Raw genomic sequence first — 110927 nt, 5'->3', positions numbered from 1 at the left:
CGTCGGCGCCGGCTTCAAGGAAGGGGTTGCGCTCCAGTTCCTCCGCCACCCACGCCGACAGCTCGAGGCTGGACATCTGCAGCAGGCGGATGGCCTGCAGCAGCTGCGGGGTAAGGGCCAGGCTCTGGGCCTGGCGCATGGAGATCCGTGCTGAGAGCGACATGCGGCGCCTCGCTGCCTGCGCCTTTCGCCGGGCCCCGCCGGCGTCGCGGGAGGGCGCCGGACTGGCCGGCGCCGGCGCTCCCGCCCTCTCCGGCGGCGCCCGAGCCAGGCGCAAGCGAGTTGCATAGAGCACTTTTCGCCGCGATTGAACAAAAAATTGCGCGCCGGCGCCCGTCGCGGCCCGAAATATGCTTGCGGCGACAGCTTCGCCCTAGAGGCGGAAATCCTCGCCGAGATAGAGCCGGCGCACGTCCGGATTGGCGACGATGTCCTCCGCCCGGCCCTCCATCAGCACCTGCCCGGAGTGGATGATGTAGGCGCGGTCCACCATGCCGAGCGTCTCGCGCACGTTGTGGTCGGTGATGAGCACGCCGATGCCGCGGCGGGTGAGCTGGCTCACCAGCTGCTGGATGTCGCCCACGGCGATGGGGTCGATGCCGGCGAACGGCTCGTCCAGCAGCATGAAGGAGGGGCGGCCGGCGAGGGCGCGGGCGATCTCGCAGCGCCGCCGCTCGCCGCCGGAGAGGGCGATGGAGGGCGACTTGCGCAGCCGGGCGATCTGGAACTCCTCCAGCAGCTCGTCCAGCTCCTGCTCGCGCTTGCGCCGGTCCGGCTGGGTCACCTCCAGCACGGCGCGGATGTTGTCCTCCACGCTGAGGCCGCGGAAGATCGAGGCCTCCTGCGGCAGATAACCGATGCCGAGGCGGGCGCGCCGGTACATGGGCAGGCGGGTGATGTCATGGCCGTCGAGGCCGATGACGCCATGGTCGGCCCGCACCAGGCCGGTGATCATGTAAAAGATGGTGGTCTTGCCGGCGCCGTTGGGGCCGAGCAGGCCCACCGCCTCGCCGTTGCGCACGTAGAGGCTGGCGCCGCGCACCACGGCGCGGCCGCCATAGGTTTTCTGCAGACCCTCCACCGAGAGCACGCCGCCGGGCGACGCCGCCAGCCGGGCGGCGTGATCGTCATGGCTCCACCGGGCGTCGTCATGGCCGCCTGCATGGATCGCCGGATCGTCGTGCATCGCAAAGGTCCTGTCGTTCGCCGGGCGGCCGCGCGGCCGCCGCCCCTGTCCCGGTGTCCTGGCCGTTCAGCGGCCGGCGGGCCGGTTCTGCTGCGGTTTCTGCTGCTGTTGCTGCTGGGCGGGGTCGTCGCTGCCAGGCACGAGCAGGGCGCGCACGCGCTGGCCGGGCTTGCGCTCCACCGAGGCGCGGCTGGCGGCGAGGTCATAGACGAGGCGGTCGCCGGTGGTGACGTTCTCGCCCTGGCTCAGCCGGGCGTTGCCGTTGAGGTAAATCTTCTGTTCGGCCTTGTCGTAAATCGCCTCATTGGCGGAGGCGACCTGGTCCTTTGACACCACGGTCATCGGTCCCGCGCATTCGAGGCGGCGCACGCCGTTGTCGGCGCCCTGGCCCCGGACCGGGGCGGCGGCGCCGGCGCCGCTGCGGGCGCCGCTGCGGGCGCCCATGTCCTGCTCGTAATACACGGTGAGCCTGCGGCAGCGCATGGTCGTCTCGCCCTGCACGGCGATGACGTTGCCCTCGAAGACTGCCTTCTTCTCCTGGTCGAAGACGTCGAGGCGGTCGGAGTCGATGCGGATCGGCTCCTTGCTGTCGGCGCCGCCGAAGCCGGCGAAGGGGCTGGCCTGGCGCTGCTGCTGCTGCTGCGCCTTGCCGGACTGGGCGAGGGCGGGGCCGGCCAGGGCGGCGAGCGCCATGGCGAGGGCTCCGGCGAACAGGCGCGTCCGGCGGGCGAAGGGAGACGGGCCTGAGACGTGATCGGCTGCGGGAAGGCTGTTCATTGCTTGAGACCCGTGTCCGTCCTGGAGGAAGCCGGCGCCGCAGGCGCCGGCTGGCTGGCGGCGCCCTGCGCGCCGCCCTGCTGTTCCGCCGGAGGATATAGCACGGTTTTCACCCCTCCTTCGAAACTGATCGCCTTGCCGCTGTCGCGCACCCGCATGGTCCGGGCGTCGATGGTGTCGCCGGAGGCGGTGACGATGCGCACCGGGTCGGTGGAGACGAGCTCGCCCTGCTTGAGATTGATGCTGGCCGCCTTCAGCTCGGCCGTGTCGCCGTTCTCGGTGCGCACGCGCACGCCGCCGTCCAGCTGCAGCTGCTCGCTTTTCATGTCGTAGACGCCGGTGGCGGCGGTGAGGCGCACCGCGCCGTCGCCTTCGGCGCCAAGGCGGCCGCGGATCTGCTCCAGCTCCACCACGCCGGGCTTGCGCACGTCCTGCGAGGCGGCGAGGGCGTTGACCTCATAGGGCTTGCCGTCCTTGCGGAAGCCGCTGAGCCGCGGGCGCTCCATGGTGACCTTCGTGCCGTCGAGCGCCACCGGGCCCAGCTCCACCTCCCCGGGGATGGCGGCGGGCCTGAGCATGGTCCAGCCCACGACGGCGGCCACGGCCAGCGCGGCGCCCGCGGGGATCGCGATCCGCAACAGGCGCACCAGCCGGGAGTGGCGCACCGCCGCCCGGTAGGCGCGCAGGCGCTCCCCCTGCAGGAGGCCGGGCCCGCCGGCGCGCGCCGGGGCCGTCAGATACGGGGCCGCAGCCCATGTCGTGTCGCCCATTGGCCGCCTTTCACATCCGCCGCGTCGCGTCGCCGGTCCTGCGGTGCGGGAGCGATCCGCCCCGGGAAGGGCGGGGCCGGCGACGGCGGGCGTCGCGACGGGAGGGCGACGCCTGCAGCCCGGCCGGATAATCCATGTTTCTGGCTATAATACGCCGCCGGTCCGGTGTCATCCGGCGCCCCGCCCCGGCCGCGCGCCCTAGCCGTGCGCGAAAATGTCGGTCTCCGGCCAGCCGGCCAGATCAAGACGCGCCCGCGCCGGCAGGAAGTCGAAGCACGCCTGGGCCAGCTCGCGCCGGCCTTCGCGCGCCAGCATGGCGTCCAGTTTCGCCTTGAGGGCGTGCAGGTGCAGCACGTCCGAGGCGGCGTAGGCGATCTGCGCGTCCGACAGCGTCTCCGCCGCCCAGTCCGACGACTGCTGCTGCTTGGAGAGGTCCACCCCCAGCAGCTCGCGCGTCAGGTCTTTCAGCCCGTGCCTGTCGGTGTAGGTGCGCGCCAGCTTCGAGGCGATCTTGGTGCAGTAAACCGGCGCCGGCATCACGCCGAGATAGCGCTCCAGCACCGCAAGGTCGAACCGCGCGAAGTGGAATATCTTCAGCACGTCAGGGTCGCCGAGCAGGCGCACCAGGTTCTCCGGGTGGGGCCCGTCGCGCAGGATCTGCACCAGATGGGCGTCGCCGTCGCCGGCCGAGAGCTGCACCACGCACAGGCGGTCGCGCAGCGGGTTGAGACCGAGGGTTTCGGTGTCGACGGCGACGGAGGCGCCGAAATCAAGGTCGGCCGGCAGGTCTCCGCGATGGACCGTTATGGTCATGGGCATGATCCTTCAGGGGCGCGCCGCGGCCGCCGCGCCCCGGCCGCAGGGGCCGGGCGGCCCGGGACGGGAAAACGGCGTGGCGGGCAGGCCGGAGGCGGGAAATGTGGCGTCGCCCTTCATAACCCGCCAGGGCCGGCGCGTCACCCGCCAGCCTTGCCGCGGCGGCGCAAACGCGCGACATGGCGGCGGCAAGGTCATGCAAGGGGATGTCCCATGAGCCAGTCCGAACCCTCCGCCCTGCTCGACATTGACGGGCCCGTCGCCACCATCACCCTCAACCGCCCGGAGGCGTACAACGCCATCGGCCTGCCGGAGGCGCGCCATCTTGAGACGCTGCTCGCGCAGATACAGTCCGCGCCGGACGTGCGCGTGGTCGTGATCCGCGGCAATGGCCCGGCCTTCTGCGCCGGCGGCGACATCCGCTGCTTCGTCGCCCATCTCGACGACATCGAGACCATGGCGCGCGAGCTGCTGGGCGCGCTCAACCGTTTCCTGCTCGCCCTGCGCGACGGCCCTTACCTGCTGCTCACCAGCGTGCATGGCGCGGCGGCGGGCGCCGGCTTCTCGCTCGCCGCGCTGGGCGACATCTGCATCGCCGCCGACAACGCGCGCTTCACCGCCGCCTACAACAGGCTCGGCGTCACTCCGGACGGCGGCGGCAGCATCGGCGTGACCGAGCGCGTCGGCCCGCGCAAGGCGCTGGAGCTGTTCCTCGCCGCCGGGAGCATCGACGCCGCGGAGGCGCTGCGCCTCGGCCTCGTCAACCAGGTGGCGCCGGCGGACCAGCTGGAGGCGGTCACCTTCGACATGGCGCAGCGGCTGGCCCGCAACGCGTCGGACGTCATCCTGCGCACCAAGCGCCTGGTGCAGCAGGCCGCGCGCACGCCCGCCGCGGAGCAGCTGGAGGCCGAGCTGGAGGCCATGGTGGCCAGCATGAAAACCGCGGCGTTCCGCGAGGCCGTCGCCCGCTTCGTGAAGAAGTAAGGGCGGCCTTTCCGCAGGGCGGGCGGCCCGGTGCGGGCCGCCGCGCGCTTCCCGCATGCGCGCCCGGCCGCCGGCGGATCATGCGGTCAGGCCAAGCTCCTCGAGGATCTGGCGCCTGAGCTTGTACTTCTCCACCTTGCTGGTGGGGGTGAGCGGCAGCGCCGCGACGAAACGCACATGGGCGGGCTGCATGTAGCGCGGCAGCACCTTGCGGGCGTGCGCGCGCAGCTCGTCCTCGTCCATGGCGACGCCGGGCATCAGCTCCACGAACACGGCGACGTCCTCCTCCGAGCCCTCGCGGGCGGGCACGGGCACGGCCGCCACGGCGCGCACCTTTTCATGGCGGGCCAGCAGCGCCTCCACCTCATAGGAGGAGACGTTCTCGCCGCGCACCCGGAAGAAGCCGCCGATGCGGTCGACGAAGGCGTACTGCCCCGGCGCCTCCGGCAGTTCGCGCGCGGCGTCGCCGGTGTGGAACCAGCAGGTGCGCAGCGCCTTCGCCGTCGCCTCCGGCTTGCCGAGATATTCCAGCAGCAGCAGGCCCGGATACCGGGGGCGGAAGGCGAGCTGCCCCACCGCGCCCGGCGGCAGGCGGTTGTCGTCCCCGTCGAGAATGGCCACCTCATAGAGCGGGTTGGGCGCGCCCATGAAGCCCTTCGGCACGGGGCCGGCGCCGTCGATCACCGGCCGGCCGGTCTCAAGGCAGCGCGCCCGCAGCGTCGCCTTGTCATAGCCTTTCCACAGCCGCGCCGGCGTGCCCTCGGCGTCGCCGAACTCGTCGATCAGCCCGGCGAAGCCAAGGCCGGATTCGGTCTGGCCGAAGCCGCAGGTGACGAAATCGAAGCCGAAACGCTGCGCCACCTCGTGATGGTTCGGCGGCAGCGGCTGCATGTGCACCTTGTTCAGCGTGTTGGCGCGGTCGTCCGGCCGCGGCGGCGCCGACATCAGCCACGGCGTCATCACGTCGAGCAGCACGCAGCAGCTGGCGCCGCACTCGGCGATGCGGTCCCAGAACCGGTTGGGGCTGAAGCGGTCCCACAGCCCGACGGTGTTGCCCTGCCACACCGCCCGCGCCAGCAGGAAGAACGCCCCGCCCACGTGATACAGCGGCAGGTCGCAGTAGATGACGTCGTCCGGCGTGGTCATGCGCCGCATCAGGTGCATGTAGTTGTTGAGCCAGCGGAACGCCTGCAGCACGCCCTTCGACGGACCGGTGGTGCCCGAGGTGTAGACGATGTTGGCCGGATCCAGCGGCCGGAAGACGACCGGCGGCGGCTCCGCCGTGGTTTTCGCCAGCTCCGCCAGGCTGGTGATCTCGAGCCGCGCGAATTCGGGGCCGAAGCGGGCGTCGGTGGCGTCGTGGTCGCCCGGCGCCGGGGTGTGGACGACAAGCCGCTGCAGCGGAACCTCACCGATCACCTCGGCCAGCAGCGGGGCGAAGGAGGGATCGGTGATCAGGGCGAAGGGAGCGGTGTCGTTCAGCTGGTAGGCGAGCAGCGGCGCGGTGAAGTTGAAGTTCACCGGCGCATAGACGCCGCCCGCGCGCCAGATGGCGAACATGGCGAGCGCCGCCACAAGCGAATTGCGGGTGAGCACGCTCACCGGCTGGCCGCGCCGCAGGCCCATGGCGTGCAGTCCGGCGGCGATGGCGTTCGTGCGGTCGCGAAACTCCGCGAAGGTGAGCTTCACGCCGTCTTCGCCATAATGGATAAACACCTTGTCCGGCAGCCGGCGGGCCACGTCGTCGAGGCGCTCGGGCGCCAGTTCGCCCGCCGCCTGCATTTCGGCGAAAAGTTCCTCCGGGGTCATCGTTTCCTCGTCCTGCGCCGCTGTCGCCGGCGCGCGGGCGCTGCGGGCGCCGGCGCGTACCGGCCGCCGGCGTCACGGCTTCTTCATGGTGGGATCGAGCGCCATGCGCAGGGATTCGCCCAGGGTGTTGAAGGCCAGCGCCGTGAGCATGATGGCGACGCCCGGCGGATACATCTGCTCCGGGGCGATCTCCATGTTCTGGTAGGCGCGGGCCAGCATGGCGCCCCAGCTGGGCTCCGGCGGCTGGATGCCAAGGCCGAGGAAGCTCAGGCTGGCTTCCGCCAGCAGCGCCGCCGCCAGCAGCAGCGTCACCTGCACGATCACCGGCTGCACGGTGTTGGGCAGCACGTGCCGCAGCAGGATGCGCCAGGTGGGCTGGCCGAAGCAGCGGGCGGCGTCCACATAGAGCTCGTTGCGCACCACCAGGGTGCGCGCCCGCACCAGCCGCGCCAGCATCGGCGAGAACACGACGCCCACCGAGATCATGCCGTTGGTGAGGCCGATGCCCAGCGCGCCGGTGACGGCGATGGCCAGCACGATGGCCGGAAACGACAGCAGCGTGTCGATGACGCGGCTGATCACCTCGTCGGTCCGGCCGCCGGCGTAACCCGCCAGCAGCCCGACCGGCACGCCGATGGCCACGGCGATGGCCACCGCCAGCACGCTGGCGTAGAGGCTGGCGCGCGCGCCCCACACCAGGCGGCTGAAGGTGTCGCGGCCAAGGTCGTCCGTTCCCAGCCAGTGTTCGGCGGACATGGGCGCCAGCGCCGCGTCGATGTCCTGCGCCGTGGGCGCGTACGGGGCCAGCAGCGGCGCGGCGACGGCCATCGCCGCCAGCGCGATCAGGAAGAACAGCGCCGCCGCGCCGGCGCGGTCCGCGCGCAGCCAGCGGCCGAAGGCGGAGGCGCGCTCCGGACGGGCGAGGGCGGGGTTGAGCGGAATGTCGGTCATGGGCGCCTCCCTCAGCCGATCCGCGGGTCAAGGACGCTGTACAGCACGTCCGTCGCCAGGTTGATCGCCACCACGATCAGCACCATCACGAACACCACCCCCTGCACCACCGGAAAGTCGCGCAGGATGGCGGCGTGCACGATCAGGCTGCCCATGCCGGGAATGGCGAACACCGCCTCCACCACCACCGTGGCCGCCAGGATGCGGTTGGCCAGCAGGCTGATGACGGTGAGCAGGTTGACGCTGACGTTCTTCAGCCCGTGCTTCCACAGGATGGCGGTGGAGCTCACGCCCTTGGCGCGCAGGGTGCGCACCGCCGGGGAGGAGAGCGTCTCCACCAGCGACGAGCGCAGCTGCCGCGACACCTCCGCCACGCCGCCGGCCGCCAGGGCGATGGCCGGCAGGATGGCGTGACGCAGCGATTCCCAGGGATTCTCGCTCAACGGAACCGACCCCGTGGCCGGCAGCCAGCCCAGCCCGAGCGCGAACCAGGCCACCAGCAGCATCGCCAGCCAGAAATTGGGAATGGCCACGCCCAGCGAGGCAACGGCCATCACCAGCCGGTCGGCGACGCCGCCGGGGCGGCTGGCGGCGAGAATGCCCAGCGGAATGCCCGCCGCCATGGCGATGAACAGCGCCAGCACGACGATGAGCAGCGTGTTGGGCAGGCAGCGGGCGATGGATTCGGCCACCGCCTCGCCGGAGAGCAGCGATTTCGACAGGTCGCCCTGCGCCGCGTGCAGCAGCCAGTCGCCGTACTGCACGAGGAACGGCCGGTCGAGGCCGTACATGGCGCGGATCTCGGCGATGCGCTCGTCCGTGGCGTTGTCGCCGGCGAGCGTCACGGCGATGTCGCCCGGCACCAGCTTGAGCAGGCCGAACACGATGAAAGTGGCGAGGATGACGACCGGAATGGCCTGCAGCAGGCGTCTCCGGATCATCTGGCGTTTCGCGGGAGCAAGCATCTCTTCGCCTTGCAGGAGGATTGGGCGGAGCCGGCCGTCCCGCCGGGCGCGGCGGGGACGGCCGCAGGCGTCAGGTCATTCCCCGAGCCAGACGAACTCGAACTTCGGCTTGCCGAGCAGGTCCGGCCGGTAGCCCCTGACCTTCGGCGACAGCGCGTCGAGCTCGTACTGGAAGGCGAGCGGCACCGAGAGCGCTTCGCCCATGGTGATCTGCTGGATGCGGTCGAACACGGCGGCGCGTTCGCGCGTGTCCTCGCTCTCGCGGCTCTTGCGGATCAGGTCGCTGAGCTCGTCGCTGGCCTCGCGGCTGGCGTTGTAATAGGCGCCCTTGTCGAACCCCAGGGCGTAGGTCATGCTCGGGTCCGGCCGGCCGGTCCAGGCCGAGAGCAGCATGTCATAGCCCTGGTTGAAGAAATTGGCGCTGATCTCCGCCACCGTGCCGCGGGTGAACTTCAGCCGCACGCCCGCCTTGCCCAGCTGCTCCTGCAGCACCTCGGCGCGGCGCACGTTGTCTTGGTCGGTGTAGGCGCCGACGGTGAGCTCAATGCCGTCGGGATAGCCGGCTTCGGCCAGCAGGGCGCGCGCCTTCTCCACGTCGTGGGGGTAGAGCTTCGAGGCGGTTTCGGACCAGGCCCAGTGTGACTTCGGCAGCGTCATGGTCGCCGGTTCGCCCAGCCCGCCCATGGTGGCGCGCACGAAGGCGTCGCGGTCCACGGCGTGGTTGAGCGCCCGGCGCACGCGCACGTCGTCCAGCGGCTTGCGCTTCGTGTTGAGATAGAACTGGACGCAGTACAGCGTCGGCGCGGTGACGACCTGCAGGTTCTTCGCCCGCTCGATCACCGGCTTCAGCCGCGCCGGCAGGGCGAAGGCCATGTCGTTCTGCCCGGCGGTCACCGAGCGCAGCGCCGTGGCGTATTCCGGAATGATGCTGAACTCGATGGAGTCGAGGAAGCCGCGGTCGTCGCGCCAGTAATTTTCGTTGCGGGCGACCACCACTTTCTGGTTGTCGGCCCAGCTGACGAACTTCCACGGTCCGGCGCCCACCGGATTGCGGTCGCTGGCCTGGCCGTGCTTCTGCACCGCCGCGGGCGAGATCATCATGCCGCAGCGGTCGGAGAAAATGGCCGGCAGCGCCGCGTCCGGATTTTTCAGCTTCAGCGTCACCTGCAGCGGGCCGGTCACCACTGTCTCGGCGATGCTGGTCAGGTCCGCCTTGACGTTGGAGCGCTGGTCGAGCCGGCTGCGGTCGATGTTGAACTTCACCGCCTCGGCGTCGAGCGGGGTTCCGTCATGGAACGTCACGCCCGGCTGCAGGTCCAGCACCATGGTGAGGCGGTCCGGATAGCTCCATTTCGCCAGGCCCGGCTTCGGCTGCAGCGTGTCGTAATCCCATTCGGTGAGCGTGTCGTAGATGGTCCACAGGAAGGAGTGGTCGTAGCCGGAGCCGCCGGTCGCCGGATCGAGGGACGAGGGATTGGCCGAGGCGGCGAGGCGCAGCACGCCGCCCCGTTTCGGCGCTCCGGCGCTGGCGCTGGCGCCGCCGCTGGCGGCCGCGGCGCCGGCCGCCGCGGCGAGGGCGAGAAAGGCGCGCCGGCTCAGCGACGCCGCCGGCAGGATGCGGTCACGTGTCATGAACGGTCCCCTCATGGGCGTTTCCCCCTGTCGCGGGCTCGCGCGCGTCCGGCGGCCCGTCTGGCGTTGCGAAATGGCAGGCGACCCAGTGGTCGGGGCGCAGCGGCCGCCACTGCGGCGTCTCGGCGGCGCAGCGCGCCTGTGCGAAGGGGCAGCGGGTCCGGAACCGGCAGCCGGAGGGCGGCGACACGGGGCTGGGGATTTCGCCCTCAAGCAGGATGCGGCGGGACGTCCGCATCGACGACGGCAGCGGGACCGGCTCCGCCGACAGCAGGGCGCGCGTGTAGGGATGCAGCGGCCGCTCCGTCACCTCCGCGGCCGGCCCCAGCTCCATGAAGCGGCCGAGATAGGTCACGGCGATGCGGTCCGAGATGTGCGACACCACCGAAATGTCGTGGGTGATGAACACATAGGTCAGGCCAAACTCGCGCTGCAGGTCGGCGAACAGGTTGAGCACGTCGCCGCGGATCGACACGTCCAGCGCCGCCACCACCTCGTCGCAGACGATGAGGCGCGGGCGCAGGGTGAGGGCGCGGGCGATGTTCACCCGCTGTTTCTGGCCGCCGGAGAGCTGGTGCGGATAGCGCAGCCCCGCCTCCGGCGGCAGGCCGACGCGCGCCAGCGCTTCGGTCGCCGCCCGCCTCCGGCTGGCGGCGTCGCCTTCTCCGGCCGCCTGCAGCGGCTCCATCACGCTCTGCAGGATGGTCATGCGCGGATTGAGCGCCGCGTGCGGATCCTGGAAGATGATCTGGTAATCGCGCCGGCGGCGGCGGAACTCCGCCGGCGACAGCGAGGCGAGGTCGACGCCGTCCAGCAGGATGCGCCCGGACGTCGGCTTCAGCAGTCCCGCCAGCGCCCGGCCGATGGTGGTCTTGCCCGAGCCCGACTCGCCGATGACGCCGAAGGTTTCGCCGGCGCGGACCTCGAAGGAGACCCCGTCCACCGCTTTCACCGTCTCCAGCCCGTCGCTGGTGGGGAAACGGACGCACAGCTCCTCCACCTGCGCCACCGGCGGCGCGGCTGTTTTGCTCCCCGGCCGCTCCTGGGGCGTGGCGTCGCGGGCCGCCGCGTCCGCGGACATGGTCACGACGGCGCTCATCGGCCGGCCTCCCCGGTGGCCGGCCGCAGCGTCCGCCCGTCGACGGCGCCGGGCAGCGTCAGCTCCGCCGCCCGCCGGCAGCGGGCGAGATGGCCGGGCGCGGCGGCGGCGAGCTGCTGCTCCGCCTCACAGCCGGGAGCGGCGTAGCCGCAGCGCTCGCGGAAGCGGCAGCCGGCCGGCATCTGGTCCGGCGGCGGCACGCGCCCGGGAATGGACGGCAGCACGCTGCGCCGCGGGCACAGCCCCGGCAGCGAGCGCAGCAGGCCGGAGGTGTAGGGATGGCGCGGACGGATGAGCGCGTCGTCCACCGGCGCGTCTTCCACCACCTCGCCGGCGTACATGGTGATCATGCGGGTGCAGGTTTCCGCCACCACGCCGAGGTCGTGGGTGATGAACACCAGGGCTGCGCCGGTGCGCTCGCACAGGTCGCGCAGCAGGTCGGTGATCTGCGCCTGGATGGTGACGTCCAGCGCCGTGGTCGGTTCGTCGGCGATGATCAGCTTCGGCTCGCAGATCAGCGCCATGGCGATCATCACCCGCTGGCGCATGCCGCCGGACAGCTGGTGGGGATATTCGTCATAGCGGCGCTCCGGCGCGGGAATGCCCACCTCGGCCAGGGCGGCGATGGCGCGCTCGCGCGCCTCGGCCCGGCTCGCCGGGAAATGCACGCGATAGGCCTCGGCGATCTGCTCGCCCACGGTGAACACCGGATCGAGCGCCGTCATCGGCTCCTGGAAGATCATGGCCACGTCGCGGCCGCGGATGGCGCGCATGCGCCGCTGCGACAGCGTCATCAGGTTCTCGCCGGCGAGGCGCGCCTCGCCGGTGACGCGCGCTGTCTGCGGCGGCAGCAGCCGCATGATCGCGAGCCCCGTCACCGACTTGCCGCAGCCGCTCTCGCCCACGAGGCCGACGCGCTCGCCGGCGCGGATGGTGAAGCTGACGTTGCGCGTCACCGGCAGCACGCCGGAGCTGGTGATGAAGGAGACGCCAAGGTCCCGGACCTCCAGCACCGGCGCTGGCGCGGCGCCCGGGCCCGGCGCAGGCGCCGCCATGGCGGCTGCCGGCGGCGGCGCGGCGCCGGCCGGCGCGGGGCCGGACCTCCGGCCGGGAGAAAAGAACAGTCTGGCGGGAAACAACCCGGTCATCACAGCCCTCCCGTCCGCATGCGGGCCCCGTCGTGGGCCCGCGTTCCGGCGGCGACCCGCCACGGGCGCGCAACCCGGCGACGCCGGCGGCGGGCCCCGCGTCCGCAGGCGCGGCGGTCCGCCTCCCGGTCCCACGCCCTGCGGCGTTTCTCCCCTGGCGCCGTGCGCCTGTCCTCCGGGCGGAGATTCTTGTCGTTACGTCAGTGTGGCGACGATGAGATCAGATATTTTTTATAGGAGATCACAGGATCCCGGCCTGTCAAGGCGCGCCGCCCGCGGCGCATGGGCCGCCGTGGCGCAGGGGCCGGCGCGGGCGGCGCGCCCCGGCGGGCGGACGCCGGCGCGGGAGCCAGGCCGCACACGCACATGTGTCCTGGGGCGGGCCTTCGCCGCCGTCCGCACGGTTCTCGCGCCCGTGCTAGCGCCACAGATAGAGCGGCGCGGAAAGGCCCAGCTGCACCTGGGGCGCGGGCGACCAGCCCGCCATCAGGCTGAGGGCGAACAGGCGGTTGTCGTCCCGGTCCACGTGTTCGATCTCAAGCTGCACATAGGGCGTGGTCACGGGCTTCACGCGCACGTCGGCCACGGCGCTGATCTCGGCTCCTGCGAAATGCTGCGCCCCGGCGGCGACGGTGACGTTCACCCGCTGCGCCGGCGACCAGTAATAGCCGAGCGAAGCGTCGTACAGCATCCCGATGCGCAGCCGGCTGACCGGCGAGACCGTGCGCGACACGCTGAAACTGGCGCTGACGCCGCGTTCGCCCTCGGCGTCCAGCGACCAGTCGAGGTCGAGCCCTCCCGCCCAGGTTGGCGGACGGGTTCCGGCGATGGCCTGCACCGGGCGGGACAGCGAGCCGTTGACCGAGATCTCCGGCAGCAGCCCCTGCTGCTGCGTCAGGCGGGCGGCGATGCTGACGCTCCAGGAATCGGCGAGGAAATCCGACCAGGGCTCGGTGAGGGCGCGGGACATGGAGCCGTCGAGCCCGGCGGTGAGGGTCAGGCGCTCGCCGAAGGCGAAGGTGAGGGGGGCGGAGACATGGACGCCACGGGTCTTCCGCCCGGTGAGCTGGCGCAGCCGCCGCAGGCTGAAGCCGACCGTCGTTCCGGGCGTCGAGCTCCAGCCGCCTTCCAGGTCCAGGTAGACCGAGCTCAGCCGCAACGGGCCGGTCTCATCCCCCCCGTCATCCTTGCCGTCGTCCTCATCCGCGCCGTCGTCCTCCTCACCCTTGTCGCCGTCGTCGCCGCCAGCGCGGGCGGGCTGCGCCGCCGCCGGGGGCGGCGCGGGCTCCGCCGCGGCCAGCGCCGGGGCCGCCGCGGCGAGCAGGGCGAGGAGACAGGCGAGCGCCGCCGGCGTGAGGCGCGGCGCCCGGCCACGGGCGCCCGGAGCGGTTGCGGATGGCGATGAACGGCGCGGCAAGCGGTGATCTCCCCGGGGCGCGGCGGCGCGACGCATGACGGCGAGGATAGCGTGGGCCAGGCCGCCGGCAAGCCGTTCTAGGCGGGGGCGCGGCGCGCCTCGCGCATCAGCAGCCCGCCGCCGGCGAGAAAGCACAGCGAGCCCAGCAGCAGCCAGACGTTCGACTGCCACACCAGCGGCGCCGGCGCCGGCTCCCCCGGCCCGAAGGCGATGATGGAGGACATCAGGAAGAACACGCAGCCGGCGAGGTTGACCGCCGCCAGCCGCCACGACTCGTCCCGCGGCGCCCAGCGCCACCAGGCGTGGCAGGTCTCGATGAAGGCGAGATAGCCCGCGACCAGGAACAGGATGGAGCCGGCGAAGCCTGGCGCCCACACGGCGACGTCCAGCGCCAGCCAGCCGGCCGGCGGGCGGATGGCGTCGCCGGTGTTGAAATTGAACGCCACCGTGCCGGCGAACTGGGCGAGGGTGCTGAGCCACCCCGCCTGGCGCGGCCGCCAGCCGATGAGGGCGACGCGCCGCCCCCTGGCCTCTCCCGGAAACGCCCCGGCGTTGGCCGACTGGAAGTGCTGCAGGTAGCCGGCGATGGTGAAGGGAACCGAACCGGCGAAGAACGTCAGGTTGATGGCGAGGGGCGACGCCGGCGCCGCGCCGGCCGGAAACAGCGACAGCGCCGCGCCCAGCGCGAACAGCGTCGAGCCGGCGGCGAACAGGAAGCCGATGAGCCAGTTGAACCAGCGCCGCCGCCATGGCGGCTGCCGCTGCGCCGCGACGCCGCGGTCCGCCGGGGAGAGCCCCTTGCGGTGGTCGCGCGCGCGCCACACCAGCCGCCGGCCACGCCGTATGAAGACATGCAGCGTGACGAACGGCCATGGGCCGAGGCGCAGCGCGCGGCTCTCGCGGCCGCCAGCGGGGCGGTCCGTCATCGGCCGTGCGTCAGGGCGCGGCGGCGCGCAGCGCCGCGGTGACGTCGCCGGCCGCCTGCGCCAGTTTCGCCAGCGGAATGACCCGCGGCCCGTCCGCGCCCGCCAGCGCAGCCAGATCGATGTGGAAGAAATTCATGCCGGCGTAGTCGCGCACGAAGAACAGCGTGCGGGTGAGGTCGCTGAGGCTGGTCCAGGAGGTGAATTCGGTGGCGTAGGGCTTGCCGGATTTCTCCGCCAGGCCAGGCACCTCCATGTGGCCGCCGCCGCCCTGCTCGGGATAGTCGATGGAGACGCCGCGCGGCCGGTCGAAATTGTTCATGATGTGGGCGAGGGCGCGCACGGCGCCGTCCGGATCGTCCGCCTTTTCGGTGAACTGGGCGTAATAGACGGCGCGCACGAAGCGCCCCACCGAGGTGGAGGAGGAAGGCAGCCCGGCGGTGGCGACGCCCGAATCAGGCTGGCGCGCCTGCAGCCTGCCGAACACGGCGCTGGAGCGGTCCACGTTGCTGAGGAAGGTGTAGTTGTTCAGGTTGGTGAGGTGCCAGTCGAAGGAAGGACCGTTGGTCATGACGCCGACCGGATTGTCGAACAGCTTCATGACGCCGCGGTTGAACTCGATCACCAGCGAGGCGCCGCTGCGGTCGTGCGCCACATAGTGGAAGGGCGAGACGGCGCCGCCCAGCAGCGCCAGCGGCTCCAGCGCCACCGGCTGCTTCTCCAGCGCCGCGCGCACCTCCGCCACGGTGGTGAAGCTGCCGAGAATCCAGCCGCCGAGATCAGAGGCCGAGAGCACCGCCGTGGTCACGTCCACGGACTGCCGCCCGCCGGCGGCCGGATAGGAGAGCACGCTGAAGGTGAGGCCCGCGTCGTTGAGGCCCTCGATCACCTTCAGGTCGTCCGGGCCGAGCGGCTTCTCCGCCGTCGGCAGCCGGCCCGGCATGGTGATGGCGATGATGTCATGGGCGCGCTCGAAGGTCACCGGCGGATGGCCGCCCACCTGCGACACGCAGCGCGCTCCCCTGGGGAAGAAGGCGACCTGGTAAGGCAGCGACACCGTCAGCTCCAGCGTCCTGCCGAAATAGGGGCGCCCGGCGGCGTCCGTATAAAGCAGCGAGGTGCACATCGCTTCCCTCTCCCTGCCGCTGTGAATGATCCGCCCCGCCCTGCGGCGCGGGCGCGCGACGTTCGCGCCGTGCCGGCGCGGTTCCCGATTAGCAGACCGGCGCCGGCGTTGAAATGCGCTCCCGGGCGGGGCGCCGAATTTTTCCGCCGTCTCGCCGGGCGCCCTGCAACATGTTTGCGCCGGTTTGCGCGGGCATGGGCGCGGACGCCGCGCGTTTACGCCGCTTTTGATTTCGGCCAGGCTTGCCGGCGGGGTACGTTTTATTTACGTCTCGACGGCCGGGGCGGGGCCGCGCCCGGCTGCGCGGCGTCAGGCGAGGCGCGGGAGCGTACGCACGCGTTGGGGCGCAGAAGGAGGCTCAGGGTGGCGCGCAGACTTTCGGGGGCCCGGATCATCCGGGGCGGCCTCGGCGGAACGGCCTGCGCCGGCGCGGCGCTGGCCGGCGGCTGCGCCGCGTCCGGCGCGACGTTCGGCGCGCCGGCCCTGCCGCTGTTCAACGCATTTTTCCCGGCCTGGCTCCTGTGCGCCTTCTGCGGCGTCATCGGCGCCGCGCTGACGCGCGTCGTCTTTGTCCGCGCCGGCCTTGACGACATCCTGCCGGCCCGTCTGCCGGTCTATGTCGCCGTCGCCGTCATTATCGGCCTTCTCGTTTCGTGGTTCGGTTTCGGCAGGTGAACATGGACGACGTCAGCAGGCGGCGGCAGGGCAGGTTTTTCGGCGTCGTCGCCAGCGTCATCATCATTGCGGTGGCGGCGGTCATGGTCTGGCGATTCGTGCAGCGCGCCGGTCACAACCCGCTGTCGCAGGAAGCCACGCTCAGCGCCGAATCCATACCCGTCTCGGCCAGCGTCGCCGGCCGCATCGCGGTCATGAACGTCTCCGCCAACCAGGCGGTGAAGAAGGGCGACCTGCTGTTCGCCCTTGATCCGGAGCCCTACCGCCTCGCCCGCGACCAGGCCGCCGCTGACCTGCGCATGGCCGAGGCCGCGCTCGCCGACAGGCGCCGCGCCGTGGCGGCGGAGCAGTCCAACGCCGTCATCGCCGGAGAGCAGATCGCCCGCGCCCGCAACAACCTCGCCCTCGCGACCCAGACCCTGGCCCGGCTCGAGGCGCTGCGTCCCAAAGGCTATGTCAGCGCCCAGGAGGTCGACTCCGCCCGCACCGTGAAACAGGACGCCGAGGTGAGCCTGCGCCAGGCGGAGCGCCAGAAGGAGGCCGCCGACGCCCTCGTGGGCGGCCTGGCCGCCGCCGAGGCGCTGGTGGAGGCCCGCCGCGCCGCCCTTGCCCTCGCCGAGCGCGCTCTCGCCAACACCGAGGTGCGCGCGCCCTTCGACGGCAAGGTCTCGGCGCTCACCGCCGGCGTCGGGGAATATGTGCTGCCCGGCCAGTCGGCCTTCATGCTGATCAACACCGCCGCCTGGTACGCCGTCGCCCCCTTCGTGGAGACCGAGCTCTCCGCCATTTCCGTGGGCGCCTGCGCCACCGTCTACGCCCTGGCCGACCGCACGGTTCCCATCCGCGGCGTGGTGGAGAGCATCAGCTGGGGCGTCGCTTCCGAGAGCGTCATCAACATTCCGCGCTCGCTGCCGGTGTCGCCGAAGAGTCTCGACTGGGTGCGCATCGCCCAGCGCTTTCCGGTGCGCATCCGCCTGATCGATCCGCCTGACCGGCTGATGCGCGTCGGCGCCTCGGCCACCGCCACGGTGCACCATGGCCAACGCTGCTGACGCCCCCCTGCGGATGATCGGCCAGCAGATCTGGGCCGATCTCCAGCCGTTCGAGGGGCGCCTGGCCCTCACCTGGCGCGTGGCGCTGCTGTGCGCGCTGGCGGCCGGCACGGCGATGATGCACCGGCTGCCGGAATCGGCCATCAGCTGTTACCTCATCATCTTCCTGATGCGCCCCAACGCCGCCGAATGCGTCATCCAGGCGCTGGGGCTGATCGTGCTGGCGACGCTGCTGGTGCTGGGGCTGGCGCCGGTGATCCAGGCGCTGGCGGAGGCGCCGCTGCTGCGCATCGTGACGATCGCCGCCGCCTCCTTCGTCTTCCTGTGGCTGGGCTCGGCCTCGCAGCTCGGCGAGATCGGCTCGATCATCGGCCTCGTCATCGCCTTCATCCTCACCATGGTGGACCTGATCCCGGTGGGGGAGATCGCCACCCGCGGCCTGCTCTACGCCTGGGCCATGGCCTGCATGCCCATGGCGTGGATGGCGGGGTTCTGCCTCGTGCTGGGAACGGGGCCGCATACGCTGGTGCGGCGCACCGTCGCCCGGCGGCTGGAGGCGGCGGCGGCGCTGCTGGCCCATGGCGACCGCCGCCCCGCCCTGGAGCTGGCCGCCGAAGGCCAGACCGAGGTGGACAAGCGCATGATGATGGCGCAGCTGCTGCACACCGCGCCGAAGGCGGAGACGCAGTGGCTGGGCGGCGCGGCGGCGAGCGCCTGGCGGGCGCTGTTCGCCGCCGGCGCCCTCGCCGGCGACGTGAGCCAGGCGACGCGCGAGGCGCTGGCCCGCCAGTGCCTCGCCGCCGCGGCGGCCGTGCGCGCCGGGCGCCGGCCGGAGCCGCCGGCGCCGGACGCCGGCGCGGACGCGCAGGCGAAAGACCATCCGGCCCTCGCCGTCCTGCGCGCCATGCTCGCCGGCCTCTCCCGGCCGGACGGCGGCAGCGTGGCGCGGCCGGCCAGGGTTCCGCTGCTTGCGCCGGACGCCTTCACCAATCCCGAGCACCAGCAGTTCGCGCTCAAGACCACCGCCGCGGCGCTGCTGGCCTATTTCACCTATTCGCTGCTCGCCTGGGAGGGCATCGCCACGGCCATGGTCACCTGTTACGTGGCCTCGCTCGGCACCACTGGCGAAACCACCCACAAGCTCACGCTGCGCATTTGCGGCTGCCTCATCGGCGCGGCCATGGGGGTGGGGGCGATCATGTTCGTCATACCCCATCTCACCTCCGTGGGCGGGCTGATGGCGCTGGTGTTCCTCGCCATCCTGCCGGCCGTCTGGGTGGCGGCGGGATCGGAGCGCATCTCCTATGGCGGCGTGCAGATCGGCCTCGCCTTCCTGCTGACGGTTCTGGGCGGCTTCCGGCCGGACACCAGCATGAGCGCCGCCAGCGACCGCATCATCGGCATCCTGCTCGGCAACACGATGGTGTTCGTGATGTTCACCAACTTCTGGCCGAAGAGCGCGGTGGTGGAGGTGCGCCGGCAGCTGGCGGAGGCGCTGCGGGCGCTGGCGCGCGTGGCCGCCGCCGCGCCGGGCTCCCGCGACGCCATGGTGAACGACATCGCCACGGCCACCACCATGACCGGCAAGGCCCGTTACGCCCTCGACATGACGCCCTTTGAGCCCCACGGCCTGCGGCCGGCCGCCGCCGAACTGCGCCCGCTTTACGGCGTGGTGAACGAAATCGCCGCCATCCTGCCCGCCATCGTGTTCAGCCCGGAGCGTCTGGACGCCGTCGCGCGCCGCCTCGACGCCGCGGCGGAGCGTCTTGAGGCCGCCGCGCCGCCGGTGGGCGCGCGCCGCACCGGACAGACCCCGGCCCCGCCCCCGGACGGAGCGCCGCCGGCCGGGCCGGCCCCCGCCGACATCGACGCCAGGGCGACGCGCATCGGCCTGCTGGCCGCGGGAGGCGCCGCATGACCGGGATCCGCCGCAACGTCCCCGCCGCGGCCGCAGACGCCGCCCGCGACTCCGCCGGCGCCGCGCCCGGCGCCGGGCGGGCCCTCGCCGGGATGCTGGCGCTGGTTCTCGCCGGCTGCGCCACGGACGCGCTGCAGCAGGTGCCGGCCTCGCCCGCGCAGCCGCTGACGCCGGCCCAGGGCGGCGCGCCGCAGACCGGGGCGGGCGCCGGCAAGTCCTTCGCCGTGGCGCCCGACTACGCGGCGGCCGACATGGACGCCGCGCCGCAGATTCCGTCCGGCAAGCCCCTCGGCCTGCCGGAGCTCATCGACATCGCCCAGTCGAACAATCCCGCCACCCGCCTGGCGTGGCTGCAGGCGCGCCAGGCGGCGCTCTCCCAGGGGCTGGTGGAGGCGACCTTTCTGCCGTTGATCTCCGCCAATGTGGTGGGCGGGCGCCAGCGCGTGGGGGTGGGGCTGCAGGACAATCCGCTGCCAGGGGCGCTGCGCGACCCCGCCGTGACCGTGGGCGGGGTGACGCCGGCGGTGTCGCTGCAGTGGCTGCTGTTCGATTTCGGCCAGCGCGGCGCCCTGCGCGAGGCGGCGCGGCACAATTCCGTGGCCGCCAACGTGCTGTTCAGCGGCGCGCACCAGAAGATCATCTTCGACGTCACCCGCGCCTACTTCCTCTATGGCGCGGCGCGCAGCCGCACGCGCATCGCCGCCCAGACCCTGGCCAACGCCCGCGAGATTGAAAGCGCCGCGGAGGCGCGCATGGCCAGCGGCCTTGGCAACGCCGTGGAGCTGGCCCAGGCGAAGCAGCTCGCCGCCCAGGCGCGCTTTGGCCTGGTGCAGGCCCAGGGCAATGAGAGCGCCGCCTATCAGGCGCTGCTCACCGCCATGGGCGTCTCGCCCACGGCCCGCCTCAACATCCGCGACGCCAGCGGCCGGGCGCTGGCCGGCAGCTTCGAGGCGCCCACCGAGCAGGCGATTCGCGAGGCGCTGGCGCGCCGGCCCGACGTGCTGGCCAGCTACAGGGCCATGCAGGCGGCCCGCGCCGGGGTGAAGGCGGCCCAGTCCGAGTTCATGCCCAAGGTGTTCCTCAGCGCCGTCGCGGCGCACGGAACCAGCAGTCTCAGCACCACCGGCCTGCCCACCGTGGGCCAGCAGGGCTCCACCACCGGCTTCCTCATCGGCGCGACCATGCCGCTCTATGACGGCGGCCTGCGCGCCGCCCAGCTGCGCAAGGCCGAGGCGCTGGCCGATTCCAGCGAGACCGTGTTCCGCCGGGTCCGCGCCGACGCGGTGCGCGAGATCATCGTGGCGGCGGACACGCTGCGTTCGGCGCTGGCGTCCTATCGCGCCGCCCGCGAGCTGGCGAAGGCGGCCGACACCACCTGGCGGGCCGCGGCGGCCGCCTACAAGGCCGGAACCGGCTCCATCACCGCCGTGGCCGCGGCGGACAGCGGCCTGCTGGCCGCCCGCCAGGCGGAGGCCGACGCCCACGCCGCCTCGCTGGTGGCGGCCGCCAGCCTCGCTTTCGTGCTCGGCGCCATGAACAGCGCCGACGTCGCCTCCGGTCTGCTGGCGCGATAACGCGGCCTTTCGCGGCGCTGGCGGCAGGACGCCGCCTTTCCGCCTTCGTCCTCCTGTTCGCCGGGTCCTGTCCGGAACCTTCGCCGCCCCGCCGCGCTTCCTGCGTGGGCGGCGGGAGTGGAGGCGTCATGGCGGAGCAGGGCGGAGGACGGCGGGCGCTGCTGCTGCGCAACCCGGCGGCGCGACGCGGCGGCGAGGACATCGGCGCGGTGACGGCGCGGCTGCGCGCCGGCGGCCTCGCCGTGACCGTGGAGAATTTCGCCGCCCTGCCGGAGATCGCCCGCGACATCGTGCGCCTGCGCGCCAGCGCCGATCTGGTGGTGATCTGCGGCGGCGACGGCTCGGTGTCGTCGGCGGCCATGGCCGCCATGGAGAGCGGCCTGCCGCTGGGGGTGATTCCCATGGGCACGGCCAATGATCTGGCCCGCACGCTCGCCATCCCCATGGATCTGGAGGCGGCGGCGGAGGTGATCGTCGCCGGGCGCACGGCGGCGGTCGACGTGGGCTCGGTCAACGGCCACGCCTTCTTCAACGTGGCCAGCATCGGCCTGGCCAGCGACCTGGCGGCGGCGCTGGATCCGGGGCTGAAGCGCGTTTCGGCCGCGCCGGCTATGCGCTGGCGGCGCTGCGGGTGATGCTGCGGGCGCGGCCGTTCAGCGCCGTCATACGCAGCGCGCAGGGCGAGGCGCCGGCGCGCACCTTCCAGATCGCCGTCGGCAACGGCCGCCACTATGGCGGCGGCAATGTGGTGTCCGAACGGGCGGCCATCGACGACGGCCAGCTCGATCTTTACAGCCTGGAGATGTCGACGGTGTGGAAAATGGCGCTGATGCTGCCGGCGTTCCGCGCCGGCGCGCACGGGGCGTGGAGCGAGGTGCGCACGGCGCGCTGCGCCGCCTTTGACGTGCTCACCCGCCGGCCGAAGCCGGTGAACGCCGACGGCGAGATCGTCACCGCCACGCCGGCGCATTTCCGCGTGCATCCGGCCGCGGTGCGGATATTTGCGCCGCAGGGCGTCGCGCCCGCCCGCCGCCGCGGCGGGGCGGCGGCATGATCCTGGCTCCGGAAAGCAAAAAGCCCGGCGATCCGTCAGGATCTTCCGGGGCTTTTTGCTGCACCATTTTATGGTGCCCAGGAAAGGACTCGAACCTTCACGAACTTTCGTCCACTGGCACCTGAAGCCAGCGCGTCTACCAATTCCGCCACCTGGGCCTTCGCGTCTCCGGCGCGTCGCGCCGTCGCCGTTCGGTGAGCAGGGGTTTATGGCTCCTGAGCCTCCGTGTCAACGCCCCCTGGCGAGGCTCTGCATAACTTCGCGCCTTTCCACAGGCGGGGCGGGGAGAACCGTCCCGCCGGCCATGGCGCCTCAGGCCTGCAGCGCCACCAGATGCGGAATCAGCGGCTCGTCGGCCGGCGGCATGGGATAGTCGCGCAGCCGCGCCGGGCGCACCCATTTCAGCTCCTGGCCCTCGCGGGCGGCGACGAATCCCTCCCAGCGCCGGCACACGTAGAGCGGCATCAGCAGGTGGAAGGCGTCGTAGGCGTGGCTGGCGAAGGTGAGGGGGGCGAGGCACGGCTCCTTCACCGTCACGCCCAGCTCCTCGGCCAGTTCGCGGATCAGCGCCGTTTCGGGGCGCTCGCCCGGCTCCACCTTTCCGCCGGGAAACTCCCACAGCCCTTCCAGCGCCTTGCCCTTCGGCCGGCGGGCGATCAGCACGCGGCCGTCGGCGTCGAGCAGCGCGCAGGCCACCACCAGCACCAGCGGCGCCGGCGGCGGGGCCGGCGCGTCCGCGCCGGCGGGAAGCGAAGCCGTCATTCGATGATCCATGTGGCGTTGACCGAGGCCGACAGCGTTATCTCGCCGGCCTCCACGGGCGGGGCGGCCATGTCGGCCGGAGCGGCGCGCATGGCGTAGACGTCGCCGCGGCGCGGCATGGGGCGGACGTCGCCGGCGCTGATGGCCTGCAGCGGCCCGAGCCGGGCGCCGGCGGCCTCCACCAGGCGGCTGGCCGTCTCGCGGGCGTTGCGCACCGCCTCGGCCTGCAGCTCCGCCTCCGCCTGGCGGCGGCCGGAGTATTCGAACGTCAGGCCGTTGATGCGGTTGGCGCCCTGGCCGGTGGCGGCCGCGACCAGCGGGCCGAGCTTCGCCAGGTCGCGCACCCGCACCGTCACCGAACTGGAGGCGGTGAAGCCGTCCTCGCGGCTCTCGATGTCGCCGGCGCTGTCGCGCACGTTGCGGTAATTGGGGGTGATCGAGACATTGTCGGTACGCACGTCGCGCGCCTCCACGCCGGCCTTGCGCACCGCTTCGATGACTTTCGTCGCGGCGGCGGCGTTGGCGGCCAGGGTTTCGGCGGGGGTCGCGCCGCGCGTCGCCACGCCGACGCTGATCACCGCCACGTCCGGCGTCACCTCGCGGCTGGCGTAGCCCGTCACCGAAACCGTGCGCGGCGGCTGGCGCGCGCCGGCGGCCGGCGCCGCCGCCGCGGGCGCGGCGAGGGCGAAAAGGGTCGCGACGCAGGCCGCGGCGGCGGCGGCGCCCCTGCGGGCGGGGAGACGGATGGCCCCTGTCATGAGCGGTAATCTCCGTTGATGGCGACGTATTCCTTGGTGAGGTCGCAGGTCCACACGGTCGCCGATCCCCGGCCGAGGCCGATGTCGACGGTGATGGTGATTTCATCCCCCTTCATGTAGGCGGAAGTTTGCTCCTCATCATAGGACGGGTCGCGCGCGCCCTGGGTGGCCACGCGGATGTCGCCGAAGGAGATCGACAGCCGGTCGCGGTCGGCCGGCTCGCCGGCCTTGCCAACGGCCATCACCACGCGGCCCCAGTTGGCGTCCTCGCCGGCCACGGCGGTTTTCACCAGCGGCGAATTGGCGATGGACATGGCGATGCGCCGGGCCGAACGCTCGGTGACGGCGCCCTGCACCCGCACGGTGATCAGCTTGCGCGCGCCTTCGCCGTCGCGCGCCACCTGCTGGGCGAGGTCGCGCAGCAGGGCGGTGAGCGCCTTGCGGAACGGGGCGAGGCGGCGGTCGCCCGAGGCGGTGACCTGCGGCGCCCCGCGCGCCGCGGCGGCGCCGGTGGCGAACAGCAGCAGCGTGTCCGAGGTGGAGGTGTCGCCGTCAACGGTGACGCAGTTGAAGGTGCGGTCCACGGCCTTGCGCAGCAGCGCCTGCAGCGCGGGGGCGGCGATCGGCGCGTCCGTGACCACGAAGGAGAGCATGGTGGCCATGTCCGGGGCGATCATGCCGGCGCCCTTGGCGATGCCGTTGATGGTGACCTTCACCCCGCCCAGCGTGGTGGTGACCGTCGCCATCTTCGGGAAAGTGTCGGTGGTCATGATCGCCTCGGCGGCGGCGCGCCACTGGTCCGGCGCGGCGCGGGCGGCGCAGTCGTCCAGCACGCCCTCGAATTTCTCCGCCTCGAGCGGCTCGCCGATCACGCCGGTTGAGGCGATGAAGATCTGGCTGGCGCGGCAGCCCACCGCCTTCGCGGCGATTTTCGCCGTCAGCTCCACCGCCCTGCGGCCCCTGAGGCCGGTGAAGGCGTTGGCGTTGCCGGAGTTGACCACCAGCGCCCGCGCCTCGCCGCCCGGCAGGCGGTCGCGGCACCAGTCCACGGCGGCTGACGGGCATTTTGAACGGGTGAGCACGCCGGCGACGGCGGCCGGGCGGTCAAACACCGCGAGCATCACGTCAGTGCGGCCCCTGTAGCGGATTCCCGCCTCGGCGGTGGCGAACCGCACGCCCTCAATGGCGGGCAGCTCGGGAAAGGTCTTCGGCGCGAGGGGGGAAATGGCAGACGACATGGGTCGCTCCTGAGGGTTGCGCGCGGCGCTCCGCGCGGGAGCGCCGGTGAAAGGCCGTAAACCGGGCCAGAAAACGAAAGGCTGGCGCGCGCCGCGGCGCGTGGGCCTCCGCCCTGGTCAGCCCACGGTTTTTGCGTCCCGTCCGCCGGAAAATCAAATGGAACCGCAGCAATCCGTCCGCAGCCGCCCGTCGCTGGCGGCAGGATCCGGAATGTCCGCCCCGGCGGGCGGCGTGGCGGCATGTTCAGGCGCGGCTTCCTGGCGCGGCCCTGCGCCGGCCCCAGGCCGTCCGCACCCCGGCGGCGCGGTCATGGCGCGCCGTAGCGGGGGGCGTGAGCCCGGGAATCAGTCCCTGCGCGCGCGGCCGCGCGCCGGCTCCTGGCCCGGCGCGGCGCTGGCGGCGTTCCGCGCGGCTTCTTTCGCGGCGTCCCCCGTCGCGTCTTTCGTCGCCGGCGCCGCCTTGCCGCCCGGCTCCGGATAGCGCTCGATGCGCGCCCTGGCCCGCAGGCCGAGCACCAGGTCCTGCTGCGCCTTGCGGGTGAGATAGGCCTCGATCTCCGGCCGCACTTCCTCAAACGGCGCCGCCGGGCGGGCGCGCCGCTCCTCCACCTGGACGACGTGCCAGCCGGCGGCGGTCTTCACCGGTCCGGAGATCTCGCCGGGCTTGAGGCGGAAGGCCGCCTCGGCGAGCTCCGGCGGCATGCCGGCGCGGGTGAGCCAGCCGAGCTCGCCGCCGTGGTGCGCCGTGGCCGGGTCGGCGGAGAGCTCCGCGGCGACGGCGGCGAAGCTTTCGCCGGCCTTCAGCCGCGCGAGCGCCGCCTTCGCCGCCTCCTCCGTGGAGGTGAGGATGTGGCGCACGCGCGCCTCCTCCTCCGGCTTCACGTCCTTCAGCGTCTGCTCATAGGCCTTGCGGGCGCTCTCCGGCGTCACCGCCTTGCGCGCCTCATGGGCCAGCAGCTCGTCCATCAGCAGCTTGCTGCGCTGGTAGGCGAGCTTGCGCGCATACTCCGGCGTCATGTCCAGCTTCGCCGCCAGCGCCGCCTGGCTGCCGAGGGCGAGATCGATGAGATAGCTGAGCACGTAATCGCGCCGGTTCTCCTCGCTGATGCGCGGCAGGCGGTCGGCCATGTCGTGCATGGCCAGCTTCAGGTCGCGTTCGGTGATGGGCGCGCCGTTGACGCGGGCCAGCACCGTGTCGTCCGGGATGGCGTCCGGCGCGGCGAGGCTTCCGGACGTGGCCGGCTGCTGCTCCGCCTCCGCGCGTGACGGCTGTTCCACAGCGAGCGCCAGCAGCGCGGCGGCGACGATTCGGATGACGGTGGCGCGATGCGAACGCACTGGCATGGGGATCGTCCTGGCTGTTGCACGCCGGTTGAAACGGAACAGTCTGCGGAAGGAGACGCCGGGCAGGGGCGCCGCCGGGCGGGTCAGGGCGTCCACGCCGGGCGGGGCCTGGCTTCCTCGTCGGCGCGCCGGGCGTCGTCGATGACGGCGCGCAGGGCGCGCAGCGCTTCGGTGACGCCTTCGCCGCTCGCGGCCGAAAGCATCAGCGGCCTGCCCTGGCAGGCGGCGGCCAGCTCGTCCAGTTTGCGCCGGCGGGTTTCGGCGTCAAGCGCGTCGATCTTCGACAGGGCGACGACCTGCGGCTTGGCGGCGAGGGCGTCGCTGTAGGCGGCCAGCTCGTCCTGCACCACCCGGTAGGCCTCCGCCACGTCCTCCTGGGTTCCGTCCACCAGGTGCAGCAGCACGCGGCAGCGCTCCACATGGCCGAGGAAGCGGTCGCCGAGGCCGAGCCCCTCATGGGCGCCCTCGATCAGCCCGGGAATGTCGGCGAGCACGAACTCCTGCCCGTCGAGGCTGACCACGCCCAGCCCCGGATACAGGGTGGTGAAGGGGTAGTCGGCGATTTTTGGCCGCGCCGCCGTCACCGTGGCGAGGAAGGTGGACTTGCCGGCGTTGGGCAGGCCGACGAGACCGGCGTCGGCGATGAGCTTCAGCCGCAGCCAGATCCACATCTCCTGGCCCTCCTGGCCGGGATTGGCCCGGCGGGGCGCCTGGTTCGTCGCCGTCTTGAAATGGGCGTTGCCGAAGCCGCCGTTGCCGCCGCGGGCGAGGCACACCCGCTGCCCCGGTTTGGTGAGGTCGGCGAGCAGCGTCTCGTTGTCTTCGGCGAAGATCTGCGTGCCGGCTGGCACCTTCAGCACCACGTCGGCGCCCCTGGCGCCGGCGCGGTTGCGGCCCATGCCGTGCATGCCGCGGCCCGCCTTGAAATGCTGCTGGTAGCGGTAGTCGATCAGCGTGTTGAGATTGGCCACGCACTCGACCCACACGTCGCCGCCGCGGCCGCCGTCGCCGCCGTCCGGTCCGCCGAACTCGATGAACTTCTCGCGGCGGAAGGAGACGCACCCGGCGCCGCCATCTCCCGAGCGGATGTAGACCTTGGCCTGATCAAGAAACTTCATGGTTTTCCGTAGTTCACTGCGCCGGACTGCAAACTGTCCCCTGACACATAAGCCATGCCGCCGGCCGGCGAAACCGCCGCGGGCGCTTTCGCCGCGCTCCCGTCGCCGCAACGGCGCCGCCGGCTCCCGCCGTCATGCCCCGCCGCCCCGCCTGCCGGCGCGGGCCATGCGCCCGGCGCACGGCGCGGCCGCCCCGGCCTGCGTCGCCGGACTGGCGTTTCGCCGCGCCGCCGGCCATCGTGGAGGCGGCGCCCCGCGCCGTTCGCGCCGTCCAGCCAGCGGCAGGAGCCGATGACCGCACAAACGCCGCCCGCCGCCGCCCGCAGCGCCCCCGCCGGCTCCGTCCGCCTCGGCGCGCTGCTCATGGTGGCCGCGGTTTTCCTGTTCTCCCTCAACGACGTGCTCGGCAAATGGCTGGTGGCCTCCTATCCGGTGGGCCAGATGCTGGTGATGCGCAGCCTCGTGTGTCTGGTCATTCTCGCGCCGTTTTACGTCCGCTCCGGCCTCGCGCCGCTGCGCCAGGCGTCGCGGCCGTGGCTGCACGTGATCCGCGGCCTGCTGACCGCGGCGGAGGTGGGGCTGTTTTACGCCTCGGTGATCTGGCTGCCGCTGGCCGACGCGGTCACCTTCTACATGGCCGGGCCGATCTATGTGGCGGCGCTGGCGGCGCTGGCGCTGGGCGAGCGCGCCGGAACCGGCGGCTGGCTGGCCATCATCGCCGGTTTCACCGGCGTGGCCGTGGCGCTGGAGCCGGGCGGCGCCAGCTTCACCTGGCCGGCGCTGATCGCCCTCGCCGGCAGCATCCTGTTCGCCGTCAGCATGATCATCACCCGTTACCTGCGCGGCGCGCCGGACGTGGTGCTGGTGACCGGGACCGTGCTCGGCGGCCTCGTGCTCGGCGTCGCGCTGCTGCCGTTCAGCGGCTGGCGGCCGGCGCCGGCGGTTGACCTTGCGCTGATGGGCTGGCTCGGCGTCGTCGCCATGGCCGGCCACGCCTGCGTCAACCGCTCGCTCAAGCTGGCGCCGGCCACGACCGTGGTTCCCTACCAGTATCTGCTCATCGTCTTCGCCATGTTTCTGGGCTGGCTGGCCTTCGGCGAGACGCCGGCGCTCACCGCGACTCTCGGCGCGGCCATCATCGTCGGCGCCGGCCTCGCCGTGTTCCTGCAGGAGAAGCGCAACGCCGCGCTCCAGGGGCCGCCGGAGACCTGAGCGGTCTCCGGCGCGCCCCCGGTCATTCGGCGGCGAGGGCGCGCTGCTGCGGCGCGGCGGGAGGCAGGGCGGCGAGGCGGCGGAGCGCCGCCGCGTCCGCGCGCCCGGCGTCCGCCTCCTCCCCCGGCGCCCTGTCCCGCGCAATCTCCATGCGCGCCACCGGCAGCATGGCGCCGCGGGCAGGGAAGGGCGCCATGCCCGAGCCGGTGATCTGGAAGCCGAGCTTCTCCAGCACGCGGATGCAGGCGGCGTTGTGGGCGAGGGTCTCGGCGCCGATGCGCTCCGCGCCGGTCTCGCGGAAGGCGAGATCGAGCAGGGCCTTCACCGCCTCGGTGGCGTAGCCGCGGCCCCAGTACGGGGCGCCGATCCAGAAGCCGATGAACGGATGGGTGATCTCCGCGCGCTCGCCGAAGTACGGCGGCTGCACCGCCGCCACGCCGATGAGCTCGTGTGGCCGCTTCCGTTCGGTGACGGCGAGGGTCAGGCCGTCGCCGCGCGCGTTGGCGAGGCGCGCGGCGAAGATGAACTGCCCGGCGGCGCCTTCGGGGTATGGGTGGGGGATCAGCGCCGTCATGTCCGCCACCGCGCGATCGCCCGCCAGTTTCTCGATGGCCGGCGCGTCGGCCAGACGTGGCCAGCGCAGGCGCAACCGTTCCGTCGCGAGTGTGAAACCGTCGTCGATGGTGTCGCGGGTAAACATGGGGCTCCGCTCCGGTCAGGCTGACGAATCGCTCCCGCCTCATGCGGGACGGGCGGTCCCGCACGGGGTGGGCAGGAAAAGGTTCGGGAAGTGTCCCGGAGTCGTGAGCCGGAAGGGCTCACCTTGGTTCCGGACGCGGGCGGACGCGGCCGCCCGCCCCCGCCTAAACGTAGAAACCAGACCCCGGGTTTCAATCCGTCCCGGGGCGCTCCCGAAATTCCCGCCTGGCGACTGTCGGCGAAAAACAAAAAGGGAAGGTGACACGGTCACCTTCCCTTCGCGGAAACCCTGCGGACAGGGCGCTGGCCTTGCGGCTCCGCCAAGGTCAGTGACCGCCGGCGGAACGCTTGTCGCAAGCCTGCCGCCGTGGTTATTCAGCCGCCGCTTTCGGCGCGGCCTCGTTGGCCGGTACGACCGATACGACCGAACGGCCGAGACGCACGCCGAAGCGCACGAAACCGTCGGTGAGGGCGTAAAGGGTGTGGTCCCGGCCAATGCCGACGTTGGCGCCCGGATGCACCTTGGTGCCGCGCTGGCGCACGATGATGTTGCCGGCCACCACCGCCTCGCCGCCGAACTTCTTCACGCCGAGACGGCGGCCGATGGAGTCGCGACCGTTACGGGACGAGCCGCCTGCCTTTTTGTGAGCCATTTTCTGTCTCCGTTACCTGCCGGTGGCCTGTCTTCAGGCGTTGATGCCGGTGATGCGGACCAGCGTGTAGTCCTGGCGGTGGCCGCGCTTGCGCTTCGAGTTCTGGCGGCGGCGCTTCTTGAAGGCGATCACCTTCGGGCCGCGGCCATGGCTGACGATCACCGCCTCCGCCGACGCGCCGGCGGCCTCGGCGCCGGTCTTGAAGGACTCGCCTTCGCCGACCAGCAGCACCTCAAACCTGAGGGCGTCGCCAGGCTCGCCCGCCTGACGGTCGATGGTGATGGTGTCCCCGGCGGCGACGCGATACTGCTTGCCGCCGGCCCTGATGACTGCGAACATCTTTCGTTCCCGTGTTCTGACCGGCCTGCGGGCGCCGGAGGATCCGGAGCCGGCGGCCGGCTTTTTGACAGCCCGTTGCCGGTGCGATTGACGCGCCGTCGCGGCGGAACTCCGCCAGCGGGAACGGCGCGCGTGAATGACCGCGGGCGGGGAGGCCCCGCGCGGAAAGCCGTAAATAGGCCTGGGCTGTCGCCAATGTCAATGTCGGGCCGCCAGTGTCCGGCGCGCGCCGTCGCGCCGGACGCGGGCTGTCCGGCGGCGGCTCCTGTCGCTGGCGGCCGCCGTCCTGCGTCGTCCTGCCTGGCGTTCGCGCGGCGGCGCGGGGCCTGCGTCCTGGCGCTGGCCTTTTGGCCAATACCGGCCATGGCCGGCGCGGCGTAGGTTCTCGCACGGTTCGCCGGTCGCGGCCTGTCCGGCGGGCGCACGCAAGGGGTAGTGCAGGGGTAACCGCCATGTCAGCAAGTGATGTCGTGATTGTCAGCGCCGCGCGCACGCCGGTGGGTTCGTTCAACGGCGCTTTCGCCGCCGTTCCGGCCCATGATCTCGGCGCGACGGCGATCCGGGCCGCGCTGGAGCGCGCCGGCGTCGAGCCCGGGGCCGTGGATGAGGTCATCATGGGCCAGGTGCTCACCGCCGCCCAGGGCCAGAATCCGGCGCGTCAGGCGGCGGTGAAGGCGGGAATCCCCGTGGAGGCCACCGCCTGGGGGCTCAACCAGGTGTGCGGCTCGGGCCTGCGCGCCGTGGCCATCGGCATGCAGCAGATCGCCGCCGGCGACGCCGGCGTCATCGTCGCCGGCGGACAGGAATCCATGTCGCTGTCGCCGCACGCCCACCGGCTGCGCGCCGCCACCCGCATGGGCGACGCCGCTTTCGTCGACACCATGATCCGCGACGGCCTGTGGGACGCCTTCCATGGCTACCACATGGGCGTCACCGCCGAGAACGTGGCCCGCAAGTGGCAGATCTCGCGCGAGGAGCAGGACGCGTTCGCCGTCGCCTCCCAGCACAAGGCGGAGGCGGCGAAAAAGGCCGGCCGCTTCGTTGACGAGATCGCCCCGGTGACCGTGTCCGGCCGCAAGGGCGACGAGACCGTGGACGCCGACGAATACATCCGCGAGGGCGCCTCGATCGAGGCGATGCAGAAGCTGCGCCCCGCCTTCCAGAAGGACGGCACGGTGACCGCCGGCAACGCCTCCGGCATCAATGACGGCGCCGCCGCCCTGGTGCTGATGTCCGCGCAGGAGGCGCAGCGGCGCGGCCTTGACCCCCTGGCCCGCATCGCCTCCTGGGCCACCGCCGGCGTGCCGCCGGAGATCATGGGCTCCGGGCCGATTCCCGCCGCCCGCAAGGCGCTGGAGAAGGCAGGCTGGAAGGTGGCCGACCTCGACCTGGTGGAGGCCAACGAGGCGTTCGCCGCCCAGGCCATCGCCGTCAACCGCGACATGGGCTGGGATCCGGCCATCGTCAACGTCAACGGCGGCGCCATCGCCATCGGTCACCCCATCGGCGCTTCGGGCGCGCGGGTGCTGGTGACGCTGCTGCACGAGATGAAGCGCCGCAACGCCCGCAAGGGGCTGGCCACGCTGTGCATCGGCGGCGGCATGGGCGTGGCCCTTGCCGTCGAGCGCTGAGCGGCGCGTGGCGGCCTGGCCGCCTCCGGGACGGATCCGGAGGCGGCCGCGACATTTTGGCCAGGAAGGCGTCCGGGCCGGAAAAGCGCCGGTCCTGCAGTATCCTGCGCAATCATTGGACTTTCCTCCTAATACTTATTCCTTCCCGGCTTTCGACTTTCGGGCAGTACCCGGCGCGGCTTCCGGCCCGTATCACCCGGCCCGCCAGCCGCGTTTCAGGCTGGCGGACGGAGAAACGGAAACATGTCCCGGGTTGCTGTGGTTACCGGCGGCACGCGCGGAATCGGCGCCGCCATCTCGAAGGCTCTTGCTGGGGCTGGCTACAGGGTGGCCGCCGTATATGCGGGCAACGACGCGGCGGCCGGGGCGTTTCGAGCCGAAACCGGCGTCAGCGTTTACCGGTGGGACGTGGGCGATCCCGAGGCCTGCGCCCGGGGGCTGGCCCGGGTGGAGGCGGAGCTCGGTCCCGTCGACGTGCTGGTCAACAACGCCGGCGTCACGCGCGACGTGATGTTCCACCGCATGACGCCGGGGCAGTGGCGCGACGTGATGCGCACCAACCTCGACTCCATGTTCAACATGACCCGTCCGGTCATCGAGGGCATGCGCGAGCGGGGCTTCGGCCGCATCATCAACATCTCGTCCATCAACGGCCAGAAGGGCCAGATGGGCCAGGCCAACTATTCCGCGGCCAAGGCGGGCGTCATCGGTTTCACCAAGGCGCTCGCCCAGGAGTCGGCGGCGAAGGGCATCACCGTCAACTGCGTCTGCCCCGGCTATATCGACACCGACATGGTGGCGGCCGTGCCCGAGGAGGCGCTGAAGAAGATCGTCGCCGGCATTCCGGTTGGGCGTCTGGGCCGGGCCGAGGAGGTGGCTGACCTGGTGGTGTTCCTCGCCTCTGACCGCGCCGCCTTCTTCACCGGCGCCGTGCACACGCTCAACGGCGGCCAGTACATCGCCAACGGCTGACGCCGCGGCGCGCGGGGCGCGCCGGCGCATGGCCGTTCGCCGGCGGGCCTCCTGGAGAAGGGGCGGCGGGAGGGGCCGCCCCTTTTCGCTCCGGCGCGTCCGCGCCGTCCGGCGCCCGCCCGCGCGGCGGGCGCTTTTCTTTCGCCTGCGCCTGTCCTAACCCGGAGCGGCGCGGCGGCGGCGCGGGCGGATCCTGCGCGCGCCGGCCGCGCGGCGGGGAAACGGACCGGCGCCGCCCCACGGGCGGCGCGCGGCATTGCTCCAGGAGCGGACATGAGCTTTTTCGTTGGCGCGCGCAGCCAGCGCTGGCTGACGCTGACGCCGGACGACATCAGGGCCGGCGCGACCCTGGTCGGCGATTTCAATCCGGTGCATCACGACGAGGCCTTCGCGGCCACCACCCGGTTCGGCGGGCTGTTCGCCTCCGGGGCGCACACGTCGGCGCTGCTCGCCGGCATGGTCAGCCAGGAATGGCCGCGCCATCGCCAGGGCGGGGACGGCCGCCCGGCGGACGCGCGACGGCCGCGCGGCTACGTGGGGGTGGATTACGCCGTGGAGTTCAGGGCGCCGTGCATGGCCAACCGCCGGCTGCGCTTCGAGTGGGAGGTGACGGCGGTGGAGCCGAAAAGCCGCGGCGAGATCATCCGCCTTGAGGGCGCCATCGTCGACGAGGACGCCGGTACGCTGGTGCTCTCGGCGCGCATGACCATGTTCGGCTATTATGAATGAAGCCGCCGGGCGCGAGGCCCGCGCCCGGCCGGGGGCCGGCGGATCCGCAGCCGCGGCCTCAGAAGTTGTTCTTCCACTCGCGCAGGGCGGCGAACACCGCCACCGGACCGGCCCCCTCCAGCTTCACCGCGGCGGCCAGCTCCGGCCGGTCGGCGCGCAGGAAGGGGTTGGTGGCCTTCTCGTCGCGCAGCAGCGACGGCACGGTGAGGCGGTTTTCGGCGCGCATGCCCTCCACCACCGCGGCGCGCAGCTTCAGCGCGGCGTTGTCCGGGTCGGCGGCGAGGGCGAACCGGGCGTTGGACAGCGTGTATTCGTGGCCGCAGAACACCTGGGTGTCGTCCGGCAGGGCGGCCAGCTTCTGCAGCGCCCCCCACATCTCCTCCGGCGTGCCCTCCAGCAGGCGGCCGCACCCCAGGGCGAACAGCGTGTCGCCGGCGAACAGCGCTTTCGCTTCCGGGAAGTAATAGGCGATGTGTCCGGCGGTGTGGCCGGGGGTGAACAGAACCCGCCCGGCGAGGGCGCCGACGCTGACCGTGTCGCCCTCATCCACCAGCACGTCCGCCTCCGGCACGAACTCCGCCTCGCGCGCCGGGGCGACGACGCGGGCGCCGAAGCGCTCTTTCAGCGGGCCGACCCCGGCCACATGGTCCGGATGCTTGTGGGTGACGAGAATGTCGGTGAGCTTCCAGCCGGTGTGGTCGAGGGCGGCGAGAACCGGTCCGGCCTCGGGGGCGTCGATGGCGGCGCAGGCGCCGGTCTGCGTGTCGCGCATCAGCACGCCGATATTGTCGGACAGACAGGTAAAGACGTGGAATTCAGCTGGCATGAGAAAGCGCTCCTGTCAGTTGGCCCGCAGCGTCCGCCTGTCGCCGGGCCGCCGGGCGACGCCCGTTGCGTTAACTGGTGACGGCAATGACAGGCGCCGTCAATGGCGCGCGGGCCGGAAGCACTGGACGGCGCCCCGGGCCGCGCGGCCGCGCGGAAGCTGGCGCGACGCGTCCGCCGGCGGCATGATGGCGTCATCCGGGCCCCGGCCGGGAGCCGCCGCGCCGCGCGCCGCCAGCGCGCAGCGCGGGGACGCCGGGTCCGGGAGCGTGACGGGGCGGAGATTGCATGGCGGTTGACGTCGTTGACATGCGCGCCTTTTACGCCTCGCCCAGGGGGCGGGCGGCGGGCCATATCATCGGCCGGGCGCTCGCGGGGCTGTGGCCGTCGGCCCGCGGGCTGCGCGTGCTCGGCGTCGGCTACGCCACGCCCTACCTGCCGCTGGTGAGCGAGGGGGCCGAGCGCGTGGCCGCCTTCATGCCCGCCGCCCAGGGCGTGGTGCGCTGGCCGCAGCGCGGCGCCAGCGCCACCGCGCTGGTGGACCCGGACATGCTGCCCCTGCCGGACGCCGCCTATGACCGGGTGCTGCTGGTGCACTGCCTCGAACACGCCGACAGCCCGGCCGACGTTCTCTCCGAGGTCTGGCGGGTGCTGAGCCCGGGCGGACGGCTGCTGCTGGTGGCGCCCAACCGGCGCGGCGCCTGGGCGCGCAGCGACTCCACCCCCTTCGGCCACGGCCAGCCGTGGAGCCGCGCCCAGCTGCGCGCGCTGATGCGCCAGTGCCTGTTCTCGCCCGAGAACTGGCTGGACGCGCTCTACGTGCCGCCGTTCGGCGACCGGCTGCTGCCGCGGTCCGCCGCCTGGTGGGAGAAGGCGTGCGGCGGCCTTGGCCTGCCTTTCGCCGGCGTGCACGTGGTGGAGGCCAGCAAGCAGCTCCACCGGCCGGTGACGGTGACGCGCCATCACCGGGTGGTGCGTTTCAATCCGGTGCTGGCGCCGGAGGCGGGCGGGGCGCTGCCCAGCGCCCGCCGCAACTGACGCCTCACGGCGCCGGCGTCGCCGCCAGCGCCCGGGCGCGGCCGCGCCCGTCGGCGGCGACCAGCACGAGTTGCGCGCCCGCCGGGCAGCCGGTCGCGGCGGTGGTCGCCGTGTAGCCCGGCCGCAGTTTCCCCAGATCCGGCGCGTTCAGCGCCGCCGCCGCGTCGCGGCGCAGCTGGCTGCGCCGGACCCAGCCGGAACGGACGCCGTCGCAGTAAACGGCGATCCAGGTACGCGCCTCCGGCGCCGCCAGGTCGACGGTCCAGCCGCGGGCGGCGACGCGCCCGTCCGGCATGCGCGCCGCCCCGTCCAGCGCCTGCGCAGGCTGCAGGAACTGGCGGCCCTCGGCGGCCAGCGCGGCGTTGACGGCGCCGACCGGGTCCGGCGCCGCCAGCAGCGCCGGCGTGATCACGCCAAGCGCGGTCATGGCCCGTTTCATGCGCCGCTCGTCCAGCAGGTGCGCTGCGGCGCACGCGGCCGCGACGGCGAGGAAGAAGATGGCGAACGCCGCCGCCAGACGCAGCGCCGCGCGCTCCCGCAGGGCGTCGACGCGCCGGCGCAGCGCCCGGTAGGCGCGCACGTCCGCGGCGCCGGAGATGAGCCCGGCGGCCACCGCCGCGGCGAAGGCGGCCAGCCACGCCAGCGGCGCCGGCGCCGCCTCCGGCAGCCAGCGCAACACGGCCGTCACCACCGGCACATGGGTGAGATAGAGCGCGTAGCTGGCGTCGCCGAGGCGCAGGCCGATACGGCTGGCGAGGCCGCCGCGACCGCGCGGCAGGCCGGCCAGCGCCGCCACCGTGACCGCGCTGGCGACGCTGGCGACGAAGCGCTCCTGCGGCAGCAGCCCGGCCAGCTCCGCCGCCAGCAGCGCCGCGGCGACCGCGAGCCACGCCGGATGCACCCGCAGGCGCCGCAGCAGGGCGGGAACCATCAGGCCGCAGATGAAGGCCACGTTGGCCGGGCTCACCGGCAGCGTGTAGATGAACGGCGTCTCGTAATCCCCCGGCGGGCCGGCCAGCGCGTTCCACGCCGCGACGAGCGCCAGCCAGCCGCCGGCGATGGCCGGCAGCAGCCGCGCCCCGCCCGCCGCCGCCACAAGGAAGATGAAGACGTAAAAGGTGACCTCATAGACCAGCGTCCATTCGACGCCGAGCACGTAACCGGCCGGGCCGGCCGGCGCGAGCGTCGCCGGCAGGAAGCGCGGCGCGAAGGCGTAGCCGAGGATGAGCGGCGACAGCAGCGAGAAGCCGGCGACGGTCAGCAGATAGGGCGGGTAAATGCGCGCCACCCGGTGCAGCAGGAAGCGGCCGGGCGGCGTCGCCGGCGCAAGGCGCGCCATCAGATAGCCGGAGAGGGCGAAGAACAGGGCCACGCCCCACACGCCCAGCCGGGCCTCCGCCAGTTCGATTGGCCCCGGCGGCAGCCGGTAATAGGCCACGTAATGCGAGGTATGATAGGCCAGCACCATCAGCGCCGCCGCCGCGCGCAGATATTGCAGCGCGTCGATGCGGTCACCTGCGGCGCCGGCGGCGATGTCCGCGCCTTTCGTCATGCAGCCCCACGCACGCGGGATCAGGCCGCCCCGCGTCTCCACCTTTTCCTTTTCGGCGTGCCCGGGGCCGGGAAGGCCAGCGCCCAGCCCGCCGTCGTCCGCCGCGCCGTTCTGGCGGCTCCCCCATGCGGCCGCGCGGTCCGGCCGGCGCGACCTCGGCGGCGCGTCCACCATGATCCCGTCACGATCCGGCGTCATGGGAGCTGATGTCGCTCCCGGGACGCACCAGGACAGGAGCAGAAATCGTTGTCTGCGACAACTTCCAGGGCCGCCCGCCGGCCGGGGGCGGAACTATCGCTGGGATGGCGGCGCGGTTCGTGCTATGCGGCGTCCTTCGCGGGCAGCGGGACCTGCGCCCCGCGACGCGGTTGCCGGCCGGCGCGGCGGGTCTTTCCGCCGTCCGCGCAGGGCCGGCCAGTGGTGACGCGCCCTGGGCGACGCCCGTTCCGGGTTCGCGTGAGTTTTCGCGTGGCCGACTTTCCGGCGCGCCGGAAACGCAGGATTGGATGTGGCTGTCAGGACCATGCGAAGCTATCTCGACTTTGAAAAACCCGTCGCCGAGATCGAGGCAAAGATCGATGAGTTGCGCGTCGTTGCGGAAGGCGACGTCAACGTGGCGCTGGACGACGAGATCAACCGCCTGCAGGCCCGGGCCGCCAAAACCCTTGCGGACCTCTACGCCGCGCTCACCCCGTGGCAGAAGACCATGGTGGCGCGCCACCCCGCCCGTCCCCACTTCCGTGACTACTGCGAGCGCCTGATCACCGAGATGACGCCGCTGGCCGGCGACCGCGCCTTCGGCGAGGACGAGGCGATCATCGCCGGCTTCGGCCGCTTCCGCGGCGAGCCGGTGTGCGTCATCGGCCAGGAGAAGGGCTGGAACACCGAAACCCGCCTGCGCCACAACTTCGGCATGGCCCGCCCCGAGGGCTACCGCAAGGCGGCCCGCCTGATGGAGATGGCCGACCGCTTCGGCCTGCCGGTGATCTCCTTCGTCGACACCGCCGGCGCCTATCCCGGCGTCGGCGCCGAGGAGCGCGGCCAGGCCGAGGCCATCGCCCGCTCGACCGAGCAGGCGCTGGCGCTGGGCGCGCCCAACGTGGCGCTGGTGATCGGCGAGGGCGGCTCCGGCGGCGCCGTCGCCATCGCCGCCTGCAACCGCGTGCTGATGATGGAGCACGCCATCTACACGGTGGCCTCGCCGGAGGCCTCGGCCTCGATCCTGTGGCGCAACGCCGCCCGCGCCCAGGACGCCGCCACCAGCATGAAGATCACCGCCCAGGACCTGCTGAAGTTCGGCATCATCGACGGCATCGTGCCCGAGCCGGTGGGCGGCGCCCATCGCGACCCGGAGGCGGCCATCCGCGCCGCCGGCGACGCCATCGCCTCGGCGCTGCAGGAGTTCGCCGGCATGGCGCCGGAGGCGGTGCGCAAGGCGCGCGAGGACAAGTTCCTGGCCATCGGCCGCCGGCTCTGAGCGCCGCGGCGTCTTCCTGCAGCGCGACCGCCGCTGTCCGCGGCGCCGCCGCCGGCGTCGCGCGGCCCCCGCGGGGGGCGCGCCGCGCAAAACCCGTTGCCGGACGCCCCCTTATGGTGTCTCATCCGGGCGGCGGGGTCGCGCGCGGCGCCCGGTAACGGGCCGGTAAGCAGCCGGCGGCTAGTCTCCGCTGGTTGAGGCAGGTTCTGCCATCGCCGGTCGAAGTGGATTTGGGAAGATGCTGAAGCTTGTCACCCGCGCCATGGCGTTCGCCGTCGTGGCGCTCGCCCTGGCCGCCTGCAAGGAGGGCGGGCCGGGCAGCGCGCGCGCACGGGCTCCGATTCCGCCCAAGACCGTCGCGCTGATGCAGTCGAAGGGCATGAGCCCCAGCGCTCCGATCCTGATCCGCAGCTACAAGAAAGAATCCGAGCTGGAGATCTGGAAAAAGAACGACAAGGGCGAGTTCGCGCTGCTGAAGACCTATCCGATCTGCCGCTGGTCCGGCCAGCTCGGGCCGAAGGTGCGCGAGGGCGACCGTCAGGCGCCGGAGGGGTTCTACACCATCACCCCGGCGCAGATGAATCCGAACTCGAACTATTACCTGTCGTTCGACACCGGCTTTCCCAACGCCTATGACCGCGCCCACGGCCGCACCGGCAAGTATCTGATGGTGCACGGCGCCTGCTCCTCGGCCGGCTGCTTCTCCATGACTGACGAGCAGATCGCCGAGATTTACGCCATCGGCCGCGAGGCCTTCTTCGGCGGCCAGCGCTCGTTCCAGTTCCAGTCCTATCCGTTCCGGATGACGCCGGAGAACCTTGCCCGCTACCGCAACGACCCCAACATCGAGTTCTGGAAGAACCTCAAGGAAGGCTCTGACTACTTCGAGGTCACCCGCCAGGAGCCCGCGGTGGGCGTGTGCAACAGGCGTTATGTGTTCGGCGCCCAGGTCAACGGCTGCGACGTGCGCAACCCGCCGGCGGTGGCCGAGGCGCTGGCGGCGAAGCGCGCCAGCGACGAGGCGAAGGTGGCCGGGCTGATCGCCGCCGGAACCAGGGCGGTGCGCCTCGTCTACCAGGACGGCGGCCAGCATCCGTCGTTCCGCCAGGCCTCGCTGTTCGGCGGCGTCTCCTATGACGGCCCGGTGAGCCGTCCGGAGGCGATCGCCGCCGGCCCGAAGGAGATCGAGGTTCCCGATCCGCCGGGCGCCGGTCCGGCGGCCGTCGCCGCGGCCCGGTCCGCGGGCCAGCAGGGGGCCACGACGGGCGCCGCTGACCCGGTGGCCACCGGGTCGCTCGCCGGCGCCCGCGGCGCGCCGGCCGCGGAGACCTCCGCCGCAGCTCCGGCCGGGACCGCCGGGACGGCGGGCGGACAGGAAAACGCCGCCGGCGCCGCGCCGGTGATCAGCGGGGCCGCGCCGCCGCAGCCCGCCGGGCTGTTCAGCCGGGTGATCTCCGGCGGCGGTCTGGGCGGCGTTTTCGGCGGCGCTGACGGCGCCGGCGGGGCGGAGCAGCGCTCCGGCGCGGCCGCCGCGGCCCCCAGGGCCAGCGACGGCTGAGCCAGCCCGTCCGGGGCGCGTCCGGCGGCCCGGGCGTTTCTGCGTTGGGTCCCGCCCTGGGGGGAGGAATGACGCAGGTCATGCGCGCAACAGGCGTGACAGCGGCGCGCGGTCGGCGCGCCCCGGCGGTTTTCGGGCCATCTGGCGCATGGCGGGGCGCGGCGCTGGCATGTTTCGCCGCGGCGCTGCTTTCCGGCGCGTCAGGGCCGCTGGCGGCCGAAGCCGCCCCCGGCGCGCCGGCCGCCGCAGCCCCGGCGCCGTCCGCTCCGTCTCCGGTTTCTCCGCTCCCGGCCTCTCCCGTTTCGCCCCCTGACGCCGGCGCGACGCCGGCACCCGCGGCCGGCGCGACGCAGCCGGGCGCGCCAGCGCCAGCGGCCGCCTCCGCTTCCCCGCCCGCCGCGGCGGACCGGGAGGCGCTGCGCGCGCGGGTGCGCGAGGCGGCCAGGGCCAGCGGCGTGCCGCCGGAGCTCGCCGACGCCGTGGCCACGGTGGAGAGCGGCTACAATCCGGCCGCCGCCGGCGCCGACGGCGAGGTGGGGCTGATGCAGGTGCTGCCCTCCACCGCCCGCCTGCTCGGCTTTTCCGGGCCGCTGGCGGAGCTGGCGCAGCCCGAGACCAACATCCGCTATGGCGTGGCCTATCTGGCCGGCGCGTGGCGTCTGGCCGGCGGCGACATCTGCACGGCGGTGATGAAGTATCGCGCCGGCCACGCCGAGAGCCGGTTCTCCCACCGCTCGGTCGAATACTGCCGGCGGGTGCGCGCCCATCTGGCGCGGCTGGGCTATCCGGTGACCGGGCCGCTGCCGGAGCCAGCTTTCGGCGCGCCGGTCACGGCCCGCGCGGCCATGCGCGCTTCCGGCCGCTCCGCGGCGCGGCGCCAGGCCCGCAGCCGCTACGACTGGCGCGCCGCGGACGCGCGCATGCAGGCCATCGCAAGTCGAATCAGCGCCTCCATGCTGGTGATCGCCCGCTAGGACGTCCGGACGCCCCTGTGGGGATCCGTTTCCGGACCTTGGGTCAGCCTGTAGCTTTTTCGCAACAGGAGAAAAGCGTTGTTGCGGCTGCCCCCGTCCGGGGAGGCTGTACGGTCGCGGTTGCTTAATCTGTGAGCAGGGCGCCGCAAACTTCGCATTGCCCGCCGTTAATGTGCGGTCAGAAGGTAGCTCCCGAGGAAACATTGCATTTCCGTGGGGAATTGATGATGCGCAAGCTTGCTGTTTTTGGAGCCCTGACGCTCGGCGCCGCCGCTGTCGCCGGTCCGGCTGTCGCCGCTGACCTGCCGTCCGCGAAGGCGCCGGTCGAGGCGCCGGCTCCGGCTCCGTCGACGCCGTTCGACATCGCCTTTGGCGTGAAGTACACCTCGAACTACGGTTTCCGCGGCATTTCGCAGTCGAACGGTTTCGGCGTCCCGCAGGGCTACGCCGAGCTGCAGCTGTTCGACAACCTGCTGTATGTGAACGGCTTCGTCTCCAAGGTCGACCTGCCGACCAAGGCTGACGTCGAGGCCGACATCGCCGTCGGCATCCGTCCGAAGCTCGGCCCGGTGTCCTTCGACATCGGCTTCATGCAGTACGGTTACCCGGGCGAGCGCCGCTGGCTCGATCCGTTCAACCCGGTTGAGTACGTCACCCCCTACGGCACGTTTGAAGGCCCGGCCATCCTGACGCCGAAGAACTCCGACTTCGGCGAGGTGCACGCCGCCGTCAGCGTCGATCCGGTCGACGGCCTGAGCCTCGGCGCCGGCGTCTACTACGCCTGGGATTTCCTCGGCCTCGGCGCCCGCGCCACCTACTACAACGCCACCGCCAAGTACCAGTTCCCCGCGTCGTTCCTCAACGGCATGCAGGGCGACTTCTACGTGTCGGGCGAGGTCGGCTACTACAACCTCGGCCGCCTCGCCGCGCATCTCGGCGGCGCGAAGCTGAAGAGCTACACCACCTGGAACGTCGGCGCCGGCTATACTTACGAGAACCTGACCGTCGACCTGCGCTACGTCGACACCAACCTCAGCAAGCAGAACTGCTTCGTCAACACCGGCGATCCGGCCGGCTTCCTGAACGGCGGCAAGTCCAACTGGTGCAGCGCGACCTTCGTGGCCACCGTCTCCATGGACTTCACGCTCTCGGGCCTGCAAAAGGCTTTCGCCCGCTAAGGCGTCCGTCCACGCCGGCGGGTCGTTGGGGGGCGGCCCGCCGGCTGGCGGAATCCGGTGCGGGGGATCGTCCCCCTGGCAGGAGGCGGCCATCCGGCCGCCTTTTCTTTTTGACGCGCGGCATGCCGGCGCCGGGCCGTCCGCGTCGCCGGCGCCTGCGGGCGGCCCCATAACCTTCCCGGGCGTGGCCGCGCGCCGTCGTGCGGCGGCCGCCGCCTTCCGCCGCGGCCGGTCGCTGGCGCCGCGGGGCAGGCCAGCCCGCCCTCAGGGCCGCGCCAGGCGCGCTTTGCGGGCCGGCGACTGCGCCGTCCTCCGGGCGCATCCGGCCGCTGTCCCCGGCTGCGGCCGGCCCGGTCCGGCGCGGGCCGCTGGCGGGGCCCGGTCTCGCCTCCGGAAACGGACAAGGGCGGCCCGCAGGCCGCCCTTTTCGTCTTCCGGTTTCGCCTTGCGGGGCCGGCTCAGGTGAGCTGGCCGTGGCAGTGCTTGAACTTCTTGCCCGAGCCGCAGGGGCAGGGGGCGTTGCGGCCCACCCGGCCCCAGGTGGACGGATCGCCGGGATCCGGCTCGCCCGTGGCCGCCTGCGGCTGCTGCGGCGGCAGGTAGCCGGCGGTGATGAAGTCCTGGTTCGCCGACACTTCGTCCTCGCCGGTGAGCGGGTCGATGTGATGCGCCTGCATCGGCGGCAGCGACGGCTCCGGCGGCGCCTCGAACATCACCTCCACCCGCATCAGCTGCGCCGTCACCTGCTCGCGCAGGTTGGCGATGAGCTGGTCGAACAGCTGGAACGCCTCGGCCTTGTACTCGTTGAGCGGGTCGCGCTGGGCGAGGCCGCGCCAGCCGATCACCTGGCGCAGGTGGTCCAGCGTCACCAGATGATCGCGCCAGAGGTGGTCGAGCGTCTGCAGCAGCACCTGCTTCTCGATATAGGCCATCAGCTCGGGCGAATTGCGCTCCACCCGCGCGGCGTAGGCTTCGTCGGCCGCCCTGCGCAGGCGCTCGCGGATCTCCTCGTCGGCGATGCCCTCCTCCCTGGCCCATTCGGCCACCGGCAGGTCGAGGTTGAGGTAGCGCAGCGCCGCCTCGTGCAGCGCCTCCACGTTCCACTGCTCGGGATAGGCGTTTGGCGGGATGTTGCGGGCGACGATGTCGTCCACCGTGTCGTGGCGCATGCTGTCGATGGTCTCGCGCACGCTGTCGGCGGCCATGAACTCGCGCCGCTGCTCAAATACGACCTTGCGCTGGTCGTTCATCACGTTGTCGTATTTGAGAATGTTCTTGCGGATGTCGTAGTTGCGCGCCTCCACCTTGGCCTGGGCCTTGGCGATGGCCTTGTTGATCCACGGGTGGAAGATGGCCTCGCCTTCCTTCAGGCCGAGGCGCTGCAGCATGCCGTCCATGCGCTCCGAGCCGAAGATGCGCATCAGGTCGTCCTGCAGCGACAGGAAGAAGCGCGAGCGGCCGGGGTCGCCCTGGCGGCCGGAGCGGCCGCGCAGCTGGTTGTCGATGCGCCGGCTTTCGTGCCGCTCGGTGCCGATCACGTAGAGGCCGCCGGCCTCAAGCGCCACTTGCCTGAGCCGCTCGACCTCGGCGCGGATCTCCGCCTCGCGGGCGGCGCGCTCGGGGCCTTCGGGCATGTCGCCCAGCTCATAGGCGATGCGCATGTCGGCGTTGCCGCCCAGCTGGATGTCGGTGCCGCGGCCGGCCATGTTGGTGGCGATGGTGATGGCCCCGGGCACGCCGGCCTGGGCGACGATGAACGCCTCCTGCTCGTGGAAGCGGGCGTTCAGCACCGCGAACTGGCGCGAGGGCCTGCCGGTGCGCGCGCACTCAAACAGCGTGTCCAGCACGCGCGGATTGCTGAAGTCCATCTGCTGCAGGCCCTGGCTGGCGAGGAACTTCGCCAGCAGCTCGGACTTCTCGATGGAGGTGGTGCCCACCAGCACCGGCTGGCCGCGCTCCTGCGCCTCGGCGATCTCGGCGGCGATGGCCTGGAATTTCTCACGCTCGGTGCGGTAGACGGCGTCGTCCTCGTCGATGCGCTTCACCGGCAGGTTGGTGGGGATCTCCACCACCTGCAGGTTGTAGATGTCGAGGAACTCGTCCGCCTCGGTGCCGGCGGTGCCGGTCATGCCGGAGAGCTTGTGGTACAGGCGGAAGTAGTTCTGGAACGTGATCGAGGCCAGCGTCTGGTTTTCCGGCTGCACCGGCACGCCCTCGCGCGCCTCCAGCGCCTGGTGCAGGCCCTCCGAATAGCGCCGGCCCGGCATCATGCGGCCGGTGAATTCGTCGATGATCACCACCTCGCCGTCGCGGACGATGTAGTCCTTGTCGCGGGTGAACAGCGTGTGGGCGCGCAGCGCCTGGTTCACGTGGTGCACCAGGGTGGCGTTCACCGGGTCGTAGAGCGAGCCTTCCGGCATCAGGCCGGACTCGCGCAGCAGCTCCTCGATGCGCTCGTTGCCTTCCTCGGTAAGGGCCACGGAGCGCTGCTTCTCGTCGACCTCGTAATGCTCCTTCGAGAGCTGCGGGATCAGCCGGTCGATGGTGTTGTAGAGCTCGGAGCGGTCTTCCAGCGGGCCGGAGATGATCAGCGGCGTGCGCGCCTCGTCGATGAGGATGGAGTCCACCTCGTCGACGATGGCGAAGGCATGGCCGCGCTGCACCATCTGCGCGATCTCGTACTTCATGTTGTCGCGCAGGTAGTCGAAGCCGAACTCGTTGTTGGTGCCGTAAGTGATGTCGCAGGCGTATGCGGCGCGGCGCTCGTCGTCGTCGAGGCCATGGACGATGATGCCGACGCTGAGGCCGAGGAAGTTGTAGAGCCGGCCCATCCAGGTTGCGTCGCGCCGGGCGAGATAGTCGTTGACGGTGACGACATGGGCGCCTTCGCCGGGCAGGGCGTTGAGATAGGCGGCGAGGGTGGCCACCAGCGTCTTGCCTTCGCCGGTCTTCATTTCGGCGATGGCGCCGTCATGCAGCACCATGCCGCCGATCAGCTGCACGTCGTAGTGGCGCTGGCCGAGCACGCGCTTCGACGCCTCGCGCACCACGGCGAAGGCTTCCTCGAGAATGTCGTTGAGCGTCTCGCCCTTCGCGAGGCGGGCGCGGAATTCTTCGGTTCTCTGGCGCAGCTGGTCGTCAGAGAGCTTCGCCACGTCCGGCTCCAGCGCGTTGATGCGCTTCACCCTGGCCTGGTAGCCCTTGATGCGCCGGTCATTGACCGAACCAAACAGTTTCTTCGCGAGAGCGCCGAACATCGAAGACCTTTCGGACAGGCGGAACCGGGACGTTGTGCGTACGCCCTGTTAATCAGGGCGGCGCGCCAAGTCCACATCAAAGCACCACCAATCAGGCCCCCGCCCGCCTGACCCGCGCGGGGGAGACCGCAGCTGCGTTTGGGGCGTGGCCGGCCCGGACGGGCCGCGCGCCCGGCTCCGCCGGCGGTCCGGGCGCCTGGTGACTGCCACAAGATTAGGGCCAGTTTCGGGTCGAAACCAGCCCGCGGGACGTCCCGGCCGGGACGTTCCGGTCGCCGGTGAGAGCCTGCCGCTGAAGGGCCGCGCCCGGCAAGGGCCCGGTCATTCAAAATCCCGCCCGGAGCAGGGGCGGGACCGGCGTCTGGCCGCGCGGCCATGGCCTGAAGATGGATACGGTCCGCCGCGCCCGCAAGCGCAGGCGCGGCCTTCCGGCGCGATTTCCCCCGCCTCCGCCGGTCAGGGGCGAAGGCCGGCCGCGCCATGGCGCCCCAATGCGGCGCCCGCCCGCAATCGCCAGACAGGGAGGGGCCGGAGCAGGCGGGCCCGTCCGTGGGGCGGGCGGTTCGCAGGGCGGGCCGCCCGGCTCCTGCGGCGGCGTCAGTCGAACGGCTTCAGCCCGGCGACGATCTCGGCCCGCCTGTGTTCGAGGAAGGGCGGCAGCGCCAGGGTCTCGCCCATGGTCTGCGCCAGCTCGTCCACGGCGAAGCCGGGGCCGTCGGTGGCGATCTCGAACAGCACGCCGTTGGGCTCGCGGAAGTAGAGGCTGCGGAAGTAGTGGCGCTCCACCTCGCCGCTGTTGGGGATGCGCAGCTGCTGCAGCCGCTCCGCCCATGCGCGCAGCTGCGCCGCGTCCGGGGTGCGGAAGGCGACGTGATGCACGCCGCCCGCCCCGGAGCGCGCCGGCGGCAGGCCCGCACCGTCAATGACGTGCACCTCCGCGGCGGGGCCGCCGTCGCCCATGCGCCACACCCGCGCCTCGCCATGGCGCGGATCGGCGTAAGCGCGCTCCGCCCGCATGCCCATGACGTGCTCCAGCACCGCCTCGAGGCGGGGAACGTCGCGCACGGTGAGCGTCACCGGTCCGAGGCCGCGGATCTGGAAGGCCGCGGGAACGGCGCTCCTGTCCCACGGGTGGGCCTCGCCGGCGCCGCCGTCATCGATGAGGGCGAGGCGCTGGCCTTCGGGATCCTCGAACTCCAGCGTCAGGCGGCCGCCGGTTTCGGCGATGTCGCCGTGGCTGACGCCGAGCCCGGCGAAGCGGGCCTTCCACCAGGCGAGCGCCTGCGGGCCGGCGACGCGCAGGCCGGTGCGGGTGACGCTGCCGGCGCCGCGGCGTTCGCGCGCCGCCGGCCAGTCGAAGAAGGTGAGGTCGGTTCCGGGCGCGCCGGCGCCGTCGGCGTAGAACAGGTGCCAGGCGCTGACGTCGTCCTGGTTCACGGTGCGCTTGACGAGGCGCATGCCGAGCACGTGGACGTAAAAACGGTAATTGTCGCGCGCCCTGGCGGTGATGGCGGTGACGTGATGGAGGCCTGCGAGCTGCATGGCGCGCTCCTTGTCTCTCGGGGGCGCGGGGGCGCCTCTTCCTGCGGCGGGGCGGGACGGCGCGCTCCCCGCCGGGCCCGCGCGACGGCGCGGGACGGGCGGCGCGGCGCTGTCGCCGTCGCCGGAAGATGACGCCGCCGGCGGCGGAAATCCATCGCCGGTGCCGCACGCGCGCCATTGCACGGCTGCAGCGGCGCGCCCGCACGGTCGTTACGGCTCCAGCTCAGCGTCCCAGTACAGGTAGTCGAGCCAGCTCTCGTGCAGATAGTTGGGCGGGAACTGGCGGCCGGCCTCGCGCAGTTCGAACACGGTCGGCCGTTTTGGCGCCCGCACCGGAAACATGCCGATCTCGGCGCACAGCCGGTCGGCCTTGCGCAGGTTGCAGGGCGCGCAGGCGGTGACCACGTTCTCCCAGGTGGTCTGGCCGCCGCGCGAGCGCGGCTCCACGTGATCGAAGGTGAGATCCTCGCGCGCGCCGCAGTACTGGCAGCTGAAGCGGTCGCGCAGGAACACGTTGAAGCGGGTGAAGGCTGGCTCCCGCGTCGGGCTCACCCAGGTTTTCAGCGCCACCACCGACGGCAGGCGCACCTGCGCCCCGGGGCTGCGCGCCACCACGTCATAGGTGGCCAGCACGTTGACGCGGTCCAGAAACACCGCCCGGATGGCGTCCTGCCATGACCACAACGACAGCGGGAAATAGCTCAGCGGCTTGAAATCGGCGTTCAGCACCAGCGCCGGGCAGCTCTCCGGGCTGCGTCCCGGCGTCGTGCGGATCGGGGCGAATGATCTCGTGTGCGCCGTCACTGAAGCCGTCTCCCGCGTGCGCGACGTTCCGTCCGGACCGCGCGCTCGGGCCCGCTCCGGACGCCTGCAGGAGCTCCCCCGCGATGCGCGCGCCTTTTCCGGTCGCGCCCCGGCTGGCGCGCCTGGCGGTCCGCCGCGCGCCGTGGCGCGACCCGCGCCGGATGCGGGACCCCGCGGCGTTAACTCTAGATCAACTGTCAAATATATGGATAGGCCCCGGCCGGGAAATTTTTCGCCGGATCAGGCGGATGGCCGGTTTCGCCGCGCCCGGCGGGCGCGGGGGCGACCGTGGACAGGGCCGGCGCCGTGCGCAACGAAAAAGGGCCCGGCGCGGCGCGCGCAGGGCCCAGGCGACGGATGGCTTCGCGGCGGCGCGACGGAACGGTCGCGCCGGCCGCTCCGGGCGGCGCCGGGGCGCAAACCTCAGCGGGTCGGCAGCGGCTTCTCGCCGCGATAGTCATAGAAGCCGCGCTGCGTCTTGCGGCCGAGCCAGCCGGCCTCGACATATTTCACCAGCAGCGGGCAGGGGCGGTACTTGCTGTCGGCCAGGCCCTCGTGCAGCACCTGCATCACCGAGAGGCAGGTGTCGAGGCCGATGAAGTCCGCCAGCTGCAGCGGGCCCATGGGATGGTTGGCGCCCAGCCGCATGGCGGTGTCGATGGCCTCCACCGAGCCGACGCCCTCATAGAGGGTGTAAATGGCCTCGTTGATCATCGGCAGCAGGATGCGGTTGACGATGAAGGCCGGGAAGTCCTCGGCCACGGTGATCGTCTTGTTCAGCGCCCGGATGAACCCCTTGGCCTCCTCGAATGTGGTGTCCTCGGTGGCGATGCCGCGGATCAGCTCCACCAGCTGCATCATCGGCACCGGATTCATGAAGTGCATGCCGATGAAGCGCTCCGGCCGGTCCGTCGAGGAGGCGAGGCGGGTAATGGAGATGGAGGAGGTGTTGGAGGCGAGCAGCGCGTCCGGGCGCAGCAGCGGGCAAAGCTCGGCGAAGATCTTGCGCTTGACCTCCTCGTTCTCGGTGGCCGCCTCGATGACGAGGTCGCAGTCCGCCATGTCGGCGAGGGAGAGCGAGGGGGTGATGCGGGCCATGGCGGCGCGCCGGTCGGCTTCGGTGATCACGCCGCGCGCCACCTGGCGGGCGAGGTTGCCGTCGATGGTGGCGAGGGCGGAGTTGAGGCGTTCCTCGCTCAGGTCGTTCAGCCTGACGTCAAATCCGGACGCCGCACATACGTGGGCGATGCCGTTGCCCATCTGACCCGCGCCAATTACGCCAACTTTCCTGATTGCGATCGCCATTTTCTTTGCCATCCGGAGGGGTGATGCGGGCGGCCGCCGCCGGACCGCCCGGGCCGGCCAAAGCGGCCGGCCTGGATAACGGCCGTTACTCTAACGGTGTTGTCATGCTTTGGACAGGGGGCTTGCGTCGCCCCCGGAAAGCTGATTCGCGCGCCCTGGCGCCGGCGGCCCCTGCGGCCGCCGGCCGGCGCGTCCAAAAAGGAAAGGGGCGACGCGCAGGCGTCGCCCCTTCCGCAATCACGTGCGGCGTCACGCCGCGCCGGATTTCCTTACTTGCCGAGCGCGGCCTGCAGCTCGGGCATGATCTGGAACAGGTCGCCCACCAGGCCGTAGTCCGCCACCTGGAAGATCGGGGCTTCCTCGTCCTTGTTGATGGCGACGATCACGCGGCTGTCCTTCATGCCGGCCAGGTGCTGGATGGCGCCCGAGATGCCGACGGCGATGTACAGCTGCGGCGCGACCACCTTGCCGGTCTGGCCGACCTGCAGGTCGTTCGGCGCATAGCCGGCGTCCACGGCGGCGCGGGAGGCGCCCATGGCGGCGCCGAGCGCGTCGGCCACCGGCTCGATGTACTTGGCGAAGTTCTCGGCCGAACCCAGCGCGCGGCCGCCCGAGACCACGATCTTGGCCGAGGTCAGCTCCGGACGGTCGGACTTGGACAGCTCCTCGCCCCGGAAGGTCGACACGCCCGGATCAGCGGCGGCGGCGACCTCCTCGACCGGGGCCGGGCCGCCCTGGCCCACGCCCTGGAAGGCGGCGGTGCGGACGGTGATGACCTTCTTGGCGTCAGCCGACTGCACCGTCTGGATGGCGTTGCCGGCGTAGATCGGACGCTCGAAGGTGTCGGGCGAGATCACCCTGGTGATCTCCGAGATCTGCATCACGTCGAGCAGGGCGGCGACGCGCGGCAGGATGTTCTTGCCGTTGGCCGTGGCCGGGGCGACGATGGCGCCGTACGGGCCGGCCAGCGACACGATGAGCGCGGCCACCGGCTCGGCCAGGGCGTTGGCGTAGGCCGGGCTGTCGGCCAGCAGCACCTTCTCGACGCCTTCCAGCCTGGCGGCCTGCTCGGCGGCGGCGCGGGCGCCGGAGCCGGCGACCAGCACGTGGACCGGGGCGCCCAGAGCCTTCGCGGCCGTGACGGCCTTGGCGGTCGCGTCGTTGAGGGCGGAGTTGTTGTGTTCAGCCAGAAGCAGCGTAGCCATATCAGAGAACTCCAGCCTCGTTCTTGAGTTTCGACACGAGTTCCTCAACCGAGGCGACCTTGACGCCGGCCGAACGCTTCGGCGGCTCGACCGTCGACAGCACCTTCAGGCGCGGAGCGACGTCGACGCCGAGGGCCTCAGGCGTGGTCTCGTCGAGCGGCTTCTTCTTCGCCTTCATGATGTTCGGCAGCGAAGCGTAGCGCGGCTCGTTGAGGCGCAGGTCGGTGGTGATGATCGCCGGCAGCTTCAGCTCAACGGTCTGCAGGCCCCCGTCGATCTCGCGGGTGACGGCCACGGTCTCGCCGGAGACCTCAACCTTCGAGGCGAAGGTGCCCTGGGCCCAGCCGAGCAGGGCGGCGAGCATCTGGCCAGTCTGGTTGCTGTCGTCGTCGATGGCCTGCTTGCCGAGGATGACGAGGCCCGGGTTCTCCGACTCGACAACCTTCTTCAGCAGCTTGGCGACGGCGAGCGGCTCGACGGCGGCGTCAGTCTTGACGAGCACGCCGCGGTCGGCGCCCATGGCGAGCGCGGTGCGGATGGTTTCGCTGGCCTGCTGCGGGCCAATCGACACGACGACGATCTCGGTCGCAACGCCCTTTTCCTTCAGGCGGATCGCCTCCTCAACGGCGATCTCGTCGAAGGGATTCATCGACATCTTGACGTTGGCGAGCTCTACGCCGGAGCCGTCCTGTTTCACACGGATCTTGACGTTGTAGTCGACGACCCGCTTGACGGGCACGAGAATCTTCATACCGGCTTCCCTTCAAGCACGAACGGGGGCGGGAGAAAGGCCAGACCCCCGCGCAGGAACGCGCGCTTGCGGACAGTCCTCTCCCAAGGCGCCGGAACGTAGCGCGCCGCCGTCCGTTGTCAATGTTTGCGGACGCCCGTTCTTATGTGGCGTTCCGGCGGCTGTGACAAGCGAGGCCGGGGCCGCCGGCGGCCCGCGCCGCGGCGCCGTTGCGTCATCCTGTCAGGCCGCATGACGGCGCGCCGCCGCAACGGCGACGTTCCGGCGCAGGCGCGCCGCGGCCGCGGCCAGGGGCGGGTCTAGCGGTTCTGGCCGGGCGTCCACAGCACGTCGGCCTGGCCGCGGTCATTGACCCAGCGGGCGGCCACGAACAGGAAATCGGACAGGCGGTTGAGATAGCGGACGGCGGCCGGCGTCACCGCCTCCGCGGCGGCCAGGGCCACGGTCACGCGCTCGGCGCGCCGGCACACCGCCCGCGCCACGTGCAGCGCCGCCGCCGCCGGCGAGCCGCCCGGCAGCACGAAGGAGCGCAGCGGCTGCAGGTCGGCGTTCAGCTGGTCGATCTCGCGCTCCAGCCGCTCCACCTGCGAATCAACCACCCGCAGCGGCTCGTATTTCACCGGCTTTTCCGTGGGCGGCGTGGCCAGGTCCGCGCCCAGGTCGAACAGGTCGTTCTGGATGCGCGCCAGCATGGCGTCCAGCGGCCCCTCCAGCTTCGCCGTCTCCAGCCGGGCCATGCCGATGAAGGCGTTGGTTTCGTCCACCGTGCCGTAGGCCTCGACGCGCAGGTCGTTCTTGGGGCGGCGCTCGCCGGTGACGAGGCCGGTGGTCCCGGCGTCGCCGGTGCGGGTGTAGATGCGGTTCAGCGCGACCATCGGGGCGTTCCTGTTGCTGCGAGGGAAAAGGGCGGGGGCGGCGCCTCCGGCGCCGGAAGGTGCGACCACGCCGGGTCCGCGGGCGCCCGCCAGGGCGCCTGGCGGATCAGAACGCCCGCCACCATAGCACGAGCATGGCGATGACGATGGCCACGAACTGCAGCAGCACGCGCATGCGCATCAGCTTCTGCGAGCGGCGCGGATCGCCGCCGCGCATCATGTTGACCAGCCCCATGCCCAGCACCACCGCCACCGCCGCCACCGCGACGCCGACCAGCCAGTTGTCCATGTCTTTTCTCCTGCCGCCGGCGCCGGGTCGCGGGCGTCGGGCGTGTCTGCGTTACGCGCGCACAGCCATGGGCCGCGCCGGCGTCGCCGGCAATGCGCGATCATGTCGCCGTCGCGGCCGCGCGCCTCAGCGCGGCCCCAGAAGCCGCTCCAGATAGTCCAGCTCCTCGCGCTCGCGCTGGCGCTCGCCGAGGCGCCGGCGCAGCTCGTCCAGGATGCGGCGGGCCCGTTCGCCGGCCGCCTCGCCGGTCTCGCCCGTCTCCATGCGGCCGAGGCCGCGGTCCACGCCGCGCAGCGGCCGCCCGAGCGGATCGGTCTGCGGTCTGTCGCCGGAGGCGGCGCCGCGGCCGCTGTCCTCGCCGCCCTCGCCGTCGCGGCCGGCCGCGCCTTGGCGCGCGCCGTCGGCTTCGGCCATCTGGCGGGCGAGATCCTGGGCGCTCCGCCGCAGCTGCTCAAGGGCCCGGCCCTGGGCGTCAACGGCCTCGCCGTGGCCGCCGCGCTTCAGCGCCTCGCCGGCGGCGTCCATCTCCTCGCCGGCCTCGCCGAAGCCCTTGCCGGCGTCGGCGCCTTCGCGCTTCAGGCGCTGGCGCAACGCCTCCAGCCGCTGGCGCAGCGCCTGCTGGCGCTGCGCCAGCTCCTGCCCGGGGCCGGCGCCGTTTTCGCCCGGCTGCGCGCCGCCGCCCTGCCGCTGCGGCGCTTCGCCTGGCCGGGCGCCTGGCCCGCCCCGGCCGTCCGCCCCCTGTCCGCCCTGGTCCTGGCGTCCCGGGCGCTGGCCGGGGGCCGGGGCGCCGTCCTGCGCCGCGTCGTCGTCATCCGTCCCGGCGTCCGGGTCGCGGCCGGCGCGCTGGCCCTGGCGGAAGGTTTCGTCGCGCAGCGCCTGCTGCTCGCGCATCAGCCCGTCCAGCTCGCCCAGCGCCTGGCCGAGGCGCCGGGCCTGCTCGCCCTGGGAGCCGTCGTCGCCGTTCTGGCCCTGCCCGTCGCCGCCCTGCGAGGGCTGGGCCATCTGCAGGTTCTCCATGATCTCGCGCAGGCGGTCGAGCAGGCGCGCGGCTTCCTCGCGCCGGCCCTCGCGGGTCAGCTCCTCGATGCGGTCCAGCAGTTTCTGCAGGTCGTCGCGGGTGACCGGCGTGGCGTTGGGATCAGCCGGCTGCTGGCCGCGGGCCCGCGCCTGTCGGCCCATCTCGGCCATGTAGCGGTTCATGGCCAGGCGCAGCTCGCGGCTGAGGCGGCGGATCTCCTCCTCGCCGGCGCCGCGCTCGATGGCGTCGCGCAGCGCCTGCTGCGCCTGGCGCAGCTGCCGCTCCGCGTCGGAAAGGTCGCCTTCCTCCACCACCAGCGCCAGCTCCCACAGCTGGCCGGCCACGTCGCGCAGGTCGTCGTCGGAACGGGCGTCGCGCAGCAGCCGGTCCACCCGGCGCAGGCCGAGATAATGGCCGGCGCGCGGCGTGAACAGCTCCGGCGCGACCAGCAGCGCGTCCAGCGCCGTCTGCACGCGCGGGCGCGTGTCCGGCGTGAGGATCAGGTCGCGGCGCAGCTCCACCAGGGCGCGGGCCAGCGGATCGGCGAACACGCGCTGCGGCAGGGTGATGCGCACCGTCTCGCTGCGGCCTTCCTGGCCGGCGTCGTCGCGCACCACGAGGGTGAGGTCCACCTCGGCCCCGGCCCACGGGTGGGAGGCGACTTCCGCCACCGTCTTCATCTCCGCGCCCGCCGCCGGGTTGGACGACAGGTTCAGCCGGATCTGCGGCGGCTTCGCCAGGCTGCGCCCCTGCGGCGCGCCGGGCAGGCGGATCTCCGCCTCGCCCGAGGCGAGGCCGTAATCATCCTTCGCCACATAGGCGATGGTCAGGGTTCCGCGCGGCCCGCCCTGGGGGCGGCCCGACAGGGCGACTGTCGGCGGCGCGTCGGGAATGACGGAAATGGCGATGTCATGCGCGCGGCCGCCGGCGCGGATGCGCGCCTGGCCGTCGCCGGCGATGCGGAAGCGCGCCCGCTGCAGGCCGGGCGGGGGCGGCCCGGCCGTCTGGCCTTCGCCGTCGCCCTCGCCGTCGCGCAGCGGCGTCAGGCCGCCGCCCACGTCCACCCGCAGGGCGCTGCCGCCGGCGGCCTGCGCCACCAGCACGCTGCCCGCCGGCGCGCGGACCGCCTGCCGGCCGCCCGCGCCGGAAAGATCCAGCATCAGCGGCGGCCGCCGGGTGTAGCGCGGCGGATCGATCCAGCCGTCCAGCCGCCGGTCCCCGGCGCCGGAAAAGGCGATGTCGAAGCTGAAGGCCGGGGCCAGCCGCTCGCGCCACTGCGGCCCGGCGATGAAGGCCGCGGCCACCGCGGCCATGAGCGGCGCGGCGCGCAGCGCGTAGCGGTCGCGATCGGCCATGGCCACGCGCGGCGGCGCCGGGCGCAGCTGCGCCAGCTGCCGGCGCAGCGCCTCGCGCCGGCGCGCCCACAGCGCCTGCGCCAGCGGATCGCCGGCGCCGGCGGCCAGCCGGTCCTCCCAGGCGGAGGCGAGGCCCGGCGGCGCGCCGGGCGTGCGGTCAAGGCGGGCCAGCGCCTCGGCCCGCGACGGCCAGCGCAGCCGGACCAGCGGCCACAGCGCCGCGAGGGCGGCGATGAGGAAAACCACGCGGACGACCGCCGCCGCCGCGGGCGGCGCCGCCAGCCACAGCCCCGCCAGCGAAACCGCCAGAAAGGTGAGCGCGACGCCGGCCAGCGGCCACAGCGCCGGCCACAGCCGCTCCCAGAACAGGGCGGCGCGGCTGAGGCGCACGAGCGTTTCAAACCGCCGCGCCTCGCGCGCCGCCTTGTCCCGCGCTGCGCCGGAGCGGTTGTCTGCCCTGCCGGTCGGCGTCGTCGTCATCCAGGTCTCCGCGTCACGGCGGCCGCGCGCCGCCGCGACAGTGTGCGCGCCGGCATTCTCGCCCGGCAAGGCGGCGGGTTCATGGCGGGGCCGCCGCCGTCGTCCGGATGCGTCCGCCGGTTCAGTCCAGCCAGTCCGGCACGCGGTCCAGGGCGACCAGCTCCTCCACGCTTACCCGCGGGCGCACCACGGCGCTCCGCGCGCCCTTCACCAGCACCTCCGGCACGAGCGGCCGGGTGTTGTAGGTGCTGGCCTGCACCGCGCCGTAGGCGCCGGCGGTCATCACCGCCAGCAGGTCGCCCTGCCGCAGCTGCGGCAGGGGGCGCGCCAGGGCGAGATAGTCGCCAGTTTCGCACACCGGGCCGACGATGTCCGCCACGATCTGCGGCGCCTCCGCCGCGTGCGCGACCACCGGCAGGATGTCGTGGTGGGCCTCATAGAGCGTCGGGCGGATGAGGTCGTTCATGCCGGCGTCGACGATGACGAAGGTCTTGCCCTCGCCGTGCTTCACGTAAAGCACCTCGGTGACGAGAACGCCGGCGTTGCCGACGATCAGCCGCCCCGGCTCGAACACTAGGGTGAGGCCGAGGTCGCGCAGCTCCCGCCGGATGATCTCGCCGTACTCCGCCGGCACAGGCGGCGGCTCGTTGTCGGCGCGGTAGGGCACGCCGAGGCCGCCGCCCATGTCGAGGTGATGCAGCCCGTGGCCGTCCGCCATCAGCTCGCGCGCCAGTGAGGCCATGAGCTTCGCGGCGTTGGCGAAGGGGGCGAGATCGGTGATCTGGCTGCCGATGTGCATGTCGACGCCGCGCACCTCGACGCCCGGCAGCCGCGCGGCGCGGGCGTAAACCTCGCGGGCGCGGGAGATCGGCACGCCGAACTTGTTGTCGAACTTGCCGGTCGAGATCTTGGCGTGGGTCTTCGCGTCCACGTCCGGATTGACGCGGATCGACACCGGCGCCTTCAGCCCCATGCCGGCGGCCACCTCGGAGAGCGTCTCCAGCTCCGGCTCAGACTCCACGTTGAAGCACAGGATGCCGGCCTCCAGCGCCGCGCGCATCTCCGCGCGCGTCTTGCCGACGCCGGAGAACACGATGCGCTCGCCCGGCACGCCCGCCGCCAGGGCGCGCGCCAGCTCGCCGCCGGAGACGATGTCCATGCCGGCACCGAGGCGCGCCAGGGTTTTCAGCACCGCCTGGTTGGAGTTGGCCTTCATGGCGTAGCAGACCAGCGCCGGGCCGTCGCTGAACGCCTCGGCGAACACCCGGTAATGCCGCTCGATGGTGGCGGAGGCGTAGCAGTAGAACGGCGTGCCCACCTCCTGCGCGAGATGGCGGAGGTCCACGTCCTCGGCGTGCAGCACGCCGTTGCGATACTCAAAGTGGCGCATGTTTCTCGTCCAGGGGGGCGCGCCCGGCGGGGCGGCCGGAAAGCGGCGGCTCCGCCGTCGCGAAACGGCGGAGCCTGGAAGCCAGGGCCTGCGGCGCGTCGCCCGCGCCGGCGCTTACAGCAGCGGATCCAGGATAAACGGCCGGTCCGGCGGCGTGATGGCCTTCGGCCGCTTCTTGCCCTGGCCGGGAACCGGGGCGGCGGTGAGCGCGTCGGCGTCGCCCGTCGCCTGCTGTTCCTTCGGCGCGGCGGGGTCCGGCGGCGGCTCCAGCGCCCCGCGCCGGCCGCAGGCGGCGAGGGATAGCGCGAGCGCCATGACGACAAGCGCGGTGCGGACAGGTGCCGGAGTGCTGCGGATCAAGGACGGATCCCCCAGTGTGGACGGGAACGGCGCGGCCTCGTGGCCACGGCCCGTTATGCCATGAAACGGCGCGGAGGCGGTAGCCGGTCAGGCGCCGGCGCGCCTGTCGCGCTCCAGCTTCCGCAGCCAGCGGCGGGCCTCGCGGCGCACGTTGGCCGGGGCCGTGCCGCCATAGCTGACGCGGCTGCGCACCGATTTCTCCACGCCCAGCACCGAATACACCCCGGCGGTGATGCGCGGCTCAACCTGCTGCATCGCCTCCAGCGGCAGCTTCTCGAGGCCCACGCCCTTCTCCGCGGCCAGCGCCACGATGCGGCCGGTGACATGGTGCGCCTCGCGGAACGGCAGGCCAAGCACCCGCACCAGCCAGTCGGCGAGGTCGGTGGCGGTGGCGTAGCCGCTGCCGGCGGCCTTGCGCATGGCCGGCAGGTTGGGGGTGAGGTCCTTCACCATGCCGGTCATGGCGGCGATGCACAGGGAGAGGGTGTGGATGGCGTCGAAGGCGCCTTCCTTGTCCTCCTGCATGTCCTTGGAATAGGCCAGCGGCAGGCCCTTCATCACCACCAGCAGGGCGTTGAGCGCGCCGATGACGCGCCCGGCCTTGCCGCGCACCAGCTCGGCCGCGTCCGGATTGCGCTTCTGCGGCATGATCGACGAGCCGGTGGAGAAGGCGTCCGACAGGCGGACGAAGCCGAACTGCGGCGTGGTCCACAGCACGATTTCTTCGGCGAAGCGCGACAGGTGCACGGCGCATATGGCGGCCGCCGCCAGCGTCTCCAGCACGAAATCGCGGTCGGACACCGAATCGAGGGAGTTGGCGGTGGGCCTGTCGAAGCCGAGCGCCGCCGCCGTCTGGTGACGGTCGATGGGGAAGGAGGTGCCGGCCAGCGCCGCCGCGCCCAGCGGGCACTCGTTGAGGCGCCGGCGGGCGTCGGCGAAGCGGCCGCGGTCACGGGCGATCATCTCCACATAGGCGAGGAGGTGATGGCCGAAGGTGACCGGCTGGGCCGACTGCAGGTGGGTGAAGCCGGGCATCACCGCGCCGGCGAACTCCAGGGCGCGGACGGCCAGGGCGTGCTGCAGCTCCGCCAGCTGGCCGTCGAGGTCGTCGATGGCGTCGCGCACCCACAGGCGCATGTCGGTGGCCACCTGGTCGTTGCGCGAGCGTGCGGTGTGCAGGCGGCCGGCCGCCGGGCCGATGAGGCTGGCGAGGCGGGACTCCACGTTCATGTGAATGTCCTCGAGGGCGCGGGAGTACTGGAGCTCGCCGCGCTCGATCTCGCCGGCGATCTGCCGCAGGCCTTCGGAAATGGCCCGGGCGTCGTCCTGGGAGACGATGCCGGTGGCGGCGAGCATGGCGACGTGCGCCAACGAGCCGCGGACGTCCTGCGGGCCGAGCCTCTTGTCGAACTCGATCGAGGCGTTGATCTCTTCCATGATGGCGGCCGGCGCGGAGGAGAACCGTCCGCCCCACATCTTGTTGCTCATGTTACGCCCGATCCTGGATTCATGAACGCATCTGAAAAAAAGCGGGGCGCCTCGCGCGTCGCAGCCGCGGTCGCTGGCGGCGCCGCCGTCGTCGTCCTGCTTGGCGCAGGGGTATATTGGCTTGCGCAGGAGCGCAACGGCCCGGGGGCAGGGAATCGGCCTGCTGTGACCGCGGCGCAGCAGTGCCCGGCGCGCGACATGGCGCCGCTGGACGCGCTGGCGAAGGGAGAGGTGGCGGCGCTGCGGGTTTCCCCGCGGCCGGAGCCGCTGCCTGACTTCGTCTTTGAGGACGGAAACGGCCGGGAGCGGACGCTGGCGGACTTTCGCGGCAAGGTGGTGCTGCTCAACCTGTGGGCGACATGGTGCGCGCCGTGCCGGCTGGAGATGCCGGCGCTGGACGCGCTGCAGGGCGCGCTGGGCGGCAAGGACTTTGAAGTGGTTGCGGTGAACATGGACAGCCGCGACGCCGGCAAGCCGCGCGAATGGCTGGCGCAGAACAACATCCGCCGGCTGGCGTATTACGCGGACGCGCCCGGCAAGGTCTTCCAGGCGCTGCGCGGGGCGGGGCGCGCGTCAGGCCTGCCGGTGACGCTGCTGGTTGACCGCAACGGCTGCCTCCTGGGCCAGCTCGACGGCGCCGCCCGCTGGGACTCCGACGACGCCAGGGCGCTGGTGCGCCAGGCGGTGGAGGGGTGAGGCGCTCCTGCGGGGCCCGCCCCGCCCGGCGGCCAGGTCCAGCGCCCGTTGCGCCGGCGCCCGGGCGTTGGGACGCGCGTCTCATGACGCGTCTCATGACACGTCTCATGGCCGGCGCCTCCTGACGCCCGGCGGACGCGCGCCAGCCGCCCGCGGCGCCCGCGCATGGCCAGCAGCCCGCGCCGCGAGGCCGTCGCGCCGGCTTGCGCACGGGGACGGGGCGCGGCGGTCAGCCCGCCTGGCGGGTGGCGACGCCCTTCTCGGCCAGCAGCTGCTGCAGCTCGCCGGCCTGGAACATCTCCCGCACGATATCGCAGCCGCCGATGAACTCGCCCTTGACGTAAAGCTGCGGAATCGTCGGCCAGTTGCTGTAAATCTTGATGCCCTCGCGCACCCGCTCGTCCGCCAGAACGTTGACGCCCTTGTAGTTCACGCCGAGGTAATTGAGGATCTGGGCGACCTGGCCCGAGAAGCCGCACTGCGGGAAGTCCGGCGTGCCCTTCATGTAAAGCACCACGTCGTTGGACTTCACTTCATTGTCGATCTGCGCCTGGATGTCGGTCATGTCGCGTTCCTGCTCTCGCCGGTCCGGCGGGCGCGTCGCGCCCTGGCCGGATGTGTTCCGCCGCCGCGCAGGCGCGGGAGTGCGCCTGCGGGACCTCCGCGACGCTCCACGCCGGTTCGGGGGCCGTGCGTGACGTTCGCGAAAGCTTCATCGCCTCCATGTGTGGCATGGCGTGGCCAAACGCAAGTCGCCGCCAGCGCCTCCGGCGCCGTCGCTCCCTGACCGGGGCGCCCGGTCGGGCCCCGCCGTGACCCCGTGGCGCCCGCGGTCGCGACGGCCCCTCCATCATGCGCCCGCCGGGTCCGGCGCGCATGTGCCGGATCGCACCGCCGTGTGGCCCTGACGCGCCTACCCATTGACCCATGGAGCAATGACGCTCCGGAGGTAACGTCAATGAACGCTGTGAAGTCGTTGGGTTCGGTTCTGGTCGCGACGCCGATCGGCTGGGCCCTGATGGCGGTGACCCTGATCGTTCTCACGCGCCTCGCCGCCTGAGCCCCGGCGGCATGATCATCCAGATGAGGCTGGCCGCCCTCCGGGGCGGCCCTTGTGTTTCAGGGGGGGCGTTTCCGGGCGCATTTCCGCCGGGGCTCCACGCGGCGCCAGGCGCAGGCGCATCGCCGCGCGCGGCCCTCCCCATCATGCGCCGCCGCAGGCCGCCGGGCATGTGTCCCGCAGCACGGCCGCGCCGGCGCTTTCCGCGTAGACATGATCGTGCAGGGCGGACATCGCCCGGGAGGTCATGAAATGAGCGCAGTGAAGTCTCTGGGTTCAATCCTTGTCGCCACGCCGGTCGGCTGGGCCGCCATGGCGGTCGCCGTGATCGCGCTGGTCCGCCTCAGCGCCGCATGATCTCCACCCTGGGCCTCCGGCAGTGAGATCCCTCAGGCCGCCTTTCCCCGGGCGGCCTTTTTAGTGTTCCGCGCCGGTCCGCAGGGCGGCCCGCCGGCGCTACGGGGCCAGGCGGCCGCGGCGTTCCGGCTGCGCGCCCGTGACCGGCTGGCGCGCCGGGCGGCGCCTCCACGCATTTCCGGACGGGAAGGGCACCACGCAGGCCGGAGCGCCGGCGCCGTCGCGGACGCGCCGCCGCATGTCTGGCCGCCGTGCGCCTGCAAGAACGACCACCGGCGCAAGTTCCCGGCGGGCGGCGCCGCACAGCCGGCTGAACGCGGCGAGACTGTGCAGAAAAGTCCTGAAATCCATCATCCTGTTCCTGTAACGTGAAGTATCTGGCTGGTCTCTGGCGCGCCGCACGCCCTTGCGTTCCGGGCTGGACCTGAATGCGCGCGGATCGCGCGGCGCGTATGCTCCAACTAACATAAAGAAGATATGTAAACTGGTATGTCTGTGATCTGGGTGGTGTGTGGTATGGCTATATTGATTTGCATTTCAGCAGAGTCAACGGCGATGCATAAACATTTACGTTATCCTGCTTTGAAATTGGAATAATTCTATGGACATTAAAGGGTGTCGTAACAGATCATCATCAGGGATATCCATGGCCGCAGGCGCGCTCCGCGCGTGGCGCCAGGAGCGCGCGCAGCGCGGCGCCGGCGTGGTCCTGCGTCGGGGCGCGCGGGCGGGCGTCGTCGCGGCGGGGAATGCGGCCGGCGGGACAGCCGGCGGCCAGACGCGGAAAAAGGGGGCTGGAAGGCGGGAAGCCGGGGGGCGGCGCGTCGCGCGCGGACTTCAGGACGCGCCGTGCGAAAAAGCGCCGGCGACGTCGCGGGGCGTCGCCGGCCGCCGTCAGGGAAGAGGCGTCAGTCTCTGGTCGGCGTCAGCGTGGTGAGGGCGAGGGCGTGCAGCTCGCCGCCCATGCGGCCTTTCAGCGCCGCGTACACCATCTGGTGCTGGGCCACGCGGCTCTTGCCGCGGAACGCCTCGGAGATCACCGTCGCCGCGTAGTGGTCGCCGTCGCCGGCGAGGTCCTGGATGCGCACGACGGCGTCCGGAATTGCGGCGCGGATCAGCTCTTCGATTTCACGGGCCTGCATGGCCATGGCGGGACCTCATGATGCGGGGAAGGCCGGCGGACGCGCCGCCGGCCGGCCAGTGCGGATGGGGGCCGGTCAGCCGGCCATATATTCGGGCAGCCAGCGCTCGTGCGCCGCCTTCAGGTCGGCGACCTTCACCGGCGGTTCGCCCGGAATGGCGATGGCGTCGCCGCCGGCCACGCCCAGCTTGCGGAACGGCGCGCCGGCCGCGGCCGCTTCCGCCGCAACCGCCTCGATGGTCAGCGGATCGGCGGCGATGACGTAGCGGGCCTGGTCTTCGCCGAACAGGAAGGCATGGGCCGGGATGTCCGCCGGCAGGGCGTCGAAGACCACGCCCAGGCCGCCGGCCATGGCCATCTCCGCCACCGCCACGGCGAGGCCGCCGTCGGAGACGTCGTGCACCGTCGTCACCCGGCCGGAGGCGATGAGCCCGCGCACGAAGTCGCCGTTGCGGCGCTCGGCCGCGAGGTCGACCGGCGGCGGCGCGCCTTCCTCGCGGCCGCAGATGTCGCGCAGATACACGGACTGGCCGAGCCACCCGGTGGTGTCGCCGATCACCGCCAGCACGTGGCCGGCGTCCTTCAGGGCGATGGTGGCGTGCCGGGTCACGTCCTTCAGCAGGCCGACGCCGCCGATGGTCGGCGTGGGCAGGATCGAGCGGCCCTGGGTCTCGTTGTAGAGCGAAACGTTGCCGGAGACGACCGGGAAGTCCAGCGCCCGGCACGCCTCGGCGATGCCCTGCAGGCAGCCCACGAACTGGCCCATCACCTCCGGCTTCTCGGGATTGCCGAAGTTGAGGTTGTCGGTGATGGCCAGCGGCGCGCCGCCCACGGCGGTGATGTTGCGCCAGGCCTCGGCCACCGCCTGGCGGCCGCCCTGCACCGGGTCGGCCTCGCAGTAGCGCGGCGTCACGTCGGTGGTGAGGGCGAGGCCCTTGGGGCCGTCCTCCACGCGCACGATGGCGGCGTCGCCGCCGGGCGTCTGCACGGTGTTGCCGAGAATCAGGTGGTCGTACTGCTCCCACACCCAGCGTTTGGAGCACAGGTCCGGCGTGGCCAGCAGGCGGGCCAGCGCCGTGGCGTTGTCCACCGGGGCGGCCACCGAGGCCGGATCGATGACCGGCCGCGGGCGGCTGGCCGTCCACGGGCGGTCATAGACCGGGGCCTCGTCGCCCAGCTCCTTGATCGGCAGGTCGGCGACGGTTTCGCCCCTGTGCTTCACCACGAAGCGCAGGGTGTCGGTGGTGTAGCCCACCACGGCGAAGTCGAGGCCCCACTTGCGGAAGATGGCCTCGGCCTCCTCGCGCTTCTCCGGCTTCAGCACCATGAGCATGCGCTCCTGGCTTTCGGAGAGCATCATCTCATAGGCGGTCATGCCCTCCTCGCGGCAGGGCACGTTGTCGAGAACCAGCTCGACGCCGAGATTGCCCTTGGCGCCCATCTCCACCGCCGAGCAGGTGAGGCCGGCGGCGCCCATGTCCTGGATGGCGATGACGGAGCCGGTCTGCATCAGCTCGAGGCAGGCCTCCAGCAGCAGCTTCTCGGCGAAGGGGTCGCCCACCTGCACGGTGGGACGTTTCTCCCCGGAGTTCTCGTCGAACTCGGCCGAGGCCATGGTGGCGCCGTGAATGCCGTCGCGGCCGGTCTTGGAGCCGAGATAGACGATCGGATTGCCCACGCCCGCGGCCGCCGCGTAGAAGATGCCGTCCGCCTTCGCTAGGCCCACCGCCATGGCGTTGACGAGGATGTTGCCGTCATAGCGGGTGTGGAAGCCGACGCAGCCGCCCACCGTAGGCACGCCGAAGGAGTTGCCGTAGCCGCCGATGCCCGCGACCACGCCCGAAACCAGGTGGCGGGTCTTCGGATGGTCCGGCGAGCCGAAACGCAGGGCGTTGAGCGCGGCGATGGGGCGCGCGCCCATGGTGAACACGTCGCGCAGGATGCCGCCCACGCCCGTCGCCGCGCCCTGGTAGGGCTCGATATAGGACGGGTGGTTGTGGCTCTCCATCTTGAACACCACCGCGTCGCCGTCGCCGATGTCGATGACGCCGGCGTTCTCGCCCGGACCCTGGATCACCCAGGGGGCCTGCGTCGGCAGGCCCTTCAGGTGCAGGCGCGAGGACTTGTAGGAGCAGTGCTCGTTCCACATGGCGGAGACGATGCCCAGCTCGGTGATGGTCGGCTCGCGGCCGATCAGGGCGACGAAGCGCTCGTATTCATCCGGCTTCAGGCCATGTTCGGCGACGAGTTCCGGAGTAATCCTGGGGGCGGTGGCGGTCATCGGTCAGTCAGTACCCTGTATGGGAGGATGGCGGCGGGACGGGGCGCGGCCGCCTCAGGCGGCGCGCCGGGTCGCGAGGCTTTCGAACAGGCCGAGGCCGTCCGAGCCGCCCACCAGATCGTCGATCAGGTTCTCCGGGTGCGGCATCATGCCGAGCACGTTCAGCTTCTCCGAATAGACGCCGGCGATCGAATTGATGGAGCCGTTGCAGTTGGTCTGCGGGGAGACCACGCCGGCGGCGTCGCAGTAGCGGAAGGCCACCAGGCCCTCGCCCTCCACGCGCGCCGCCGTTTCGGCGTCGGCGGTCCAGTTGCCCTCGCCGTGGGCCACGCACACGTCGATCACCTGGCCGGCGCGGTAACGGTGGGTGAAGGCGGTGTCGTTGCGCTCCACCTTCAGGTGCTGGCGCCGGCAGATGAACTTCAGCTGCGCGTTGCGCGCCAGCACGCCGGGCAGCAGCTGCGCCTCGCACAGGATCTGGAAGCCGTTGCACACGCCCAGCACCAGGCCGCCGCGTCCGGCGTGGGCCCGCACCGCGTCCATGATCTTCGAGCGGGCGGCGATGGCGCCGCAGCGCAGGTAGTCGCCGTAGCTGAAGCCGCCGGGCAGGACCACCAGATCCGTGCCGGGGGGCAGTTCGGTGTCGGCGTGCCAGACCATGGCCGGGGCGACGCCCGAGGCGCGCTTCAGCGCCCTGGCCATGTCGCGCTCACGGTTGGAGCCAGGAAAGATGACGACGGCGGCTTTCATGTTACGTTCCGTGGCGGTTGCGGTCGCCGGTCAGGCGCTCCGGCGAAAAGCGTCGGGTGCTTTTCGCAGGGACAGTGGGGCAGATCAACAGGCCGGCCGTCCCGCCGGCCTGCGCGGCGGCGCCGCCGACCGCGATCCCGCCTGCCGGCAGGACCGCCGTCGCCATGCGCCAGCGCGACGTCCCGCGAAAGGGCGCGCCCTTTCGCGGGTCATCGCGCTTGAAGCAGGATATCAGGGCCTTTTGCGGGCGAAGTCCGCCCGCGGCGTCACGCCTGCGGCGCGGCGAGGCCCCGCGCCAGCTCCCGGCCCATGATCTCCAGCGCCGCTTCCGCCGCGCGGATGACCTTCGACATGGTGATGAAGCCATGCATCTGGTCGCTCATGTGCAGGTAGGTGGTGCGCACGCCCGATTTCTCAAGCTTGCGAGCGTAGGCGGCGCCCTCGTCGGCCAGCGGATCGTAGCCTGCCGTCAGCACGAAGGCCGGCGCCACTCCCGCGTGGGAGGGGGCCAGCAGCGGCGAGGCGCGCCAGTCGGACCTGTCGGCGGCGGAGATGCCGTAATGGTCCGTGAACCAGCGCACCGTCTCCGCCGACAGCGGGAATTCCGCCAGGTCCAGCGCCTGCGACGGATAGGCGTTCACCATGTCCACCGCCGGATAGATCAGCAGCTGGTAGGCCACCGGCGGCAGGTCGCCGTCGCGGGCCATCAGCGCCATCACCGCGGCGAGGTTGCCGCCGGCGCTGTCGCCGCCCACGGCGATGCGCGCCGGGTCAATGCGCAGGCGGCTGGCGTTCTCCGCCACGAACGTCACCGCGGCGGCGCAGTCCTCCACCGCCGCGGGGAAGCGGTGCTCCGGCGCAAGGCGGTAGTCCACGGCCACGACCGCGCAGCCGGAGACATTGGCCAGCCGGCGGCATACGTAGTCGTGCGTCTCAAGGTCGCCGATCACCCAGCCGCCGCCGTGGAAATAGACGAGGCAGGGCAGCGTGGCGAAGTCGTCCGATCCCGCGGGGCGGTAATAGCGCAGCGGCACGGCGCCGTCCGGGCCGTCGGCGCGGAAGTGTTCGAGCAGCGCCACGTCCGGCGCGTCGGGTCCCAGCGCCCGGCGCGAGGCGCGGTAGGCCTCGCGCGCCTCCATCGGCGAAAGCGTGGTCATCGCGGGGCGTCCCGCGGCTTTCATCAGATTGAGCACCGTCCGGGCGTCGGGATCCAGCATCGTCTTCCTCCCAGGTCAGGAAAGGATTTCGACCCTGTAGTTCTCGATGACAGTGTTGGCGAGTAGCCGCTCGCACGCATCCTTCAGGGCCGCTTCAGCCGCTTCAGGTTGGGTGTGGGAAAGCTCAATGTCAAAGACCTTTCCCTGGCGGACGCCAGTGACGCCCTCGATGCCGAGGGAGGAAAGCGCGCCTTCGATCGCCTTGCCCTGCGGGTCAAGCACGCCGTTCTTGAGGGTTACGGTGACTCGGGCCTTCATGGCTGCTCCGGAGTGTCGGGTTGAGAGGCGGGCTTAGCCCGTCTGGCGCCGTCAGGCAATCCGCCCGACGCCGCAGGCGCGGCCGCCGCCTCCGCGGCGCGCGCCGGCTCCACGGCCGCGGCGGTGGTCCTCAGGCCGCCGCCGCGCATCATCAGCCAGCCGTAGCTGGCTACGGCGACCAGCGCCATTGTTGGCATGATGAGCCGCAGGCTGTCGAACGGTTCGTGGAACAGCAGCGCCGCCGCCGCGGTGCCGGCGAGGCCCCCGCCGATCTGCATGAATCCGGTGACGGCCGAAGCCGCCCCCGCCATGCGCGGGAACGGCGCCAGCGCCGCCGTGGTCGCTCCCGGCATGATGAAGGCGTTGCCGAACGCCCACAGCGCCGTGGGGCCCATCACCGAAATGAACGAGGCCGGCCACAGCCTGAGGCCGGCGCCGAAGCCCAGCGCCGACAGCGCCACCAGCGCGAGGCCCACCGGGACGAGCTTCGCCGCGTCCATGCGGCGCAGCAGCACCCCGGCCAGCGCCGCGCCGGTCATGAACGAGCCGGTCTGCGCCAGCATGCCGGCGCCGAATTCGGTCGGCGTCAGCCCCACCTTCTCGATCATCACGAAAGGCAGGATCGCGGCGAGCGTGTAGAGTCCGCCCGGCGACATGGCGATGAGCAGCGAGGTGGCGAGGAAGGTCCGGTTGCCCAGCAGCACGCGGTAGGCGCCGGCCACCGCCGCCGGGCGGGCGAGGGCGCGGTCGCGGTTGCTGTTGGTCTCCGGCGTCACGAAGGCCAGCAGCCAGATGGCGACGGAGCCATAGGCCACCATCACCCAGAAGATCGCCTGCCAGCCGACGGTGGCGAGGATGACGCCTCCCAGCGTGGGCGACACCGCCGGCCCAACCGCCAGCATGACGCCGATCAGGTTCATGATGCGCGCCGACTGCTGGCCGGAGTACTGGTCGCGCACCATGGCGCGGGAGGTGGCGATGCCCGCCGCCGCGCCCACCCCCTGCAGGATGCGGCCGGCCAGCAGCCAGTCCAGGCTGGGCGCCGCCGCCGCGATGATGCTGCCGGCCAGATACACCCCGAAGAACCCCACGCCCACCGGCCGGCGCCCGTAGGCGTCCGACAGCGGCCCGCACACCAGCTGCGCCAAGGCGAAGCCGGTGAAATACACCGTGAGCGTGAGCTTGATCGCCGCCGGCGAGACGTCGAACGCCTTCACCATCGCCGGCAGGGCCGGCGTGTACAGCGACATGCTGATCGGCCCCAGCATCACCACGAGGGCGCCGATGACGGCGGTTTGCAGTTCGCTCATCCGCCCGCCGGCGGGCGGGGCGGCGGTGCGCAGACGAAGCTTCACGGTCGGTTTCCGGAGTGGCCGGCGGACTTTGCGCTGGCGGGCGCCGCGCTGGCGGGGTCTGTGTCGGCGGATCCGGGGGCGCCGGACCGGCCAGGGGCGTCGGCCATCGCGCCGAGGGCGGCGACGGCCGCGAGAAGCAGGGAGACGGCCACGTTCCAGCCGGCCATCGACAGGCCGAGGAAGCGCCAGGCGGCCTCGGTGCAGCTCACCGGGCGCACGCGCTCCAGCTGGCCGAGCAGCTCGCTGGCGCTGGCGGGCATGGCGCCGCCGCCGGAGCAGTCCGCGGGACCCGGCCACAGCCCCCACTCAACGCCGGCGTGATAGGCGCCGAGGCCGGCGCTGACCAGGAACACGAGCGTCAGTAGCAGCAGGCCGACGCGGCGCAGGCGCGTCTGCGCCCGCGGGGTGACGGCCAGCAGCGCCGCCAGCAGCGCGGCGAAATACCAGGGCGCCCGCTGCTGCAGGCACAGCGGGCAGGGCAGATAGCCAAAGGCGTGCTCGAAGACCAGGAAGGCGGCGATGACCGCCGCCGCGCCCGACAGAACCGCCAGCGCCGCCGTGCGGGAGGTGAAGCTTGCGGGGAGGGCGGGGCGGGCGGCCGGAGCAGTCATCGGCGGCGCTCCTCAGAACAGGAACTTCGCGGCGGCGAAGCCGGCGACGATGAAGCCGAGAACCGCCACGCCGACGACGCCGGCGTGCCGGTCCATCAGGCGGCGGATGGGTTCGGCGAACAGCTGCATCGCCCCCGCCACGAGGGCGAAGCGCACGCCGCGGGTGACGAGGCACAGGAGCACGAACCACAGCAGGTTGTAGCCGGCGAAGCCGGACATGATGGTGATCAGCTTGAAGGGAATCGGCGTCAGCCCCTTCAGCAGGATGATCCAGTGGCCGTATTCGGCGTAGGACTGGCGGAACGCCTCCACGCCGCTCTCCATGCCGTAGACGCGGATCAGCCACATGCCCAGGGAGTCGAACAGCAGGTAGCCGATGGCGTAGCCGAGCAGGGCGCCCGCCACCGAGGCGAGCGTGCAGACGAAGGCGTAAAACCATGCCCGGCGCGGCTGCGCCAGCGCCATGGGCGCAAGCATCACGTCCGGCGGGATGGGAAAGAACGAGCTCTCGGCGAACGACACCAGGGCGAGCGCCCAGGTGGCTCCCGGGCGGTTCGCCAGGCTTGTCGTCCAGTCATAGAGCCGCTTGAACATGTCGCCCTTCATAGGAGGCCGCGGCGGCGGCGTCTAATGCCCATATGCGGGCGCGCGCCGCCTGACCCGGCGAATTTTGCATGGCGGGGCGCGCGCCTGCGCGCCGCCGCGGGCCGTCCCAGTACAGGCGCGCGGGGGTTAGCGGACGGTGAACGCGCCCTGGCGCGCCGCAACAAAAAGGGCCCGGCGATCCGGGCCCGTTCCGCTGCGCCGTGACGGTGGCGGGGCTGCGCGCGCCCCGCCGCGACGCCGGCGCGTTACTGTTTGCCGTCCGCCTCGCCGGTCTGCACCAGACGCGGCCCCTGGGCGGTGGGGTTCTCCGCCTCGCCAAGGATGCCGAGCCGGCGCGCCACCTCGGAGTAGGCCTCGACGAGGCCGCCCATGTCGCGACGGAAGCGGTCCTTGTCGAGCTTGTCGGCTGACTTGATGTCCCACAGCCGGCAGGAGTCGGGCGAGATCTCGTCGGCGACGACGATGCGCATCATGTCGCCTTCCCAGATGCGGCCCACCTCCATCTTGAAGTCGACGAGGCGGATGCCGGCGCCGAGGAACAGGCCGGTGAGGAAGTCGTTGACGCGGATGGCGAGCGCCATGATGTCGTCGAGCTCCTGCGGCGTGGCCCAGCCGAAGGCGGTGATGTGCTCTTCCGACACCATCGGATCATCGAGGGCGTCGTTCTTGTAGTAGAACTCGATGATCGAGCGCGGCAGCGGCGTGCCTTCCTCGAGGCCGAGGCGCTTGGACAGCGAGCCCGCCGCAACGTTGCGCACCACGACTTCCAGCGGAATGATCTCCACTTCCCGGATCAGCTGCTCGCGCATGTTGAGCCGCCGGATGAAGTGGGTCGGAACGCCAATGTCGTTCAGGTTCTGGAAGATATATTCCGAGATGCGGTTGTTGAGCACGCCCTTGCCGTCAATCACCTCGTGTTTTCTGGCGTTGAAGGCGGTGGCGTCGTCCTTGAAGTGCTGGATCAGCGTACCAGGTTCGGGGCCTTCATAAAGGACCTTCGCCTTGCCTTCGTAAATACGACGGCGACGATTCATCGGCGTGTACCGTGTCTTGAGAAAATCCATGGGGGACCGCCGTCGCTCCTTGAACAGGGTAATGTCCGCGGCCAGCGGGCTTGTCTGGGGCGGCAAACCCGCACCGGCAACCTAGCCGATCAGGGCCGTCAGCACAATGAGTGAGTTGAAGGGGCCGTCCTGGCGCCTTGCGCCAGAATGACGCCTGCCCTTCAGCCACAGGGGTGCGGCCATTTGATGGCGCCGACGTGGCCGCGGGGCAAGGGCGACGTCGCGCCGCGGCCCGTCTTTCCGCCGGAAAATCCGGCGGGAGGGCGCCGGGCGGCCGCCGCGGCGGCGGTCGGTGGCGGCGGTCCGCGGCGGTGCGGCGCCGCGCGTCCGCGGGCTCTGGCAAACGGCGCGCGCGCCATCTACATTAAGGGTCCGCGTTTTCTTTCTGGGACAGGACCGTACATGACGACATTTAGCAAGCGCGAAGAGGCCTTTGAGCGCAAATTCGTTCTCGATGAAGAGCTGCGTTTCAAGGCCATGGCGCGCCGCAACCGGCTCCTGGGCGAGTGGGCCGCGAGCAAGCTGGGCAAGAGCGGGCAGGAAGCGTCCGAGTACGCCCGGTCGGTCATTCTCGCCGACTTCGAGGAAGCGGGCGACGAGGACGTGTTCCGCAAGGTCCGTGGCGATCTGGAGGCCGCCGGGGTCAAGGTTTCCGGGCAGGAGTTGCGTGAGACCATGGAGCGCCTCCTCGCCGTGGCGGTGGAGGAGGTCCAGGCCGGCCGCTGACGCCGGCCGCTGACGCCGGCCTCTGACGCCGGGCCGCCGCTGACGCCGGGCCGCCCGGGCCGCGCTGCGCCCGGGCCGTGAGCCGCGCCGTCGCGCCCGCCGCCGGGCGGGGCGCGGCGACGCTTTTGCCGGCGACGCGCTGGCGCGGACGGCGTTCCGCCCGGCTGCGCGGGCGACGCGCCGGCGGCCGGGTTTCCCTGCCCGGAGCGGCGCCGGCCCGCTGGTGGAAAGCCCCGCCAGGGCGTTGACCTCGCGCGTCAGGCGAATATCATTCGCGGCAAGTGCCCCTGTGGTGGAATTGGTAGACGCGCTCGACTCAAAATCGAGTTCCGAAAGGAGTGCTGGTTCGAGGCCGGCCAGGGGCACCAATCCCCCCCCTTTCCCGCTTCTTCCGCCCCGCTGCAGTCTTCCGGGGGCGGGTCCGTCCGGGGCGCCCGGGCGTGGCCATGCCTGTCAAGGGCGGCGGCGCGCCGCAGGCCGCCGCGCGAAAGACGTTCAAAATCCGCCCTCCTTCCCATTTTTGCGTTTCTGCGGGCCGCGGAAACGGTTAACTCGCGGCGTCCGTCGCCGGCGCGGCCAGCGAACCCGCCCTCCGGCGCGCGGACCAGGCAGGAAGGAGAGGCCATGAGCATCCGTCGCATCCAGACCGGTCCGCGCATGAGCGAGGCCGTCGTCTACAACAACACCGTCTATCTGGCCGGCCAGGTGGCCGCCGGCGACACCGTCGCCGGGCAGACGCGCGCCATTCTCGCCCAGATCGACGCGCTGCTGGCGGAAGCCGGCACGGACAGGTCGAAGCTGGTCTCGGCCACCATCTACCTCACCGATATCGCCACGTTCGGCGAAATGAACGCCGAGTGGGAGAAATGGGTGTCGCCGGGCAATACCCCGGCCCGCGCCACCGTCGAGGCCCGCCTCGCCGCGCCGGAATACCGGGTTGAGATCCAGGTGGTGGCGGCGCTCTGACAGCAGGCCCGCCGCAGCGCCCGCCGGCGGGCGCCCGCAGGGGCGCGGATCCCGTCCGGGGCCGCGCCTTTCGCATGTCCGGGCGGGCGCCGGCGCGCGCCGGTCACTCGGCCAGCACCAGCGCCCAGAAAGTTCCGTAACGCTGGCCGGGGGCGTCGGCGCGGGCGAAGCCGATGCGGCGCATCTTCGGGTCCAGCATGTTGCGGTTGTGGCCGGCCGAGCGTTTCCAGCGTTCGATCGCCGCCGCCGCGTCGCGGGCGCCGGCGCCCAGGTTCTCGGCCGCCGCGCCGGGCGCGCCGTAACGCGCCATGCGGCCGGCGAAATCGCCGTGATCCAGCCGGCCGAGGCGCGCCGTCGCCGCCGCCTGCTCGGCCGCCGGGGCGTTCAGCGCCGGATCGACGCGCACCGGCCCGAGGCCGTGGGCGGCGCGCCAGGCGCTGACCAGCCGCGCGGCGGCCGGCGCGTCGGCGGTGGAGACGCTCACCGGCCCGGCCTGCCGGGCCGGCTCCGTGGCGCAGGCGGCGAGGGCAAGGGCGAGGGCGGCCGCAGCGGCCGCCGGGCGCAGTCTGGCGCGGGCGTTCATGGCGTGAAGGGCAGGGCCACTGACAGTCATGCCGCTGTCCTGCCGGGGAAATCGGGCGGGAAGCGGGCGCGGCGCCGCGCGCCGGCGTCGCAGGCGGCGGACGGCGGAAACGGAAAAGGGCGACGCCGCCGGCGCCGCCCGTTTCCGTGAGGACGCGCCGCGGGGCGGCGCGCCGGTCACACGTCCAGGTTGGAGACGCTGAGCGCGTTCTCCTGGATGAAGGCGCGGCGCGGCTCCACCACGTCGCCCATCAGCTTCACCAGCAGGTCGTCGGCGTCCTGCACGTCCTTGACGCGCACCTGCAGCAGCGAGCGGTTGTCGCGGTCCAGGGTGGTCTCCCACAGCTGCTCGGGGTTCATCTCGCCGAGACCCTTGTAGCGCTGCAGGGTGATGCCCTTGCGGCCGGCGGCGGTCACCGCCTCGAACAGCTCCACCGGGCCGTGGACCGGAGTGGACTCGGCGCGGCGCAGCAGCGTGGCCGGCCGCGCGTACGCCTCGTGCAGGTGCGGATGCCGCTCGTGCAGGCGCAGCGCCTCGGCCGAGGCCAGCAGGCCGGCGTCCAGCTCCACGGTCTGCTTCACGCCGCGCACCACGCGGGTGAACAGGTAGCCGCCGTTGACCGTCTCGCCCTTCCAGCCGCGCTCGGTTTCCTCGGCCAGCACGTCGAGGCGGGCGGCGATGTCGGCGGCGATCCGCGCCGCGAGCTCCGGCTCGTCGTCGACGATGCCGGCGCGCAGGCCGCCGGCGATGGCCGCCTGCTCGACGACCGTGCGGTTGTAGCGGGTGTGCAGCGTCGAAAGCAGCTGGCGCACGTAGCGCGCCTCCTCGACGAGGTTGCGCAGGTCGAGCCCGGCGCGCTCCTCGCCGCCGGCCAGGCGCAGCACGGCGCCGTCGAGGCCGCCCTCGATGAGGTAGTCGTCCAGCGCGCGCTCGTCCTTGAGATACTGCTGCGACTTGCCGCGCGTCACCTTGTAGAGCGGCGGCTGGGCGATATAGACGTGACCGCGGTCGATGATCTCGCGCATGTGACGGAAGAAGAACGTCAGCAGGAGCGTGCGGATGTGCGAGCCGTCGACGTCCGCGTCCGTCATGATGATGATCTTGTGGTAGCGGAGCTTGTCGGGATCGAACTCCTCGCGGCCGATGCCGGTGCCGAGGGCGAGGATCAGCGTGCCGATGGTCTCCGACGACAGCATCTTGTCGAAGCGGGCGCGCTCCACGTTGAGGATCTTGCCGCGCAGCGGCAGCACCGCCTGATACTCGCGGTTGCGGCCCTGCTTCGCCGAGCCGCCGGCCGAGTCGCCCTCCACGATGAACAGTTCGGACAGCGCGGGGTCGCGCTCCTGGCAGTCGGCGAGCTTGCCGGGCAGCGAGGCGATGTCGAGCGCGCCCTTGCGGCGCGACAGCTCGCGGGCGCGGCGCGCGGCCTCGCGGGCGGAGGAGGCCTCCACCACCTTGCTGACGATGACGCGGGCGTCGGCCGGGTTCTCCTCGAGCCACTGGCCGAGCGCCTCGTTGACGGCGCCCTCGACCGCCGGGCGCACCTCGGAGGACACCAGCTTGTCCTTGGTCTGGGACGAGAACTTGGGATCCGGCACCTTCACCGAGAGCACGCAGGTGAGGCCCTCGCGGCAGTCGTCGCCGGTAAGCGACACCTTTTCCTTTTTCGTCAGGCCTGTTGAATCGGCGTAGCTGGTGATCTGCCGGGTCAGCGCGGCCCGGAAGCCGGCGAGGTGGGTGCCGCCGTCGCGCTGCGGGATGTTGTTGGTGAAGGCCAGCACGTTCTCGTGGTAGGTGTCGTTCCACCACAGCGCCGCCTCCACGCCGATGCCGTCGCGCTCGGCGCGCACCACGATGGGCCGGGAGATCAGCGGCGTCTTGGTGCGGTCGAGATAGCGCACGAAGGCCTCGACGCCGCCCTCATACATCAGCTCCTCGCGCCGGTGCTCCGCGCCGCGGGCGTCGGTGAGGATGATGCGCACGCCGGAGTTGAGGAAGGCGAGCTCGCGCAGGCGGTGTTCGAGGGTGTCGTAGTCGAACACCGTGTTGCTGAAGGTTTCCGGCGAGGGCAGGAAGGTCACCATGGTGCCGCGCCGGCCGTTGGCCGGGCCGACCACCGCCAGCGGGGCCACGGCGTCGCCGTGGCGGAACTCCATGAAGTGTTCGAGGTCGTTGCGCCAGATGGTGAGGCGCAGCCATGTGGACAGCGCGTTCACCACCGAGACGCCGACGCCGTGCAGGCCGCCGGAGACCTTGTAGGAGTTCTGGTCGAACTTTCCGCCCGCGTGCAGCTGGGTCATGATGACCTCGGCCGCCGAGACGCCTTCCTCGGGATGGAGGTCGGTGGGAATGCCGCGTCCGTTGTCGGTCACCGTGCAGGAGCCGTCGGCGTTCAGCGTCACGGTCACGAGATCGGCGTGACCGGCGAGGGCCTCGTCGATCGCGTTGTCCACCACCTCATAGACCATGTGGTGCAGGCCGGAGCCGTCGTCGGTGTCGCCGATGTACATGCCCGGACGCTTGCGGACCGCATCGAGACCCTTGAGGACGCGGATGGAGTCTGCGCCGTAGCTGTCGGCGCCGGCGTTGCGGGCTGGTTCTGACATCTGGTTCCCTGGGTCGCCTTGCGGGGCATGTCCCGGACGGCTGGCTCGTCGAGGGGCCGCCGGGCGCATGGGGGATGGCGCGCCTCGCGCGCGCGTACATTACGAATACGAATCCTGCGCCTTATATAAGCGCTTCCCGCGCCTTGCGCCAGCCGCACGGGCGGCCGGAACGCGCCGCCGCGTCCTGGTCCCCAAAAGGGGCAGGGCAGGCTCCAGCAGCCCCGCAGGCCGTTTCAGGCGGGCGTTTCGCTCACGGCGCCGGGGCGCACGTAATACACGCGCGAGTCGCCCGGCAGGTCGGCGAACAGGGCCGGGTCGGCGCCGGTCATCCAGACCTGCGAGCCCAGCCCCGCCAGCTCCTCATACAGCGCCCGCCGGCGGCCGGGGTCGAGATGGGCGGCGATCTCGTCCAGCAGCACCACCGGGGCGATGCCGCTCATGGCCGCCACCAGCCGGGCGTGGGCGAGGGCGAGGCCGATGAGCAGCGCCTTCTGTTCGCCGGTGGAGCACAGCTCCGCCGGCATGTCGCGCGGTCCGTGCCAGACGGCGAGGTTGGTGGTCTGCGGGCCGGCCAGCGCCCGGCCGGCGGCGCGGTCGCGGGCGCGGCCCTCGCGCAGCAGGGCGCGGAAATGGTCCTCCACGTCCAGCGCCGGCATGGTCGCCACCATCTCCTCGATCACGCCCTCCAGCTTCAGCCCTGCCCACGGGAAGGCGGAGGGCGCGCCCTGGCGGGCGGCGGCGAGGGCCGCGAGGCGGTCGGCGGTTTCGCGCCGGGCCGAGGCCACCGCGACGCCAAGCTCGGCCAGCTCGCGCTCCACCGCGTCCAGCCAGGCGCTGTCGGCGTAAGGATCCTCCAGCAGCCGGTTGCGCGAGCGCAGGGCGCGCTCGAAGGCGCTGACCCGCGCGCCGTGCGCCGCGTCCACCGCCAGCACCAGCCGGTCGAGATAACGGCGCCGGTCGCCGGGCGGGCCGGCGAACAGCCCGTCCTGGGCCGGCGTCAGCCACACGATGCGCAGGTAATCGGCGAAGGCGGCCGGCGAGGAGACGGTCTCGCCGTCGATGCGGCTGCGGCGGGCGAGGGCGCCGGCGCGGTTCTCCAGCGCGACGCCGAGGCGGGCGCCGCCGCTGCTCTCCCCGTCAAGGGTGAGCGACACGGCGAAGGCGGGCGCGGGCGTGGCCGGCGCGCCCTGCGCCGCCGGCAGCAGCCGGCGCATGTCGCGCAGCTCCGCCCGCCGCAGGCCCCGGCCGGGCGTGAACAGCGAGATCGCCTCCAGCAGGTTGGTCTTGCCCGCGCCATTGTCGCCGGCCAGGGCGACGAGGCTGGCGCCGGCGCGCAGGTCCAGCGCCGCATAGCTGCGGAAGTCCTGCAGCATCACGCGGGTGACGCGCGGGCGGATGGGCGGCCTTGCGGTCATGGGTGCTATCCGCGCCGGCGCAGGACGCCGGCCCTGTCGTCAGGGCGCCGCGCGGGCGGCGCGGCGCCAGGGCGCGCCGCCGGGCGCCGCTCCGCCGGCCCCGCGCCCGCGCGCGGCCTCACATGCGGCCTCACGCGCAGCGTTCATACGCGCATCGGCATCAGCACGTACAGCGCCGGCGCGCCCTCGCGGTCCTGGATGATGGTGGGCGAGCTGGCGTCGGCGAGGCGGAAGAAGGCGGTGTCGCCGTCCAGCTGGGCGGCGATGTCCAGCAGGTAGCGGGCGTTGAAGCCCACGTCGAGCGGCTCGCCCTCATAGTCGACGCTGATCTCCTCCATGGCCGAGCCGGAGTCCGGATTGGTCACCGACAGGGTGAGGCGGCCCTCCTGCAGCGACAGCTTCACGGCGCGGCCGCGCTCGGAGGAAATGGTGGAGACGCGGTCCACCGCCGGCGTGAACTCGGCCAGCTCCACCACCATCACCCGGTCGTTGGCGGTGGGGATGACGCGCTGGTAGTCCGGAAAGGCGCCGTCGATCAGCTTGGAGGTCAGCACCACCGCGCCGGCGGTGAGGCGGATCTTGCTCTCGGACAGCTCGACGGTGACCTCGCCGTCAAGGCCCTCCAGCAGCTTCTGGATTTCCGCCACCGCCTTGCGGGGCACGATGACGCCCGGCATGGTCTCGCAGCCGGCCGGGGCGGGGGCGTCGACGCGGGCGAGGCGGTGGCCGTCGGTGGCCACGGCGCGCAGCGTGGTTTCGCCGCCGTTCGTCGCCGGATGCAGGTAGATGCCGTTGAGATAGTAGCGGGTCTCTTCCGTCGAGATGGCGAACTGGGTCTTGTCGATCAGCCGCTTGATGTCGGCGGCCGGGGCGGAGAAGCGCCACGGCAGCTCGCCGGGGGCGATGTTGGGGAAATCGCCCTCCGGCAGCGCCTGCAGGGTGAAGCGCGAGCGGCCGGCGCGGATCACCGCCTGGGCTCCGCCGGCGGCGGTCTCCAGCGACACCTGGGAGCCCTCGGGCAGCTTGCGCACGATGTCATAGAGCACGTGCGCCGGCGCGGTGGTGGCCCCCGGCGCGTCAACGGCGGCCTCCACCGTCTCGGTCACCTCGATGTCAAGGTCGGTGGCCTTGACTGTCAGCGCCCCCTCCGCGGCCCGCAGCAGCAGGTTGGACAGGATCAGGGCGGTGTTGCGCCGCTCGACAACGCGATGGACATGGCCGAGCGCCCGGAGCAGAGCAGTTCTCTCGACAGTTACTTTCATGGCCTGACCCGTTGACGTTGTGAGAAAAGCGGAAAGCCAGGGAGACTGGCCGCCCCTGCGCGCGTGCGGCGCCCTGGCGGGCGCGACAGGCGCAGGGTTGCAGACAATGCAGCCTTGGCCGCGCCGACGCAAGCCCTGCAAGGCCTTCGCCCGCAGGCGCGCGGCCCCGGCGTCCGCCGCGTCGTGGCCCCGGCAGGACACGGCTCCGCGCCGGCGCGCCCGGCGCGGGGAGACGCGGCGGGACGGGCGCCTGAAGACCGCAGCGTGACGACGCCCGCGCGCCGGCCTTGCTCTCGACAGCCGCCGCGCCGGCGCTGCATCATCGCCGGGGGGCGAGGCAGCGCCCGGGAGAGCGTCACATGGAGCAGCGACATCACCGCCACGTGCTGGAGGCCGTCATGGCGTTCCAGGACGACATCATCGCCTGGCGCCGGCGGATCCACGCCTGGCCGGAGCTGGGCTTTGAGGAGGAGAAAACCGCAGCCTTCGTCGCGGAGCTGCTGGAAAGCTGGGGGGTGGAGGTTCACCGCGGCGTCGGCGGCACGGGCGTGGTCGGGGTGGTGCGCGGCCGCGGCGGCGACGCCGGGCGGCGCGTCGGCCTGCGCGCCGACATGGACGCGCTGCCCATGGAGGAGGCCACCGGCCTGCCGTTCGCCTCGCGCAATCCCGGCCGCTTCCATGGCTGCGGCCATGACGGCCACACCGCCATGCTGCTGGGTGCCGCGCGCTATCTCGCCGCCACGCGCGATTTCGACGGCGTGACGCACCTGATTTTCCAGCCGGCGGAGGAGGGGCTGGGCGGCGCCCGCGCCATGCTCGCCGACGGGCTGTTCACGCGCTTTCCCTGCGACGAGATCTACGCCCTGCACAACGCCCCCGCCGGGGTGAGCGGCCATGTGGGGGTGTGCGCCGGCCCGGCCATGGCGGGGGCGGACTTCTTCGACATCACCATCACCGGCCGCGGCGCCCACGGCGCCATGCCCAATCTCGGCGCCGATCCGGTGGTGGCGGCCGCCAGCCTGGTGCAGGCGCTGCAGACCATCGTCAGCCGCAATGTCGATCCGCAGCAGCCGGCGGTGGTGTCCGTGACGCAGGTTCATGCCGGCTCGGCCTACAACGTCATTCCGGACCGGGCGACGGTGGCCGGGACGGTGCGCGCCTTCGACCAGCGGGTGATGGAGAAGGTCCGCCGGCGCATCCGCGAGCTGGCGGAGGGGATCGCCGCCGCCCACGGCGTCACGGCCAGCGTCGACATCCGCAACGTGTTCTCCGTGCTGGTGAACAGCGACGAACAGAGCCGCGCGGCGGCCGGCGTCGCCGCCGCCATGCTGGGCGGGGACCGCGTGCGCGCCGACGAAACGCCCAAGATGGGCAGCGAGGATTTCGCCGACATGCTGCAGCAGGTTCCCGGCGCCTATCTGTGGCTCACCGGCGCCCACACCGCGCCGCTGCACAATCCGGGCTTCCTTCTTGACGAAAGCATCCTGCCGGTTGGGGCGGCGCTGCTGGCGGCCATCGCCGAAAGCCGCGCCACGGCCGCCTGAGCCGGCCGCCGCCACGCGGCGCGGCCGTCCCGGACGGCGCGCCGGCGGGAGCTTCCGCCGGCGCAAGGTCCATCCCTGTCCGGGGGCCGGACGCGCGCCGCCGGGCGCGCTCAGTCGAGCAGCATGCGCTTGAGCAGCTCGACCTCTTCGTGCAGCGCCTTGTCCTCGGCCACGGCCTTGTCGATCTTGCGCACGGCGTGCAGCACGGTGGTGTGGTCGCGGCCGCCGAAGCGCCGGCCGATCTCCGGCAGCGAGCGCAGGGTCAGCTGCTTGGAGAGATACATGGCGATCTGCCGCGGCTTGACCACGGCGGCGGTGCGCCGCTCGGACAGGATGTCGGCGCGCGAGACGTTGTAGCGCGTGGCCACCAGCTTCTGGATGTCCTCGATCTTGACGCGCTTGGGCTCGCGGGTGCGCACCAGGTCGCGGATGGCGTTCTCGGCGGTCTCCACCGTGATCTCGCCGCCCGAGAGGGTGGTGTGGGCGAGCAGGCGGTTGACCGCGCCGTCGAGGTCGCGGCCGTTGGTGGTGATCACCGAGGCCACATAGGCGATCACTTCCGGGCTGACCGCGAAGGCGGGGTGCTTGGCCTGCATGGCGGCGATGCGCGCCTTGAGAATGCTGGCGCGCAGGGCCTCGTCGAGCGGGCCCATCTCCACCACGAGGCCGCCGGCGAGGCGCGAGCGCACGCGCTCGTCGAGCGTCTCCAGCTCGGCCGGCGGCCGGTCGGCGGCGACGACGATCTGCCGGCCGGCGTCGATCAGCGCGTTCACCGTATGGCCGAACTCCTGCTGGATCGACTTGCCCTGGATGAACTGCACGTCGTCGAGCACCAGCATGTCGATGGCGCGCAGCTTCTCCTTGAAGGCCAGCGCCGTCTGCGACTTCAGCGCGTTGACGAAGCTGTACATGAAGCGGTCGGCGGTGAGGTAGATCACCTTGCGGCCGCGCTGCTCGGCGGCGTGGGAGACGGCCTGCAGCAGGTGGGTCTTGCCGAGGCCGACGCTGGCGTGGAGGTAGAACGGGCTGTACAGCGGCGCGCCGCCGTCATGGCTGGCCACGCGCTCGGCGGCGGCGTGGGCGAGGGCGTTGGAGCGCCCGACGACGAAATTCTCGAAGGTGAGACGCGGGTCCAGGCTGTTGCCGACGATGTCGGCTTCAGCCCCCGCCGCCGCGGCGGGAGCCGGAGCGGCGGCGGCCGGCTCCTGCGGCTGGGCCGGGGCCGGGCGCGCCGGGGCGGCCGGCGCCTGCGCCGGGGCCGCGGCCGGGCGGCGCGCCGGCTCCGGCATGCGCGGCGAGATCACCGCGCCGCCGGCGGAGCGCACGCCGATGATGAGGCGGCCCACGCCGGGGAAGGCGCCGCGGAAAACGGTGAGGACGCGGTCGAGATAATTGGCCTCGATCCAGCTCTTGAGGAAGCGGGTGGGGACGGTAAGACGCGCGACGTCGCCGGAAATGGCGTCCAGCTCCAGGCGTCCGAACCAGCTGGAGAACACGTCCTCGCCCAGTTCGGCGCGCAGGCGGCGGCGCACGCTCTCCCAGGCTTCGGCGCGGTCGGCGGCGCTCATGTCCTCCATGGCGTCAAGGGCGTGATCCGCAGGCGCGCCATCCCGGAAGCTGGATCCATTCATGGCGGCGCCGGTCTCACCCTTAAGCATGACTGCAACTCCGTATTCACCGGCGGCCGTGTCCCGTCCGGCGGGACGCCGGCCGCGCATCTGGTTCAGTGGGGCCAGCATGGCCCTGGCCAGCGACCGACGTTCCCGTGCGGCAGCTGAATGAAACTGCGTAAATGCGCAAGCAAATGGAAATTATTGGCCGCATGGCCTTTGTGGCCATGCTCCATCATCCATCCAGGATGAAAAATGCAATATCTTCATCCTGGGTGCGCTTGCGGAATTACGTAACACAACTTGAGGGAAGCTCGGGCAACCCGAGTGAAGTGACCTTACATGGGCGGCGCGGGGGCCGCAACTCGCTTGTTGGCAACGCCAGGCCGCGGCTGCGGCTCTGACCCAGGGGCAGTCCGTCCGTCCGTCCGGAGGCGGTTTTCAACCCCTTGAGCGCCCGGCGGTTTCCGGCCCGCGCGGTCGCGGGGGGGCGCCGGATGACATTCGCATGAAGGCGCTGCGCCGCCGCCCCGGCGGCGGCGCGATCCGCCCCCGATTCGGTTGGAGTCAGGCCGCTTGCTGCATAAAGCATTGGAATGGTTTGGTTTTGTGTGCGCGATCGCCGGCGTCGCCTGGCGTCGCCGCAGCCCCAAATTCTTCTCCGGAGTCAATCCGGAAAAACGCGGCGTGGCCACGACGCCGGCGCCGCGCGGCAAATAAAAAAGGCGCAGCGACAGGCGCTGCGCCTTTTGCGTGAACAGCTGGCGGATCAGGCGCCCAGCGCCTTCACCCGGCCCGCCAGGCGCGAAATCTTGCGCGAGGCGGTGTTCCTGTGCATCACGCCCTTCTGCGCCGCCCGCATGATCTCGGGCTGCGCGGCGCGCAGGGCGGCGAGGGCGGCCGCCTGGTCGCCGCTCGCAATGGCTTCTTCAACCTTGCGCACGAAGGTGCGCACGCGGCTCTTCCGGCTCCTGTTGATTGCCGTGCGAGCGAGAATCTTTCGGGTCGCCTTCTTGGCCGACGATGTGTTGGCCATCGCGCCGTCCTTGTGGTTGACCGGGTCGTCGCCGGCGCGGCCGGGACGACTCTGCGGAAGTTAAAAATGATGCGGACGGCCCCGGGCCGTCCTGTTGCCCGGCTTATAGGTTGGGACGCGCGCCACGTCAACGCGCCCGCGGCTCAGGAGCCGAAGATTTTGCCCGCCAGCGCCCGCCACGGTCCCGCTTCGTCCAGAAACAGCCGCAGCGCCATGGCGCAGCAGGCGAGCACCAGCAGCGGCCGGATCAGCCGCGCCCCGTTGCGGATGGCGAGCCCCGCCCCGATGCGCGCCCCGGCGAAGGCCGCCGCCCCCATCAGCAGCCCCAGCGGCCAGGCGATGGGCTGGGTGACGGCGAGAATCGCCAGCGCCCCGGCGTTGCTGGCGAAGTTGAGCGCCTTGGCCCGTCCGGTGGCCCGGGTGATTCCCAGCCCCAGCAGCCCCACGAAGGCCAGCATCAGCAGCGAGCCGGTTCCGGGCCCGAACACGCCGTCATAGAAGCCGATGGCCGGCGCCGCCGTCAGCGTGAACGCCGCCGGCGTCAGGCGCTGCTCGCGGTCGTCGTCGCCGAGGCGCGGGGAGAAGCCCATGTAGAGCGCGATGGCGACCAGCATCGGCGGCATGAAGGCGCGCAGGAAGCCTGTGGGCAGCGCGCTCACCAGCAGCGCTCCGGCCACCGAGCCGCCCATGGCCATGGCGAACATCGGCGCGGTGCGGGGCCAGTCGATGAGCCCGGCCCGGGTGAAGGCGACCGTGGCCGAGCCGGAGCCGAAGCTCGCCTGCAGCTTGTTCACCGCCAGCGCGCTCGCCGGCTGGAAGCCGGCCAGCAGCAGCGCCGGCAGCACGAGCAGGCCGCCGCCGCCGGCGATGGCGTCGATGAGCCCGGCGAGAAACGCCAGCCCCGTGAGCAGCCCGGCCATGCCGGCGGTGAGCGTCGCGCCCGGATCCATGCCCCCGCCCCAGGCGAGGGGCGCGGCCAGCAGCTGTTGCAGGGCGGCGAGGGGATCGGCGCTCATCGGGGGACCTCATCGGGCCGCATCGGGGGGCGGGAGAAAGCCGGGGGCCCTCCCGGGGCCTGTAACGCAAACGCCCCGCCGCTGGCGCGCCGGGGCGTGGCTCACGCGCAATGGCGGGGCGGAGCCGTTCAGGAGTTGGTGAAGTTCGGCGCGCGCTTCTCGACGAAGGCGGACATGCCTTCCTTCTGGTCGGCGGTGGCGAACAGGGCGTGGAACACGCGGCGCTCGAAGCGCACGCCCTCCGAGAGGGTGGTCTCGAAGGCGCGGTTCACCGTCTCCTTGGCCAGCATCACCGACGGCAGCGAGAAGGAGGCGATGGTCTCGGCCGCCTGCATGGCCTCCTCCATCAGCCTGTCAGCCGGCACGACGCGGGCGACGAGCCCGGCGCGCTCCGCTTCGGCGGCGTCCATCATGCGGCCGGTGAGGCACAGGTCCATGGCCTTGGCCTTGCCGACGGCGCGGGTGAGGCGCTGGGTGCCGCCGATGCCCGGAATGACGCCGAGCTTGATCTCCGGCTGGCCGAATCTGGCGTTGTCGGCGGCGATGATGATGTCGCAGATCATCGCCAGCTCGCAGCCGCCGCCGAGCGCGAAGCCGGCCACCGCGGCGATCATGGGCTTGCGGCGCGCGGCGATGCGGTCGCCGGTGATGAAGAAGTCCTCCAGATAGGTGGCCGGATAGGTCTTCTCCTGCATCTCCTTGATGTCGGCGCCGGCGGCGAAGGCGCGCTCGGAGCCGGTGATGACGATGCAGCCGATGCTGGCGTCCGCTTCAAAGGCGTCGAGCGCCTGGTTCAGCTCGTCCATGAGCTGCGCGTTCAGGGCGTTGAGCGCCTTCGGCCGGTTGAGGGTGATGACGCCGACCTTGCCGCGCGTCTCGGCGATGATGGTTTCGTAGCTCATGTGCGAAAACCCCCTGGGCCTGGTGCGCCTTCGCCGGCGCGCGCGTGCGCGCGGCGCGGCGGCGAAGGCCATGACGTTCCGTGCGGCCGTCGCGGTCAGGGCGGCGGCGCGTCGTCCGCCGGTCTAGCGCACCGGCCGGCGTCGCGTCCATGGGCATTTCCGCGCCGCCCGCACGGGCCGCCGCGCCCGGTCCTCAGCCCTGGCAGGCCGCGCACCAGAAGGTGGAGCGGCCGGACTGGGCGTCGCGGCGGATGGCGCCGCCGCAGCCCGGCGTGGGGCAGGGGGCGCCGGCGCGGTCGTAGACGCGGAAGGAATGCTGGAAATAGCCAAGGGCGCCGTCGGCGTGGCGGAAATCGCTGAGCGTGGAGCCGCCCGCCGCCACCGCCTCCGCCAGCACGGCGCGGATGGCCGCCGCCAGCCGCTCCGCCTCGCCGGCGTCAAGGGTGCCCGCCTTGCGGAACGGCGACAGGCCGGCGCGGTGCAGCGCCTCGTTCACGTAAATGTTGCCGAGCCCGGCGATGAGCCGCTGGTCGAGCAGCGCCGCCTTCAGCGGCGCCGATCGCCCCGCGAACAGCCGCAGCAGCAGCGCCCCGTCCAGCTCGTCGCCCAGCGGCTCCACGCCGAGGCGGCGGAACAGCGGATGCTCCGCCAGGGCGGCGCGCGGCGCCAGCGTCATGAAGCCGAAACGGCGGGCGTCGCTGTACACGATGGTGGCGCCGCCGGCGAAGTGGAGCAGCACGTGGTCGTGGGGCGACGCCGCCGCCGCGCCGGCGGCCGTCGCCTGGCGGTAAAAGACGCCGGGCGTGTGGCCCGGCGCGTCCGGGGCGTGGATGGTGAAGCGGCCGGTCATGCCCAGATGCATCACCAGCGTCTCGCCTGAGGAGAGATCGGCGAGCAGGTATTTGGCCCGCCGCCCGAGCCCCAGCACCCGCCTGCCGGCGAGGCGGGCGGCGAAATCCTCCGGAAAGGGAAAGCGCAGGTCCGGCCGGCGCAGCTCCACCGCGGCGATGGTCGCGCCGGCCATCACCGGCTCCAGGCCGCGGCGCACGGTCTCCACTTCCGGCAGCTCCGGCATGTCCTGCTCCCCTGCTGCGCCGCGCCCGTCGCGGCCGGCGCACCTTTAATATAATGGCGCGCGCCCGGATACGGGCGCGCGCCCCCCGTATCCGGGCGCGGGGCCTGCGTCCCGCCGCCGCGGCGCTTCCTGTGCAGGGCCCCGCGCGCCCGCCGCGTCGCATGGCGGGGCGGCGCATCATTCGCTATGCTGCGCGCCGTGCGAAAGGATGGCCCCATGACTGCCCGGACTCCCGAAGGCTCCGCGGAGACCGCCGCCGGCGACGGCAAGGCGCGGACCCACTTCGGTTTCTCGACCGTCGACCTCGACCGCAAGCAGGGTCTCGTGGACGAGGTGTTCCACAAGGTCGCGAAACGCTATGACCTGATGAACGACCTGATGTCCGGCGGGCTGCACCGGGCGTGGAAGGCGGACATGGTGGCGGCGCTGAACCCTTCGCCCGTCCGCGCCCTGAAGGTGCTGGACGTGGCCGGCGGCACCGGCGACGTCGCCTTCCGCATCCTGCGCGCCGGCGGGCCGGACACCCACGTCACCGTGCTGGACATCAACGGCGACATGCTGGCGGTGGGCCGCGAGCGCGCCGGCGACGCCTTTGGCGACCGCATCGATTTCGTCCAGGGCAACGCCGAGGCGCCGCCGTTTCCGGACGCTTCCTTCGACGCCTACACCATCGCCTTCGGCATCCGGAACGTGCCGCGGCTGGAGCAGGCCCTGGCCGAGGCGCACCGGGTGCTGCGGCGCGGCGGGCGCTTCCTGTGCCTTGAGTTCTCCAGCGTCGACATGCCGGGTCTCGACCGCATCTATGACGCCTATTCCTTCCACGTGATCCCGGCCATGGGGCGGCTGGTGACCGGCGACGCCGCGCCCTACCGCTACCTGGTCGAGTCGATCCGCAAGTTTCCCAACGCCGCGCTGTTCTCGGCCATGATCCGGGACGCCGGGTTCGCGCGCGTGAAGGCCCGCCCCATGACCGGCGGAATCGTCGCCCTGCATTCGGGATGGAAGATCTGAGTCCGTGTTCAGCACCCTGATCCATGGCGCGCGGCTGGTTGGCGTCGGCTTCGTGTTCGCGCGCGAAGGCGCGCTGGCGCTTGTCGATCCGGCCCTGCTGCCGCCGGCGGCGCGCCTGGGGTTGCGGCTGGCGCGGCTGCTGGAGCGCCGCGACGTCGCGGCCGGAGGCGGCGGGGAAGGGCGCCTCGCCGCCGCCCTCACCCGGCTCGGCCCCAACTGGGTGAAGCTCGGCCAGTTCATGGCCACCCGTCCGGACGTGGTCGGCGTGCGCATCGCCCGCGAGCTGGAGCGCCTGCAGGACCGCATGCCGCCGTTCCCCACCGGCCAGGCGCGGGCCATCATCGAGCAGTCGCTGGGCCGGCCCTTCGACGAGATGTTCGTGGAGTTCAGCGAGCCGGTGGGCGCCGCCTCCATCGCCCAGGTGCACATGGCGCGCCTTGCGCCGGGCGCGCGGCGGCGGGCGGGCGAGGCGGATTCCGGCGCGGGCGCCGGTCTGGTGGCGGTGAAGGTGCTGCGCCCTGGCGTGCGCGCCCGGTTCCAGCGGGATCTCGGGGCCATGCGCTTCGCCGCCCGCGCCGCCGAGCGGCTGCTGCCGTCCGCCCGCCGGCTGCGGCCGCTGGAGGTGGTGGAGACGCTGGCCCGGTCGGTGGCCATCGAGATGGACCTGCGTCTTGAGGCGGCGGCGCTGTCGGAGATGGCGGCCAACACCGCCGGCGATCCGGATTTCCGCACGCCGCGCGTCGAATGGTCGTTCACCGAACGCGACGTGATGACCAGCGAGTGGATCGACGGCGTGAAGCTGACCGATCTCGCCGCGGTGGACGCCGCCGGCTTCGACCGCAAGGCGCTGGCGGCGGCGATCATCCAGTCGTTCCTGCGCCATGCGCTGCGCGACGGCTTTTTCCACGCCGACATGCACCCCGGCAACCTGTTCGTGGACCGGACCGGCCGGCTGGTGGCGGTGGACTTCGGCATCATGGGCCGGCTCGGCCACAGGGAGCGCCGTTTCCTCGCGGAGATTCTCTATGGCTTCATCACCCGCGACTACCGGCGGGTGGCGGAGGTGCATTTCGAGGCCGGCTACGTGCCGCGCGCCCACAGCGTCGATGATTTCGCCCAGGCCATCCGCGCCATCGGCGAGCCAATCCACAACCGTCGCGCCGACGAAATCTCCATGGGCCGCCTGCTCACCCTGCTGTTCGAGGTGACGGCGCTGTTCCAGATGCAGACCCGCCCCGAGCTGGTGATGCTGCAGAAGACCATGGTGGTGGTGGAGGGCGTGGCCCGCAGCCTCGATCCGCACCTCGACATGTGGCGCACCGCCGATCCGGTGGTGCGCGAGTGGATCGCCCGCAATCTCGGTCCGGCGGGGCGGCTGGAGGAGGCGGGGCGCGGCCTGCAGGCCCTGGCGGCGCGCCTCGGCGCCCTGCCCGAAACCCTGGAGCGCTGCGAGCGCGTGCTGGAGCGCCTTGAGACGGCGACCCGGACCGGCTTCGCCCTGGACCGGGAGAGCGTCGAGCGCATCGGCCGCGCCGAGGCGCGCGGCATGCGCGCCGCCGCCGTCGCCCTGTGGGTCATCGCCGCGCTGCTGGCGGCGCTGGCGTGGCGGGCGTTCTGACCGACGCTCCGGGGCTGCGCGCAAAAATTTTTCACTCCGGCCCGCCAGGGGGGAGGGATGATATTGCCAGGCCGGCCCGGATGCTCCAGGCACAGGGCGACAGGCCTGACGACGGGGAGGCGGACGGCGCGCCATGACCGCCCCACGGCGGAGGGCCCGCCACGGGCGCCTGTCCGGGGCGCTGAACAGGGAGATCGTCATGCTGTCTGGTCGCCGGATCCTGCTGGTCATTGGCGGCGGCGTCGCCGCCTACAAGGCGCTCGACCTCATCCGCCGCCTGAAGGAGCGCGGCGCCGCGGTGCGCTGCGTCATGACCGCGGGGGCGCAGGAATTCGTCACGCCGCTGTCCGCCGCGGCGCTGTCGCAGGAAAAGGTGTTCACCGACCTGTTTTCGCTCACCGACGAGGCGGACATCGGCCACATCCGCCTCTCGCGCGAATCAGACCTGGTCGTGGTGGCACCCGCCACCGCCGACCTGATGGCGAAGGCCGCCAGCGGCCTCGCCAACGACCTCGCCTCCAACATCCTGCTGGCCACTGACAAGCCGGTGCTGATGGCCCCGGCCATGAACCCGCGCATGTGGGCCCACCCGGCCACCCGCCGCAACCTCGCCACGCTGGCCGCCGACGGCGTGCTGTTCGTCGGCCCCAATGCGGGCTCCATGGCCGAGCGCGGCGAATCGGGCGTCGGCCGCATGGCCGAGCCGCTGGAGATCGTGGCCGCGGTGGAGGCCGCCCTCGCCGGCGGCGCGAAGCCGCCGGCGCCGTCCGTGGCATGGCGGGACGTGATCTACCAGGGCGCCGGCCCGGCGCCGCCGCCGGCGCCAGGCCGGCTGCCGCCCCAGGGGCCGCTGGCCGGCATGCGCGTGCTCGTGACCTCCGGGCCCACCCACGAGCCCATCGATCCGGTGCGCTACATCGCCAACCGCTCCTCCGGCCGCCAGGGCCACGCCATCGCGGCCGCCGCCGCCCAGGCCGGCGCCCGGGTGACGCTGGTGAGCGGCCCGGTGAACCTGCCCGATCCGCCCGGCGTGCGCGTGGTGAAGGTGGAGACCGCCCGCGAGATGCTGCAGGCGGTGGAGGCGGCCCTGCCGGCGGACGCCGCCGTGTTCACCGCCGCAGTGGCCGACTGGCGCGTCGCCGGCGCCGCCGGCGAGAAGATCAAGAAAACCGCCGACGGCGCTCCGCCGGCCCTGGCCCTGGTGGAGAACCCGGACATTCTCGCCGCCGTCTCGCAGATGGCCTCCGGCCGGCCGAAGCTGGTGGTGGGCTTCGCGGCCGAAACCGAAAAGGTGCTGGAGCACGCGAAGGCGAAGCTGGCGCGCAAGGGCTGCGACTGGATCGTGGCCAATGACGTCTCCCCCGAAAGCGGCGTGATGGGCGGTGAGCGCAACACCGTGCATCTGGTCACCGCCGAAGGCGTCGAGGACTGGCCGACCATGAACAAGGACGAGGTGGCGCGCCGCCTCGTGGCGCGCATCGCCGACGCCCTGGCCCGCGCGGGCGCCGGCGCATGATTCCGGATCCGTCCGCGCGCATCCTGCGCATCCTGCGCCTGCCGCATGCGGCGGACCTGCCGGCTCCGGCCTACGCCAGCGCCGGCGCCGCCGGCTTCGACCTGCGCGCCGCCACCGACGGCGAGGTCACCCTCGCTCCCGGGGAGCGGCGCCTCATTCCCACCGGCTTCTGCGTCGCCGTGCCGGAGGGCTGGGAGATGCAGGTGCGGCCGCGCTCCGGCCTCGCCGTCCGCCATGGCGTCACCGTGGCCAACGCGCCCGGCACGGTGGACAGCGACTATCGCGGCGAGGTGATGGTGTGCCTGGTCAATCTGGGCGATGCGCCCTTCGTCATCGCCCGCGGCGACCGCATCGCCCAGGCGGTGCTGGCCCCCGCGCCGCAGTGGCGGCTGGTTGAGGTGGCGGCGCTGGACGAAACCGCGCGCGGCGCCGGCGGCTTTGGCTCCACCGGCGTGGCGTAGGCCGGTTCCGCCGGCGGCGCACGCCCGCCGCCCTTCGGGCTCCGGCTGGCGGTCCGGGGACATAATTTACACAAAACGCGGTGAAAAGCTTCCGTTCACCGTGTGCGGCTGTTAAAAGACCCCGTCATGTTGCAGGCGGCGGCCTTTGTGCGACGCGGCCGCCGCGGAGGCAGGGGAGAGTTGCGCCATGATGCTGTTGTCGCGACGGAGCGTGCTGGCGATCGCCGCGGTGGTGGACGTGGCGCTTCACGCCAGACCCCTTCCCGTCGCCGCCAAGCTGCTGGCGGCCCGCCACCAGCTGCCGCCGCGCCATCTGGAGACCGTGCTGCAGACCCTGGTGCGCGCCGGCATCCTCAAGGGCGTGCGCGGCCCGCGCGGCGGCTACGAGCTGGCGCGGGAGCGCCGCCGCATCACCGCCGGGCAGATCGTGCGCGCGGTGATGGCCGGCAATGAGGACGAGGCGCTGCCGCCCGCCCCCGAGTCGCCGCTGGTGGACCAGGTGATCGATCCGGCCGTGCGCGCCGCCGGCGCCGCCTTCCTCGCCAGCCTCGACGCCATCACCGTGGAGGACCTGTGCCGCACCGCCGAGGCGAAACGGGTGTTCGGCGACTCCACCGCGCCTGTTGATTTTACAATTTGATCCGTGCAATAATTATTTGCACATCAAAATGCCGGTAAATGAAACGGGGCCGGCAGTTTCGGTGACGGCCGGTCGCCGGCGATCGGTGCGACAGGCGCAGTTCAGGGTCAATCCGTGACCGAAGGAGCATGTCATGGCTGATAACGCATCCAGCAGCGCGGGCGGCAAGGCGCCCGGTCGCGGCCGCATTTATGATTCGATCACCCAGACCATCGGCGACACGCCGCTGGTGCGCCTGAAGCGCCTCGCCGGGGAGCGCGGGGTGAAGGCCAGTCTTCTGGCCAAGCTTGAGTTCTTCAACCCGATCTCCAGCGTGAAGGACCGTATCGGCGTCAGCATGATTGACGCGCTGGAGGCGGAGGGCCGCATCGCTCCGGGCGCCACGCTGATCGAGCCCACCTCCGGCAACACCGGCATCGCGCTGGCCTTCGTCGCCGCCGCCCGCGGCTATCGCCTGATCCTGGTGATGCCCGAGACCATGTCGATCGAGCGGCGCAAGATGCTGCAGCTGCTCGGCGCCCAGCTTGAGCTCACCCCCGGCGCCCAGGGCATGCGCGGCGCCATCGCCCGCGCCCAGGAGCTGCACGCCCAGATCCCGGGCTCGATCATTCCGCAGCAGTTCGCCAATCCGGCCAATCCGGCCATCCACCGCGCCACCACCGCGGAGGAGATCTGGAACGACACCAGTGGCGAGGTGGACTACTTCGTCGCCGGCGTCGGCACCGGCGGCACCATCACCGGCGTCGGCCAGATCCTGAAGCAGCGCCGCCCGGGCGTGAAGATCGTCGCCGTGGAGCCGGAGGACAGCCCGGTGCTCTCCGGCGGCCAGCCTGGCCCGCACAAGATCCAGGGCATCGGCGCCGGCTTCGTGCCGGAGATCCTTGACCGTTCGGTGATCGACGAAGTCATCACCGTCGGCAACCAGACCGCCTTTGACACCGCCCGCCAGATGGCCCGCCTCGAGGGCATTCCGGTCGGCATCTCCTCCGGCGCGGCGGTGGCCGCCGCCCTGGAGCTGGGCGCGCGGCCGGAGGCCGCCGGCAAGAACATCGTCATCATCATCCCCTCCTTCGCCGAGCGTTACCTGTCGACGCCGCTGTTCGAGGGTCTGTGAGACGTCTGCGCGCGGGGCCGGTCCCCGCCGCATGGACATGAAAGGCGAAACGCGCCGCCCGCAGGCGGCGCGTCCCGTTTTGTCCTGTCCCGGGCGCGGCCGGACAGGCCGCGTCACTTCTTCGGCGGGGTGAAGTCGTCGGTGAGGATGGGGCCGAACAGCACCCAGCGCTCGCCGTCGAAGCGCATCATCTGGAACTGCTTGTTGATGCGGTAGTCGTCCTTGCCGGTGATCGACATGCCGGGCAGGGCGAGGTCAGGCCTGAAGTCCGGGCTGATGTTGGTGGCCTGCTTCATGATGTTGGTGCGGGTAAGGTTGTCGCCGGCCTGCTTCAGGATCTGCTCAAGGCACTGGGCCGTGGAGTAGCCGTAGGTGGCGATGCCGCTGTCGGCGTCCTCATTGGGCGCGTATTTCTTCATGAACGCCTTGTAGCGCTTCATGCCCGGATCGTCGGCCCACTGCGGATCAAGCGGATCCTTGCCGTAGTTCACCGAGATGATGCCCCTGGCGTTCTCGAGGCCGGCCGGCACAAGGGTCTGGCTCACGGGCGTGGCGTTGATGTCGATGATGTGCACCGGCTTCCAGCCCATCTCGGCCGCCTTCTTGATGGCCTGGGCGGCGAAGCGCGGCGTCGACATGTTGTAGAACAGGTCGGCGCCGGAGGCCTTCAGCTTCACCATCTGGGCGTCGATGGTGGGGTCGCTGAGCTCGTAGGAGGCTTCGGCGACGATCATGTCCTTCGCCCGGTCGCCGAGCACGTCCTTGAGGCCCTTCACATAGTCCTTCCCCAGGTCGTCGTTCTGGTAAAGGATGGCGATCTTCGCGTCGGGATGATGCTCAAGGATGTATTTGCCGTAGATGTGCGCTTCTGACTGGTAGTTCGGGTTGAACGCCAGCGTCCACGGATAGTTCTCCGGGTCGGTGAAGCGCGTGGCGCCGGTGGAGGCCAGCAGCTGCGGCACCTTCTTCTCGTTAAGATATTTCTGCACCGCCGCGTTCGAGGGGGTGCCGATGATCTGGAACGTCAGCAGCACGCCGTCGTTTTCGACCAGACGGCGCACCTGCTCCACCGCCTTGGGCGGGTTGTAGGCGTCGTCGTACTGGATGAAGTTGATCTTGCGGCCGTTGACGCCGCCGTTCTCGTTGAGCATGCGGAAATAGGCGGCCTGCACGCGGCCGATGCCGGCGTAGGCGGAAGCCGGGCCGCTCAGCGGCGTCGTCTGGCCGATCTTGATCTCGGTGTCGCTCGCCCCCTGGTCATATTTCTTTTCGGCGAACGCGGGCGCGGCGACGGCGACGGCCAGCGCGAACGCGGCCAGCGCCGACTTCCTGAATCTGCTCATGCGTCTCCCTCCCTCGGCGGGCGCGGCGCCTCGCGCGCCGCAGGAGACACGATATGATACATGTTATAACAGGTGTATTCGTCTTCCGGCCTGGGCGCGGCCGCAGGCGGCGCGGGCGCCGTGGCGCGCGGCCCCCCCAAGAAACGCGACGCCCGGACGGGCGCCGCGCTGGTGCTTCCGGCTGCGGGGAGGGGTCAGCCTTCCTTCGTCTTGCTCATGCGCTTGCGCTCGTTGGGATCGAGATAGCGCTTGCGCAGGCGGATCGACTTCGGCGTCACCTCCACCAGCTCGTCGTCCTGGATCCAGGCCAGGGCCCGCTCCAGGGTCATGCGCACCGGCGGGGTGAGGCGCACGGCCTCGTCCCTGGAGGTGGTGCGGATGTTGGTGAGTTTCTTGCCCTTGAGGACGTTGACCTCCAGGTCATTGTCGCGGTTGTGGATGCCCACGATCATGCCCTGGTACACCTTGACGCCCGGCTCGATGATCATCGGGCCGCGATCCTCCAGGTTCCACAGGGCGTAGGCCACCGCCTCGCCCTGGTCGTTGGAGATCAGCACGCCGTTGGTGCGCCCGGCCAGCTCGCCCTTGTAGGGCTCATAGGCGTGGAACAGGCGGTTCATGATCGCCGTGCCGCGGGTGTCGGTGAGCAGCTCCGACTGGTAGCCGATGAGGCCGCGGGTGGGCGCGTGGAACACGAGGCGCAGGCGGCCGCCGCCGGAGGGGCGCATCTCGATCATCTCGCCCTTGCGCTCCGACATCTTCTGCACCACCGTGCCGGAGTACTCCTCGTCGACGTCGATCACCACCTCCTCGACGGGCTCCAGCGTCTCGCCGTTCCCGTTCTGGCGGAACACCACGCGCGGACGCGACACCGCCAGCTCGAAGCCTTCGCGGCGCATGGTCTCGATCAGGATGGCCAGCTGCAGCTCGCCGCGGCCGGAGACGTAGAAGCTGTCCTTGTCCTCGGCTTCCTCGATCTTCAGCGTGATGTTGCCTTCCGCCTCCTTGAACAGGCGGTCGCGGATCATGCGGCTGGTGACCTTGTCGCCCTCGGTGCCGGCCAGCGGGCTGTCGTTGACGAGGAACGACATGGTCACCGTCGGCGGGTCGATCGGCTGCGCCTGGATCGGCGCGGTCACCGACGGATCGCAGAAAGTGTCGGCCACCGACCCCCTGGTCAGGCCGGCGATGGCGACGATGTCGCCCGCCTCGCCCACCTCGATCGGCTGGCGCTCGATGCCGCGGAAGGCGAGGATCCTGGTGACGCGGCCGCTCTCCACCAGATTGCCGTCGCGGTCGATGACCTTGATGGTCTGGTTGGGCCGCACCGAGCCGGAGGCGATGCGGCCGGTGATGATGCGCCCCAGATAGGGGTTGGCCTCCAGCAGCGTGCCCAGCATGCGGAACGGGCCGGGCTCCACCTTCGCCTCCGGCACATGGCGCAGCACCAGGTCAAACAGCGGCGCGAGGCCCTGGTCGCGCGGCCCGTCCGGCGATTCGGCCATCCAGCCGTCGCGGCCGGAGCCATAGAGAATCGGGAAGTCGAGCTGCTCGTCCGTGGCGTCCAGCGCCGCGAACAGGTCGAACACCTCGTTGATGACCTCGTCGGGGCGCGCGTCCGGACGGTCGATCTTGTTGACCGCCACGATCGGCCGCAGGCCCACCTTGAGGGCCTTGCCGACCACGAACTTGGTCTGCGGCATCGGGCCTTCGGCGGCGTCCACCAGCACGATCACGCCGTCCACCATGGAGAGGATGCGCTCCACCTCGCCGCCGAAGTCGGCGTGGCCGGGCGTGTCCACGATGTTGATGCGCACGTCCTTCCAGACGACCGAGGTGACCTTGGCGAGAATGGTGATGCCGCGCTCGCGCTCCAGGTCATTGGAGTCCATCACGCGCTCGGCGACGCGCTGGTTCTCGCGGAACGAACCGGACTGCTGCAGCAGCTTGTCGACCAGGGTGGTCTTGCCATGGTCGACGTGTGCGATGATCGCGATGTTGCGAAGTGACATATAAAGGCGCCTGCCTGGGTAATTCAGCGCATGTCCGCCGGGAGCCATGGGGAAACGACGGTCCTGCGGCCGCCCCGTTCAGGCTGGAACGGCCCCGCATGCGCTCACCGCCGGGTCCTGTCAGGACCTGCGCCAGTTTTTGCTGATGGCTCCATATGCAGGCGCGGGGGACCGGATGCAACCCAAAATGACAGGCGCACGCCATCCCCGTCCGCTGCGCAGGCGCCGCGCGGCGCCCGCGAAACGGTCGCAATCTCCGCCACTTGCCGCAGGGCGGGGGGCGCCGCGCCCCCCGCGCCGCCTCACAGGCCGAGCTTGCGTTTGCGCTGCGCCAGGGTGCGCAGGCGCAGGGCGTTGAGCCGGATGAAGCCGGCGGCGTCGCGGTGGTCGTAAGCCACGGCGCCTTCCTCGAAGGTCACCAGCTCCTGGTCATACAGCGTGTACGGGCTCTGGCGGCCGACCACGTGCACGCCGCCCTTGTAGACCATCAGCCGCACCTCGCCGGTGACATGTTCCTGGCTCCTGTCGATCAGCGCCTGCAGCATCTCGCGCTCCGGCGAGAACCAGAAGCCGTTGTAGATGAGCTCGGCGTATTTCGGCATCAGCTCATCCTTGAGATGGGCCGCGCCGCGGTCGAGGGTGATCGACTCCATGGCCCGGTGGGCGACCAGCAGGATCGTGCCGCCGGGGGTCTCGTACATGCCGCGGCTCTTCATGCCGACGAAGCGGTTCTCGACGAGGTCGAGACGGCCGACGCCGTTGTCGTGGCCAATCCTGTTGAGATGCGCCAGCAGAGTCGCCGGGCTCATCTTCACGCCGTCGACGGCGACCGGATCGCCCTTCTCGAACGTGATGGAGACATAGGTCGGTCTGTCCGGCGCCTCGAGCGGCGAGACGGTGCGGGAGTAGACGTAGTCCGGCACTTCCCGGGCCGGATCCTCCAGCACCTTGCCCTCGGAAGAGGAGTGCAGCAGGTTCGCGTCCACCGAGAACGGGGCCTCGCCGCGCTTGTCCTTTGCGATCGGGATCTGGTGCTTCTCCGCGAAGTCGAGCAGGGCGGTGCGCGAGGTCAGCTCCCATTCGCGCCAGGGGGCGATGACGGTGACGTCGGGCTTCAGCGCGTAATAGCTCAGCTCGAAGCGCACCTGGTCGTTGCCCTTGCCGGTGGCGCCGTGGGCCACGGCGTCGGCGCCGGTGGCCTCGGCGATCTCGATCTGCTTTTTCGCGATCAGCGGCCGGGCGATGGAGGTGCCGAGCAGGTACACGCCCTCATACTGGGCGTTGGCGCGGAACATCGGGAACACGTAATCGCGCACGAATTCCTCGCGCAGGTCCTCGATGTAGATGTTCTCGGGCTTGATGCCGAGCATCAGCGCCTTCTGCCGCGCCGGCTCCAGCTCCTCGCCCTGGCCGAGGTCCGCCGTGAAGGTCACGACCTCGCAGCCATAGGTGGTCTGCAGCCATTTCAGGATGATCGAGGTGTCAAGACCGCCTGAATAGGCCAGGACCACCTTGTTGACGCGTTTTCCCGACATGATCTTTCCATTGCAGCGGGGGCCCCGCAGGCAGGGCCGCGATTGCGGGCGTGTTCCGGTCAGGCGCCGGCGTCCTCGCCGGAGAACGCAAGGCCATGGGAGCGTTGCGCGCAGGACCGCCCGGCCTGCGGCGCAGCGCCGGCGTCGTCGCGCCCTTGCCGGCGGACTATAGAAAGATGCGCCGCGCGCGCAAGGCGACCATGCGGCGCCGGCAGGGGCGGGAGAGCGGCGGCTTTCCGGCGGCGGCCGCCGCCGGCGCGGCCGCGGCCCGGCGGCCCCGCCTGTGGCGGCCGATTGGGGCCATCTCGTGGCCGTCTCCCCGGCTTTCCTCGCCTGATCGTGTCTCCGCGGCGGTCCCCGCGCGCCCTCTCGCCTTGACAACGCCGCCGCGAGACGGATTTTGCAACCGTTCGGGGCCAGACCCCTGTTTCGGGCGCGGGACGCCGGCGGCGTCTCCTCCAGCGCAGCAGCACCGGGGCGGAGGCCCTCATGTCGCACATCGATATCGCCCGCCGGGTTTACGATCACAGCTGGAAGCTGGATCCGATCATCCGCAGCCTGCTCGACACCGATTTCTACAAGCTACTGATGTTGCAGATGATCTGGGGGCTGTTCCGCGACGTGCGCGTGGACTTCACCCTGATCAACCGGTCGAAGGACATCCGCATCGCCGACCAGGTGGACGAGCAGGAGCTGCGCGAACAGCTCGACCACGCCCGCACCCTGCGCTTCTCCAAGAAGGAGATGATCTGGCTGGCCGGCAACACCTTCTACGGCCGCAGGCAGATCTTCGAGCCGGACTTTCTCGCCTGGCTGGCCGAGTTCCAGCTGCCGGAATATGACCTGCGCCGCGAGGACGGCCAGTTCGTGCTCACCTTCAGCGGCCCCTGGACCCACACCACCATGTGGGAGATCCCGGCGCTGGCCATCGTCAACGAGCTGCGCTCGCGCGCGGCCATGCGCCGGATGGGCCGCTTCGACCTCGACGTGCTCTACGCCCGCGCCAAGTCGCGCCTGTGGGAGAAAGTGGAGCGCCTGCGCCAGCTGCCGGACCTGCGCATCTCCGATTTCGGCACCCGCCGGCGCCACGGCTTCCTGTGGCAGCGCTGGTGCGTGGAGGCGCTGAAGGAGGGGCTGGGGCGCAAGCTGCTCGGCACCTCCAACGTGCTCCTCGCCATGGAGACGGACCTTGAGGCCATCGGCACCAACGCCCATGAGCTGCCCATGGTGATGGCGGCGCTGGCCGACACCGACGAGGAGCGGCTGACGGCGCCCTACCGGGTGCTGGAGTCGTGGAAAAAATACTATGGCGGCAACCTGCTGGTGGTGCTGCCGGACGCCTTCGGCACCGCCAGCTTCCTGAAGCACGCGCCGGAATGGGTGGCGGACTGGACCGGCTTCCGCCCCGATTCCCGCCCGCCCGTCGAGGGCGGCGAGGAGATCATCGCCTGGTGGCGGGCGCGCGGCCGCGATCCGCGCGAGAAGCTGCTGGTGTTCTCCGACGCGCTGGACGTGGACTCGATCGAGAGGACCTACCATCACTTCCACGGCCGGGTGCGCATGAGCTTCGGCTGGGGCACCAACCTCACCAACGACTTCGAGGGCTGCGCCACGCGCCCGGACCTCGACCTGCGCCCCGCCTCGCTGGTGTGCAAGGTCTCCAGCGCCAACGGCCGCCCGGCGGTGAAGCTCTCCGACAACCTGCAGAAGGCGACCGGAACGCCGGAGGCCATCGCCCACTACATGAAGGTGTTCGACTATCCGGCCCCGCAGGGCGTCGCCGCCGGCTGACGCCCGTGAGGCGCTCGCCCCGGCGGGCGAAACCTGCTAGGAGGCCTCTCGCTGCGGCTGGCGCCGGCAGGCGGCCAGCCCTCCGACATCCTGAAGCGACCGCCGCCGGCGGTCCGCCGGACAGATTCCAATGAACGCCCAGTCTTCTCCCGAGGCCAGAGCCGTCGCCCGGCGGCGGACCTTCGCCATCATCTCCCACCCGGACGCGGGCAAGACCACGCTCACCGAAAAGCTGCTGCTGTTCGGCGGCGCCATCCAGCTCGCCGGCGCGGTCCGCGCCAGACGCGGCGGCGCCGCCACCCGTTCGGACTGGATGGGCATCGAGAAGGAGCGCGGCATCTCCGTCGTCACCTCGGTGATGACCTTCGAGTACGGCGATCACGTCTTCAACCTGCTCGACACGCCCGGCCACGAGGACTTCTCCGAAGACACCTACCGCACGCTCACCGCCGTGGACGCAGCGGTGATGGTGATCGACGCCGCCAAGGGCATCGAGGCGCGCACGCGCAAGCTGTTCGAGGTGTGCCGCCTGCGCGACATCCCGATCATCACCTTCATCAACAAGCTGGACCGCGAGTCGCGCGATCCTTTCGATCTGCTGGACGAGATCTCGAAAACCCTGGCGCTGGACACCTCGCCCGTGACCTGGCCGGTGGGCTCGGGCCGCTCCTTCGCCGGCACCTACAACCTGCGCGACCGGCGCGTGCGCCTGGTGGACAAGGACGACGACGGCTTCTTCGTGGAGGGCGCGGACGATCCGGAGCTGCTCGGCCTGCTGCCCGAGCACGAGCGCGCGGCCTTCCACGAGAGCGTCTCGCTGGCCGAGGCGGCGCTGGAGCCGTTTGACCTCCAGGCCTTCCGCGAGGGCCACCTGACTCCGGTGTTCTTCGGCTCGGCCCTGCGCAACTTCGGCGTGCGCGACCTCATTGACGCGGTGGCGGAGTTCGCGCCGCCGCCGCGCCCCCAGCAGGCCGCCACCCGCATGGTGGAGCCCACCGAGCCGCGCATGACCGGCTTCGTGTTCAAGATCCAGGCCAACATGGATCCCAACCACCGCGACCGCATCGCCTTCCTGCGCATCTGCTCCGGGCGGCTGACGCGCGGCATGAAGGCGCGCCTGGCGCGCACCGGTAAGCCCATGACCCTCTCGGCGCCGCAGTTCTTCTTCGCCCAGGACCGCTCCATCGCCGAGGAGGCCTGGGCCGGCGACGTGGTGGGCATTCCCAACCATGGAACGCTGCGCATCGGCGACACCCTCACCGAGGGCGAGGACCTGGTGTTCCGCGGCGTGCCGAGCTTCGCGCCGGAAATCCTGCGCCGTGTGAAGCTCACCGATCCGATGAAGGCCAAGAAGCTCCGCGAGGCCCTGCAGCAGATGGCCGAGGAGGGCGTGGTGCAGGTGTTCACGCCCCTCGACGGCTCCGGGGCCATTGTCGGCGTGGTCGGCTCCCTGCAGCTCGACGTGCTGAAGGAGCGGCTGAAGAGCGAATACGGCCTGCCCATCGACTTCGAGCCCACCCGCTTCACCATCTGCCGCTGGATCTCCGCCGACAGCCCGGCCGGGCTGGAGAAGTTCGTGAACGCCCATACCTCGTCGATAGCCCTCGACCTGGACCGCGAGCCGGTGTTCATGGCCACCTCCGCCTTCTCGCTGAACTACGAGCTGGAGCGCCATCCGGAGGTCCGGGCGTCCGACGTCAAGGATTACCAGGCGGGCGTCGCCGGCTGAGCGACGCGCCTCACACGGGAGCTGCCATGGCTTCGCCACCCCTGCTGACCCTTTCCGGCGTGCGCCTGCGCATTGGCGCGCAGCAGCTGCTGGACGGCGCCGAACTGGCGGTCGCGCGCGGCGACCGCGTCGTGCTGGTGGGGCGCAACGGCTCGGGCAAGTCCACGCTGCTGCGGGTGGCGGCGGGGCTGGTGGAGCCCGACGCCGGCGTGCGCTTCCTGCAGCCGGACGCCACGCTGCGCTACCTGCCGCAGGAGCCGGACCTCTCCGGCCATGACACGGTGCTCTCCTGGGTGATGGAGGGCCTCGCCGGAGGCGACGATCCCTGGCGCGCCAGCATGTATCTGGAGAAACTGGGCCTCACCGGCGACGAACATCCCGCCAGCCTTTCCGGCGGCGAGGCGCGCCGCGCCGCGCTGGCCCGCGCCCTTGCGCCCCAGCCGGACATCCTGCTGCTGGACGAGCCCACCAACCATCTCGACCTGCCGGCCATCGAATGGCTGGAGGAGGAGCTGGCCGGCATGCGCGCCGCGCTGGTGGTGATCAGCCATGACCGGCGCTTTCTCCAGAAGCTCGGCAGGTCCGTGGTCTGGCTCGACCGCGGCCAGACCCGCCGCGCCGACATCACCTTCGACCGCTTCGAGGCCTGGCGCGACGAAACGCTGGAGCAGGAGCGCGTCGCCGCCGAAAAGCTCGACCGCAAGATCGCCGCGGAGGAGGACTGGGTGCGCTATGGCGTCACCGCCCGGCGCAAGCGCAACATGCGGCGCATGGGCGAGCTCGCCGCCCTGCGCCAGCAGCGGCGCGAGGCGCGCCGGGCCATCGCCCAGGCCAGCGGCCAGGTGAGCATGGCCGCCGCCGGGGCGGAAGTCTCGGGCAAGCAGGTCATCGAGGCGAAGGGCGTGTGCAAGAGCTTTGGCGAGCGCCCCATCGTCCGCGACTTCAGCCTGCGGCTGCTGCGCGGCGACCGGCTGGGAATCGTCGGCCCCAACGGCGCCGGCAAGACCACCCTGGTCAACCTGCTCACCGGCCGGCTGCAGCCGGATTCGGGAGACATCCGCTTCGGCGCCAACATCGAGCTGGCCACGCTGGACCAGCGCCGCGCCCTGCTCAATCCCGAGGCGACGCTCGCCGAAACGCTGACCGGCGGGCGCGGCGACCACGTGTTCATCGGCGGCCAGCCGCGCCACGTCATCTCCTACATGTCGGACTTCCTGTTCACGCCGGAGATGGCGCGCACGCCGGTGAAGGTGCTCTCCGGCGGCGAGCGCGCGCGGCTGATGCTGGCGCTGGCGCTGGCGAAGCCCTCCAACCTGCTGGTGCTCGACGAGCCCACCAATGATCTCGACCTCGAGACCGTGGACGTGCTGGAGGAGATGCTGGCCGACTACGCCGGCACGCTGATCCTCATCAGCCACGACCGCGACTTCCTCGACCGGGTGGTCGATGCGGTGCTGGTTCCGGAAGGGGGCGGGCGCTGGCAGGAATACGCCGGCGGCTATTCCGACATGCTGCGCCAGCGCGGCGCCGACGTCGCCAGCGCCAGGCCGCCGGCGAAGGCCGCCGCCAGGGGGCGGCCGAAGCCGGAGGCGGAGCCCGCTCCGGCGCAGGAGGCGCGGCCTGCGGCGAAGCGCATGAGCTACCGGGACCGGCACGCGCTGGAGACGCTGCCGAAGACCATCGCCGACCTGGAGGCGAAGCTGAAGCTGGCCCAGGAGAAGCTGGCCGACCCGGATCTCTACGCCCGCGACCGCGCCCTGTTCGGGAAGCTCACCGCCGCGGCGGCGCAGCTGCAGGAGCAGCTCTCCGCCGCTGAAGACCGCTGGCTCGAGCTGGAGATGCTGAGGGCGGAGATCGAGGGCGGCTGAAGGCCGCCGCCCCGGCTCACTCCGCCAGCGCCGCGGCCAGCGCGCCGGCGTTGTGGCGCATCATCGCCACATAGTCCGGGGCCGGGCCGTCCGGCGGCGTGAGCGAATCCGTGTACAGGCGCCCGCCGATCTTCGCCCCCGTCTCGCGGGCGATCTGCTGCATCAGCCGCGGATTGGCGACGTCCTCCAGGAACACCGCCGGCGCCTTCGCCTCGCGGATCTGGCGGATGACGCGGGCCACGTCCGTGGCCGACGGCTCCGACTCGGTGGAGAGCCCCTGCGGCGCCAGCAGCTCCAGCCCGTAGGCGCGGCCGAAATAGCCGAAGGCGTCGTGGGTGGTGATGATGCGCCGGCGCGCCGGCGGAATGTGCGCCATCATGCGGCGGATGTCGGCGTCCAGCGCCTGCAGCTCGGCGATATAGGCGGCGGCGTTGCGCTCATAGGTCTCGCGCCCGTCCGGATCGGCGCGCACCAGCCCGTCGCGGATGTTCTGCGCGTAAATCACGGCGTTGCGCACGTCCTGCCAGGCGTGGGGATCCAGGCCGGCGTGGCCGTGGGCGTGTGCGCCCCCGCCGCCGTGCGTCCCGCCGGCGTGCGCCGCATGGGCATGGCCGCCGTTTCCGTCGCCGGCCGGCGCCACGCCGCGGCTGGCCTCCACCACCGGCGCCTTCGCCCCGGCGGCGCGGATCAGCCGCGGCATCCACCCCTCCAGCGCCAGGCCGTTGGTGATGATCAGCCGCGCCCCGGCGATGCGCCGGGCGTCGGCCGGCGCCGGCGAAAACACGTGCACGTCGCCGCCCGGGCCCACCAGCTCGGTCACCTCCACCCGCTCGCCGCCGATGCGCCGCGCCATGTCGGCCAGAATGGAGAAACTGGCCGTCACCGGCAGCTTCGGCCCCGGCTCCGCATGGGCGGAGACGGCCGCCCCCGGCAGCAGGGCGAGGCAGGCGGCGAGGGCGGCTGCGCCCAGCAGGCGCCGCCGCGCCGGCAGGACCGGGCGGCCGGAGCAGGAGACGGGACGACGCGGAGCGGGCATGGCGGGTCCTTGCAGGTCTGGCGGACGGCGCGCCAGGGGCGGCGCGCCAGCGCAGATATAGGCGCAATGCAATAACGTTACAATTTCCCGTGCGGCGACATGCGCCCGTCCGCGCGTCGCGGCGCTGCAAAAACCGGCGGCGCGCCTCAGCCGTCGGCGCGGCGGAAGATGATGTCCATGGTGCGCGCCATGATCTCCAGGTCGCCCGGAGGGATGTCGCGGATGATCTCCGCCTCATATTCATGGGCGAGGGGGATCAGCTCGTCGTGCAGGGCGCGGCCCTGGTCGCTGAGCCACAGGTTGATCTCGCGCCGGTCATGGGCGCTCACCTCGCCGCGCACCAGGCCGCGCGCCTCCAGCGAGGTGACGGCGCGCGACACCTTGGTCTTGTGCATGCGGCTGTGCTGGCCGATGGCCTTGGCGGTGAGCGGCGAATGGGCGCCGAGCGTGGCCAGCACGCGCCATTCCGGAATGGCGAGACCGAACCGGTCCAGGTACTGCCGGGCGAAGCCCTGGGCGACCACTTCGGACAGGACGGAAAAGCGGTAAGGCAGGTAAGAGCGCAGATCGAGGCTGGGATGGGCGCCGTCAGCGTTGTCGTCCGTTGACATGGGCATTTCCGGGTTATGGCGTCATGCGCGTCCGGCACGGGAGAGGCCGCTTCCGGCATGAGCATGCGGCAGGACGCGGCGGCAGGGCAAATGACAACTTCGCCTCCGCGGGCGCGGGCGGCGCCGTCCGGAGGCCCGCGCCGCCGCGAACGCACGCTCCGCCTTCGCCGTCGCATATCACGTTTCAGCGCGCGGCCGTCAATCTTTCCTTTGTCTTGCGGCGCATTTCGCAACCCCGGCCCGCGTCTCGCGCGTTTTTTGGTCGCTGTCCCAGCCGGAGAGGGAAGATCATGTCGACGCGCGGGCGCGCCTCCGGCATTCTGGCGCCGTGGGGGCTGGAGCCCGGACGCTACAGAGGGGAGTTGAGCCGTGATGGACCTGATGGTGCACCTCGACGGCACGCCGGAAGACGAAGTCCGGCTTGGACACGTCGCGGCGGTGATCGCCACCGTCGGCGCCGGAAAAGTGGCGCGCCTCACCGGGCTGTTCACCAACGCGCTGCCGGAATTCGCCACGGTGATGCCCATCGAGGCGGGCGCCGCCGCCGTGTCGGTTGTGGCGGACATCGAGGACCAGGTGCGGCGTGAAGGCGACGTCATCGAGCAGAAGCTGCGCGAACGGCTGGGACGGTTCGGCGTTCCCCATGAGGTGCGCCGTCTCGACGCGCGCCCGGCCGCGCTGGCCCGTCTGGCCGCCCGCCAGGCGCGCTGGGCCGACCTGTTCATCGCCACCTGCCCCTATCGCGGCGACGGCGACCAGGACTGGGGCGACCTGATCGAGGCCGTGCTGATGGAGAGCGGCCGCGGCATCCTGCTGGCGCCGCCCGGCGCGACGGCCCCGGACCGGTTCGAGCGCATTCTCATCGGCTGGCGCGACTGCCGCCAGGCCACGCGCGCCGTGGCCGAGGCCCTGCCGCTGATCGCCGAAGCCCGCGAGACCACCATCGTTTACGCCTTCGCCCGCGAGGACGGGGAGACCGACCGTTCCGCCGAGGATCTGGCGGCGCATCTCAGCCGCCACGCCGGGCGCGTGGAGGTCCGCCCGGTGAAGCTGGACGCCGGCGACGCCACCGCCGCGCTGCTGGACGAGAGCGAGCGCGTGGGGGCCAATCTCATCGTCATGGGCGGCTATGGCCAGTCGCGCTGGCTGGAGTGGTTCATGGGCGGCACCACCCGCGACGTCATCACCCGCACCGACAGGGCGCTGCTGCTGGCCCACTGACCCGCAGCCGCCGGGGCGGAGACGCAAGACGCGCGGCTTTCGCCGCGCGTTCGCGTCAGGGGCGGCCGGGGGTCGCCTCAGCGCATCCGGATCACCACCCGGCCGATGGCCTTGCGGTCGCGCATCAGCTCGAACGCCTCGCGGAAGCGTTCCAGCGGCACCACATGGGAGATATGCGGCTTCAGCCGGCCGGAGGCGGCCAGCTCCGCCAGCGCCTTCTGCACCCGCCGGCCGCTCTCCGGATCGTGGCGGGCCGACTCGCCGGCGCGCACGCCCAGCACGCTCGCGCCCTTGATCAGCACCAGATTGGTCGCCGCCATGCCGACCCCGCCGGTGAAGCCGATCACCAGCAGCCGGCAGCCCCAGTTCATGCAGCGCAGGCTCTGCTCGAACACCTCGCCGCCCACCGGATCAAACACCACGTCCACGCCCTTGCCGCCGGTGAGGCGCTTGACTTCGTCCCGGAAGGGGCCGTCGCCATAGAGGATGGCGTGGTCGGCGCCGCTGGCGCGGATCACCTCCAGTTTTTCCGGCGAGGAGGCGCAGCCGATCACCGTCGCGCCCATCATCTTGCCGATCTGCACCGCGGCGAGGCCGACGCCGCCGCCGGCGCCGTGCGCCAGCAGCGTCTCGCCCGCCTTCAGGTGGGCGCGTTCGTTCAGCGCGTACCAGGCGGTCTGGTAGGCGACGCGGAAACAGGCGCCTTCCTCAAACGTCAGCGTCTCCGGCAGCGGCGCCAGCTGCGACTCGGCCACCACCGCCTCCTCGGCGAAGGCGCCGGTCTTGCCGCCCACCATCACCCGGTCGCCCACCCGCACGCGCGTCACGCCCTCGCCGGTCTCGGCGACCACGCCGGCCGCCTCCATGCCGGCCACATACGGCGTCTGCGGCCTGAACTGGTAGCCGCCGGACGTCATCAGCAGGTCCGGGAAGTTGAGGCAGGCGGCGTGGATCTCCACGCGGACCTGGCCAGGGCCGACCGGCTGGCGGGGGGTCTCTTCCAGCGCAAGGCCATCAATGCCGCGAAGTTCACGGCACACCACGGAACGGGGCATGGGGGCTTTCCTGTGCGTCTTGTCTGTCGTCGTTGTCGGGTCGCGGCGGGGACGGCGCGCCGTCCCCTCAGCCCTGGCGGGCGCGCGCGAGGGCGGCGCGGATCAGCGGCATGCGGTCGTTGCCGAAATACATGTCGTCGCCGTTGACGAAGAAGGTGGGGGAGCCGAAGCCGCCGCGGCGCACCACCTCCTCGGTGTTGCGCCGCAGCTGGTCCCTGATCTCCGGCGTGGCGATGGCGGCGAAAAAGGCGTCGCGGTCGATCTCCAGCCGGTCGAGGATCGCCGCCAGCTCTGCGTCCTGCGATATGTCGCGGCCGTCGCGCCAGTAGCTCTCGAACACGGCGCGGGCGAAGGGCACGAGCCTGCCCTGCGGCTCCAGCCAGACGCAGCCGCGCATGGCCTTCACCGAATTCACCGGAAACACCTGCGGCCAGTTGATCTTCACGCCGCAGTAACGCGCCCAGTCCTGCAGGTCCTTGCGCATGTAGGCCGCCTTCTGCGGCACCGGGTTCTGGCGCGAGGCGTAAACCGTGGGGTTGATGGTGTTGAAGATGCCGCCCACCAGGATCGGCTTCCAGACCACCGGCTCCCCGAACTCCTCCGCCAGCCGGATGAGCGATTCAAAGCCCAGATAGGTCCAGGGGCTGGAGCAGTCAAAATAGCACTCGATGGTCATGGCGGCGTCTCCCGGCCGGTCGCTTGTCTGGTTGTGAGGGGAGGCGGCGTCAGCCGCCGCGCGGCGGCTCGCCCGCGCTGGTCTGGCCGAACAGCACCTTTTTCGCTTCCTCGGTCATGGGCCTGCGCCATTCCCGGCCCACGGCGAGGCCCGCCTGCAGCTTCGGGCGCGCGCGCAGCTGCGCGTACCAGCGCGCCACATGGGGATAGGCGTCCAGCGAAATGCCCTGGGCCTTGTGGGTCATGATCCAGGGGAAGATGGCCATGTCGGCGATGGAATAGTCGCCGGCCACGCAGGCGCCGGTAGCGCCCAGCCGCCGGTCCAGCACCGCGTACAGCCGGCGCGCCTCGTCGCCATAGCGCCTGATGGCGTAGGGAACCTGCTCCGGCGCGTACAGCCGGAAATGGCCGTGCTGGCCGAGCATGGGGCCAAGGCCGGCCATCTGCCACATCAGCCACTGGCGCGTCTGGTAGCGGCCGCGCAGGTCCGGGGGCATGAACAGGCCGGTCTTCTCGGCGAGATATTCGAGAATCGCGCCCGACTCGAAAATGGCCGCCGGTTCGCCGCCGTCGGCCGGGGCGTGGTCGACGATGGCCGGCATGCGGCCGTTGGGGCTGATGGCCTGGAACTCCGGGCGAAACTGGTCGCCCGCGCCGATGTTCACCGGGATCACCCGGTAGGGAAGGCCCGCCTCCTCCAGGAAGATGGTGATCTTGTAGCCGTTGGGCGTCGGCCAGTAGTACAGGTCGATCATGGGCGTTCCTCCCTGGCGTCGCGCCCGCTGGCGGGGCGTCTGCGCCGGCGTGCGGGGCGGACCGCCGCCGCCCCTGGCGCCGCCCGCCGGGGCGGCCGCCGTTTCTCGCGCCGCGCGCCAGGCCCGTGCCGCGGCGCGGGCGCGCGGTATGGTCCCACGGTGTGCGGCCCACGGTGTGCGGCCACGGCCCGGAGCTGGCCCCGGGCCGCGCCCGCGCGCCGTCAGGTCTGCGGATCGGCGTAGCTGGCCGGGCGTTTCTGCAGGTTGGACATGATGGCCTCCACCTGGTTGGGGCTGCCGATCAGCTTCTGCTGCTCCTCGGCCTCGTCGGTGAGGCCCTCCACCGGCGAAACCACCACGGCGCGGTTGAGAATGCGCTTGGCGGCGCGGATGGCGTCCGGGCTCCTGTCCGCGATCTGGCGCGCCGTCTCCATGGCCCCGGCGTAAGGATCGGCGCAGACGCGGGTGGCGAATCCGAGGGTCAGGGCCTCCTCGCCGGTGAAGATGCGGCCGGTGTAGGTGAGCTCGCGCACCACGTCCTCACGGGCGAGATGGCGCATGATCTGGGTGCCGGCCATGTCCGGCACGAGGCCCCACTTGATCTCCATCACCGACATGCGCGCGTCCGGCGTCACGTACCGCATGTCCGCGCCGAGGGCGAGCTGGAAGCCGCCGCCGAAGGCCACCCCGTGCACCGCCGCGATCACCGGAACCGGCAGCTCCCGCCAGCCCCACACCGCATATTGCGGCCGGTTGGCCACGCCATGGGTGCGGGCGGCGAGATCGCGCGGAATGGCGCCGCCTTCCTTGCGGGCTCCCTCCGCCATCTTGCCGAAATTGCCCATGTCGAGGCCGGCGCAGAAGGCGCGGCCCTCGCCGGAGAGCACCACGGCGCGCACCTTCGGGTCCTGCTTCAGCGTTTCGATTGCCTCCAGCAGCGCGTTGAACATGGCGTCGTCCAGCGCGTTCATCTTGTCGGCGCGGACCAGTTTCACGTCGGCGACGCCATTGGCGATAGTGATGGAAATGCGGCCCTGCATGTGTGTCGTTCCCTGTTGCCGGCCGCCGTCCTCTTGCGGCGGGACGGCCGTGGCCGTGGCCTGTCGCGGACGCCGGAGGCGCCTAACAAGCATTCGATTGGTCCGGGGTGATGGTCAGGAGCGCCGCGCGAAAGTCAAGCGTCGGCATACGCCGGCGGCGTCCACAGCCATGCGGCCCCGCGCACCCCTGAGCTGTCGCCGTGCATGGCGCGGCGCAGCGGCGTGTCGAACACGTCGGAGAACAGGTGCGGCCGGATCGCCGCCGGCAGCGCCTCGTACAGCTCGTCGATGTTGGAAATGCCGCCGCCGAGCACGATCACGTCCGGATCGAGCACGTTGATGACGCTCGCCATGGCCTTGCCGAGGCGGCGCACGTAGCGCCGCCACACGGCGCGGGCCACGGGGTCGCCGGCGCGCATGGCGCGCGCCACCTCCTGCGCCGTTGCGCCGGCGGGGCCGCCGGCGGCGACATATTCGGCGGCGAGGGCCGGTCCGCTGCAGCAGGTCTCCACGCAGCCGGCGCGGCCGCAGTAGCAGGGGCGGGCGGGCTCGTCGGCTCCGGCTCCTGGCAGCGGCATGTGGCCCCATTCGCCGGCGATGGCGTTGCGGCCGCGCAGCGGCCGCCCGTCCACGGCGATGCCCGAGCCCACGCCGGTGCCGAGAATGATCGCCCACGCCACGCGGGCGCCGCGGGCGGCGCCGTCCGCCGCCTCCGAAGCGGCGAGACAGTTGGCGTCGTTCTCCAGCAGCACCGGGCGGCCGAGCGCCGCTGCCAGATCGGCGGCCAGCGGCCGGCCGTTCAGCCAGGTGGAGTTGGCGTTGCGGATCAGGCCGGTGGCGGGGGAGAGCGAACCGGGAACGCCGAAGCCCACCGGCCGCGGCGCGCCGGCGAAGGTCGGGCTGACGCCGGCGGCGCGCTCCGTCTCCTCCACCAGCGCCGCGATGGCGCGCACGCCCGCCTCATAGTCGCCGCGCGGCGTCGGCGCGCGGCGACGGGCGCGCTCGCGGCCGCTGGCGTCCAGCACGATGGCCTCGATCTTGGTGCCGCCGAGATCAACGCCGGTGCGCGCGGCGCCGCCGCGCTGGCCGTCTCCTCCCATCGTCTCCCCCGTGCCCTGCGGCGCGTCAGCCCGTGCGTCCGATGAAGCCGGCGAAGGCGTCGACGAAACCCTGGAGGAAGGCGCGCGTCTGCCCGTCCGTCACCGAGTCGCTGTCGTCGATCAGGCCCGGCTTCGCCGAGAAATACACCTCCGGCTGGCCCATCAGCACGCCGCCGACCACGGCGACCACCGCCTTGAGGTGCTGCTGCGCCGCCGCCGTGCCGATGGCGCCGGGGCTGGCGCCGATCACGGCCGTGGGCTTGCCGGCCCAGCTGCTCTCGCCATAGGGGCGCGAGCCCCAGTCAATGGCGTTCTTGAGCAGCGGCGGAACCGACCGGTTGTATTCCGGCGTGACGAACAGCACCGCGTCCGCCGCCTCCACCTCGGCCTTCATGCGCAGCACGCTGGCCGGCGGGTCCCGCCACAGTTCGTCGTCATACATGGGCAGGTCGTCGATGCGGATGAAGCGGAAGGCCAGCCTGCCCTCCGCGAGACGGGCGACGGCGCGCGCCAGCTGCTGGTTGACGGAGCCAGGGCGGACGCTGCCGACGACTGCTGCGACTGTTTTCATGGAACTTTCTCCCTGCGGCGGGGCGGACCGGCGGCGGCCCGCGACGGTTGATGCAAGCAATAGCATCTTCCGCGGGTAAAGTGCGCCGCCGCACATTTCGCGGTGGCCGCCCGCCGCCGCCGGCGCATTGCCAGGGCGGGCGGATTACGGATAATCCCTGCCCGGAAGGGGCCCGGGCCGCGGCGGCGCGGCGGGCCGCCGGCGACCGGCGCGCGGCCGGCGCCGCGAATCTGGGGCAGGCACAGGGAGGAAGGGCATGGCGATCCAGCGCCCGGGCATGGGGCACCCGTTTGTGGGGCAAGACATCCGCACGCTCGTCGATTACCGGGCCAGGGCGAGCGGCGACAAGCCGTTCATCATCTGGGAGCCGTTTGAAGGCGTGGGCTACGCCTGGTCGTTCGCCCAGTTCGCGAACCGTCTGCGCCGCTTCGCCGCCGGTCTTCTGGCCCGGGGCGTGAAGCCGGGCGAGCGCGTGGTGGTGCACCTCGACAACTGCCCGGAGTCCATCGTCTCGTGGCTCGGCTGCGCCTACGCCGGGGCGGTGGCGGTCACCACCAACGCCCGCTCCAGCGCCGACGAGCTGGCCTATTTCTTCGACCATTCCGGCGCGGTGGCGGTGATCACCCAGCCCAAATTCGCGGAGATGGCGGCGCGGGCGTGCAAGGGCGCGCGCTGGATCGCCGTCACCGAGACCGACAACGGCGAGGACGCCGGCCCCAACACGCCCGCGCCGGCCGATTCGTTCAGCGCCATTGACGGCGATCCGGCTGGCCTGCCGCAGCGGCCGCACGATCCCATGGCGCCGTTCTCCATCCAGTTCACCTCCGGCACCACCTCGCGGCCCAAGGCGGTGCTGTGGACCCACGCCAACGCCCTGTGGGGCGCCAAGGTCAACGCCGCCCACGAGGAGCTGCGCGCCAGCGACACCCATCTGCTGACGATGCCGCTGTTCCACACCAACGCCCAGGCCTACACGCTGCTGGCCTCGCTGTGGGCGGGCGCCGCCTGCGTGGTGCAGCCGCGCTTCTCCGCCTCGCGGTTCTGGCCGGTGTCGCTGAAGCACGGCTGCACCTGGACGTCGATGATCCCGTTCTGCGCCCGGGCGCTGATGGCCCATGAGGTGCCGCAGCACAGCTACCGCGCCTGGGGCATCGCCGTGTGCGACGCGCCGTGGGATTCGCACTTCCGCGTGCGCTCGCTGGGCTGGTGGGGCATGACCGAAACCATCACCCACGGCACGGTGGGCGAGCTGCACGGCTACAACCGCCCCATGTCCATGGGCCGCTGCGCGCCGGAATATCTGGTGCGCATCGTCGACGGGAACGGCGAGGAGCTGGGGCCGGGCGCCACCGGCGACTTCCAGATCAGGGGCGTGCCGGGCCTGTCGCTGTTCGCCGGCTATGACGGCAACGAGCAGGCCACGCGCGAATCCTTCACCGAGGACGGCTGGTTCATCACCGGCGACCGCGTGACGCTGATGGAGGACGGCTTCTGGGTGTTCGCCGACCGCGCCAAGGACATGCTGAAGGTGGGCGGCGAGAACGTCGCCGCCTCGGAGATCGAGCGCGTGATCATGACCGTGCCCGGCATCGCCGAATGCGCGGTGGTGGCGAAGAAGCATCCGATGCTCGACGAGGTTCCCGTGGCCTTCATCCTGCCCGATCCCGGGCCGGTCGCGCCGGACCTGGCTGACAGGGTGATGGCCGCCTGCAGGGCGCAGCTGGCGAAGTTCAAGACGCCGGACGAGGTGCGCATCGTCTCCGAGCTGCCGCGCTCCACGCTGGAGAAGATCAACAAGGCGGCCCTGCGCCGGATGCTCGATCCCTCCTGATTCCTATCCCGTCCGCGCATCCGGGAGGGTGCGGCGCCGCACCTTCGGAAACGGGGCGCAGGCATAACCATCTGACGCTCGCGGTCCGCCCGCAAAGGCGGCCCGCGGGCGGACGGAAGAACCGTCCTGGCGTTGCGCCCCGGAGTCCAGGATGAAACGAGCGCGTAGACCCGTCAGGGACCTTGTCATCGCCGTGATCATTCCC

The 110927-nt window shown here is 71.8% G+C and carries 99 protein-coding genes and 2 tRNA genes (2 of these 101 running past the window's edge); 34 read left to right on the top strand and 67 right to left on the bottom strand.

What is annotated here, in order from left to right:
- From rpoN to ACFFJB_RS10995, 5 genes are all read right to left on the bottom strand, one after another.
- On the bottom strand, positions 1–163 hold the 5' portion of the coding sequence (gene rpoN / locus ACFFJB_RS11015) for an RNA polymerase factor sigma-54 (protein WP_376831410.1). 1370 nt of this gene lie to the left of the window's left edge; the window shows 163 of its 1533 coding nt (coding positions 1–163); its start codon is at positions 161–163; its stop codon lies off the left edge, out of view.
- 210 nt (positions 164–373) lie between these two features.
- Positions 374–1186 carry an LPS export ABC transporter ATP-binding protein gene (gene lptB, locus ACFFJB_RS11010; protein WP_376831409.1) on the bottom strand — a complete coding sequence of 271 codons (813 nt, stop codon included), beginning with the start codon at positions 1184–1186 and terminating at the stop codon, positions 374–376.
- A 66-nt stretch (positions 1187–1252) separates the two neighbouring features.
- Positions 1253–1963, bottom strand: coding sequence for a lipopolysaccharide transport periplasmic protein LptA (gene lptA / locus ACFFJB_RS11005; protein ID WP_376831408.1), 711 nt, complete (start codon positions 1961–1963; stop codon positions 1253–1255).
- The gene (gene lptC, locus ACFFJB_RS11000; RefSeq protein WP_376831407.1) at positions 1960–2733 is read right to left on the bottom strand and encodes an LPS export ABC transporter periplasmic protein LptC; all 774 of its coding nucleotides are present in this window, start codon (positions 2731–2733) and stop codon (positions 1960–1962) included. The genes lptA and lptC overlap by 4 nt, the downstream gene beginning before the upstream one ends.
- 198 nt (positions 2734–2931) lie before the next feature.
- Positions 2932–3546, bottom strand: a complete 615-nt coding sequence (locus ACFFJB_RS10995) for a ribonuclease D (protein WP_376831406.1) — start codon at positions 3544–3546, stop codon at positions 2932–2934.
- A 216-nt stretch (positions 3547–3762) separates the two neighbouring features.
- On the opposite strand from ACFFJB_RS10995, the gene ACFFJB_RS10990 reads away from it, so the two are divergent.
- Complete coding sequence (locus tag ACFFJB_RS10990; protein WP_376831405.1) at positions 3763–4533, top strand: enoyl-CoA hydratase/isomerase family protein; 771 nt, start codon at positions 3763–3765, stop codon at positions 4531–4533.
- Between the two features lie 78 nt (positions 4534–4611).
- Here ACFFJB_RS10990 and ACFFJB_RS10985 read toward each other — a convergent pair whose 3' ends face one another.
- From ACFFJB_RS10985 to ACFFJB_RS10945, 9 genes are all read right to left on the bottom strand, one after another.
- The gene (locus ACFFJB_RS10985; protein ID WP_376831404.1) at positions 4612–6342 is read right to left on the bottom strand and encodes a class I adenylate-forming enzyme family protein; all 1731 of its coding nucleotides are present in this window, start codon (positions 6340–6342) and stop codon (positions 4612–4614) included.
- A 72-nt stretch (positions 6343–6414) separates the two neighbouring features.
- Entirely contained in the window at positions 6415–7293 is an 879-nt protein-coding gene (locus ACFFJB_RS10980) for an ABC transporter permease (RefSeq protein ID WP_376831403.1), read from the bottom strand.
- A gap of 11 nt (positions 7294–7304) precedes the next feature.
- Positions 7305–8234, bottom strand: coding sequence for an ABC transporter permease (locus ACFFJB_RS10975; protein ID WP_376831402.1), 930 nt, complete (start codon positions 8232–8234; stop codon positions 7305–7307).
- 99 nt (positions 8235–8333) lie between these two features.
- Positions 8334–9890 carry an ABC transporter substrate-binding protein gene (locus ACFFJB_RS10970; protein WP_376831401.1) on the bottom strand — a complete coding sequence of 519 codons (1557 nt, stop codon included), beginning with the start codon at positions 9888–9890 and terminating at the stop codon, positions 8334–8336.
- The gene (locus ACFFJB_RS10965; RefSeq protein ID WP_376831400.1) at positions 9880–10989 is read right to left on the bottom strand and encodes an ABC transporter ATP-binding protein; all 1110 of its coding nucleotides are present in this window, start codon (positions 10987–10989) and stop codon (positions 9880–9882) included. The genes ACFFJB_RS10970 and ACFFJB_RS10965 overlap by 11 nt, the downstream gene beginning before the upstream one ends.
- A complete protein-coding gene (locus ACFFJB_RS10960) occupies positions 10986–12044 on the bottom strand; it encodes an ABC transporter ATP-binding protein (RefSeq protein ID WP_376831399.1) in 1059 nt (352 codons plus the stop codon). Before ACFFJB_RS10960 ends, ACFFJB_RS10965 begins: the two co-directional genes overlap by 4 nt.
- Positions 12045–12555: 511 nt before the next feature.
- Complete coding sequence (locus ACFFJB_RS10955; RefSeq protein WP_376831398.1) at positions 12556–13554, bottom strand: hypothetical protein; 999 nt, start codon at positions 13552–13554, stop codon at positions 12556–12558.
- A gap of 77 nt (positions 13555–13631) precedes the next feature.
- Positions 13632–14480, bottom strand: a complete 849-nt coding sequence (locus ACFFJB_RS10950; RefSeq protein WP_376831397.1) for a hypothetical protein — start codon at positions 14478–14480, stop codon at positions 13632–13634.
- Positions 14481–14490: 10 nt separating this feature from the next.
- The gene (locus tag ACFFJB_RS10945; RefSeq protein WP_376831396.1) at positions 14491–15603 is read right to left on the bottom strand and encodes a linear amide C-N hydrolase; all 1113 of its coding nucleotides are present in this window, start codon (positions 15601–15603) and stop codon (positions 14491–14493) included.
- A 363-nt stretch (positions 15604–15966) separates the two neighbouring features.
- Here ACFFJB_RS10945 and ACFFJB_RS10940 point away from each other — a divergent pair, with 363 nt between their 5' ends.
- The 6 genes from ACFFJB_RS10940 to ACFFJB_RS10915 all read left to right on the top strand — a co-directional run bounded on the left by ACFFJB_RS10940 (position 15967) and on the right by ACFFJB_RS10915 (position 21876).
- Positions 15967–16278, top strand: a complete 312-nt coding sequence (locus tag ACFFJB_RS10940; RefSeq protein ID WP_376831395.1) for a hypothetical protein — start codon at positions 15967–15969, stop codon at positions 16276–16278.
- A 2-nt stretch (positions 16279–16280) separates the two neighbouring features.
- Positions 16281–17330, top strand: coding sequence for a multidrug transporter subunit MdtN (gene mdtN, locus ACFFJB_RS10935; protein ID WP_376831394.1), 1050 nt, complete (start codon positions 16281–16283; stop codon positions 17328–17330).
- Complete coding sequence (locus tag ACFFJB_RS10930; protein ID WP_376831393.1) at positions 17314–19248, top strand: FUSC family protein; 1935 nt, start codon at positions 17314–17316, stop codon at positions 19246–19248. Before mdtN ends, ACFFJB_RS10930 begins: the two co-directional genes overlap by 17 nt.
- The gene (locus ACFFJB_RS10925; protein WP_376831392.1) at positions 19245–20822 is read left to right on the top strand and encodes a TolC family protein; all 1578 of its coding nucleotides are present in this window, start codon (positions 19245–19247) and stop codon (positions 20820–20822) included. Before ACFFJB_RS10930 ends, ACFFJB_RS10925 begins: the two co-directional genes overlap by 4 nt.
- A gap of 128 nt (positions 20823–20950) precedes the next feature.
- Positions 20951–21457 carry a diacylglycerol kinase family protein gene (locus tag ACFFJB_RS10920; protein WP_376831391.1) on the top strand — a complete coding sequence of 169 codons (507 nt, stop codon included), beginning with the start codon at positions 20951–20953 and terminating at the stop codon, positions 21455–21457.
- On the top strand, positions 21457–21876 hold the full coding sequence (locus ACFFJB_RS10915) for a hypothetical protein (protein WP_376831390.1): 420 nt from the start codon (positions 21457–21459) through the stop codon (positions 21874–21876). Before ACFFJB_RS10920 ends, ACFFJB_RS10915 begins: the two co-directional genes overlap by 1 nt.
- Positions 21877–21947: 71 nt before the next feature.
- On the opposite strand, the gene ACFFJB_RS10910 is transcribed toward ACFFJB_RS10915, so the two are convergent.
- The 6 genes from ACFFJB_RS10910 to obgE all read right to left on the bottom strand — a co-directional run bounded on the left by ACFFJB_RS10910 (position 21948) and on the right by obgE (position 27096).
- Positions 21948–22034 (bottom strand) — tRNA-Leu (locus ACFFJB_RS10910).
- Between the two features lie 154 nt (positions 22035–22188).
- The gene (locus ACFFJB_RS10905) at positions 22189–22638 is read right to left on the bottom strand and encodes a (deoxy)nucleoside triphosphate pyrophosphohydrolase (protein ID WP_376831389.1); all 450 of its coding nucleotides are present in this window, start codon (positions 22636–22638) and stop codon (positions 22189–22191) included.
- The gene (locus ACFFJB_RS10900) at positions 22635–23396 is read right to left on the bottom strand and encodes an SIMPL domain-containing protein (protein ID WP_376831388.1); all 762 of its coding nucleotides are present in this window, start codon (positions 23394–23396) and stop codon (positions 22635–22637) included. The genes ACFFJB_RS10905 and ACFFJB_RS10900 overlap by 4 nt, the downstream gene beginning before the upstream one ends.
- Positions 23393–24634, bottom strand: a complete 1242-nt coding sequence (argJ, locus tag ACFFJB_RS10895; protein WP_376831387.1) for a bifunctional glutamate N-acetyltransferase/amino-acid acetyltransferase ArgJ — start codon at positions 24632–24634, stop codon at positions 23393–23395. Before argJ ends, ACFFJB_RS10900 begins: the two co-directional genes overlap by 4 nt.
- 345 nt (positions 24635–24979) lie before the next feature.
- A complete protein-coding gene (locus ACFFJB_RS10890; RefSeq protein ID WP_376831386.1) occupies positions 24980–25978 on the bottom strand; it encodes a peptidylprolyl isomerase in 999 nt (332 codons plus the stop codon).
- A gap of 83 nt (positions 25979–26061) precedes the next feature.
- Entirely contained in the window at positions 26062–27096 is a 1035-nt protein-coding gene (gene obgE, locus ACFFJB_RS10885; RefSeq protein WP_376831385.1) for a GTPase ObgE, read from the bottom strand.
- A gap of 291 nt (positions 27097–27387) precedes the next feature.
- On the opposite strand from obgE, the gene ACFFJB_RS10880 reads away from it, so the two are divergent.
- On the top strand, positions 27388–28308 hold the full coding sequence (locus tag ACFFJB_RS10880) for a DMT family transporter (RefSeq protein ID WP_376831384.1): 921 nt from the start codon (positions 27388–27390) through the stop codon (positions 28306–28308).
- A 22-nt stretch (positions 28309–28330) separates the two neighbouring features.
- Here ACFFJB_RS10880 and ACFFJB_RS10875 read toward each other — a convergent pair whose 3' ends face one another.
- The 3 genes from ACFFJB_RS10875 to rplU form a co-directional block, all read right to left on the bottom strand.
- Positions 28331–29008: a GNAT family N-acetyltransferase gene (locus ACFFJB_RS10875; RefSeq protein ID WP_376831383.1), complete on the bottom strand. Its 678-nt coding sequence runs from the start codon at positions 29006–29008 to the stop codon at positions 28331–28333.
- A 370-nt stretch (positions 29009–29378) separates the two neighbouring features.
- Positions 29379–29660 (bottom strand): 50S ribosomal protein L27, encoded by a 282-nt coding sequence (gene rpmA / locus ACFFJB_RS10870; RefSeq protein ID WP_376831382.1) that lies wholly within the window; start codon positions 29658–29660, stop codon positions 29379–29381.
- A gap of 33 nt (positions 29661–29693) precedes the next feature.
- Positions 29694–29999, bottom strand: coding sequence for a 50S ribosomal protein L21 (rplU, locus tag ACFFJB_RS10865; RefSeq protein ID WP_376831381.1), 306 nt, complete (start codon positions 29997–29999; stop codon positions 29694–29696).
- 452 nt (positions 30000–30451) lie between these two features.
- Between rplU and ACFFJB_RS10860 the strand changes: the two genes are divergently transcribed.
- The 3 genes from ACFFJB_RS10860 to ACFFJB_RS10850 all read left to right on the top strand — a co-directional run bounded on the left by ACFFJB_RS10860 (position 30452) and on the right by ACFFJB_RS10850 (position 33331).
- Positions 30452–31630: an acetyl-CoA C-acetyltransferase gene (locus ACFFJB_RS10860; RefSeq protein WP_376831380.1), complete on the top strand. Its 1179-nt coding sequence runs from the start codon at positions 30452–30454 to the stop codon at positions 31628–31630.
- Between the two features lie 243 nt (positions 31631–31873).
- A complete protein-coding gene (phbB, locus tag ACFFJB_RS10855; protein ID WP_376831379.1) occupies positions 31874–32602 on the top strand; it encodes an acetoacetyl-CoA reductase in 729 nt (242 codons plus the stop codon).
- A gap of 273 nt (positions 32603–32875) precedes the next feature.
- Positions 32876–33331 (top strand): MaoC family dehydratase, encoded by a 456-nt coding sequence (locus ACFFJB_RS10850; RefSeq protein ID WP_376831378.1) that lies wholly within the window; start codon positions 32876–32878, stop codon positions 33329–33331.
- A gap of 58 nt (positions 33332–33389) precedes the next feature.
- Here ACFFJB_RS10850 and gloB read toward each other — a convergent pair whose 3' ends face one another.
- Positions 33390–34157, bottom strand: coding sequence for a hydroxyacylglutathione hydrolase (gloB, locus tag ACFFJB_RS10845; protein WP_376831377.1), 768 nt, complete (start codon positions 34155–34157; stop codon positions 33390–33392).
- 287 nt (positions 34158–34444) lie between these two features.
- On the opposite strand from gloB, the gene ACFFJB_RS10840 reads away from it, so the two are divergent.
- Positions 34445–35194, top strand: coding sequence for a class I SAM-dependent methyltransferase (locus tag ACFFJB_RS10840; protein WP_376831376.1), 750 nt, complete (start codon positions 34445–34447; stop codon positions 35192–35194).
- A gap of 4 nt (positions 35195–35198) precedes the next feature.
- Here the strand turns inward: ACFFJB_RS10840 and ACFFJB_RS10835 are convergent, their stop codons facing one another.
- On the bottom strand, positions 35199–36944 hold the full coding sequence (locus tag ACFFJB_RS10835) for an acyltransferase family protein (protein ID WP_376831375.1): 1746 nt from the start codon (positions 36942–36944) through the stop codon (positions 35199–35201).
- Positions 36945–37269: 325 nt separating this feature from the next.
- On the opposite strand from ACFFJB_RS10835, the gene ACFFJB_RS10830 reads away from it, so the two are divergent.
- From ACFFJB_RS10830 to ACFFJB_RS10815, 4 genes are all read left to right on the top strand, one after another.
- The gene (locus ACFFJB_RS10830) at positions 37270–38223 is read left to right on the top strand and encodes an acetyl-CoA carboxylase carboxyltransferase subunit alpha (RefSeq protein WP_376832656.1); all 954 of its coding nucleotides are present in this window, start codon (positions 37270–37272) and stop codon (positions 38221–38223) included.
- Positions 38224–38461: 238 nt separating this feature from the next.
- Entirely contained in the window at positions 38462–39781 is a 1320-nt protein-coding gene (locus ACFFJB_RS10825) for a L,D-transpeptidase family protein (RefSeq protein WP_376831374.1), read from the top strand.
- A 428-nt stretch (positions 39782–40209) separates the two neighbouring features.
- Positions 40210–40755 carry a transglycosylase SLT domain-containing protein gene (locus ACFFJB_RS10820; RefSeq protein WP_376831373.1) on the top strand — a complete coding sequence of 182 codons (546 nt, stop codon included), beginning with the start codon at positions 40210–40212 and terminating at the stop codon, positions 40753–40755.
- 227 nt (positions 40756–40982) lie between these two features.
- Positions 40983–41933, top strand: a complete 951-nt coding sequence (locus ACFFJB_RS10815) for a TorF family putative porin (protein ID WP_376831372.1) — start codon at positions 40983–40985, stop codon at positions 41931–41933.
- 458 nt (positions 41934–42391) lie between these two features.
- On the opposite strand, the gene secA is transcribed toward ACFFJB_RS10815, so the two are convergent.
- The 12 genes from secA to argH all read right to left on the bottom strand — a co-directional run bounded on the left by secA (position 42392) and on the right by argH (position 58052).
- Positions 42392–45190 carry a preprotein translocase subunit SecA gene (gene secA / locus ACFFJB_RS10810; RefSeq protein WP_376831371.1) on the bottom strand — a complete coding sequence of 933 codons (2799 nt, stop codon included), beginning with the start codon at positions 45188–45190 and terminating at the stop codon, positions 42392–42394.
- 597 nt (positions 45191–45787) lie between these two features.
- Positions 45788–46732 (bottom strand): ring-cleaving dioxygenase, encoded by a 945-nt coding sequence (locus ACFFJB_RS10805; RefSeq protein WP_376831370.1) that lies wholly within the window; start codon positions 46730–46732, stop codon positions 45788–45790.
- A 210-nt stretch (positions 46733–46942) separates the two neighbouring features.
- The gene (locus ACFFJB_RS10800; protein WP_376831369.1) at positions 46943–47536 is read right to left on the bottom strand and encodes an HNH endonuclease; all 594 of its coding nucleotides are present in this window, start codon (positions 47534–47536) and stop codon (positions 46943–46945) included.
- 423 nt (positions 47537–47959) lie between these two features.
- On the bottom strand, positions 47960–48841 hold the full coding sequence (locus ACFFJB_RS10795; RefSeq protein ID WP_376831368.1) for a 3-hydroxybutyryl-CoA dehydrogenase: 882 nt from the start codon (positions 48839–48841) through the stop codon (positions 47960–47962).
- Positions 48842–49110: 269 nt separating this feature from the next.
- A complete protein-coding gene (locus ACFFJB_RS10790) occupies positions 49111–50046 on the bottom strand; it encodes an electron transfer flavoprotein subunit alpha/FixB family protein (RefSeq protein ID WP_376831367.1) in 936 nt (311 codons plus the stop codon).
- Position 50047: 1 nt separating this feature from the next.
- Positions 50048–50797, bottom strand: a complete 750-nt coding sequence (locus ACFFJB_RS10785; RefSeq protein ID WP_376831366.1) for an electron transfer flavoprotein subunit beta/FixA family protein — start codon at positions 50795–50797, stop codon at positions 50048–50050.
- Positions 50798–51096: 299 nt separating this feature from the next.
- On the bottom strand, positions 51097–51672 hold the full coding sequence (locus ACFFJB_RS10780) for a cob(I)yrinic acid a,c-diamide adenosyltransferase (protein WP_376831365.1): 576 nt from the start codon (positions 51670–51672) through the stop codon (positions 51097–51099).
- 106 nt (positions 51673–51778) lie between these two features.
- Entirely contained in the window at positions 51779–51961 is a 183-nt protein-coding gene (locus ACFFJB_RS10775) for a twin transmembrane helix small protein (protein ID WP_376831364.1), read from the bottom strand.
- 126 nt (positions 51962–52087) lie between these two features.
- Complete coding sequence (locus tag ACFFJB_RS10770) at positions 52088–54814, bottom strand: TIGR02302 family protein (RefSeq protein ID WP_376831363.1); 2727 nt, start codon at positions 54812–54814, stop codon at positions 52088–52090.
- 121 nt (positions 54815–54935) lie between these two features.
- Positions 54936–56204: a diaminopimelate decarboxylase gene (gene lysA / locus ACFFJB_RS10765; protein ID WP_376831362.1), complete on the bottom strand. Its 1269-nt coding sequence runs from the start codon at positions 56202–56204 to the stop codon at positions 54936–54938.
- A 114-nt stretch (positions 56205–56318) separates the two neighbouring features.
- On the bottom strand, positions 56319–56564 hold the full coding sequence (lptM, locus tag ACFFJB_RS10760) for an LPS translocon maturation chaperone LptM (protein WP_376831361.1): 246 nt from the start codon (positions 56562–56564) through the stop codon (positions 56319–56321).
- 87 nt (positions 56565–56651) lie between these two features.
- The gene (gene argH, locus ACFFJB_RS10755; protein ID WP_376831360.1) at positions 56652–58052 is read right to left on the bottom strand and encodes an argininosuccinate lyase; all 1401 of its coding nucleotides are present in this window, start codon (positions 58050–58052) and stop codon (positions 56652–56654) included.
- A 21-nt stretch (positions 58053–58073) separates the two neighbouring features.
- On the opposite strand from argH, the gene tlpA reads away from it, so the two are divergent.
- Positions 58074–58748 (top strand): thiol:disulfide interchange protein TlpA, encoded by a 675-nt coding sequence (gene tlpA / locus ACFFJB_RS10750; protein ID WP_446680583.1) that lies wholly within the window; start codon positions 58074–58076, stop codon positions 58746–58748.
- Positions 58749–58977: 229 nt separating this feature from the next.
- Here tlpA and grxD read toward each other — a convergent pair whose 3' ends face one another.
- From grxD to purC, 10 genes are all read right to left on the bottom strand, one after another.
- On the bottom strand, positions 58978–59313 hold the full coding sequence (gene grxD / locus ACFFJB_RS10745; protein ID WP_376831358.1) for a Grx4 family monothiol glutaredoxin: 336 nt from the start codon (positions 59311–59313) through the stop codon (positions 58978–58980).
- A gap of 1760 nt (positions 59314–61073) precedes the next feature.
- Positions 61074–61313: a BolA family protein gene (locus ACFFJB_RS10740; protein ID WP_376831357.1), complete on the bottom strand. Its 240-nt coding sequence runs from the start codon at positions 61311–61313 to the stop codon at positions 61074–61076.
- Between the two features lie 69 nt (positions 61314–61382).
- Positions 61383–63587 (bottom strand): phosphoribosylformylglycinamidine synthase subunit PurL, encoded by a 2205-nt coding sequence (gene purL / locus ACFFJB_RS10735; RefSeq protein WP_376831356.1) that lies wholly within the window; start codon positions 63585–63587, stop codon positions 61383–61385.
- A 54-nt stretch (positions 63588–63641) separates the two neighbouring features.
- Complete coding sequence (gene purQ, locus ACFFJB_RS10730) at positions 63642–64337, bottom strand: phosphoribosylformylglycinamidine synthase subunit PurQ (protein WP_376831355.1); 696 nt, start codon at positions 64335–64337, stop codon at positions 63642–63644.
- Between the two features lie 266 nt (positions 64338–64603).
- The gene (gene lipP1, locus ACFFJB_RS10725; RefSeq protein ID WP_376831354.1) at positions 64604–65554 is read right to left on the bottom strand and encodes a LipP1 family hormone-sensitive lipase; all 951 of its coding nucleotides are present in this window, start codon (positions 65552–65554) and stop codon (positions 64604–64606) included.
- A gap of 15 nt (positions 65555–65569) precedes the next feature.
- Positions 65570–65812, bottom strand: coding sequence for a phosphoribosylformylglycinamidine synthase subunit PurS (purS, locus tag ACFFJB_RS10720; protein WP_376831353.1), 243 nt, complete (start codon positions 65810–65812; stop codon positions 65570–65572).
- On the bottom strand, positions 65809–67122 hold the full coding sequence (locus ACFFJB_RS10715) for a multidrug effflux MFS transporter (RefSeq protein WP_446680589.1): 1314 nt from the start codon (positions 67120–67122) through the stop codon (positions 65809–65811). The genes purS and ACFFJB_RS10715 overlap by 4 nt, the downstream gene beginning before the upstream one ends.
- A 41-nt stretch (positions 67123–67163) precedes the next feature.
- The gene (locus tag ACFFJB_RS10710; protein WP_376831351.1) at positions 67164–67778 is read right to left on the bottom strand and encodes a disulfide bond formation protein B; all 615 of its coding nucleotides are present in this window, start codon (positions 67776–67778) and stop codon (positions 67164–67166) included.
- A gap of 12 nt (positions 67779–67790) precedes the next feature.
- The gene (locus ACFFJB_RS10705) at positions 67791–68372 is read right to left on the bottom strand and encodes a YqaA family protein (RefSeq protein WP_376831350.1); all 582 of its coding nucleotides are present in this window, start codon (positions 68370–68372) and stop codon (positions 67791–67793) included.
- Between the two features lie 257 nt (positions 68373–68629).
- Entirely contained in the window at positions 68630–69448 is an 819-nt protein-coding gene (purC, locus tag ACFFJB_RS10700) for a phosphoribosylaminoimidazolesuccinocarboxamide synthase (RefSeq protein WP_376831349.1), read from the bottom strand.
- A 402-nt stretch (positions 69449–69850) separates the two neighbouring features.
- Here purC and ACFFJB_RS10695 point away from each other — a divergent pair, with 402 nt between their 5' ends.
- The 3 genes from ACFFJB_RS10695 to ACFFJB_RS10685 all read left to right on the top strand — a co-directional run bounded on the left by ACFFJB_RS10695 (position 69851) and on the right by ACFFJB_RS10685 (position 71140).
- The gene (locus ACFFJB_RS10695) at positions 69851–70174 is read left to right on the top strand and encodes a DUF1476 domain-containing protein (RefSeq protein ID WP_376831348.1); all 324 of its coding nucleotides are present in this window, start codon (positions 69851–69853) and stop codon (positions 70172–70174) included.
- A 283-nt stretch (positions 70175–70457) separates the two neighbouring features.
- Positions 70458–70542 (top strand) — tRNA-Leu (locus tag ACFFJB_RS10690).
- 256 nt (positions 70543–70798) lie between these two features.
- Positions 70799–71140, top strand: coding sequence for a RidA family protein (locus tag ACFFJB_RS10685; protein ID WP_376831347.1), 342 nt, complete (start codon positions 70799–70801; stop codon positions 71138–71140).
- A 103-nt stretch (positions 71141–71243) separates the two neighbouring features.
- Here ACFFJB_RS10685 and ACFFJB_RS10680 read toward each other — a convergent pair whose 3' ends face one another.
- The 4 genes from ACFFJB_RS10680 to dnaN form a co-directional block, all read right to left on the bottom strand.
- Entirely contained in the window at positions 71244–71753 is a 510-nt protein-coding gene (locus ACFFJB_RS10680) for a CAP domain-containing protein (RefSeq protein WP_376831346.1), read from the bottom strand.
- 146 nt (positions 71754–71899) lie between these two features.
- Positions 71900–74329 carry a DNA topoisomerase (ATP-hydrolyzing) subunit B gene (gene gyrB, locus ACFFJB_RS10675; RefSeq protein ID WP_376831345.1) on the bottom strand — a complete coding sequence of 810 codons (2430 nt, stop codon included), beginning with the start codon at positions 74327–74329 and terminating at the stop codon, positions 71900–71902.
- Positions 74330–74562: 233 nt separating this feature from the next.
- Complete coding sequence (recF, locus tag ACFFJB_RS10670) at positions 74563–75744, bottom strand: DNA replication/repair protein RecF (protein ID WP_376831344.1); 1182 nt, start codon at positions 75742–75744, stop codon at positions 74563–74565.
- 143 nt (positions 75745–75887) lie between these two features.
- Positions 75888–77006: a DNA polymerase III subunit beta gene (gene dnaN / locus ACFFJB_RS10665; protein ID WP_376831343.1), complete on the bottom strand. Its 1119-nt coding sequence runs from the start codon at positions 77004–77006 to the stop codon at positions 75888–75890.
- Positions 77007–77365: 359 nt separating this feature from the next.
- Between dnaN and ACFFJB_RS10660 the strand changes: the two genes are divergently transcribed.
- Positions 77366–78550 carry a M20 aminoacylase family protein gene (locus ACFFJB_RS10660; RefSeq protein ID WP_376831342.1) on the top strand — a complete coding sequence of 395 codons (1185 nt, stop codon included), beginning with the start codon at positions 77366–77368 and terminating at the stop codon, positions 78548–78550.
- 110 nt (positions 78551–78660) lie between these two features.
- Here the strand turns inward: ACFFJB_RS10660 and dnaA are convergent, their stop codons facing one another.
- Positions 78661–80127, bottom strand: a complete 1467-nt coding sequence (gene dnaA / locus ACFFJB_RS10655) for a chromosomal replication initiator protein DnaA (protein ID WP_376832654.1) — start codon at positions 80125–80127, stop codon at positions 78661–78663.
- Between the two features lie 609 nt (positions 80128–80736).
- On the opposite strand from dnaA, the gene ACFFJB_RS10650 reads away from it, so the two are divergent.
- Positions 80737–80880, top strand: a complete 144-nt coding sequence (locus tag ACFFJB_RS10650) for a hypothetical protein (RefSeq protein ID WP_376831341.1) — start codon at positions 80737–80739, stop codon at positions 80878–80880.
- Between the two features lie 49 nt (positions 80881–80929).
- On the opposite strand, the gene rpsT is transcribed toward ACFFJB_RS10650, so the two are convergent.
- The 4 genes from rpsT to mutM all read right to left on the bottom strand — a co-directional run bounded on the left by rpsT (position 80930) and on the right by mutM (position 84189).
- The gene (gene rpsT, locus ACFFJB_RS10645; RefSeq protein ID WP_376831340.1) at positions 80930–81196 is read right to left on the bottom strand and encodes a 30S ribosomal protein S20; all 267 of its coding nucleotides are present in this window, start codon (positions 81194–81196) and stop codon (positions 80930–80932) included.
- Positions 81197–81339: 143 nt separating this feature from the next.
- Positions 81340–82146, bottom strand: coding sequence for a TSUP family transporter (locus tag ACFFJB_RS10640; RefSeq protein WP_376832651.1), 807 nt, complete (start codon positions 82144–82146; stop codon positions 81340–81342).
- A gap of 194 nt (positions 82147–82340) precedes the next feature.
- Positions 82341–83114: an enoyl-CoA hydratase gene (locus ACFFJB_RS10635; protein ID WP_376831339.1), complete on the bottom strand. Its 774-nt coding sequence runs from the start codon at positions 83112–83114 to the stop codon at positions 82341–82343.
- A gap of 193 nt (positions 83115–83307) precedes the next feature.
- Positions 83308–84189, bottom strand: coding sequence for a bifunctional DNA-formamidopyrimidine glycosylase/DNA-(apurinic or apyrimidinic site) lyase (gene mutM / locus ACFFJB_RS10630; RefSeq protein WP_376831338.1), 882 nt, complete (start codon positions 84187–84189; stop codon positions 83308–83310).
- Positions 84190–84405: 216 nt separating this feature from the next.
- On the opposite strand from mutM, the gene ubiE reads away from it, so the two are divergent.
- From ubiE to cysK, 6 genes are all read left to right on the top strand, one after another.
- A complete protein-coding gene (gene ubiE, locus ACFFJB_RS10625) occupies positions 84406–85200 on the top strand; it encodes a bifunctional demethylmenaquinone methyltransferase/2-methoxy-6-polyprenyl-1,4-benzoquinol methylase UbiE (RefSeq protein WP_376831337.1) in 795 nt (264 codons plus the stop codon).
- 4 nt (positions 85201–85204) lie between these two features.
- Complete coding sequence (gene ubiB / locus ACFFJB_RS10620; RefSeq protein ID WP_376831336.1) at positions 85205–86818, top strand: 2-polyprenylphenol 6-hydroxylase; 1614 nt, start codon at positions 85205–85207, stop codon at positions 86816–86818.
- A 199-nt stretch (positions 86819–87017) separates the two neighbouring features.
- The gene (locus ACFFJB_RS10615) at positions 87018–88334 is read left to right on the top strand and encodes a phosphopantothenoylcysteine decarboxylase domain-containing protein (protein WP_376831335.1); all 1317 of its coding nucleotides are present in this window, start codon (positions 87018–87020) and stop codon (positions 88332–88334) included.
- Entirely contained in the window at positions 88331–88795 is a 465-nt protein-coding gene (gene dut / locus ACFFJB_RS10610; protein ID WP_376831334.1) for a dUTP diphosphatase, read from the top strand. Before ACFFJB_RS10615 ends, dut begins: the two co-directional genes overlap by 4 nt.
- Before the next feature lie 187 nt (positions 88796–88982).
- The gene (locus tag ACFFJB_RS10605) at positions 88983–89435 is read left to right on the top strand and encodes an RrF2 family transcriptional regulator (RefSeq protein WP_376831333.1); all 453 of its coding nucleotides are present in this window, start codon (positions 88983–88985) and stop codon (positions 89433–89435) included.
- Between the two features lie 133 nt (positions 89436–89568).
- Positions 89569–90549: a cysteine synthase A gene (gene cysK / locus ACFFJB_RS10600; RefSeq protein ID WP_376831331.1), complete on the top strand. Its 981-nt coding sequence runs from the start codon at positions 89569–89571 to the stop codon at positions 90547–90549.
- A gap of 113 nt (positions 90550–90662) precedes the next feature.
- On the opposite strand, the gene ACFFJB_RS10595 is transcribed toward cysK, so the two are convergent.
- The 3 genes from ACFFJB_RS10595 to ACFFJB_RS10585 all read right to left on the bottom strand — a co-directional run bounded on the left by ACFFJB_RS10595 (position 90663) and on the right by ACFFJB_RS10585 (position 95439).
- Positions 90663–91892 (bottom strand): ABC transporter substrate-binding protein, encoded by a 1230-nt coding sequence (locus ACFFJB_RS10595; protein WP_376831329.1) that lies wholly within the window; start codon positions 91890–91892, stop codon positions 90663–90665.
- Between the two features lie 194 nt (positions 91893–92086).
- Positions 92087–93904 carry a translational GTPase TypA gene (typA, locus tag ACFFJB_RS10590; RefSeq protein ID WP_376831327.1) on the bottom strand — a complete coding sequence of 606 codons (1818 nt, stop codon included), beginning with the start codon at positions 93902–93904 and terminating at the stop codon, positions 92087–92089.
- 302 nt (positions 93905–94206) lie between these two features.
- The gene (locus ACFFJB_RS10585; protein ID WP_376831325.1) at positions 94207–95439 is read right to left on the bottom strand and encodes an argininosuccinate synthase; all 1233 of its coding nucleotides are present in this window, start codon (positions 95437–95439) and stop codon (positions 94207–94209) included.
- Positions 95440–95928: 489 nt separating this feature from the next.
- On the opposite strand from ACFFJB_RS10585, the gene pncB reads away from it, so the two are divergent.
- The 3 genes from pncB (at position 95929) to ACFFJB_RS10570 (ending at position 100827) form a co-directional block, all read left to right on the top strand.
- Complete coding sequence (gene pncB / locus ACFFJB_RS10580) at positions 95929–97230, top strand: nicotinate phosphoribosyltransferase (RefSeq protein WP_376831324.1); 1302 nt, start codon at positions 95929–95931, stop codon at positions 97228–97230.
- 130 nt (positions 97231–97360) lie between these two features.
- A complete protein-coding gene (locus ACFFJB_RS10575; RefSeq protein WP_376831322.1) occupies positions 97361–98959 on the top strand; it encodes a peptide chain release factor 3 in 1599 nt (532 codons plus the stop codon).
- Positions 98960–98985: 26 nt separating this feature from the next.
- Positions 98986–100827: an ABC-F family ATP-binding cassette domain-containing protein gene (locus tag ACFFJB_RS10570; RefSeq protein ID WP_376831320.1), complete on the top strand. Its 1842-nt coding sequence runs from the start codon at positions 98986–98988 to the stop codon at positions 100825–100827.
- 16 nt (positions 100828–100843) lie between these two features.
- On the opposite strand, the gene ACFFJB_RS10565 is transcribed toward ACFFJB_RS10570, so the two are convergent.
- Together ACFFJB_RS10565 and ACFFJB_RS10560 are read right to left on the bottom strand one after the other, a co-directional pair.
- A complete protein-coding gene (locus tag ACFFJB_RS10565; protein WP_376831318.1) occupies positions 100844–101863 on the bottom strand; it encodes a metal ABC transporter substrate-binding protein in 1020 nt (339 codons plus the stop codon).
- Between the two features lie 146 nt (positions 101864–102009).
- Positions 102010–102474 carry a MarR family winged helix-turn-helix transcriptional regulator gene (locus tag ACFFJB_RS10560; protein ID WP_376831317.1) on the bottom strand — a complete coding sequence of 155 codons (465 nt, stop codon included), beginning with the start codon at positions 102472–102474 and terminating at the stop codon, positions 102010–102012.
- Positions 102475–102846: 372 nt separating this feature from the next.
- Between ACFFJB_RS10560 and ACFFJB_RS10555 the strand changes: the two genes are divergently transcribed.
- Complete coding sequence (locus ACFFJB_RS10555; protein ID WP_376832649.1) at positions 102847–103695, top strand: universal stress protein; 849 nt, start codon at positions 102847–102849, stop codon at positions 103693–103695.
- 77 nt (positions 103696–103772) lie between these two features.
- Here ACFFJB_RS10555 and ACFFJB_RS10550 read toward each other — a convergent pair whose 3' ends face one another.
- From ACFFJB_RS10550 to ACFFJB_RS10525, 6 genes are all read right to left on the bottom strand, one after another.
- Positions 103773–104750, bottom strand: coding sequence for an NADPH:quinone oxidoreductase family protein (locus ACFFJB_RS10550; RefSeq protein WP_376831315.1), 978 nt, complete (start codon positions 104748–104750; stop codon positions 103773–103775).
- A gap of 67 nt (positions 104751–104817) precedes the next feature.
- Positions 104818–105426, bottom strand: a complete 609-nt coding sequence (locus tag ACFFJB_RS10545) for a 2-hydroxychromene-2-carboxylate isomerase (protein ID WP_376831314.1) — start codon at positions 105424–105426, stop codon at positions 104818–104820.
- A gap of 49 nt (positions 105427–105475) precedes the next feature.
- Complete coding sequence (locus ACFFJB_RS10540; RefSeq protein WP_376831313.1) at positions 105476–106180, bottom strand: glutathione S-transferase N-terminal domain-containing protein; 705 nt, start codon at positions 106178–106180, stop codon at positions 105476–105478.
- Positions 106181–106401: 221 nt separating this feature from the next.
- Positions 106402–107220: a crotonase/enoyl-CoA hydratase family protein gene (locus tag ACFFJB_RS10535; RefSeq protein ID WP_376831312.1), complete on the bottom strand. Its 819-nt coding sequence runs from the start codon at positions 107218–107220 to the stop codon at positions 106402–106404.
- 134 nt (positions 107221–107354) lie between these two features.
- The gene (locus tag ACFFJB_RS10530; RefSeq protein ID WP_376831310.1) at positions 107355–108320 is read right to left on the bottom strand and encodes an ROK family protein; all 966 of its coding nucleotides are present in this window, start codon (positions 108318–108320) and stop codon (positions 107355–107357) included.
- Between the two features lie 25 nt (positions 108321–108345).
- Positions 108346–108891, bottom strand: coding sequence for an NADPH-dependent FMN reductase (locus tag ACFFJB_RS10525; protein WP_376831309.1), 546 nt, complete (start codon positions 108889–108891; stop codon positions 108346–108348).
- 256 nt (positions 108892–109147) lie between these two features.
- Here ACFFJB_RS10525 and ACFFJB_RS10520 point away from each other — a divergent pair, with 256 nt between their 5' ends.
- Together ACFFJB_RS10520 and ACFFJB_RS10515 are read left to right on the top strand one after the other, a co-directional pair.
- Positions 109148–110722 carry an AMP-binding protein gene (locus ACFFJB_RS10520; protein ID WP_376831307.1) on the top strand — a complete coding sequence of 525 codons (1575 nt, stop codon included), beginning with the start codon at positions 109148–109150 and terminating at the stop codon, positions 110720–110722.
- A 151-nt stretch (positions 110723–110873) separates the two neighbouring features.
- Positions 110874–110927, top strand: partial view of a penicillin-binding transpeptidase domain-containing protein gene (locus ACFFJB_RS10515; protein ID WP_376831306.1) — the beginning only. It continues 825 nt past the right edge of the window; the window shows 54 of its 879 coding nt (coding positions 1–54); it begins with the start codon at positions 110874–110876; the stop codon falls past the right edge of the window.

It is taken from the genome of Camelimonas abortus (assembly GCF_042432745.1).
GTDB classification, from domain to species: Bacteria; Pseudomonadota; Alphaproteobacteria; order Rhizobiales; family Beijerinckiaceae; genus Camelimonas; species Camelimonas abortus.
Note: the sequence above shows the minus strand (reverse complement) of the source record. Positions and strands in the feature narration are given on the sequence as shown.

Excerpts from the sequence above, each read along its gene's own strand:
- lptB (WP_376831409.1), bottom strand. The coding sequence starts at position 1,186 with ATGCACGACGATCCGGCGATCCATGCAGGCGGCCATGACGACGCCCGG.
- lptA (WP_376831408.1), bottom strand. The coding sequence starts at position 1,963 with ATGAACAGCCTTCCCGCAGCCGATCACGTCTCAGGCCCGTCTCCCTTC.
- lptC (WP_376831407.1), bottom strand. The coding sequence starts at position 2,733 with ATGGGCGACACGACATGGGCTGCGGCCCCGTATCTGACGGCCCCGGCG.
- ACFFJB_RS10995 (WP_376831406.1), bottom strand. The coding sequence starts at position 3,546 with ATGACCATAACGGTCCATCGCGGAGACCTGCCGGCCGACCTTGATTTC.
- ACFFJB_RS10990 (WP_376831405.1), top strand. The coding sequence starts at position 3,763 with ATGAGCCAGTCCGAACCCTCCGCCCTGCTCGACATTGACGGGCCCGTC.
- ACFFJB_RS10985 (WP_376831404.1), bottom strand. The coding sequence starts at position 6,342 with ATGACCCCGGAGGAACTTTTCGCCGAAATGCAGGCGGCGGGCGAACTG.
- ACFFJB_RS10980 (WP_376831403.1), bottom strand. The coding sequence starts at position 7,293 with ATGACCGACATTCCGCTCAACCCCGCCCTCGCCCGTCCGGAGCGCGCC.
- ACFFJB_RS10975 (WP_376831402.1), bottom strand. The coding sequence starts at position 8,234 with ATGATCCGGAGACGCCTGCTGCAGGCCATTCCGGTCGTCATCCTCGCC.
- ACFFJB_RS10970 (WP_376831401.1), bottom strand. The coding sequence starts at position 9,890 with ATGACACGTGACCGCATCCTGCCGGCGGCGTCGCTGAGCCGGCGCGCC.
- ACFFJB_RS10965 (WP_376831400.1), bottom strand. The coding sequence starts at position 10,989 with ATGAGCGCCGTCGTGACCATGTCCGCGGACGCGGCGGCCCGCGACGCC.
- ACFFJB_RS10960 (WP_376831399.1), bottom strand. The coding sequence starts at position 12,044 with ATGGCGGCGCCTGCGCCGGGCCCGGGCGCCGCGCCAGCGCCGGTGCTG.
- ACFFJB_RS10950 (WP_376831397.1), bottom strand. The coding sequence starts at position 14,480 with ATGACGGACCGCCCCGCTGGCGGCCGCGAGAGCCGCGCGCTGCGCCTC.
- ACFFJB_RS10945 (WP_376831396.1), bottom strand. The coding sequence starts at position 15,603 with ATGTGCACCTCGCTGCTTTATACGGACGCCGCCGGGCGCCCCTATTTC.
- mdtN (WP_376831394.1), top strand. The coding sequence starts at position 16,281 with ATGGACGACGTCAGCAGGCGGCGGCAGGGCAGGTTTTTCGGCGTCGTC.
- ACFFJB_RS10930 (WP_376831393.1), top strand. The coding sequence starts at position 17,314 with ATGGCCAACGCTGCTGACGCCCCCCTGCGGATGATCGGCCAGCAGATC.
- ACFFJB_RS10925 (WP_376831392.1), top strand. The coding sequence starts at position 19,245 with ATGACCGGGATCCGCCGCAACGTCCCCGCCGCGGCCGCAGACGCCGCC.
- ACFFJB_RS10920 (WP_376831391.1), top strand. The coding sequence starts at position 20,951 with ATGGCGGAGCAGGGCGGAGGACGGCGGGCGCTGCTGCTGCGCAACCCG.
- ACFFJB_RS10915 (WP_376831390.1), top strand. The coding sequence starts at position 21,457 with ATGCTGCGGGCGCGGCCGTTCAGCGCCGTCATACGCAGCGCGCAGGGC.
- ACFFJB_RS10905 (WP_376831389.1), bottom strand. The coding sequence starts at position 22,638 with ATGACGGCTTCGCTTCCCGCCGGCGCGGACGCGCCGGCCCCGCCGCCG.
- ACFFJB_RS10900 (WP_376831388.1), bottom strand. The coding sequence starts at position 23,396 with ATGACAGGGGCCATCCGTCTCCCCGCCCGCAGGGGCGCCGCCGCCGCC.
- argJ (WP_376831387.1), bottom strand. The coding sequence starts at position 24,634 with ATGTCGTCTGCCATTTCCCCCCTCGCGCCGAAGACCTTTCCCGAGCTG.
- ACFFJB_RS10890 (WP_376831386.1), bottom strand. The coding sequence starts at position 25,978 with ATGCCAGTGCGTTCGCATCGCGCCACCGTCATCCGAATCGTCGCCGCC.
- obgE (WP_376831385.1), bottom strand. The coding sequence starts at position 27,096 with ATGAAGTTTCTTGATCAGGCCAAGGTCTACATCCGCTCGGGAGATGGC.
- ACFFJB_RS10880 (WP_376831384.1), top strand. The coding sequence starts at position 27,388 with ATGACCGCACAAACGCCGCCCGCCGCCGCCCGCAGCGCCCCCGCCGGC.
- ACFFJB_RS10875 (WP_376831383.1), bottom strand. The coding sequence starts at position 29,008 with ATGTTTACCCGCGACACCATCGACGACGGTTTCACACTCGCGACGGAA.
- rpmA (WP_376831382.1), bottom strand. The coding sequence starts at position 29,660 with ATGGCTCACAAAAAGGCAGGCGGCTCGTCCCGTAACGGTCGCGACTCC.
- rplU (WP_376831381.1), bottom strand. The coding sequence starts at position 29,999 with ATGTTCGCAGTCATCAGGGCCGGCGGCAAGCAGTATCGCGTCGCCGCC.
- ACFFJB_RS10860 (WP_376831380.1), top strand. The coding sequence starts at position 30,452 with ATGTCAGCAAGTGATGTCGTGATTGTCAGCGCCGCGCGCACGCCGGTG.
- phbB (WP_376831379.1), top strand. The coding sequence starts at position 31,874 with ATGTCCCGGGTTGCTGTGGTTACCGGCGGCACGCGCGGAATCGGCGCC.
- ACFFJB_RS10850 (WP_376831378.1), top strand. The coding sequence starts at position 32,876 with ATGAGCTTTTTCGTTGGCGCGCGCAGCCAGCGCTGGCTGACGCTGACG.
- gloB (WP_376831377.1), bottom strand. The coding sequence starts at position 34,157 with ATGCCAGCTGAATTCCACGTCTTTACCTGTCTGTCCGACAATATCGGC.
- ACFFJB_RS10840 (WP_376831376.1), top strand. The coding sequence starts at position 34,445 with ATGGCGGTTGACGTCGTTGACATGCGCGCCTTTTACGCCTCGCCCAGG.
- ACFFJB_RS10835 (WP_376831375.1), bottom strand. The coding sequence starts at position 36,944 with ATGACGCCGGATCGTGACGGGATCATGGTGGACGCGCCGCCGAGGTCG.
- ACFFJB_RS10830 (WP_376832656.1), top strand. The coding sequence starts at position 37,270 with ATGCGAAGCTATCTCGACTTTGAAAAACCCGTCGCCGAGATCGAGGCA.
- ACFFJB_RS10825 (WP_376831374.1), top strand. The coding sequence starts at position 38,462 with ATGCTGAAGCTTGTCACCCGCGCCATGGCGTTCGCCGTCGTGGCGCTC.
- ACFFJB_RS10815 (WP_376831372.1), top strand. The coding sequence starts at position 40,983 with ATGCGCAAGCTTGCTGTTTTTGGAGCCCTGACGCTCGGCGCCGCCGCT.
- secA (WP_376831371.1), bottom strand. The coding sequence starts at position 45,190 with ATGTTCGGCGCTCTCGCGAAGAAACTGTTTGGTTCGGTCAATGACCGG.
- ACFFJB_RS10805 (WP_376831370.1), bottom strand. The coding sequence starts at position 46,732 with ATGCAGCTCGCAGGCCTCCATCACGTCACCGCCATCACCGCCAGGGCG.
- ACFFJB_RS10795 (WP_376831368.1), bottom strand. The coding sequence starts at position 48,841 with ATGGCGATCGCAATCAGGAAAGTTGGCGTAATTGGCGCGGGTCAGATG.
- ACFFJB_RS10790 (WP_376831367.1), bottom strand. The coding sequence starts at position 50,046 with ATGGCTACGCTGCTTCTGGCTGAACACAACAACTCCGCCCTCAACGAC.
- ACFFJB_RS10785 (WP_376831366.1), bottom strand. The coding sequence starts at position 50,797 with ATGAAGATTCTCGTGCCCGTCAAGCGGGTCGTCGACTACAACGTCAAG.
- ACFFJB_RS10780 (WP_376831365.1), bottom strand. The coding sequence starts at position 51,672 with ATGGTCGCGCTGAACCGCATCTACACCCGCACCGGCGACGCCGGGACC.
- ACFFJB_RS10775 (WP_376831364.1), bottom strand. The coding sequence starts at position 51,961 with ATGGACAACTGGCTGGTCGGCGTCGCGGTGGCGGCGGTGGCGGTGGTG.
- ACFFJB_RS10770 (WP_376831363.1), bottom strand. The coding sequence starts at position 54,814 with ATGACGACGACGCCGACCGGCAGGGCAGACAACCGCTCCGGCGCAGCG.
- lysA (WP_376831362.1), bottom strand. The coding sequence starts at position 56,204 with ATGCGCCACTTTGAGTATCGCAACGGCGTGCTGCACGCCGAGGACGTG.
- argH (WP_376831360.1), bottom strand. The coding sequence starts at position 58,052 with ATGAGCAACAAGATGTGGGGCGGACGGTTCTCCTCCGCGCCGGCCGCC.
- tlpA (WP_446680583.1), top strand. The coding sequence starts at position 58,074 with ATGAACGCATCTGAAAAAAAGCGGGGCGCCTCGCGCGTCGCAGCCGCG.
- grxD (WP_376831358.1), bottom strand. The coding sequence starts at position 59,313 with ATGACCGACATCCAGGCGCAGATCGACAATGAAGTGAAGTCCAACGAC.
- ACFFJB_RS10740 (WP_376831357.1), bottom strand. The coding sequence starts at position 61,313 with ATGGCCATGCAGGCCCGTGAAATCGAAGAGCTGATCCGCGCCGCAATT.
- purL (WP_376831356.1), bottom strand. The coding sequence starts at position 63,587 with ATGACCGCCACCGCCCCCAGGATTACTCCGGAACTCGTCGCCGAACAT.
- purQ (WP_376831355.1), bottom strand. The coding sequence starts at position 64,337 with ATGAAAGCCGCCGTCGTCATCTTTCCTGGCTCCAACCGTGAGCGCGAC.
- lipP1 (WP_376831354.1), bottom strand. The coding sequence starts at position 65,554 with ATGCTGGATCCCGACGCCCGGACGGTGCTCAATCTGATGAAAGCCGCG.
- purS (WP_376831353.1), bottom strand. The coding sequence starts at position 65,812 with ATGAAGGCCCGAGTCACCGTAACCCTCAAGAACGGCGTGCTTGACCCG.
- ACFFJB_RS10715 (WP_446680589.1), bottom strand. The coding sequence starts at position 67,122 with ATGAGCGAACTGCAAACCGCCGTCATCGGCGCCCTCGTGGTGATGCTG.
- ACFFJB_RS10710 (WP_376831351.1), bottom strand. The coding sequence starts at position 67,778 with ATGACTGCTCCGGCCGCCCGCCCCGCCCTCCCCGCAAGCTTCACCTCC.
- ACFFJB_RS10705 (WP_376831350.1), bottom strand. The coding sequence starts at position 68,372 with ATGTTCAAGCGGCTCTATGACTGGACGACAAGCCTGGCGAACCGCCCG.
- purC (WP_376831349.1), bottom strand. The coding sequence starts at position 69,448 with ATGGATTTTCTCAAGACACGGTACACGCCGATGAATCGTCGCCGTCGT.
- ACFFJB_RS10695 (WP_376831348.1), top strand. The coding sequence starts at position 69,851 with ATGACGACATTTAGCAAGCGCGAAGAGGCCTTTGAGCGCAAATTCGTT.
- ACFFJB_RS10685 (WP_376831347.1), top strand. The coding sequence starts at position 70,799 with ATGAGCATCCGTCGCATCCAGACCGGTCCGCGCATGAGCGAGGCCGTC.
- ACFFJB_RS10680 (WP_376831346.1), bottom strand. The coding sequence starts at position 71,753 with ATGACTGTCAGTGGCCCTGCCCTTCACGCCATGAACGCCCGCGCCAGA.
- gyrB (WP_376831345.1), bottom strand. The coding sequence starts at position 74,329 with ATGTCAGAACCAGCCCGCAACGCCGGCGCCGACAGCTACGGCGCAGAC.
- recF (WP_376831344.1), bottom strand. The coding sequence starts at position 75,744 with ATGACCGCAAGGCCGCCCATCCGCCCGCGCGTCACCCGCGTGATGCTG.
- dnaN (WP_376831343.1), bottom strand. The coding sequence starts at position 77,006 with ATGAAAGTAACTGTCGAGAGAACTGCTCTGCTCCGGGCGCTCGGCCAT.
- ACFFJB_RS10660 (WP_376831342.1), top strand. The coding sequence starts at position 77,366 with ATGGAGCAGCGACATCACCGCCACGTGCTGGAGGCCGTCATGGCGTTC.
- dnaA (WP_376832654.1), bottom strand. The coding sequence starts at position 80,127 with ATGGAGGACATGAGCGCCGCCGACCGCGCCGAAGCCTGGGAGAGCGTG.
- rpsT (WP_376831340.1), bottom strand. The coding sequence starts at position 81,196 with ATGGCCAACACATCGTCGGCCAAGAAGGCGACCCGAAAGATTCTCGCT.
- ACFFJB_RS10640 (WP_376832651.1), bottom strand. The coding sequence starts at position 82,146 with ATGGATCCGGGCGCGACGCTCACCGCCGGCATGGCCGGGCTGCTCACG.
- ACFFJB_RS10635 (WP_376831339.1), bottom strand. The coding sequence starts at position 83,114 with ATGAGCTACGAAACCATCATCGCCGAGACGCGCGGCAAGGTCGGCGTC.
- mutM (WP_376831338.1), bottom strand. The coding sequence starts at position 84,189 with ATGCCGGAGCTGCCGGAAGTGGAGACCGTGCGCCGCGGCCTGGAGCCG.
- ubiE (WP_376831337.1), top strand. The coding sequence starts at position 84,406 with ATGACTGCCCGGACTCCCGAAGGCTCCGCGGAGACCGCCGCCGGCGAC.
- ACFFJB_RS10615 (WP_376831335.1), top strand. The coding sequence starts at position 87,018 with ATGCTGTCTGGTCGCCGGATCCTGCTGGTCATTGGCGGCGGCGTCGCC.
- dut (WP_376831334.1), top strand. The coding sequence starts at position 88,331 with ATGATTCCGGATCCGTCCGCGCGCATCCTGCGCATCCTGCGCCTGCCG.
- ACFFJB_RS10605 (WP_376831333.1), top strand. The coding sequence starts at position 88,983 with ATGATGCTGTTGTCGCGACGGAGCGTGCTGGCGATCGCCGCGGTGGTG.
- cysK (WP_376831331.1), top strand. The coding sequence starts at position 89,569 with ATGGCTGATAACGCATCCAGCAGCGCGGGCGGCAAGGCGCCCGGTCGC.
- ACFFJB_RS10595 (WP_376831329.1), bottom strand. The coding sequence starts at position 91,892 with ATGAGCAGATTCAGGAAGTCGGCGCTGGCCGCGTTCGCGCTGGCCGTC.
- typA (WP_376831327.1), bottom strand. The coding sequence starts at position 93,904 with ATGTCACTTCGCAACATCGCGATCATCGCACACGTCGACCATGGCAAG.
- ACFFJB_RS10585 (WP_376831325.1), bottom strand. The coding sequence starts at position 95,439 with ATGTCGGGAAAACGCGTCAACAAGGTGGTCCTGGCCTATTCAGGCGGT.
- pncB (WP_376831324.1), top strand. The coding sequence starts at position 95,929 with ATGTCGCACATCGATATCGCCCGCCGGGTTTACGATCACAGCTGGAAG.
- ACFFJB_RS10575 (WP_376831322.1), top strand. The coding sequence starts at position 97,361 with ATGAACGCCCAGTCTTCTCCCGAGGCCAGAGCCGTCGCCCGGCGGCGG.
- ACFFJB_RS10570 (WP_376831320.1), top strand. The coding sequence starts at position 98,986 with ATGGCTTCGCCACCCCTGCTGACCCTTTCCGGCGTGCGCCTGCGCATT.
- ACFFJB_RS10565 (WP_376831318.1), bottom strand. The coding sequence starts at position 101,863 with ATGCCCGCTCCGCGTCGTCCCGTCTCCTGCTCCGGCCGCCCGGTCCTG.
- ACFFJB_RS10560 (WP_376831317.1), bottom strand. The coding sequence starts at position 102,474 with ATGTCAACGGACGACAACGCTGACGGCGCCCATCCCAGCCTCGATCTG.
- ACFFJB_RS10555 (WP_376832649.1), top strand. The coding sequence starts at position 102,847 with ATGGACCTGATGGTGCACCTCGACGGCACGCCGGAAGACGAAGTCCGG.
- ACFFJB_RS10550 (WP_376831315.1), bottom strand. The coding sequence starts at position 104,750 with ATGCCCCGTTCCGTGGTGTGCCGTGAACTTCGCGGCATTGATGGCCTT.
- ACFFJB_RS10545 (WP_376831314.1), bottom strand. The coding sequence starts at position 105,426 with ATGACCATCGAGTGCTATTTTGACTGCTCCAGCCCCTGGACCTATCTG.
- ACFFJB_RS10540 (WP_376831313.1), bottom strand. The coding sequence starts at position 106,180 with ATGATCGACCTGTACTACTGGCCGACGCCCAACGGCTACAAGATCACC.
- ACFFJB_RS10535 (WP_376831312.1), bottom strand. The coding sequence starts at position 107,220 with ATGCAGGGCCGCATTTCCATCACTATCGCCAATGGCGTCGCCGACGTG.
- ACFFJB_RS10530 (WP_376831310.1), bottom strand. The coding sequence starts at position 108,320 with ATGGGAGGAGACGGCCAGCGCGGCGGCGCCGCGCGCACCGGCGTTGAT.
- ACFFJB_RS10525 (WP_376831309.1), bottom strand. The coding sequence starts at position 108,891 with ATGAAAACAGTCGCAGCAGTCGTCGGCAGCGTCCGCCCTGGCTCCGTC.
- ACFFJB_RS10520 (WP_376831307.1), top strand. The coding sequence starts at position 109,148 with ATGGCGATCCAGCGCCCGGGCATGGGGCACCCGTTTGTGGGGCAAGAC.